Source organism: Caulobacter sp. 602-1, assembly GCF_003931565.1.
Lineage (GTDB): Bacteria > Pseudomonadota > Alphaproteobacteria > Caulobacterales > Caulobacteraceae > Caulobacter.
In genome coordinates this window covers 225,145-340,487 of sequence record NZ_RRYI01000004.1, presented here as the reverse complement: position 1 = coordinate 340,487, position 115,343 = coordinate 225,145, and the positions used below count along the sequence as shown (strand labels likewise).

98 protein-coding genes and 2 pseudogenes (2 of these 100 only partly in view) are annotated in these 115,343 nt (G+C 67.2%); 41 read left to right on the top strand and 59 right to left on the bottom strand.

Features of this window, described 5'->3' with window-relative positions; genetic code table 11:
- The 7 genes from EIK80_RS14145 to EIK80_RS14115 all read right to left on the bottom strand — a co-directional run.
- Positions 1–30 carry the beginning of an IclR family transcriptional regulator gene (locus tag EIK80_RS14145; RefSeq protein WP_125157640.1) on the bottom strand. The gene continues 747 nt to the left of window position 1, outside the view, so only the first 30 of its 777 coding nucleotides appear in the window; it begins with the start codon at positions 28–30; the stop codon falls past the left edge of the window.
- A 107-nt stretch (positions 31–137) separates the two neighbouring features.
- Positions 138–1,121: a sugar phosphate isomerase/epimerase gene (locus EIK80_RS14140; RefSeq protein ID WP_125157639.1), complete on the bottom strand. Its 984-nt coding sequence runs from the start codon at positions 1,119–1,121 to the stop codon at positions 138–140.
- 35 nt (positions 1,122–1,156) lie between these two features.
- Complete coding sequence (locus tag EIK80_RS14135; RefSeq protein WP_125157638.1) at positions 1,157–2,119, bottom strand: D-ribose ABC transporter substrate-binding protein; 963 nt, start codon at positions 2,117–2,119, stop codon at positions 1,157–1,159.
- A complete protein-coding gene (locus EIK80_RS14130) occupies positions 2,116–2,997 on the bottom strand; it encodes a DeoR/GlpR family DNA-binding transcription regulator (RefSeq protein WP_199743479.1) in 882 nt (293 codons plus the stop codon). Before EIK80_RS14130 ends, EIK80_RS14135 begins: the two co-directional genes overlap by 4 nt.
- An 8-nt stretch (positions 2,998–3,005) precedes the next feature.
- A complete protein-coding gene (locus EIK80_RS14125) occupies positions 3,006–4,055 on the bottom strand; it encodes an ABC transporter permease (RefSeq protein ID WP_125157637.1) in 1,050 nt (349 codons plus the stop codon).
- Positions 4,056–4,063: 8 nt separating this feature from the next.
- Positions 4,064–5,614 (bottom strand): sugar ABC transporter ATP-binding protein, encoded by a 1,551-nt coding sequence (locus EIK80_RS14120; protein WP_199743478.1) that lies wholly within the window; start codon positions 5,612–5,614, stop codon positions 4,064–4,066.
- A complete protein-coding gene (locus tag EIK80_RS14115) occupies positions 5,611–6,237 on the bottom strand; it encodes a DUF2291 family protein (RefSeq protein ID WP_125157636.1) in 627 nt (208 codons plus the stop codon). The genes EIK80_RS14120 and EIK80_RS14115 overlap by 4 nt, the downstream gene beginning before the upstream one ends.
- Between EIK80_RS14115 and EIK80_RS26125 the strand changes: the two genes are divergently transcribed.
- The 4 genes from EIK80_RS26125 (at position 6,236) to EIK80_RS14100 (ending at position 9,778) form a co-directional block, all read left to right on the top strand.
- The gene (locus EIK80_RS26125; RefSeq protein ID WP_158624689.1) at positions 6,236–6,394 is read left to right on the top strand and encodes a hypothetical protein; all 159 of its coding nucleotides are present in this window, start codon (positions 6,236–6,238) and stop codon (positions 6,392–6,394) included. The genes EIK80_RS14115 and EIK80_RS26125 overlap by 2 nt on opposite strands.
- A 167-nt stretch (positions 6,395–6,561) precedes the next feature.
- Entirely contained in the window at positions 6,562–7,353 is a 792-nt protein-coding gene (locus tag EIK80_RS14110) for a transketolase (protein ID WP_125157635.1), read from the top strand.
- Positions 7,350–8,309, top strand: coding sequence for a transketolase family protein (locus EIK80_RS14105; RefSeq protein WP_125157634.1), 960 nt, complete (start codon positions 7,350–7,352; stop codon positions 8,307–8,309). Before EIK80_RS14110 ends, EIK80_RS14105 begins: the two co-directional genes overlap by 4 nt.
- Entirely contained in the window at positions 8,309–9,778 is a 1,470-nt protein-coding gene (locus EIK80_RS14100) for an FGGY family carbohydrate kinase (RefSeq protein WP_125157633.1), read from the top strand. Before EIK80_RS14105 ends, EIK80_RS14100 begins: the two co-directional genes overlap by 1 nt.
- Before the next feature lie 134 nt (positions 9,779–9,912).
- Here EIK80_RS14100 and EIK80_RS14095 read toward each other — a convergent pair whose 3' ends face one another.
- On the bottom strand, positions 9,913–12,528 hold the full coding sequence (locus EIK80_RS14095) for a TonB-dependent receptor domain-containing protein (protein WP_158624688.1): 2,616 nt from the start codon (positions 12,526–12,528) through the stop codon (positions 9,913–9,915).
- 298 nt (positions 12,529–12,826) lie between these two features.
- Here EIK80_RS14095 and EIK80_RS14090 point away from each other — a divergent pair, with 298 nt between their 5' ends.
- Positions 12,827–14,392, top strand: a complete 1,566-nt coding sequence (locus EIK80_RS14090; protein ID WP_158624687.1) for a carboxylesterase/lipase family protein — start codon at positions 12,827–12,829, stop codon at positions 14,390–14,392.
- Positions 14,393–14,447: 55 nt separating this feature from the next.
- Here EIK80_RS14090 and EIK80_RS14085 read toward each other — a convergent pair whose 3' ends face one another.
- Entirely contained in the window at positions 14,448–16,046 is a 1,599-nt protein-coding gene (locus EIK80_RS14085; RefSeq protein WP_199743477.1) for a DUF1593 domain-containing protein, read from the bottom strand.
- A 140-nt stretch (positions 16,047–16,186) separates the two neighbouring features.
- Here EIK80_RS14085 and tpiA point away from each other — a divergent pair, with 140 nt between their 5' ends.
- Positions 16,187–16,984, top strand: a complete 798-nt coding sequence (gene tpiA, locus EIK80_RS14080) for a triose-phosphate isomerase (protein ID WP_125157630.1) — start codon at positions 16,187–16,189, stop codon at positions 16,982–16,984.
- A gap of 94 nt (positions 16,985–17,078) precedes the next feature.
- Here the strand turns inward: tpiA and EIK80_RS14075 are convergent, their stop codons facing one another.
- The 4 genes from EIK80_RS14075 to EIK80_RS14060 form a co-directional block, all read right to left on the bottom strand.
- Entirely contained in the window at positions 17,079–17,705 is a 627-nt protein-coding gene (locus EIK80_RS14075) for a site-specific integrase (protein ID WP_125157629.1), read from the bottom strand.
- A 540-nt stretch (positions 17,706–18,245) separates the two neighbouring features.
- The gene (locus tag EIK80_RS14070) at positions 18,246–19,094 is read right to left on the bottom strand and encodes an alpha/beta fold hydrolase (RefSeq protein ID WP_125157628.1); all 849 of its coding nucleotides are present in this window, start codon (positions 19,092–19,094) and stop codon (positions 18,246–18,248) included.
- A gap of 24 nt (positions 19,095–19,118) precedes the next feature.
- Positions 19,119–19,367 carry a helix-turn-helix transcriptional regulator gene (locus EIK80_RS14065; RefSeq protein ID WP_125157627.1) on the bottom strand — a complete coding sequence of 83 codons (249 nt, stop codon included), beginning with the start codon at positions 19,365–19,367 and terminating at the stop codon, positions 19,119–19,121.
- Complete coding sequence (locus tag EIK80_RS14060) at positions 19,367–19,969, bottom strand: DUF2975 domain-containing protein (RefSeq protein WP_125157626.1); 603 nt, start codon at positions 19,967–19,969, stop codon at positions 19,367–19,369. Before EIK80_RS14060 ends, EIK80_RS14065 begins: the two co-directional genes overlap by 1 nt.
- Before the next feature lie 251 nt (positions 19,970–20,220).
- On the opposite strand from EIK80_RS14060, the gene EIK80_RS14055 reads away from it, so the two are divergent.
- Positions 20,221–21,069 (top strand): CPBP family intramembrane glutamic endopeptidase, encoded by an 849-nt coding sequence (locus tag EIK80_RS14055; RefSeq protein WP_125157625.1) that lies wholly within the window; start codon positions 20,221–20,223, stop codon positions 21,067–21,069.
- Positions 21,070–21,145: 76 nt separating this feature from the next.
- On the opposite strand, the gene EIK80_RS14050 is transcribed toward EIK80_RS14055, so the two are convergent.
- Positions 21,146–22,009 (bottom strand): AraC family transcriptional regulator, encoded by an 864-nt coding sequence (locus EIK80_RS14050; RefSeq protein ID WP_233586625.1) that lies wholly within the window; start codon positions 22,007–22,009, stop codon positions 21,146–21,148.
- Positions 22,010–22,169: 160 nt separating this feature from the next.
- Between EIK80_RS14050 and EIK80_RS14045 the strand changes: the two genes are divergently transcribed.
- The 6 genes from EIK80_RS14045 to EIK80_RS14020 are packed head-to-tail and all read left to right on the top strand — an operon-like array spanning position 22,170 to position 25,471.
- A complete protein-coding gene (locus tag EIK80_RS14045) occupies positions 22,170–22,913 on the top strand; it encodes an SDR family NAD(P)-dependent oxidoreductase (RefSeq protein WP_125157623.1) in 744 nt (247 codons plus the stop codon).
- Positions 22,914–22,924: 11 nt separating this feature from the next.
- A complete protein-coding gene (locus EIK80_RS14040) occupies positions 22,925–23,263 on the top strand; it encodes a nuclear transport factor 2 family protein (protein ID WP_125157622.1) in 339 nt (112 codons plus the stop codon).
- Between the two features lie 23 nt (positions 23,264–23,286).
- Positions 23,287–23,679, top strand: coding sequence for a VOC family protein (locus EIK80_RS14035; protein ID WP_125157621.1), 393 nt, complete (start codon positions 23,287–23,289; stop codon positions 23,677–23,679).
- A 24-nt stretch (positions 23,680–23,703) separates the two neighbouring features.
- Positions 23,704–24,108 (top strand): VOC family protein, encoded by a 405-nt coding sequence (locus tag EIK80_RS14030; RefSeq protein ID WP_125157620.1) that lies wholly within the window; start codon positions 23,704–23,706, stop codon positions 24,106–24,108.
- 43 nt (positions 24,109–24,151) lie between these two features.
- Positions 24,152–25,138 carry a trans-acting enoyl reductase family protein gene (locus EIK80_RS14025; RefSeq protein ID WP_125157619.1) on the top strand — a complete coding sequence of 329 codons (987 nt, stop codon included), beginning with the start codon at positions 24,152–24,154 and terminating at the stop codon, positions 25,136–25,138.
- Between the two features lie 15 nt (positions 25,139–25,153).
- Positions 25,154–25,471: a hypothetical protein gene (locus tag EIK80_RS14020; RefSeq protein WP_125157618.1), complete on the top strand. Its 318-nt coding sequence runs from the start codon at positions 25,154–25,156 to the stop codon at positions 25,469–25,471.
- Between the two features lie 86 nt (positions 25,472–25,557).
- Here the strand turns inward: EIK80_RS14020 and EIK80_RS14015 are convergent, their stop codons facing one another.
- The 5 genes from EIK80_RS14015 to EIK80_RS13995 form a co-directional block, all read right to left on the bottom strand.
- On the bottom strand, positions 25,558–25,869 hold the full coding sequence (locus tag EIK80_RS14015) for a TraB/GumN family protein (RefSeq protein ID WP_125157617.1): 312 nt from the start codon (positions 25,867–25,869) through the stop codon (positions 25,558–25,560).
- Between the two features lie 108 nt (positions 25,870–25,977).
- Positions 25,978–26,499 carry a transcriptional regulator gene (locus tag EIK80_RS14010; protein ID WP_125157616.1) on the bottom strand — a complete coding sequence of 174 codons (522 nt, stop codon included), beginning with the start codon at positions 26,497–26,499 and terminating at the stop codon, positions 25,978–25,980.
- Positions 26,500–26,738: 239 nt separating this feature from the next.
- On the bottom strand, positions 26,739–27,377 hold the full coding sequence (locus EIK80_RS14005; RefSeq protein WP_125157615.1) for a response regulator transcription factor: 639 nt from the start codon (positions 27,375–27,377) through the stop codon (positions 26,739–26,741).
- Positions 27,362–30,436, bottom strand: a complete 3,075-nt coding sequence (locus EIK80_RS14000; RefSeq protein ID WP_125157614.1) for a two-component regulator propeller domain-containing protein — start codon at positions 30,434–30,436, stop codon at positions 27,362–27,364. Before EIK80_RS14000 ends, EIK80_RS14005 begins: the two co-directional genes overlap by 16 nt.
- Positions 30,437–30,556: 120 nt before the next feature.
- Positions 30,557–33,673 (bottom strand): TonB-dependent receptor, encoded by a 3,117-nt coding sequence (locus EIK80_RS13995; protein WP_125157613.1) that lies wholly within the window; start codon positions 33,671–33,673, stop codon positions 30,557–30,559.
- 608 nt (positions 33,674–34,281) lie between these two features.
- Between EIK80_RS13995 and EIK80_RS13990 the strand changes: the two genes are divergently transcribed.
- Positions 34,282–34,923: a DUF2490 domain-containing protein gene (locus EIK80_RS13990; RefSeq protein ID WP_158624686.1), complete on the top strand. Its 642-nt coding sequence runs from the start codon at positions 34,282–34,284 to the stop codon at positions 34,921–34,923.
- A gap of 326 nt (positions 34,924–35,249) precedes the next feature.
- Positions 35,250–35,918, top strand: a complete 669-nt coding sequence (locus EIK80_RS13985; protein WP_125157611.1) for a type 1 glutamine amidotransferase domain-containing protein — start codon at positions 35,250–35,252, stop codon at positions 35,916–35,918.
- Between the two features lie 121 nt (positions 35,919–36,039).
- Here EIK80_RS13985 and EIK80_RS13980 read toward each other — a convergent pair whose 3' ends face one another.
- From EIK80_RS13980 to EIK80_RS13960, 5 genes are all read right to left on the bottom strand, one after another.
- On the bottom strand, positions 36,040–37,254 hold the full coding sequence (locus EIK80_RS13980) for a PQQ-dependent sugar dehydrogenase (protein WP_199743476.1): 1,215 nt from the start codon (positions 37,252–37,254) through the stop codon (positions 36,040–36,042).
- Positions 37,255–37,354: 100 nt separating this feature from the next.
- The gene (locus tag EIK80_RS13975) at positions 37,355–38,311 is read right to left on the bottom strand and encodes an alpha/beta fold hydrolase (RefSeq protein ID WP_125157609.1); all 957 of its coding nucleotides are present in this window, start codon (positions 38,309–38,311) and stop codon (positions 37,355–37,357) included.
- A gap of 387 nt (positions 38,312–38,698) precedes the next feature.
- Positions 38,699–39,130, bottom strand: coding sequence for a heme-binding protein (locus tag EIK80_RS13970; RefSeq protein ID WP_125157608.1), 432 nt, complete (start codon positions 39,128–39,130; stop codon positions 38,699–38,701).
- A gap of 359 nt (positions 39,131–39,489) precedes the next feature.
- Positions 39,490–39,903, bottom strand: coding sequence for a GFA family protein (locus tag EIK80_RS13965; RefSeq protein WP_125157607.1), 414 nt, complete (start codon positions 39,901–39,903; stop codon positions 39,490–39,492).
- Between the two features lie 126 nt (positions 39,904–40,029).
- The gene (locus tag EIK80_RS13960; protein ID WP_233586623.1) at positions 40,030–41,070 is read right to left on the bottom strand and encodes an aldo/keto reductase; all 1,041 of its coding nucleotides are present in this window, start codon (positions 41,068–41,070) and stop codon (positions 40,030–40,032) included.
- 256 nt (positions 41,071–41,326) lie between these two features.
- Between EIK80_RS13960 and EIK80_RS13955 the strand changes: the two genes are divergently transcribed.
- Both EIK80_RS13955 and EIK80_RS13950 read left to right on the top strand, forming a co-directional pair.
- Entirely contained in the window at positions 41,327–41,623 is a 297-nt protein-coding gene (locus EIK80_RS13955; protein ID WP_125157606.1) for a putative quinol monooxygenase, read from the top strand.
- A 92-nt stretch (positions 41,624–41,715) separates the two neighbouring features.
- Positions 41,716–43,272, top strand: coding sequence for a sodium:proton antiporter (locus tag EIK80_RS13950; RefSeq protein WP_125157605.1), 1,557 nt, complete (start codon positions 41,716–41,718; stop codon positions 43,270–43,272).
- On the opposite strand, the gene EIK80_RS13945 is transcribed toward EIK80_RS13950, so the two are convergent.
- Complete coding sequence (locus tag EIK80_RS13945) at positions 43,269–44,147, bottom strand: alpha/beta fold hydrolase (RefSeq protein ID WP_125157604.1); 879 nt, start codon at positions 44,145–44,147, stop codon at positions 43,269–43,271. The two genes, EIK80_RS13950 and EIK80_RS13945, sit on opposite strands and share 4 nt — an antisense overlap.
- Positions 44,148–44,237: 90 nt before the next feature.
- Positions 44,238–45,341: an NADH:flavin oxidoreductase/NADH oxidase gene (locus EIK80_RS13940; RefSeq protein ID WP_125157603.1), complete on the bottom strand. Its 1,104-nt coding sequence runs from the start codon at positions 45,339–45,341 to the stop codon at positions 44,238–44,240.
- Between the two features lie 343 nt (positions 45,342–45,684).
- Here EIK80_RS13940 and EIK80_RS13935 point away from each other — a divergent pair, with 343 nt between their 5' ends.
- The 8 genes from EIK80_RS13935 (at position 45,685) to EIK80_RS13900 (ending at position 54,866) form a co-directional block, all read left to right on the top strand.
- Positions 45,685–46,662, top strand: coding sequence for a proline iminopeptidase-family hydrolase (locus tag EIK80_RS13935; protein WP_125157602.1), 978 nt, complete (start codon positions 45,685–45,687; stop codon positions 46,660–46,662).
- 148 nt (positions 46,663–46,810) lie between these two features.
- A complete protein-coding gene (locus EIK80_RS13930) occupies positions 46,811–47,359 on the top strand; it encodes an AraC family transcriptional regulator (RefSeq protein WP_125157601.1) in 549 nt (182 codons plus the stop codon).
- A 525-nt stretch (positions 47,360–47,884) separates the two neighbouring features.
- A complete protein-coding gene (locus EIK80_RS13925) occupies positions 47,885–49,825 on the top strand; it encodes an FUSC family protein (protein WP_125157600.1) in 1,941 nt (646 codons plus the stop codon).
- On the top strand, positions 49,822–50,034 hold the full coding sequence (locus EIK80_RS13920; RefSeq protein ID WP_125157599.1) for a DUF1656 domain-containing protein: 213 nt from the start codon (positions 49,822–49,824) through the stop codon (positions 50,032–50,034). The genes EIK80_RS13925 and EIK80_RS13920 overlap by 4 nt, the downstream gene beginning before the upstream one ends.
- Positions 50,031–50,810, top strand: a complete 780-nt coding sequence (locus EIK80_RS13915) for an HlyD family efflux transporter periplasmic adaptor subunit (protein ID WP_158624685.1) — start codon at positions 50,031–50,033, stop codon at positions 50,808–50,810. Before EIK80_RS13920 ends, EIK80_RS13915 begins: the two co-directional genes overlap by 4 nt.
- 74 nt (positions 50,811–50,884) lie before the next feature.
- Positions 50,885–51,337 carry a (2Fe-2S)-binding protein gene (locus tag EIK80_RS13910; RefSeq protein ID WP_305038170.1) on the top strand — a complete coding sequence of 151 codons (453 nt, stop codon included), beginning with the start codon at positions 50,885–50,887 and terminating at the stop codon, positions 51,335–51,337.
- A gap of 62 nt (positions 51,338–51,399) precedes the next feature.
- Positions 51,400–53,520 (top strand): molybdopterin cofactor-binding domain-containing protein, encoded by a 2,121-nt coding sequence (locus tag EIK80_RS13905; protein ID WP_199743475.1) that lies wholly within the window; start codon positions 51,400–51,402, stop codon positions 53,518–53,520.
- Positions 53,517–54,866 carry a cytochrome c gene (locus tag EIK80_RS13900; protein ID WP_125157595.1) on the top strand — a complete coding sequence of 450 codons (1,350 nt, stop codon included), beginning with the start codon at positions 53,517–53,519 and terminating at the stop codon, positions 54,864–54,866. Before EIK80_RS13905 ends, EIK80_RS13900 begins: the two co-directional genes overlap by 4 nt.
- Before the next feature lie 46 nt (positions 54,867–54,912).
- On the opposite strand, the gene EIK80_RS13895 is transcribed toward EIK80_RS13900, so the two are convergent.
- From EIK80_RS13895 to EIK80_RS13880, 4 genes are all read right to left on the bottom strand, one after another.
- Positions 54,913–55,470: a winged helix-turn-helix domain-containing protein gene (locus EIK80_RS13895; protein WP_158624684.1), complete on the bottom strand. Its 558-nt coding sequence runs from the start codon at positions 55,468–55,470 to the stop codon at positions 54,913–54,915.
- Positions 55,471–55,575: 105 nt separating this feature from the next.
- Positions 55,576–56,619, bottom strand: a complete 1,044-nt coding sequence (locus EIK80_RS13890; protein ID WP_125157593.1) for a FecR domain-containing protein — start codon at positions 56,617–56,619, stop codon at positions 55,576–55,578.
- Positions 56,616–57,083: an RNA polymerase sigma factor gene (locus tag EIK80_RS13885; RefSeq protein WP_158624683.1), complete on the bottom strand. Its 468-nt coding sequence runs from the start codon at positions 57,081–57,083 to the stop codon at positions 56,616–56,618. Before EIK80_RS13885 ends, EIK80_RS13890 begins: the two co-directional genes overlap by 4 nt.
- Positions 57,084–57,359: 276 nt before the next feature.
- On the bottom strand, positions 57,360–58,130 hold the full coding sequence (locus EIK80_RS13880) for an alpha/beta fold hydrolase (RefSeq protein ID WP_233586622.1): 771 nt from the start codon (positions 58,128–58,130) through the stop codon (positions 57,360–57,362).
- Between the two features lie 198 nt (positions 58,131–58,328).
- On the opposite strand from EIK80_RS13880, the gene EIK80_RS13875 reads away from it, so the two are divergent.
- Positions 58,329–58,856, top strand: a complete 528-nt coding sequence (locus EIK80_RS13875) for a winged helix-turn-helix domain-containing protein (protein ID WP_125157591.1) — start codon at positions 58,329–58,331, stop codon at positions 58,854–58,856.
- A gap of 54 nt (positions 58,857–58,910) precedes the next feature.
- On the opposite strand, the gene EIK80_RS13870 is transcribed toward EIK80_RS13875, so the two are convergent.
- Complete coding sequence (locus EIK80_RS13870) at positions 58,911–61,922, bottom strand: TonB-dependent receptor (protein WP_125157590.1); 3,012 nt, start codon at positions 61,920–61,922, stop codon at positions 58,911–58,913.
- Positions 61,923–62,166: 244 nt separating this feature from the next.
- Between EIK80_RS13870 and EIK80_RS13865 the strand changes: the two genes are divergently transcribed.
- Both EIK80_RS13865 and EIK80_RS13860 read left to right on the top strand, forming a co-directional pair.
- Positions 62,167–62,460, top strand: a complete 294-nt coding sequence (locus EIK80_RS13865; protein ID WP_125157589.1) for a putative quinol monooxygenase — start codon at positions 62,167–62,169, stop codon at positions 62,458–62,460.
- A gap of 141 nt (positions 62,461–62,601) precedes the next feature.
- On the top strand, positions 62,602–63,105 hold the full coding sequence (locus EIK80_RS13860) for a transcriptional regulator (protein ID WP_125157588.1): 504 nt from the start codon (positions 62,602–62,604) through the stop codon (positions 63,103–63,105).
- 27 nt (positions 63,106–63,132) lie between these two features.
- Here the strand turns inward: EIK80_RS13860 and EIK80_RS13855 are convergent, their stop codons facing one another.
- The 3 genes from EIK80_RS13855 to EIK80_RS13845 form a co-directional block, all read right to left on the bottom strand.
- On the bottom strand, positions 63,133–63,753 hold the full coding sequence (locus EIK80_RS13855; protein WP_125157587.1) for a response regulator transcription factor: 621 nt from the start codon (positions 63,751–63,753) through the stop codon (positions 63,133–63,135).
- Positions 63,754–63,755: 2 nt separating this feature from the next.
- Positions 63,756–66,764: a sensor histidine kinase gene (locus EIK80_RS13850; protein WP_158624682.1), complete on the bottom strand. Its 3,009-nt coding sequence runs from the start codon at positions 66,762–66,764 to the stop codon at positions 63,756–63,758.
- Between the two features lie 117 nt (positions 66,765–66,881).
- Positions 66,882–67,595 (bottom strand): alpha/beta hydrolase, encoded by a 714-nt coding sequence (locus EIK80_RS13845; RefSeq protein ID WP_125157585.1) that lies wholly within the window; start codon positions 67,593–67,595, stop codon positions 66,882–66,884.
- Between the two features lie 565 nt (positions 67,596–68,160).
- On the opposite strand from EIK80_RS13845, the gene EIK80_RS13840 reads away from it, so the two are divergent.
- Positions 68,161–69,066, top strand: coding sequence for a LysR family transcriptional regulator (locus EIK80_RS13840; protein WP_125157584.1), 906 nt, complete (start codon positions 68,161–68,163; stop codon positions 69,064–69,066).
- 22 nt (positions 69,067–69,088) lie between these two features.
- On the opposite strand, the gene EIK80_RS13835 is transcribed toward EIK80_RS13840, so the two are convergent.
- The 6 genes from EIK80_RS13835 to EIK80_RS13810 all read right to left on the bottom strand — a co-directional run bounded on the left by EIK80_RS13835 (position 69,089) and on the right by EIK80_RS13810 (position 76,502).
- Positions 69,089–69,496, bottom strand: a complete 408-nt coding sequence (locus tag EIK80_RS13835; RefSeq protein ID WP_125157583.1) for a putative quinol monooxygenase — start codon at positions 69,494–69,496, stop codon at positions 69,089–69,091.
- Between the two features lie 26 nt (positions 69,497–69,522).
- Positions 69,523–70,365, bottom strand: coding sequence for a VOC family protein (locus EIK80_RS13830; protein ID WP_125157582.1), 843 nt, complete (start codon positions 70,363–70,365; stop codon positions 69,523–69,525).
- A gap of 101 nt (positions 70,366–70,466) precedes the next feature.
- Positions 70,467–71,480, bottom strand: a complete 1,014-nt coding sequence (locus EIK80_RS13825; protein ID WP_125157581.1) for an aldo/keto reductase — start codon at positions 71,478–71,480, stop codon at positions 70,467–70,469.
- A 653-nt stretch (positions 71,481–72,133) separates the two neighbouring features.
- Entirely contained in the window at positions 72,134–74,404 is a 2,271-nt protein-coding gene (locus tag EIK80_RS13820) for a nitric-oxide reductase large subunit (RefSeq protein ID WP_125157580.1), read from the bottom strand.
- A 101-nt stretch (positions 74,405–74,505) separates the two neighbouring features.
- Entirely contained in the window at positions 74,506–75,867 is a 1,362-nt protein-coding gene (gene hemN / locus EIK80_RS13815) for an oxygen-independent coproporphyrinogen III oxidase (RefSeq protein WP_125157579.1), read from the bottom strand.
- Entirely contained in the window at positions 75,864–76,502 is a 639-nt protein-coding gene (locus EIK80_RS13810) for a helix-turn-helix domain-containing protein (RefSeq protein WP_125157578.1), read from the bottom strand. The genes hemN and EIK80_RS13810 overlap by 4 nt, the downstream gene beginning before the upstream one ends.
- A 203-nt stretch (positions 76,503–76,705) precedes the next feature.
- On the opposite strand from EIK80_RS13810, the gene EIK80_RS13805 reads away from it, so the two are divergent.
- A complete protein-coding gene (locus EIK80_RS13805) occupies positions 76,706–77,359 on the top strand; it encodes a Crp/Fnr family transcriptional regulator (RefSeq protein ID WP_233586620.1) in 654 nt (217 codons plus the stop codon).
- Positions 77,360–77,421: 62 nt separating this feature from the next.
- On the opposite strand, the gene EIK80_RS13800 is transcribed toward EIK80_RS13805, so the two are convergent.
- Positions 77,422–77,868 carry a pseudoazurin gene (locus tag EIK80_RS13800; protein ID WP_125157576.1) on the bottom strand — a complete coding sequence of 149 codons (447 nt, stop codon included), beginning with the start codon at positions 77,866–77,868 and terminating at the stop codon, positions 77,422–77,424.
- A gap of 198 nt (positions 77,869–78,066) precedes the next feature.
- Here EIK80_RS13800 and EIK80_RS13795 point away from each other — a divergent pair, with 198 nt between their 5' ends.
- The gene (locus tag EIK80_RS13795) at positions 78,067–80,307 is read left to right on the top strand and encodes an adenosylcobalamin-dependent ribonucleoside-diphosphate reductase (protein WP_125157575.1); all 2,241 of its coding nucleotides are present in this window, start codon (positions 78,067–78,069) and stop codon (positions 80,305–80,307) included.
- A gap of 57 nt (positions 80,308–80,364) precedes the next feature.
- On the opposite strand, the gene EIK80_RS13790 is transcribed toward EIK80_RS13795, so the two are convergent.
- Both EIK80_RS13790 and nirK read right to left on the bottom strand, forming a co-directional pair.
- Positions 80,365–81,558 (bottom strand): alginate export family protein, encoded by a 1,194-nt coding sequence (locus EIK80_RS13790; protein ID WP_125157574.1) that lies wholly within the window; start codon positions 81,556–81,558, stop codon positions 80,365–80,367.
- Between the two features lie 69 nt (positions 81,559–81,627).
- Positions 81,628–82,656 carry a copper-containing nitrite reductase gene (nirK, locus tag EIK80_RS13785; RefSeq protein ID WP_125157573.1) on the bottom strand — a complete coding sequence of 343 codons (1,029 nt, stop codon included), beginning with the start codon at positions 82,654–82,656 and terminating at the stop codon, positions 81,628–81,630.
- 310 nt (positions 82,657–82,966) lie between these two features.
- Between nirK and ric the strand changes: the two genes are divergently transcribed.
- Positions 82,967–83,629 carry an iron-sulfur cluster repair di-iron protein gene (gene ric / locus EIK80_RS13780; protein ID WP_125157572.1) on the top strand — a complete coding sequence of 221 codons (663 nt, stop codon included), beginning with the start codon at positions 82,967–82,969 and terminating at the stop codon, positions 83,627–83,629.
- Here the strand turns inward: ric and fixJ are convergent.
- Positions 83,626–84,225 carry a response regulator FixJ gene (fixJ, locus tag EIK80_RS13775; protein WP_125157571.1) on the bottom strand — a complete coding sequence of 200 codons (600 nt, stop codon included), beginning with the start codon at positions 84,223–84,225 and terminating at the stop codon, positions 83,626–83,628. The two genes, ric and fixJ, sit on opposite strands and share 4 nt — an antisense overlap.
- The gene (locus tag EIK80_RS13770) at positions 84,218–85,708 is read right to left on the bottom strand and encodes a PAS domain-containing sensor histidine kinase (protein WP_233586619.1); all 1,491 of its coding nucleotides are present in this window, start codon (positions 85,706–85,708) and stop codon (positions 84,218–84,220) included. The genes fixJ and EIK80_RS13770 overlap by 8 nt, the downstream gene beginning before the upstream one ends.
- Before the next feature lie 144 nt (positions 85,709–85,852).
- Here EIK80_RS13770 and EIK80_RS13765 point away from each other — a divergent pair, with 144 nt between their 5' ends.
- The 8 genes from EIK80_RS13765 (at position 85,853) to EIK80_RS13730 (ending at position 96,798) form a co-directional block, all read left to right on the top strand.
- Positions 85,853–86,542: an alternative oxidase gene (locus EIK80_RS13765; protein WP_125157570.1), complete on the top strand. Its 690-nt coding sequence runs from the start codon at positions 85,853–85,855 to the stop codon at positions 86,540–86,542.
- A gap of 26 nt (positions 86,543–86,568) precedes the next feature.
- Positions 86,569–86,982, top strand: coding sequence for a response regulator (locus tag EIK80_RS13760; RefSeq protein WP_158624681.1), 414 nt, complete (start codon positions 86,569–86,571; stop codon positions 86,980–86,982).
- Positions 86,983–86,995: 13 nt separating this feature from the next.
- Complete coding sequence (locus EIK80_RS13755; RefSeq protein ID WP_125157569.1) at positions 86,996–88,168, top strand: NnrS family protein; 1,173 nt, start codon at positions 86,996–86,998, stop codon at positions 88,166–88,168.
- Positions 88,169–88,233: 65 nt separating this feature from the next.
- Positions 88,234–88,656 (top strand): DUF2946 family protein, encoded by a 423-nt coding sequence (locus tag EIK80_RS13750; RefSeq protein ID WP_233586617.1) that lies wholly within the window; start codon positions 88,234–88,236, stop codon positions 88,654–88,656.
- 115 nt (positions 88,657–88,771) lie between these two features.
- Entirely contained in the window at positions 88,772–90,841 is a 2,070-nt protein-coding gene (locus EIK80_RS13745; RefSeq protein WP_125157568.1) for a TonB-dependent receptor, read from the top strand.
- A 2-nt stretch (positions 90,842–90,843) separates the two neighbouring features.
- Positions 90,844–91,962, top strand: coding sequence for a PepSY domain-containing protein (locus tag EIK80_RS13740; RefSeq protein ID WP_125157567.1), 1,119 nt, complete (start codon positions 90,844–90,846; stop codon positions 91,960–91,962).
- Positions 91,963–92,477: 515 nt separating this feature from the next.
- Positions 92,478–96,068, top strand: a complete 3,591-nt coding sequence (locus tag EIK80_RS13735; protein ID WP_125157566.1) for a hypothetical protein — start codon at positions 92,478–92,480, stop codon at positions 96,066–96,068.
- A gap of 319 nt (positions 96,069–96,387) precedes the next feature.
- On the top strand, positions 96,388–96,798 hold the full coding sequence (locus tag EIK80_RS13730) for a hypothetical protein (protein ID WP_125157565.1): 411 nt from the start codon (positions 96,388–96,390) through the stop codon (positions 96,796–96,798).
- 1 nt (position 96,799) lies between these two features.
- Here the strand turns inward: EIK80_RS13730 and EIK80_RS27035 are convergent.
- The 14 genes and pseudogenes from EIK80_RS27035 to EIK80_RS13660 all read right to left on the bottom strand — a co-directional run.
- Positions 96,800–97,008, bottom strand: a pseudogene (locus tag EIK80_RS27035) (integrase); the annotation flags it as partial.
- Between the two features lie 58 nt (positions 97,009–97,066).
- Positions 97,067–99,577 carry a cation-translocating P-type ATPase gene (locus EIK80_RS13720; RefSeq protein ID WP_125157564.1) on the bottom strand — a complete coding sequence of 837 codons (2,511 nt, stop codon included), beginning with the start codon at positions 99,575–99,577 and terminating at the stop codon, positions 97,067–97,069.
- Positions 99,578–99,604: 27 nt separating this feature from the next.
- The gene (locus tag EIK80_RS13715) at positions 99,605–100,447 is read right to left on the bottom strand and encodes a universal stress protein (RefSeq protein WP_125157563.1); all 843 of its coding nucleotides are present in this window, start codon (positions 100,445–100,447) and stop codon (positions 99,605–99,607) included.
- A 92-nt stretch (positions 100,448–100,539) separates the two neighbouring features.
- Complete coding sequence (locus EIK80_RS13710) at positions 100,540–101,736, bottom strand: efflux RND transporter periplasmic adaptor subunit (protein WP_125157562.1); 1,197 nt, start codon at positions 101,734–101,736, stop codon at positions 100,540–100,542.
- 2 nt (positions 101,737–101,738) lie between these two features.
- Entirely contained in the window at positions 101,739–104,108 is a 2,370-nt protein-coding gene (locus tag EIK80_RS13705; protein ID WP_125157561.1) for an FtsX-like permease family protein, read from the bottom strand.
- Positions 104,105–104,836 carry an ABC transporter ATP-binding protein gene (locus EIK80_RS13700; protein WP_125157560.1) on the bottom strand — a complete coding sequence of 244 codons (732 nt, stop codon included), beginning with the start codon at positions 104,834–104,836 and terminating at the stop codon, positions 104,105–104,107. Before EIK80_RS13700 ends, EIK80_RS13705 begins: the two co-directional genes overlap by 4 nt.
- A gap of 92 nt (positions 104,837–104,928) precedes the next feature.
- Positions 104,929–105,792 (bottom strand): ribose-phosphate diphosphokinase, encoded by an 864-nt coding sequence (locus tag EIK80_RS13695; protein ID WP_125157559.1) that lies wholly within the window; start codon positions 105,790–105,792, stop codon positions 104,929–104,931.
- A gap of 1 nt (position 105,793) precedes the next feature.
- Positions 105,794–107,314 (bottom strand): thymidine phosphorylase family protein, encoded by a 1,521-nt coding sequence (locus EIK80_RS13690; protein ID WP_125157558.1) that lies wholly within the window; start codon positions 107,312–107,314, stop codon positions 105,794–105,796.
- Positions 107,311–107,634 carry a LuxR C-terminal-related transcriptional regulator gene (locus tag EIK80_RS13685; RefSeq protein ID WP_125157557.1) on the bottom strand — a complete coding sequence of 108 codons (324 nt, stop codon included), beginning with the start codon at positions 107,632–107,634 and terminating at the stop codon, positions 107,311–107,313. Before EIK80_RS13685 ends, EIK80_RS13690 begins: the two co-directional genes overlap by 4 nt.
- Positions 107,634–108,314, bottom strand: a complete 681-nt coding sequence (locus EIK80_RS13680) for a cytochrome b/b6 domain-containing protein (protein ID WP_125157556.1) — start codon at positions 108,312–108,314, stop codon at positions 107,634–107,636. Before EIK80_RS13680 ends, EIK80_RS13685 begins: the two co-directional genes overlap by 1 nt.
- A gap of 303 nt (positions 108,315–108,617) precedes the next feature.
- On the bottom strand, positions 108,618–110,126 hold the full coding sequence (locus EIK80_RS13675; RefSeq protein ID WP_125157555.1) for a phospholipase D-like domain-containing protein: 1,509 nt from the start codon (positions 110,124–110,126) through the stop codon (positions 108,618–108,620).
- Positions 110,123–111,334 carry a patatin-like phospholipase family protein gene (locus EIK80_RS13670; protein WP_125157906.1) on the bottom strand — a complete coding sequence of 404 codons (1,212 nt, stop codon included), beginning with the start codon at positions 111,332–111,334 and terminating at the stop codon, positions 110,123–110,125. The genes EIK80_RS13675 and EIK80_RS13670 overlap by 4 nt, the downstream gene beginning before the upstream one ends.
- Before the next feature lie 221 nt (positions 111,335–111,555).
- Positions 111,556–111,968, bottom strand: a pseudogene (locus EIK80_RS13665) (tyrosine-type recombinase/integrase); the annotation flags it as partial.
- A 368-nt stretch (positions 111,969–112,336) separates the two neighbouring features.
- Positions 112,337–114,556 (bottom strand): TonB-dependent receptor, encoded by a 2,220-nt coding sequence (locus tag EIK80_RS13660; RefSeq protein WP_125157554.1) that lies wholly within the window; start codon positions 114,554–114,556, stop codon positions 112,337–112,339.
- 453 nt (positions 114,557–115,009) lie between these two features.
- Here EIK80_RS13660 and EIK80_RS13655 point away from each other — a divergent pair, with 453 nt between their 5' ends.
- Positions 115,010–115,343 carry the 5' portion of a M20/M25/M40 family metallo-hydrolase gene (locus EIK80_RS13655; protein WP_125157553.1) on the top strand. Its footprint extends 968 nt past the window's final position, so 334 of the gene's 1,302 nt are visible here — the first part of the coding sequence; it begins with the start codon at positions 115,010–115,012; the stop codon falls past the right edge of the window.

The following is a 115,343-nucleotide window of genomic DNA, read 5'->3' as shown; positions in this document are numbered from 1 at the left end:
GGGGGACTCGGCGTCGGCCTCGTCGGTCATGGTCTTCTCCGGAAATGGCTCGGGCGGCGAGCCCGCCAGCCGCCTCTCATGGAGAGGAGGCGACTCGCGGACGTCGCGTTCAACTCAAACCATAGCCTAGAGAGGCTCTAGGCGCCGCCGAACAGGGCCGCGCGCGCGATATCCAGGGCCGCCACCGCGTCCTGACGCGCCTGAGCGGCCTTCAGCCCCTCGACGTCCAGGCGATCCAACGCCGCCTCGATGCGTTTCAAGAAGCGGATGGCGCTATTGGCGGCGGCCACGCAGTCCTCGCGGAACGGGAACTGGTCCAGCTGCCAGACGCCGTCCCAGCCGTTCTTGCGCAGAGTCCAGAAGAACTCGAACAGCTCGATCGGGTGCACCGAGCCGGCGATCAGGTCGTCGTCCCAGCCGCGCATGTTGTCGTTGACGTCCATGCCAAACAGGCGGCCGTGGTCGATGGCCAGCTGGGCGGCGTCGGCGGGCGACTCCCCGCCGTACAGCGAGTGGCCGAAGTCCAGCAGGATCCCGACATTGGGCGCGCCCATGCGCTCGATCGCCAGCAGGGTGCGGGCCACCGAGTCGTAGCTCATGTGCACGCGCGGCTCGCGCGGCTTGTACTCGATCACGAACTTCAGGTCGGGGTTCTGAGCGGCCAGCTCGGCCACGCCCTCGACCGAGGCCGTCCACAGCGCCTTGTGGTCGACCTGGAACGGATAGTCCCAGCCGTCCTGTCCCGGCCACAGCTTGACGTAGTCAGCGCCGAAGTGACGGACCATCTTGGCCGCCTCGTTGCACATCTCGTTGGCTAGGCGCCGCACGCCCGGATCGGGATTGGTGAAGGCGCCCTTGACGAAGCGGCGGGTATAGATCTCGGGCGTGATGCCGATGACGCTGAGGCCGTTGCGGCCTAGCGCCTGCTCGATCGCCGACAGCGAGACGTCCTTGCCCACGAAGGGGAAGTTGATGTCGACCACCGACAGGTCCTCGACCTGGCCGGCCAGGTCGATCATCTCCAAGAGGTCGCGCTGAGGGCCATACCCGTCGGTGGCGTAGCGGTCGACATAGGTCGCAAAATGCCAGATGCCGGCGCCGTATCGTTGCTTGGCGGTCATGGGGGAGGCTCTCGATTTTGAAGGCTTGAAAGAGGCTAGCGCTGGGCCAGCGCGAAGTTGTTCAGGCGCGGGGCGTTGGCGCGGTCGACCAAGAAGCAGTCCATCAAGAGCTTCTCGCGCTCGCCTGTCTTGCCGGTCTTCAGGTAGCGGTCGGCCAGCTCGACGGCGTACTGGGCCTGGCGCAGCGCCGGCTGCAGCACGGTCGCGCGCATCTTGCCCGCCGCGATGGCGTCGCGGGCGTCGTTGGAGCCGTCAAAGCCGACCACGATCACGTCCCGTCGCCCAGCGCTTTCCAATGCTGCGCTCGCGCCCAGGGCCATGGTGTCGTTGCCGGCGATCACGCCCTTCAGGGTCGGATGGGCCTGCAGGATCGACTGCATGACCGAGAAGGCCTGGGCCTGGTCCCAGTTGGCGCTCTGGCGCGAAACCATCTTCAGGTCGGGATACTGGTCAAGGACATCGTGGAAGCCGCGCGAGCGGATCGAGGCGTTGGTGTCAGACTCCTTGCCGACCAGCTCGGCATAGTCGCCCTTCTCGCCCAGCGCCTCGGCGAAGGCCTGCCCGCCCAGGGCCGCGCCCTGATAGTTGTTGGAAACGATCTGCACCGCCGCCGCGCCGCGGCTGGAGATCTCGCGGTCGATCAGGAACACCGGCACGCCGGCCGCCTTGGCCCGCAGCACGGCCGCGACGCTGGCGTCGGCGCCGGCATTGTCCAGAATGATCGCCGAGGCGTTGCGAGCGATCGCGGTGTCGATCAGCTGGCTCTGCTTGAAGGCGTCGTCATCGTGGGAGAACTTCAGGGTGCGATAGCCCAGGGCCTGGGCGCGCGCCTCGGCGCCGATGGCCTCCTGGCCGAAGAACGGATTGTCGAGCGAGGGCGTGATGATCACGATCAGGCTGGAGCGGCCGGCGCGGGGGGCCAGCAGGACGACCGCCGCCACCGCGACGACGATCACCGCCAGAGCGGCGAGCCAGAGACGTGGACGCCCAAGCTTCATGCGATGATGACCTCTATGCCGGCGTCGAGGAACGCACGGTGGTCCTCGTCGCGAATGCCGCTGTCGGTGATCAGGCAGTGGATGTTTTCGATCCCGCCCAGCGACGAGAAGGAGGTCTTGCCGATCTTGGTGGAGTCCGCCGCCAGGTAGATCTTCGACGCCGACTTGATCATCGCGCGCTTGACGGCGATGTCGGCGATGGCGGGGAAGGTCAGGCCGGCCTCGAACGAGACTGCGGCCGTGGCCAGGAACAGTTTCTGGGCGAACAGCCCCTCGAAATAGTCGGCCGAGCGCTCGCCCGACAGCGACAGGGTCGGGGCCTTGAACTGCCCGCCCGGCATATGGACGGTATAGGTCGGGATCGCCCCCAGGATCAGGGCGATGTTCAGGGCGTTGGTGACGACGTTCAGGCCTTCGCGGTCGCCCAGGTTCATAGCGATCTCGGTGATGGTCGAGCCGGCGTCCATGATGATGGTCTCATGGTCTCCGACCAGAGCGGCGGCGGCTTGGCCAATCCGCTTCTTGGCCTCCATGTTGACCAGGTGATGCAGCGCCATGGCGCGCACCTGCTGGGGCGCAGATTTCAGGTACGCCCCGCCGTGCTCGCGCACGATGTGGCCGTCGGCTTCCAGGCGCTCCAGGTCCTGGCGGACCGTCACCTCGGACACCGCGAAGGCCTCGGCCAGGTCGCGCACGCGGGCGCTGCCGACTTCCTGGAACCAGGCCAGCATCTTCATGCGGCGCGGCTCGCCAAGCAGCGAACTGGCGCCGACCGCGATGCCACCGACCTTGGACTTGGCGCGCGGCGGCTTGGCGACCGCGATCGTCTTGCCGCGTGCAGTCTTGGTTTCGCTCTTGGTGGAGGTGCCCTTGGCCATATCCGCTCTCAGTCTCGCGCGCCGATGATCCGGCCCTGCAACTGATCGAGTACAACGGCCGTGACGATTACCGTACCCTTGATCACCATTTGCCAGAACTCACTGACGCCGATCATCACCATCCCATCGCCCAGGACGCCGATCACGCAGGCGCCGATGATGGTTCCGCCGATCGTTCCGCGCCCACCGCTTAAGGACGCCCCGCCCAAAACGACCGCCGCGATGGCGCTGAGCTCGAAGGTTTCGCCCGAGGCCGGGTGGGCCGCGACCAGGTCGGAGGCGACGATCAGGCCGACCAGGGCCGCGCACATGCCCGAGATCACATAGACCAGCGTCTTGATCCGCCCGACTCGCACCCCCGACAGCAGCGCCGCCCGCTCGCTGCCGCCGACGGCGTAGACCCGACGGCCGAACGGCGTGTTGACCGCGACCCAGGCGGCGACCGCGGCCAGGACGATCATGATCAGCACCGGGACCGGGATTCCCGCCAGTCGCCCCGCGCCCAGCAGCGGAAAGCCCTCGTTGCCGTAGTCGGCGCTGCCGGTCAGGTTCGGGAAGGTCGCGCCGTTCGAGCACAGCAGGGCCGCGCCCCGCGCGACGTACAGAACCCCCAGGGTGGCGATGAAAGGCGCGACGCCGAAGCGCGTGATCAGCGTCCCGTTCAGCAGGCCGATCAGACCGCCGATCGCCACCACGATGCCGATCACCGCCAGGGTCGAGGGATAGATCACCACGCCCAGCGGCCCGGCCGTGACGCCATTCAGGATCAGCGCGCCGCCGATCATGCCCGCCAGGCCCGCGATCGAACCGACGGAGAGATCGATGCCGCCAGTCAGGATCACATAGGTCATGCCGATCCCCAGGATGGCGATCGTGGCGATGTGCTTGGCGGTGATCAGGAAGCTGGCCACCGACAGGAAGTTCGGCGCCAGGACCGAGAAGAAGGCGGTGACCAGCGCGAGCGCGATCAGCGCGCGCGCCTTGAACAGCAGCGCGACCCAGGCCGGCGTGGGCGGCTTGGCGAGCAGTGCAACGGGATCGGAAGCCAGAGACGTCATGCGGACCTTCAGTGCGCGAGCGCGGCGCGTGAAGCGCGCCCGGCGGATGGGGAAACGGCCGCGCCATTGGCGGCCCGGACCAACAGGCCCTCGTTGGCCTCGGCGGCCGGCAGGTCGGCGGTCAGCCGGCCCTTCGACAGCACCAAGATCCGGTCGGCGATCGACAGCGCCTCCAGCATGTCGGAGGTGGTGAACACCACGGCCAGCCCCTCACCGGCCAGGGCGCGCATGGCGGCGAACACCTCGGCGCGGGCGCCGATGTCGATACCGCGCGTCGGCTCGTCCAGCAGCAGGGCGACGGGATCGCGCAGCAGGCAGCGGCCGATGACGACCTTCTGCTGATTGCCGCCCGACAGCGCCCCGATCGGGGTCTTGGCCGACGGGGTCTTCACGCCCAGCCGCGCGATCATCGCGTCGACCGAGCGGTCCTCCACAGCCTTGGCGATGAAGCCCCGCCGCGCGAAACGGGGCAGGCTGGAAAGGCCCAGATTGCCGCCGACCGAGAGGTTCTGGAACAGGCCCTCGCGCTGGCGATCCTCGGGGACCATCAGCAGGCGTCGGGCCACGCGGTCGGCGGCGGAAAGGCGCTCGATCGCCTCGCCCTGCAGCCGCACGCCGCCTTCGCCGCGCCGCAAACCGAAGGCGTATTCGAAGAGCTCGGTCCGCCCCGCGCCCAGCAGGCCGTAGATCGCCACGACCTCGCCCGCCCGAAACGCCGCCGACACCGTATCGACCAGACGCGCACCGTCGCCGCGTCGGACGATCACGTCCTCCAGGGCCAGCACGATCTCACCACCTTCGCGTGGCGCGCCGCCAACAGGCGCGGCGGCCGCTTCGCCCAGCATGGTCTCAACGATCCAGGGGACCGAAGCCTCCGCGATCGGCACGGACGCCACGACGGCGCCGTCGCGCATCACCGTGATGTGGTCGCCGATCCGCATCAGCTCTTCCAGCCGGTGGGAGATGTAGACGATGCCGACGCCCTGGCGCTTCAACTCGCCGATCACCGCAAACAGGTGCACGACCTCTTCTTCGCTGAGGGCCGAGGTCGGTTCATCCAGGATCAGCACCCGGACGTCCTCGACCAGCACTCGGGCGATCTCGACGATCTGCTGCTGGCCGATGCTGAGCGCCGAGACGCGGGTGTCGGCGGTGAAGGTCGCGCCCAGCCGGGCCAGGGCTTCATCGGCGCGGCGACGCTCGGCGGCATGGTCGATCACCCCGCCCCGGCCGAGATTGCGGCCCAGGAAGATGTTCTCAACCACCGTGAGGTTGGCGCAGAGGTTCAGCTCCTGAAAGACAATGCCCACGCCCTGCCGGGCGGCGTCGCGCACCGAACGGAGCTTGGTCGGAAAGCCGTCCAGCAGGATCTCGCCACTGTCAGGCTGCTCGACGCCGGCCAACAGGCGCATCAGGGTCGACTTGCCGGCCCCGTTCTCGCCGATCAGCACATTGACCGCCCCGCCGCGCACGTCGAAGTCGACGCCGCGCAGGGCCGCCGTGGCGCCATACGACTTGGCGACGGTCCGCGCGCTGAGAAGGATCGGCTGGACGATCACGACGCGACCTTGCTCACCGAGATCGGCGTGACGAAGACGGGCTGCCCCGCCGCCGGCAGATTGAACGCGCCGACGAACTGGACCCGATCGCCGGGGCGCAGTCCGTCCAGCGCCGGCTTGGTCCGCGACAACGCGGTCGTGGTCAGGGCCCGACCGACATCGGCATAGGCCAGCTGATCCGAAAAATCGTCGAAGGCGATGAACGGCAGGGCGTCGCGCAGGGCCGTTCCGACCACCACGGGCCCGGTCTCCAGCCGCACGACCTGAGAACCGACCGACACCACGACCGTGCGGCGGCGCGAGCTGTCGTCCACGGCGTCGACGACACCCTCGCCCGAGACCACGAACGTCCAGGCCCCGCCTTCGCTGGCGCGGCGGCCCAGCCGGGCGCCGGCCTCGTCGGCATTGGCGTCGATCGCGACGAACAGGTCCTTGGCCGGCGTCGCGCGGTGTTGAAGTTCAGGCAGCGCCTGGGCGTCCCAGATCTTGGCGACATAGGCGTCGGCGTTGAAGTTGAGACTGCGCTTGGCGCGGATCGCCTGGTCCTGCGCGATGGTCACGACCTTGCAGCCGCTCAGCGTCACGGCGCTGGCCAGCAGGACGGCCTGGAGGGCGACTGTCATGCCGCGCTGTCGCAAACCGATCCGCCTCACGCTTCACTCCCTGCTCGACGGTTTCGTCGAATGGTTTTCGTTTATTTTCTTTTCGAAGGCCAACATGCCCAGCCGACTCGGCGCTGTCAAACCGGTCTCGGCAATTTTCCCGGAAAACATGACGTAAGGCTTGCGACCAAGTGACGACATTCGAAGATAATCGAAAGTTTCTCTTGTCTGGTCACAACGGTGCGGATACTCCACCCTCATGTTAGGGAGAGCGGATTGGTGAAAGCCCTGGACGCAAGGCGAGGCGACGAACGCGTCGAGCGCGTTCGCGAGCGCGCGAATTGGATGCGCAGACGCAGCCTTCAGATGATCTACGAGGCCGGCCAGGGCCACCCTGGCGGCGACCTGTCGGCGACCGACGTCCTGGCGGCGCTTTATTTCGGCGTGCTGCGCTATGATCCCGCCACCCCGAACGCGCCCGGCCGCGACCGGTTCGTGATGAGCAAGGGCCACTGCACGGGGGCGCTCTACACGGCCCTGGCTGGCGCCGGCTTCTTTCCAGAGGCCGAGCTGTCGACCTATCTGCAACCCAATTCGCGGCTGAACGGCCACCCCAACCGCACCTATCTGCCGGGGGTGGAGACCAATACCGGCCCCCTGGGTCACGGCCTGCCCGTGGCCGTCGGCATCGCCATCGCCGAGCAGATCGACAGCGCCGGCTACCGCACCTTCGTGCTGACCGGCGACGGCGAGCTGCAGGAAGGCAGCATGTGGGAAGCGGCCATGCTGGCCGGCCACCGCAAGCTCTCGAACCTGACCGCCATCATCGATCGCAACCGCCTGCAACAGGGCGCGCGGACCGAGGACACCAACGCCCTGGAGCCCCTGGCCGACAAGTGGCGCGCGTTCGGCTGGGAGGTCGTCGGGGTCGACGGCCACGACCACGCCCGGCTGCTGGCCATCCTGGATGCGCCGACCACGCCGCGCGAGCGACCGCTGTGCGTGATCGCCGAGACCATCAAGGGCTATGGTGTCTCGTACATGCAGGACAAGGCTGGCTGGCACCACGGCGTCCCCAACGCCGAACAATACGCCCAGGCCCTGGCCGAGCTGGCCGGTAGCGAGGATCAAGCATGAGCGCCGCGGCTCCTTTCGCCCCCGGCCTGTTCGATTGCCGGGACGCCTATGCCCGGACCTTGGAAGCCCTGGCCGCCGAGGACCCGCGCATCGTCGCGGTGGTCAATGACAGCGTCGGCTCCAGCAAGCTGGGCAAGTTCCGTGATCGCTTCCCCGAGCGCCTGATCAATGTCGGCATCGCCGAGCAGAACATGGTCGGGGTCGGCGCGGGCCTGGCCAACGGCGGCAAGATCCCGTTCGTCAGCGGCGCGGCCTGCTTCCTGACCGCTCGCGCGTTGGAGCAGATCAAGGCCGACGTCGCCTATTCCGCCGCCAATGTGAAGCTGTGCGGCATTTCCAGCGGCGTGGCCTATGGCGAGCTGGGCGCGACCCACCATTCGATCGAGGACCTGGCCTGGCTGCGCCCGATGCGCGGTCTGACGGTGATCGTCCCCTCCGATCCCTGGGAGACCGCCGAGGCCGTCAAGGCCGCCGCCGCCTCCGATCAGCCGATCTTCATCCGCATCAGCCGCATGCCGGTGCCCGAACTGGAGCACCGCGCGCCCTTCGCGATCGGCAAGGCCGAGATCCTGCGCGACGGCGCCGACGTGGCGATCATCGCCGCCGGCACCCTGGTGCACCGCGCGCTGGCGGCCGCCGAGGCGCTGGCCGCCGGAGGGATCGAGGCGCGGGTCATCAACATGGCGACCATCGCGCCCCTGGACGAGGCCGCGATCCTGGCGGCCGCCGCCGACTGCGGCGCGATCGTCACCGCCGAGGAGCACGTCGTGCGCGGGGGCCTGGGCGGCGCCGTGGCCGAGGTCTTGGCCACCCAGCGCCCGACGCCGATGCGCATCCTGGGCTTCGACGGCTTCCAGCCCACCGGCTCGGCCGAGTGGCTGATGGAGCGCGCAGGTCTGACCGCCGCCGGCGTCGCCGCCGCCGCCCGCGACCTCGTCTCGCGAAAGCGCGACTGATGGCCGGCGACGTGATCCTGGCCATCGACCAGGGCACCACCAACACCAAGGCGTTGCTGGTCGGCCCCCACGCCGAGATCGTCGCGCGCGCCAGCCGGCCCATGACCCTGGCCCATCCGCGTCCGGGCTGGACCGAACAGAACGCCGAGCACATCTGGGCCAGCGTCGCGGCCGTGATCGAGGACCTGGTCGTCGCCGCGCCCGGCCATCGCATCACCGCCGTCGCCATAAGCAATCAGCGCGAGACCATCGTCGCCTGGGACGCCCGCACCGGACGCCCCATCGCCCCCGCGATCAGCTGGCAGTGCCGGCGCTCGTCCGAGCGATGCGCGCGCCTTCGGGCCGAGGGCCTGGAGGCCTTCGTCTCCGAGCGCAGCGGCCTGGGCCTGGATCCGCTGTTCCCGGCCGCCAAGCTGGCCTGGCTGCTGGAGGCGGTCCCCGAGGCGGCGGCGCTGGCGACCTCCGGCGACCTGCGGGTCGGCACGATCGACAGCTGGCTGCTGTGGAACCTGACCGGCGGCAAGGTCCATGCGACCGACCTCAGCAACGCCTCGCGCACCCAGCTCCTGAATCTGCGCGCCCGCGACTGGGATCCGGAGCTGGCGGCGCTGTTCGGCGTGCCGCTGGCCGCTCTGCCCCGTCTCCAGGATTCCGACGCCGACTTCGGCCGCGTCGCCGCCGGCGTTTGCGCCCTGCCCGCCGACATCCCCGTGCGCGCCATCATGGGCGACTCCCACGCCGCCCTGTTCGGCCACGTCCAGGCCGCGCCGGGCGCCGTGAAGGCCACCATCGGCACCGGCTCCTCGATCATGGCGGCGACCGACAGCCTGGTGCGCTCGACGCACGGCCTGTCCTCGACCATCGCCTGGAGTCAGGGCGGCGAGACGGTCTATGCGCTGGAGGGCAACATCACCGTCTCCGGTCAGGCTGCAGCCTTCGCGACCCAGCTGCTGGGCGCGGCCGATGAGCAAGCCCTGACGGATCTGGCGACCTCGGTCGAGACCAGCGACGGCGTCGTCTTCGTGCCCGCCCTGGCCGGGCTGGGCGCGCCGCATTGGGATGACCGCGCGCGCGGCGCGATCTCCGGCATGACCCTGGGCACACGCCCCGCCCATGTGGCCCGCGCGACCTTCGAGGCCATCGCCTTGCAGATTGTCGATGTGATCGAGGCCATGCAGGCCGACCTGGCCCATCCGCTGAGCGAGATCCGGGTCGACGGCGGCGCGACGCGCAACACCTTTCTGCTGCAACTGCTGTCGGATCTCTTGAGCAAGGACGTCGCGCGGCAGGACAGCCCCGAGGCCAGCGCTCTTGGTGTGGCGCGCATGGCCGCTCTGGCCCTGGACGCCCCGATGCAGGCCGAGGAAGCCCCGCTGCTGCGCTTCACGCCGCGCATGGCCGACGCGCGTCGAAGCCAGATCCAGCGCGACTGGCGCCAGGCCATCGCCCGGGCCCGCTCGCACGCCTGAGCCCCAGCAAGATATGACGCTTCAAGCGACGCCTGACGGTGCGCGCTCGATGACTCATCTTGTCGTGGGAAGACGAAAGAAGCTCGCCGAGGAGGCAGGACAAGGCCCCTCGGCGAGCAGTTTCGGGGTGGACTCTAGAACTTCGTGCGCACGCCGACCGACACCAGGCGGCCCAGGGTCGAGCCGTTGGCATAGCCGCTGTTGGCGTTGCGCCAGGGCGGGGCCTTGTCGAACAGGTTGTCGACATTGAGGGTCAGCTGCGCGCCCTGCATCGGGCCGAAATCGCCCAGATCGAGGCCGGCATAGAGGTCGACGGTGTCGTAGGCGCCAACCTTCGACTGCACCGCCTCGCCCACGATCGGATAGCCGCCGCTGTGGATCAGGGTCGCCCGGCCGGTGACCTTGCCGTACGTCCCGCCCAGGGTGGCGACATAGTTGAAGTGGCCGACGCCGTTCTTCAGGCGATCGACATAGACGCCGTTGTTGGCGTCGCTGGTCTTGCGGTTCAGCGTGTAGGTGCCGCCGAAGCTGGCCGATAGCGAGCCGAAGCTGGTGGCGCGATAGGCCCGGACGTCGAAGTCGATACCATCCTGCTTGACCCGGCCGCGGTTGTAGCGACGCAGGTCATAGATCGCGTACGGGCTGTTGGTCGCAAAGAACGCGGCCAGGGAGTCGAAGTTGTCGGCCCGCGCGCCGCGCGAAAAGGCCTGGGCCTGCGCCAGGGTCGGGTTGAGGATGTAGTATGGCGCGTTGGAAGCGTCGGCATAGAAGGCCGCACCGCCGTTGAAGCCGCCGGCATTGACGCTGATCACGTCGGAGAAGTCGACGTTGTAGTAGGTCACGCTCGCCGTCACGCCTGGCAGGAACTTCGGCTTGAAGTCCGCGCCCAGCGACCAGGTGTCGGCGGTCTCGGGACGCAAGGTGGGGCTGCCGCCGGAGATGTAGAGGATCGGACGCAGGGCGCTGCCGGCTGGATCACCGGGACGAACGTTCAGCGCGATCGGGAACGAGGTCACCCGCGCGTCGACCGCGCCGTTGGTGTCGGCAAGGCTGGGCGCGTGGAACGAGGTGCCCCAGTTGCCGCGAATGCGGACGCCGTCGAACGGGGTGTAGTTGAAGCCGACCTTCGGATTTGTCGTGCTGCCGACGTCGTTATAGTCGTCGTAGCGAACCGACCCGGTCAGATCCAGCGCCTGCAGGAACGGCCGGGCGTTGCCCGCGCCGACCAGCGGCACGAGGATTTCGCCAAACACCGACTTGACGTTCCGCGACGACGAGACCGCGTTGCGCTTGGGCGTGGCCTTGGGCCCGAAGGCGATGGCCGCGTCGATGCTCTCGTGATGGTACTCTGCGCCCACGGCCAGGCGGACGTCGCCGCCGGGCAGGCTGAACAAGGTCCCGTCGGCGACCAGACGGCCTTCGCCCAGATCCTGCTTGGCCTTGGAGATGTTGGTGTAGTCGCGGATCGCCGCCAGCACCGCCCCGTTGGTCTGGGTCAGGTCATAGGGGTTCAGCGCCGTGGCCGTCGTGGTCGCGCGCAAGGCCTGATCGACATAGGTGCTGTTGATAGAGGCCTCATTGGTCTCGCTATAGCTATGACCGAAGTTGGCCAGGCCGCGCAGCTTCCAGCCGTGACCCAGGTTCAGGTCGAAGGTCGGGGTCAGGCCTTCCGAGCTGAACTTGGCCGGGTTGTCGGTGCTGTCGCCGAACACCGAGGCGTAGTTGAACAGCACCGACTGGCTGGTCTCGGTCCCGATCGCGCGGAAATAGGGGTTGGCCGAGGTGATGGTCGAGTTCGTCGACAGCGCCGCGGTCTTCATGTTGGTGTTGCGGATCGAGTAGTAGCCGGTGACGTTGACCGTCAGGTCGTCGCTGATCTCCTGGTCCAGGGTCACAAAGACCGTGTGGCGGCGCTCACGCGGATAGACGTCGGCGTAGTCGGTGGTGTCGCACCGGTTCTGCGAGCCGGCGACCAGGCCCGGCAGGGCATAGGACACGCCGGCGACCGAGATGTTGGCCTGAGCGCAGGTGGTGGCGCGACGGTCGGTGCCGCCCGTGCCGCGATTGTCCTGGGTGACATAGGCCCGCTCGCGGCCCTGGATGTCGTCATGCCAGGCATAGGCGTACGAGGCCGACAGCGAGCCGCTGCCCCAGTCCTTGCCGATCGTAAGGTTGGAGTCGAAGGTGTGATAGCCGTCGGCCACGCCGTACTTGCCCGACACCTCCGCACCGGTGACGCGCTTGCGGGTGATGAAGTTGACGACCCCGCCGATGGCGTCCGAGCCGTAGATCGACGAGCCGCCATCCGGAATGACCTCGACGCGATCGATGATGCCCGGCGGGATCACGGTGGGATCGACATAGGTCTGCAGGATGCCGGCCCCGACCACGCGGTGGCCGTTCAGCAGCACCAGGGTGGTGGTGCCGCCCGAGGCCCCGAGACCGCGCAGGTTGGTTTGGGCGATCGGCTGGCCGAAGCTGGCCGAGACCGCCGGGAAGCCGTTGAAGTTGCTGATCTGCGGGATGGTGGCCAAGAGGTCGTTGGTGTTGGCCGCCCCGCTGGCGATCACCTCGTCCTTGCCCACACCGATGACATTGGTGCCGACCGGCGCGACGCCCCGCAACAGGGTGCCGGTGACGACGATCTCGGACACCTCGCTGGCGTCCGTCTTGTCATCCTTGGCGGGTGGCGGATTGGCGGTCGTGGTCTGCGCCATGGCCGGACCGGCGAGGGCGATCGTCATCGTCATCAAGCTGACCGATACTAGCCCCGCACGGCGCCTTTCGAAAATATTCGCTGACATGTCCCCTCTCCTCTCCCTACGCCGCAGGCTCGTTTCGGCCCTTCGGTCACTTTGGACGCACAATCCGTAGCTTAGGAATCTACGAATGACAATTGACTACTTTCGAATACCTTCGTATCTCAAAATCAATTCGAAGAAGAAACGCGCACGCATGTATCGCGCCAGCGCGTGGCCATCACGGGCCTGACCACAGGGAGAGGAAGAACCGATGACCGAGAAGGCCAGCCTTTCACGGCGACAATGGATGACGTCCGCGGCAGCCGCCGGCGGCGCGCTGATCGTGTCCGGCAAGGCTCTGGCGGCCGGGACCGACGGCGCCGGCCCGATCGTCCGGACCAGCCATGGCCCCGTGCGGGGACGCATCGAGGACGGCGTGCATGCGTTCCGAGGCGTCCGCTATGGCGCGCCGCCGGTCGGCGGCCTGCGCTTCCGCCCGCCGCAACCGCCCAAGCCGTGGTCGAAGGTCGTGGAGGCTGATGCGTTCGGCGCCGCCGCCATGCAGTCGCCCGGCCCCGACGCGCCCAAGACCGAGACCCACAACGAAGACTGCCTGTTCCTGAACATCTGGACCGCCGGCCTGGACGCCAAGAAGCGCCCGGTCATGGTCTGGTTGCACGGCGGAGCCTTCGCCGAGGGCGCGGCGGGCCGTCCGACCTATTACGGCGACCACTTCGCCCGCGACGGCGTGGTGCTGGTCTCGGTCAACCACCGCCTGAACGTCTTCGGCTTCACCCAGCTGCCCGACAGCTGGGGCCCGGCCTACAAGTCCTCGGGCCTAGCCGGCATGCTGGACATCGTCCTGGCGCTGCAGTGGGTGAAGGCCAATATCGCCCGGTTCGGCGGCGATCCGAACAATGTGACGATCTTCGGCGAGAGCGGCGGCGGGGCCAAGGTGTCGCTGCTGCTGGGCATGGTCCCGGCCAAGGGACTGTTCCACCGCGCCATCATTCAAAGCGGCGCGGGCCTCAACGCCGCCCCGCGCGCCTACGCCCAGACCCTGGGCGGCGCGCTAGTCGAAACCCTCGGCGTCAAACCCGGCGACGTCGCCGCCCTGGCCGCTGTCGACGCCAAGACCATCTTCGACAGCCAGAAGGCGGCGATCGACAAGGCCAAGGGCGCGGCCAGCAAGGGCTTCCTGATCGACGGCTTCGTGCCCAGCATCGACGGCCAGGCCCTGCCGCGCGGCCCGTTCACGCCGAGCGCCCAGCCCTGGATCAGCGACGTGCCGCTGCTGATCGGCACTAACCGGGACGAGATGACCCTGTTTCTGGCCTCCTCGCCCGCCATCGCCAACCAGACCGACGAAGGCTTCGAAAAGAGCGCTCGCGGGGCCTATCCGGCCAAGGCCGACGCCGTCATCGCCGCCCTGCGCGCGGCCCATCCCGGCGCCTCGCCCGGCGACCTGACCATCGCCTTGCAGACGACCAAGACCCTCTGGAGCGACTCCGTCACCCTGGCCGAGCGCAAGCTGAAACAGCCCGCGCCGGTGTGGATGTACCGCATGGACTGGGACCAGTCCCCGGCCCTGGGCGGCAAGCTGAAGGCGGCCCACGCCATGGAGCTGTCCTTCGTGTTCGGCACCCAGGAGAACATCCGCGACTTCGTCGGCCCTGGCGATGGCCCGACGCGGATGGCAGCGCACATGCACCCGGCCTGGGTCGCCTTCGCCAAGACCGGCAATCCCCAGACCACCAACCTGCCGGCCTGGCCGCGCTATGACCTGGCCAAGCGCCAGACCATGATCTTCAATCTGGACAGCAAGGTGGAAAGCGACCCGCAAGGCGACCTGCGCCGCGCGATCGGCGCCTAGTCCGAAGATGCCCTCGAAGCGGGCGGGAGACGGCCAAGCCACCTCCCGCCTTTTTTCATTTCGCGACCGTCACGACGATGTGGGCATAGCGGGTCAGGGCCGGCGCGCCGTCGTCGCTCGCCTCGGCCACGATGTGCAGGGTGTCGCCAGGCTTGGCGTCGGCCGGCACGACCAGCTTGGTCGAGAGGCCGTCCAACGCGCCCAGCGCCGCCTCGCCGGCATAGGTCCCGGCCTCGGGCCAGGTCCGCCAGCGCACCGCGACCTGGTCGTGGTCCGGATCGCTCACCGTCGCCGCCAGAGCGACCGTCTGACCGGGCTTCGCCGAGATCAGGCGCGCGCCCTTGAGGACGATCTTCGGTGCGTGGTTGGCGTCGGCGTAGCGCGGCGTCGTGGCCCAGACGAACCGCGCGGCGAAGTCGCGCTGCGACTGGGCCAGGAACGGATGGGTCGGCTGGCGTTTGAACTCCGGCGCCTTGCCGGACGCCACGGCCGCCAGGTTCGCGGTCATCTCGCCCGACATCGCCGAGCGACCACCATCGTGATAGCCGCCCCAGCCGCCGAACGAACTGGCGCGATAGCCCTCCAGGCCGTTGTCGATCAGGTTCAGATAGGTGACGGTGTCGCCCTCGCCGATCGCCGAGCCCTTGGCCTCGACCGGCGACCAGACGATGTAGCCCTTGGCCCGCAGCTGCTCAGCCGTTTTTCCCGCCTCGCCGAAATAGTCGAAGATGTCGCCCTTCACCATCTGCCGGCCGTCGCCCCAGGTCCGGTAGAAGGCGCCCAGCGGGCCCTTGTCGGCGATGTTGGCCTTGGTCCAGTCGGCGCTCATATAGGCCGTGTCGTCGACGCTCAGCGTGCGCTGGGACATGTAGCTGATCATGACCCCGCCCTTGGTCTCGACGTAGCGGATCTCGGGCCAGCTGGGCTTGATATACTTGGCGTAGGTGTCGTCCTGGTCGCCGGACGGATGGATGACCGCCTTGCGGATCACCTTGGCCCGGATCGCCGCCCACTGGGGCGTGCCCTTGTACTGCTCTTCGATCGACTTCAGGGCTCGGGCGATCGTGCTCTGGCCGCCCCAGGCGTGCAGGTAGATCGGGGCCTCCTCCTTATCCAGCAGCAAGGCCTTGATCAGGTTCGAGCCCGGCGTGTCCTTGTCCATCTCGCCGTCGAAATCGACATTGCCCCAGCGCACCTTGGACCGCAGCGCGGTCGGCGTCGGATAGGCCGGATCGTGGACGCGCAGGTTCGGATAGGCCTTGGCGTAGGCGTCCAGCGCCGCATCGATGAAGCGCTCCTTGGGATCCCAGCGCCAGGATGTGCAGGGGCAGATCTCGCGGCCGACGCGGGTATATTCGCGGCCGGCTACATACCCTTTGGTCCCCTTGCCATCGCCCTTCCAGTGGAACTGGCTGCTGGCATAGATCAGGCCCTCGGTGCGGAAGCTGGGCGCATAGAGCAGGTAGCGGACCAGGGAGTTGGAATCGTCCAGCTCGGGGTCGGCGGTGATCACCACGCGCGGCTTGGCGCCCGGCGGGGTCTCCAGATAGCGCGGCGGCGCGACCTTGCCGGCGGCGGCCCGGGACGGACCCGCCGCCAGCGCCATGCAGGCGCCGATCACGGCGAACGCGGCGGCCTTCGAGCCTCTCCCCATAGCCTCTCCCTTCGTTTTTGGTTTGAGGCGGCTTACCACGCCCACCCGCGCAGCGCATCGATAAATATCGTTGTTTATTTTCGTTCACTTTCGATTTAACGAACGCGACGCCTTCAACCCTCTTCGCCGCTGGACGATCCATGGAACCCAAGCCGCAGCGGCGCCTCGTCGTCGGCAACTGGAAAATGCACGGCCTGCGGCGCGATCTCAGCGAGCTAGCAGGCATCGGCGAGGCGGCCGCGGCCTGCCCCGCCGTGGACGTGGGGATCGCGCTGCCGGCGACCTTGATCCTGCCGGCTGCCGACGCCGCGCCAGCGCTCTGGATCGGCGCCCAGGACGTGCATTCCCGACCAAGCGGCGCCTTCACCGGCGAGGTGTCGGCGACGATGATCCGCGACGCTGGCGGCCGCTTCACCCTGATCGGACACAGCGAGCGGCGCGCCGCCGGGCAAGAGAGCAACACCACGATCAAGGCCAAGGCCGAGGCCGCTCGCCAGGAAGGCCTTTCGGCCATCGTCTGCGTCGGCGAGGACGCCGCCACGCGTGCCGACGGCCAGGCAGAGCGCGCCGTCAGCGCACAGCTGCTCGACAGCCTGCCCGAGGGCGCCGCCCCGTCGTGGCTGGTCATCGCCTATGAACCGATCTGGGCGATCGGGACGGGACGCACGCCGTCCACCGATGAGATCGCCGACATACACGCGGCCCTGCGGCGCGCTTGCGTCGAGCGCCTGGGCGATCCCAGCCTGACCGTGCGCCTGCTCTATGGCGGATCGGTCTCAGCGGCAAATGCCAGCGAGATTCTAAGGCTTCCGAATGTCGATGGGGTCCTGGTCGGCGGCGCCAGCCTGCGCGCCAGCGGCTTCACGCCCATTATCCGACTTGCACAAAACGCCGCGCATCTAGGCCCAAACAATGCCCAAAAGGATTCGGCACCGTAGGCGGTGCAGCGCCATTTTCTGACATTGGCGCGGCTCCAGGAACGCGACGTTCCGTGAGGCGCTGGTGCGGCGCCAGAGCTGACTGGCCGATGAGCTAGAGATCGATCTGCTCAGACATCTCCAGCGCGTCATCGACCTCGATGCCAAGGTATCGGACCGTGCTCTCTAATTTCCGGTGCCCGAGTAGCAGTTGGCATGCGCGCAAGTTGCCGGTCTTCTTGTAGATCAGCGCCACCTTTGTTCGGCGCAGGCTATGCGTGCCGTAAGCCCGAGGTTCGAGTTCAATCATCGACACCCACTTATCGACCAGTCTAGCGTACTGCCGCGTACTGACGTGATCGCCTGGTCGACTGCGGCTTGGAAACAGCCAGTCGTCGTTACGCCGTCCACGCGCCTTCAGCCAAACCGCCAAAGCGTCTCTTGTGGGCTCGGTGATCTCGAACGGGACGGGCTGTCCGGTTTTCTGCTGGATGATCGTGGCGCGTGCTCGTAGCGCGCCGCCCGGCGCCACGTCGCTGACGCGCAATCTCACCAAGTCACAGCCCCTGAGCTTGGCGTCTATGGCGCAATTGAACATGGCAAGGTCGCGGACTCGCCCGTTCGCCTTGAGCTGCTGTCGGATTCCCCAGATGTGCCGCGGCTTGAACGGCGGCTTTGGGCCGATGATGCGGCCAGTGTTCCAAGGACGCTTGGGTGGAAGGAAGAGGTCAAATTGAGCCATGTCCGCCTCCTGCGAATTGGCTACTCCCCTCTACTCATCCTACCACGTTCAGCCGTCCGCGGCTCCGGTTACGCATTGCCGACATCGGGCGGTGCCAGATTCCAGACATTGCATCGTCGGCGCCTTCGGCCGCTTTCGCCCCTTAGCGGACCTGTTGCGCGAGGCGCTTGGCCGCCGACACGGCTTCTATCACGCACTGCTGGAGCTCGATTTCGTCTCGAGCGCATTTGGCCGCGTATATGTCTTTGCCCCCGCGACTGAAGGTCACCATTGTGAGCCATTGTCGGCCTGGAGCAGGGGTTATTTGGGCGACGGTCGCCTTGAGTGGCTGGCCAGTGATCTCTCGCGTTGCGGCCCGAAAGTTCTCGGCGAAGCGCTGGGTTAGCCCGTCATCGCCGGCCGTCCAGACTTCGACCGCGGAGGCGGCAATGCTGGTTGTGGCGAGAAGCTCAAGGATCATTTTCAATACGTTAGCTGGGGCAGGTCGGCTGTCGACCCGTGGCGGACCTTCGACCGGACTCGGACAGCTCAGGCCGTCCATTAGTTGGGGGGCTTGGCGAGGAAGTCTATGACATAGCCGGCGAAGGCCTTGGGACGCTCCAGATACATCAGGTGCCCGCTGGCCGGCACAACAATCCGGCGCGCGCCGGGGATGGCGGCCTCGATCGCCTTGGCCTGGTCCTGTACGTCCTTGATGTCAACCGCGCCGACCAGGATCAGCGTAGGCGCGCGGATCTCGCCCAGGCGGGGCCTGGCCACGGCGATCGGTTGTTCCTTGGTCCCTGCGGTGACATTGCCTGGATGGGCCCGCAGCAGGTCCGCCAGGCGCTTGCGTTCGGCGCTGGCGCCTTTTGTCAGAATGTACGGGTCCTTCACCGCGCTGTTGACCGCGCCAAACTTGAACAGCACCAGCAGCTTCATCGTTCGCGCCAGGAAGCCGAACGAGGCGTCAAAGCCGCTGACCCAGGGGCCGACCAGCACCAAGCGGTCGACCGCTTCGGGATGCGCCAGAGCGAAGTCCACCGCCACGCCGCCGCCCGAGGACGAACCGATCAGGGTGGCGTGCGGCATGTCGACGATCTTCATCAGCGCGGCCAGATCGTTCGCCGGGCTGTACGGCGCGGTCGCGGCTGGCGACGCGCCATAGCCGCGCCGATCGTAGCGCACCACGCGATAGCGCTGGCACAGCAGCGGCCAGACATCGTCATAGGCAGCCGAGTGCAAGATGCCGTCATGCAGCAGCACCACGGCCTCGCCGCTGGATCCGCAAGTCTCGTAGGCGATCTTGCCGCCGTCGACGTTCAGCATTCTGGGCGCCGCGCTGGCGCTCGGGGCGCAGAACAGCAGGCAGCCGGCCGCGATCGCCCGGACGGACGTTGAAAACTGCATTGATGATCTCCGGTTAGAGCGCCGTCAGCCGGCGCGTTTCAGCTCGTCGCTATGCACGTCTGGCGGTTGCTCGGGTTGGTATTCGAGGATGTCGCCAGGTTGGCAGCGCAGATACGTGCAGATCGCTTCCAGGGTCTCGAACTTGACGCCCTTTACCTTGCCCGACTTCAGCAAGGATAGGTTAGCGTCGGTAATCCCGATGGCGCGGGCCAGCACGTTGGAGCGTACCTTGCGGTGGGCCAGGATGACGTCGAGGCGTAGGACGATGGGCATCAGACGAACGCCTCGCGATCTTCCTCGATCTCGCGGCCGACCTGCATGACCTGGCCGATCACCAGCACCAGCAGGCCCAGCACGAAAGCCTGCAGGCTGGCCATGTGGGCCCAGTTCTTGTCGATCTCGTAGCGGGTGGCGCTGAGCGCCAGATGGCACAGGAACGGCGAGACCGCATAGGCGCAAAGCCAAGCGCCGATCGCGCCAAAGCGTACGGCGGCGGCGCGGGAAAACACCTCGCCGCCGGCATAGTGTAGGAACAGCGCCCGCAGGCTCCAGAAGATCATCAGGATCGGGGTGGCCCGCACGATGCCGACCACCACATAGACCAGCCGATGGACCAGGGGCAGCGAGCCGAACGCCACGGTATTGGCCGGCGCCTCGCCGATATAGCAGTTGTCCGGCCCGATCCGGACCCACTCGCCGCGATAGAACAGCATGGCACCGATCGCGGCGATCAGGATCAACGCCGACAGCGACAACAGGCCGGTGAAGAGGCCCGCGATCCAGCCGCTGCCGATCCGCACCCGGCGCTGGGCGGCGCTTTCCGGCGGCTTGACGGGCTTGCGAACATGCGGCTGCAACTTCACGACCGTGGCCATGGCGTCCTCCATGCGGCCATGCTCAATCAGAAAAAACTTTCTGTCAAACGATATAAGCCCCGGCGCGCGGCGTCTGGGCTCAACGGCCCATAACCATCCTCACCGGCTGTTTAAACCGTCAGCTTCTTGACTGTGACGGCGCCGTGAAAGCTACGGCCGGGCGGCGCCAGAAGCGGTCCTCGGGCCACCTCCAGAAAGGCGACATTAGCCCCTACCTTGATCGCCTTTCACGATGAGGCTACTCAACGATCATGGTTCAGCGAGCTTCGCCCGCGTTAGGAACGGCGTCTCACTCCGTCTGGGGTGCGGTCGCCCTCTACTATGCACTGGCTCTGCTCATCTCGTGGATCGCGTGGGCGCCGCTGGTCGTCAGCCGCGCCGGCCTCGGCTGGGCGCCGTTCGTCATTCCAATGCCATGGGTGATTGTCGGAACGCTGGGACCGCTGATCGCGGCGGCGATCGTCCAGTGGAAGACCTGCCGAAATCTGAACCTTGGCCTTATCGGGGCGTCCTGGCCACGTACCGTCCTAGGCGGGATCGCGTCTGTGGTCGTGCTCGCGGCAGTCTTCGTTGTTGGCGCGGCAGCGATCCTGACGAATGACCCACCGAAGGGATGGGATCCGAGCGCAGCCCGTCTTTACGGCTTTCATCTCCTCTCCACCTTTGCTGCCGGGCCTCTTTTCGAGGAGTGGGGCTGGCGCGGCTTTGCGCAGGCGAGGCTTCAACAGCATATCCGACCTCTTTGGGCCGCCCTTCTGGTGGGGCTTGGACAGGCGCTCTGGCATCTTCCACTCTTTTTGATCCCAACTTGGTCGAGCGCCTCGCCTCCGGCCTATTTCGCAATGGTCTCCGCGCTTGCAGTCATCATCGCCTGGGGCTTCAACCTGTCCGGCATGAGCATCATTGTAGCGATCATCCTCCACGCAACGTTCAATGCATCCTCCAGGGTGCTCGGGGGCTTTCTAGGGACGGCCGACGTTCGCGAGGGCGCCGATGGGGTGGTGGCTATTCTGGTGGCGCTTGGCGGGTTGGCCATAATTCTGGCGTTGGCCACCAAGGGACAGTTGGCCTATCGGCCCGCAGCTGATCGGCGCGAATAGCCGACCGACACGGGAAAGTCGTGCAGGCGCCATGAGCCGACCTTCGTATACCTCCAGAAACCGGACACACTAGCGACTATCCGTCTCTCCACCGTGCGGCGTCCTTGGACGGCGGCAGTCCGAACTGACGAGCGTATTCGCGGCTGAACTGATTGGGGCTTGCATACCCGACGCCGAAGGCGATGGAGGTGGCGTTGCCCTCGCCGGCGATGAGCAGCGAGCGCGCGTGGAGCAGGCGCACGTGTTTCTGGTACTGCAGCGGGCTGAGCGCCGTCACCGCTTTGAAGTGGCGATGGAACGCCGAAACGCTGAGAGCGGCCATCTCGGCCAGGGCCTCGATCCGCAGCGGTCTGGCGAAGTTCTCGCGAATCCAGCGGATGGCGATACCGACGCGGGAGAGCGCCGTGTCGGGCATGGCGATGTCGCGTAGCATCCAGCCCAGCGGCCCCTGCAACACCCGGAAGAGAATTTCCCGCTCATAGGCCGGCCCCAGGGCGGTGATCTCACCCGGTCGTTCCATCAGCCGCAGCATCCGCACCCACGCATCGAGCAGGTCCGCCGTCACCGGCGCCACCGAGAAACCAGGGCTATACAACTGACCTCCGGCAGGTTTGGGCAGGTCGGCCAGCAGGTTGGCGACGTTGGCCGGCTCCAGGGTCAGCGCGACGGCCAGGTATGGCTCGCCCGTCTCTGCTGCATGCACCGACCCCACCGCCGGCAGGCCCACCGACATCACGAAATAGGTCGCCGGGTCGTAGCGGAAGGTGCGATCGCCGACGGTCATGGTCTTGAAGCCCGTCAGGATCAGGTTGATCATCGGCTCGTAGACGGTCGACATCCGGTGCTCCGGGATTTCGCCCTGGACCATGATGACGCGCGGGATGCCCGTGTCGGTGGGCCGGCTCTCGGCTCGCGACGCCAGGGCTCTGAGTTCCTGCAACTGGGTTTCCATGTCCCTGGTTCTCACACGGCGTGCGAGCCCACTCAATGATGGAGCAGGAATAGGCAAACTTCGGGGAGGATCGTGAGCGCGCCTCCGAACGGCTCGGCCTACCTCTTTGGTCATTCGCTCAACGGGGCGATCAACGGGGAACCGAGACATGAGCATCGTCATCATCACCGGCGGCAGCCGAGGCCTGGGCGCCAGCGCTGCCTTTCAATGCGCCAAGCGCGGCATGGGCGTCATCCTGACCTACAACAGCAACCCCGCCGCCGCGGCCAAGGTGGTCGCCGAGATCGAGGCGGCAGGCGGCAAAGCCGTCGCCCTGCCTCTCGACGTCAGTGATACCGCCGGCTTCGCCGGCTTCCGGGCCGCCGTGGCCGAGGCGCTGGACAAGACCTGGGGACGCAACGAATTCGACGCCCTGGTCAACAACGCCGGCTACGGACTCTACGCTCCGATCGCTTCGGTGACCGAAGAGGACTTCGACGGCCTGTTCCGGGTCCACCTGAAGGGTCCGTTCTTCCTGACCCAAGCCCTGCTGCCGCTGATGACCCACGGCGGTCACATCGTCAATGTGACCAGCGCCACCACCCGCGTCGCCTTCTCCGGCGTAGCCCCCTACGCGGCATTCAAGGGCGGCCTGGAGGTGCTAACCCGCTACATGGCCAAGGAGTTCGGCGAGCGCCAGGTCCGCGCCAACGCCATCGCGCCAGGCCCCATCCGCACCGACCTGGGCGGTGGCCTGGACGACGCGTTCGAGGCTATGCTGGCCGGTCAGACGGCCTTGGGCCGCGTGGGCGAGCCGGACGACGTCGGCTGTTTGATCGCTGGCCTGCTCTCGGAAGACAACCGCTGGGTCAACGCCCAGACCATCGAAGTCTCCGGCGGCTACGTCATCTGAGGAGCTCCGATATGCTGGACCAAATCCGCAATACGACCGATGCGCTCATTGCCGCGCTCAACGCTTTCGATGTCGAGGCCGCGCTCGCCCTGTTCACCCGGGAGACGATCATCGACGACCCTTCGACGGGTCACAGGTTCGACGGTCATGACGGCATCCGCGACTACGTCGAACGCTATTTCGCGGGCTATCACACCGTGACCGCATTGCTTTCCCACGAGCCTCTAGGCGAACACCGGGCTCGGGCGCGCGTAGATTTCACGGGCGACTTCGGCCACGAGATCGGTCGCCTGGACATTACCGTGAACGACGCGGGCTTGATCGTCCGCATCGACGCCGATCTCGAATAACCCCTTTTCAGTTCGGAGCTTCCATGTTGCTCGACCATATCGAATTCCGCGTCGCGAACGCGTCCAAAAGCCTGCGCTTCTATCAGGCGGCGCTGAGACCGCTCGGCATTGAGTTGGTGATCAGCGTCCCGCCGGAGCGAACCGCTTCCGGCGGACACCGTCACGGCCTGGGACGCGATGGGTACCCGTCGATCTGGTTCCACGACGGCGAAACGCCGATCGCCCCCCTCCACATCGCCTTGGCGGTGGAGGACCGGGTCCTTGTGGATAGTTTCTTTGCAGCGGCCCTCGCAGCAGGCGCCCGGGACAACGGCGCGCCTGGCGTCCGGACGCGCTACCACGACGCCTATTATGCCGCTTATGTCCTGGACCCGGACGGCAACAACATTGAGGTGGTTTGCCAAAGCAAGTCCTAGGCGAGAGCGCGCCAGGAGAACATCATGCTCGACCACGTCTTCATTACCGTCGGCGACATCGAACGCTCGATCGCCTTCTATGAGCAGGCCCTGGCCCCGCTGGGGATCGCCCACGTCGTCGACTATGAAGGCAAGGACGGCCCAGAAGGCCATCCCGACCTCAAGGGGTTCGGGCGCGGCGGCCGGGTGTTCTTCTGGCTGCGTGCCGGCCAGGCCGACGCCCGGGCCACCCATGTCGGCTTCGTCGCCGATGGCCAGGCGGAGGTCGACGCCTTCTACGCGGCGGCCATCGCCGCCGGGGCGGGCGACAATGGCCCGCCCGGCGCGCGGCTCTATTACGACCCGCGCTATTACGCCGCCGGGGTCGTCGATCCCGACGGCTACACCCTCGAGGCCGTCTACAAGAGCTGGCAGCACCCGGCGCGCTAAGCCTCGCCTTTCCTCCCCACAATCGACTTTGCAAGGACACCCCATGAGCGGGCGACTGCTGATCTATGGCGCGACCGGCTATACCGGCCAGATGGTGGCGCAGGCGGCCAAGGACGCCGGCCTCGACATCGTGTTGGCCGGCCGCGGCGCTGGTAAACTGGCCAAGCTGGCCCTCAAGCTCGACGCGCCCTCTCGCGCCTTCGCCGTCGATGACGCGCCCGCCCTGCACGAGGCGCTCGGAGACTGCGCTGCGGTGCTCAACTGCGCGGGCCCGTTCGCGGCGACCGCCAGGCCGATCATCGAAGCGTGCCTCGCCACCGGCGCGCACTACTTGGACATCACCGCCGAGTTCAACGTCTACGCCCTGGCGGAGGCTTTGTCGGACGCCGCCACGAAGGCCGGCGCGATGCTGCTGCCGGGCGTCGGCTGGGACGTCGTGCCCAGCGACGCCCTGGCCGTCCGCACCGTCGCTCAAGTGGGCGATCCCCAGCGCCTTCGTATCGCCTTGCAGGTGGCCGGCTCGATGTCACGCGGCTCGGCCATCAGCGCCGGCGAGATCGTCGCCGTCGGGCTGCTGGTGCGCCAGGACGGCAAGATCGTCGCCAAGCCGGACGCCGCGAGCGCGGAATTCAACTTCGGTGAAGGCTATGTCGAATGCTTTCCGCTGTCGTTCGGCGACCTGGTGACGGCCTGGCGCTCAACCAGCGTTCCCAATATCGAAATGTTCGTCCACGTGACCGGGGCGGCGTTTCCGCAAGGCGACCTCTCAAGCCTTCCCGACGGACCGAGCGCCCAGGAGCGGGACGAGAACCGGGCCCGGGTTGTCGTCGAGGTCTTGGGCGCGGACGGGTCGCTGGCCAGCGCGATGATCGAGACCGTCAACGGCTATTCCTACACGCCGCTCGCCGCCGCCCAGGCCGCGTTGCGGGTCCTAGGCGGTGAATATCGCGCCGGCTTCCAGACGCCAGCGACGGTGTTTGGACCCGACTTCGCCGCGTCCATTCCCGGCACGCGGATCATCGACCTCTAGTCGGAGCAGACCCTCATGGACGCCATCGAGGTCACGACCTTCAAACTCACGTCCGGCCTGACGATCGACGATTTCGTCGCCGCCAATGCCGACGTGGACGCCTGGCTGCTCAAGCAGCCGGGCTTCATCTCCCGGCGCATCGTCCAGCGTGGCGACGGCGTGGTGATCGACCTGCTGATCTGGGCCAGGGTCCGGGACGGCGAGACCGCCGCGGCCCGGCTGATGGACGGGCTGGCGGCCTCTCCGGTCCATGCAGCCATCGACCGGTCCAAGGCGTCGTTCACGGTGTCGGCCGTGCAGCACCGCCTGTTGCCTTCAACAACCCAGACATAACTGGGCAACGTGCGCCAATTGCTGACGTTGGCGCACGTCCCGACACACGACGTTCAGCGGCCCGTGCGCAGGGACGAGATCGACCGTCAATAGACCTCAAATCCGGCGCGCCGTAACTGAACCAGCATGCTTTCCGAGCCGACGAGGTGATAGAGGCCAACAACGACCAGCGTCGGCTTCGGCGCGTTCAACATCGCCTCGAAGTGCGGAACCCAGGCGCGATTCCGTTCGACCGTGAGCTTGGCGTAAAGCTCCGGATAATCGCGACGTTCGTGATCTACAAAATCCGCCGCCGCCGTCTGTCGGCCCGCGAGCCATTCTGTCGATATGCGTTCGGACCTGCGAGAGCCGCATCCGTAAGGTTCTCTGGTTGCTGTAGGGCGCATCGGTTCGAACACCGGAGGGGCTAAGCCCTCGCGACGGTCACCTTTGCGTTCTCGCGCCCGGTCTCGTTCTGATCCGGATGTGGGCCCTCGCGCGACACGGACCCACTCACGCAGTGGCCCTCATTCTCTGGATGACGAGATTTGCGCGAGCTGTCTCCGAACGAGATCGATGGCCTCGATCAACTCGACTAGGTTTGGCGCCTCTCCCAAGAGGTGGTGATCTGAAGTTGGCGCGGGCGATCCAGTCGCAATTACCGGCGCGATGAAGCGATAGCCTCTACCGACGACCGTGGCGATGAACCGCGGCGAGCAAGGATCGTCCTCCAAGGCTCGTCGCAGGCCAGCCACATTCACCTTGAGATTGGTCTCTTCGACGTAGGTGTTGGGCCAGACCTGCGCGATCAGCCAGCGCTTGTCCACCAGTTCGCCAGGTCTCTCGACCAGAGCCGTCAGGATGTCGAGCGCGCGCCCGCCAATTTTGATAGGCGCCTCTTTCTTCAGCAGCAATTGCTGTTCCGGCCTTAGAAGGAATTGGCCAAACGCAAAGCAGCGCTGACCAGGCGCAGCTTGGCCAAAACTGGACGCATGCTCTTGTGAATAAGTCGTCCCAAGAAGCGGTTCGGCAGCGGCGGCAGTCGGCATTTCGACACTCCTCCAAGCTTGGCGCATAGGCCTTACCAGTCGGCGTCCGGCCAATCCCTGGAGCGCATCGGCAGTGTCGTCCTATCCGACGGCGGCAGAATAAGCTTCAGCTCAACCCTCGGTCCATGGCCCCAAACCGGGGACACCAAAATACCCGTTTCAGTGACAACACCCCTAGCGCACCAGATCGTGCGGACAGGCCAAGGCGTTTCTCGTCGATCAAACCGTCGATGGCGCAGCTAAAGCTCGATAATGCCTCGCTTGGCGGCCACGGTGACGGCGTGTGTTCGGTCCGCGACCCCAAGCTTGGCGAAGATGCGCTTGAGATGCGCCTTCACCGTGTCCTCCGATATGCCTAGTCTCCGGGCGATCTGCTTGTTCGGATTGCCGGCGGCCACGAGAGCCAAAATCTCAATCTCGCGCTCGGTCGGGGCTTCGCCGATCGCGTGCACCGCTATTTGCGCCGCGACCTCTGGGGGAATATGGCGTCCGCCGCTATGCACGGAGCGGATCGCCTCGATCAGATCCGTTCGCATCGCGCTCTTGAGCAAGTAGCCGCTTGCGCCCGCCTTAAGCGCTCGCAACGCTTTCGCATCTCCGAAATAGGTCGTGAGCACCAGGATACGGACCTTCGGATGCTTTCTGCTGATCGTCTGGATCGCCTCGACGCCATCAATGCCTGGCATCTGGAGATCCATCAGCACGACGTCTGGATTGGCTTGATCGATCGCGGCGATCGCAGCAGCGCCGTCGCCAACTTCAGCCGCCACGATCATATCGGGCTGCCGCTTGATCGACCCCACGACCCCATCACGCAGCATTGGGTGATCGTCGACGATCATCACACGGATGGGATTGGCGGTCATCGAATTGTCCATCGCCGCGCTCCCTCGAACCTACGCCGCCAGGCCAGCCAGATTGGACGCGATTTATCGGCATAGGCAATGTCAGCCCCAACCCTCACTTCGACCCGCGTGCCGCGAATGGCCTCCGGGGTGATCGTCAGTTGTCCGCCGATCTTCGCCGCTCGTTCGCGCATGCCGACCAGGCCAAAGTGACCAGTAACGCCGCCCTGCGTGACGATCACCGGCGCGATGCCTACGCCATCGTCGATGATCCGTAGAGTCAATGTCTTGGCGCCGAATATGATCGCGATCGTGACACTATGCGCGCGCGCATGGCGGGCAATATTGAACAGCGCCTCGTCGGTTATCCGCAGCACCTCGTCGGCGACCGCCGGATAGACGTCTCGTTGTGAGCCCTCGATGATCACACAGGTCTCTATCTTCTCGGGCCGCAGCAGCCGTTCGGCGGTTCGCCCGACAAGCTCGGCCAGACCGCGCGTCTCGCTCCATTGCCGCAACTCGTGAATGCGGTCGCGCCCTTCCACCACGACGGCGTCCGCGCTGTCCAAAGCGTCCAGCATGTCGCGGTGCGCCGGCTGAATCGTGACCATGTCCTGCGCGATGTTGCTGAAGCGCATGATCAGACCCTGCACGCTCTGCAGCAGCGTATCATGCAGCTCACGGGCGATGCGCTCGCGCTCGTCCAGCCGCTCGTTCATCCGCGCCCGGATACGCTCGGCGACGGCGCGTAGCCGCATCGAATAGCCGAGCCACAGCAGCCCCAAGGTCAGGGTTGCGCAGAGGAGGTAGAACGGCCAGCTTTGGAAGAAGGTCGGCGGGATCTCGAACTCGAGTGTCGCGCCCCCCCTGTTCCATACGTTGTCATCGTTAGCCGCGATGAGGCGGAACCTGTAGCTGCCGGGCCTTAGCCCCGTATAGAAGGCTTGTCGCCGCGGGCCTGGGTCGACCCAGCCATCATCGACGCCCTCCAGCTGATAGCGGAACCGCACGCGCGAGGGCACAGATAGGCTTGTGGCGGTATATTCGATCTGAAGGTTGGATGTACCCTTAGGCAGCTGAATGGGCGTAGCGCCGGAACTGTAGACGCGACCGCTGGAAACCAAGGATTTGATGATCACAGGCGGAGGGCGCGAATTGAAGGAAAGCCCCTTGGGGTCGATCCAGGCGACGCCAAGCCTGGTCACGAACCACAGACGCCCGTCGGAGGCCTCCATCGCGGTCTGCGAGCGAGAGTCCTGCTGCGCCACGCCCGGCATGCCATCGTCGCCATCGAACACGCGGGCCTTCGCTAAACGACCGGTGTGCGCGAATGCATCGTTCAAGTCGGCGCGCTCAATCTTGACCACGCCAGATACGGTGTTGAGCCAGACGTCGCCGTTGGAGGTTTCGACGATGCCAGCGGTCCGGCTCAAAAACGGATTTAGGTCCGACTTTAGGGTGACGAAGCGTTGGCCATCGAACCGAGCCAACCCGAAGTCCCCGCCCGCGTAGACGTTCCGTCCCCGGACCGCCATGACCACGACCGTTCCCAGCCCAAGATCGCTACCCGCCGAGAATATCCGACGGGTTGGTCCATCGACCATCTCGATACGGTCGCCTAGCGAAATCCAAACGCGACCGGCCGCGTCGCGGAGAATCTGCATCGGCAGGACGCCTGGGGTAGCAAGGCGTGGTTCGGGCGACCATCCACGCCCCTCCCGACAAAAGGCGCCCTCCACGGAAGAGACGCAGATCCGGCCCGCCGCTTCCTCGACGAGAGCAAATGACCTGTTTTGCGCCCATGGCAGAGGTACATCCCGCACCGCGGCGCCGGATAGAATGCCCAGCGTTCGGTCCGTGCCGATCCAAGTGCGAGACAGCGCGTCCGTGTGCAGTATCAAGGGGCGCCGCGAAAGCCTCGCCAGCTTCCGGGCGACGCGCCCCGGCCCTGCCCTAAAGAGGGCGTCGCTTGATGTTATATACATCGACCCGGCGGGACCCGGCGCAATCCGAAAACCACTCCGCGAAGCCGTAGGCAGGCCGGTGGCCACCACCGCGCTCGTCTCGCGAAACTGGTCGAGGCCAAGATTCGTCCCCACCCAAATGTTGCCTTCGCGATCCTCCAGGATTGGATTGGCGAGGTTGGACGTAAGGCCGTGCTCCAACCCGAACCGCTCTCCGGCGCCTACGACGCCGGGCGCGCCGCCTCCAAAGCCGAGGCCGCCGAGGCCGCCGAGGCGGAAGACGCCGCCACTCCCATAAGTTCCCCAGAGACCGCCGTGGCGATCGAACAGGATGCTCTCCGCGCGCGGATTGGCCGTTGTCGGCGGCGCGATCCATGTCGGCGCGGCTGGGGCGGATGACGCGGCGATGCGCTGAAGCCCTGGGCGGGCGCCGGTGGTCAGCCATATCGCTCCATCCGGCGACTGCTTCAGCTTTGGTCTGTCCGAAGCCGAGGCGGCGACGCGCGAAAAGCGATTGGCGCCCGGCCGCAGCACCTGGAGTTCATCGCCGGCCGCTATCCAGACCGATCCGTCGGCCGCTCCAAGAACGCTGGTCGTCGCGCCCGCGGCTACCCCGCGGGATGGACCGAAAATCTCCCATCTTCCCTGGCTGAAGCGCGCGACCCCGCCCCTGCCATCCCCCCCTAGCGCCGCCCAGACGCCGCCCGCGCGATCCTCGGCGAGCTCCAGCACAGGGACTGGCGGGAGGCCCAGGTTGAAGGTGGTCAGGTGGCCCGCGCGCAGTCGCGCTAGGGCGCCGGATGCAAAGCCAATCCAAAGGTCACCAGAGCGAGCGGCGAGCAGCGAATTGACGTTGAGCGTTGGAAGGCTCTCACCTTTGACTGGCTGGAACTTCTCGAAACTCGCGCCGTCAAACCGGTAGAGCCCGCCGCCCGTGCCTAGCCAAAGGTAGCCGTCGCTGGACTGGGCGAGCGCCCAGATCTCAGGCGGAGCTCCGTCTCTGGAAGTCCAGGCGGTATGCCGCAGTTGCTGAAGGCTACGCTGCGAATCCTCCGCGCGCGTTTCGCACGAGCTCGCCAGGAGCGACGCCAAAATCCCCAGCAGAAGGCGCTTCCCAGCGAGCGACATACCTCCATCTTTTCATTCAAAGTGCGCGCGATGTCACGATGGAGAACGAGGGAAGCTGACGACGCAGGGGAAGCCTGTTCGTTCCGGCAGCTCCCCCCGAGGCGGCGGGCCGCAGCGTCCCTAGAAGCGCCTGGAAATCGAAAGCTCGAACCGGCGGCCTCGCGGGTCTCCATACGAGCTATAGCCCATGCCCTGGTCCACCTCGTAGATGATGCCGTTGATGACGTCCAAGCCTGTCATGTCGAACGGAATCACCACCCGAGGCGGACGTTGACCGAGCAGGTTCCTGACGCCCAGCCGGATTGATGGCCAGGCCGAGCCAGGCTCCGCCACGCGTCCCAGGGAGACATCGATGAAGGTTTGAGAGGCGATCTTGTCGGCGCCTTGATATCGGCGTGCGATTTCACTGCGGATAGCATTATCGCCGTCGATGTCAGGATAGCTCGTTCGGTAGTCGCTATAGAATTGGGCGTTCAGGCTCGTCATCCACGCGCCTCTTCTGAAGTCAACGCCCCCGTTGGCGCGAAAGGGAAGCGGGCCCTCCAGACGACCGATCGTCTGATACGGCTTGCTGTAGGCCCAGGCCCGCTGCGTGCTATTCATAAGCCAGGTCGCGTGAACGTAGAGATGAACGCCTCCAAGAGGCGTTTCTTGCTGGTGATCGAGGTTCACATCGAGAATGTCGGTGCGCGACGAGCCCAAATTCTTCGGAGACAGATCCACCAGCACGAGTGGGCCGGCTGTGTAGCCCTTGGCGCTGTCCTCCGCGGTTAGTGGACCACGCTGTATCAGGCCGGGAAATTGATCCTCGAGGCTAAAGAGCCTGTTGTAGTAGGCATAGGGTATTTCTCCGATCACATCGGTCTTTTCGGTTCGCGAATAGTCCATTGACACGCGCAGACCAGGAAGTCGGGCCGGCTTCAGGACGAAGCCCGTCGAGAGGGTCTTGGCGCGTTCGGGACCGAGCGGCGAACCGCCCTCGCGAACCAGGTACCTGGGCAGACGCTCTCCAGGTCGCTTCGGGTCCTGGGTTCTTCCCGAGAAGATCGCATCTCTCACCGGACCATCCGCGCCCTGACGGAACTGATCCGCATTGGGCGGCAGGTAGCCCGTCGAATAGCTGGCGCGCACCATGAGGTCTTCAAGGGGAAAGACCTTGAAACCCGCCGTAAAGGTGCTCGTGTCCTGCGTCCGGCGCAGCGTGGGCGGCGCGCTCTGCGAGGCCAGGGTCGGGATCGTCAGGTCGAAATAGTCGGTGCGACCAGCCAATTGAAGCTCCAGGCCGCTTACGAGCCCAAAGCGACCATCCAGGGGAAAGATTGGCGCTCGGAGTTCGGCGTATCCGGAATAGACCCGCTCGATCTGGTCGCTCAAGGTGCCATAGAAGTTGGTGGGGGTGGCCTGGCGCCGCGCCTCGAGGAGCAGGCTTAAGGTGGTGGCCCCGGCGGCGGTCCGGAACACCGGGCCGGCCAGCCGCAGGTTAGCATCCACCATGCTGTTCTCTTTGACGTCGATCGAGGGAGGTAGTGGCTTGTAGCTGGCCAGGGCCGCCTCGAGCGCGTTCGCCCCTTCGAAGAGATTGACCTTGGTCACCGAGAGGAAGCTTTCCGGCGTGGCGGGATTGAAGGCTACGGTCCGAACGCGCGATCGCGCGGCGGTCAAGTCCAGGTCCGTGCTCCATCCGCGTCCGATATGGGCAATTGCGCCCACGGTGGCGCGGAAGGTCTGATTTTCCGTACTCGAGGTCCCCGCGAACCCCGGGGTGGGGAAAGCGACATAGATGGTTTGGGCGAAGGGATTGCCATTGGCGCCCTGCGCGACGGCGACCCGGTCCTGCGACGAGAACCAAGGAACGGAAGTCACGCCCTTGTTCGCCAGATAGAGGACATCAACAAACCCTTCGAGCCGGGAGGTGAAATCGTGATGGACGCTTAGAAGGGCCGCGGTCGTCTTGGTTCGCGGCAGCATGCTCTTGAGGGCGCCGCTCCCGTCGGGAGGGATCGTCCTGTCGTATTTCCCCGCATTGGCGATTAGGGCCTCGCGCCCGCCTGCGCCCAGACCGGTCGACAGCGGCAGGAACGTGATGTCGGACGTCAAGGTCGGGCCGTTGACGAACGCAAGATTGGCGAAGAAAGGGGTGATGTTGATGTTCGCAGCGACCGGTTGCAGTCCGTCCAGAGCGGAGTGAATGAAAGACCGCTGGCCTATCCTCAGGCCCTGGTCTTGGGCATGGTCGAGATTGACCGTCACGCGGGTCGCACCCGACGCCGACGCGCCGCCCCACCGCGCGTTGAGCCGCCAGCGGCCGCTGTCGCCGTGATCGCTGAGCCCGATCGTCGAGGTCAGGTCGAGGCCCTCGAACCGGCGCTTGAGCACGACATTGACCACCCCGCCGATGGCGCCGGGGCCGTAGATGCCGCCAGCGCTGGAGGTGAGCACCTCGATGCGTTCGATCATTTCGGGCGCGATGGCGTTCAGGTCCGCTTGTAGAAATGCGCCAAGATTTGGAACGCTTGGCAATCGGCGGCCGTCGACCAGGACAAGGGTCTGGCTTTCGCCAAAGCCGCCAAGGTCGATCGTGGAGCGAGAAGAGCCAAAATTCAGCGTCGGCGTCTGAGACTGCGCGACAGCCTGGGTGTTATCGGTCAAGCGCGAGCGCATGAAGTCTTCGATCGTCGCCGCCTGGGCGTTGGCGACATCATCTCCCGTCGTCACCTGGTAGGGCTGGATATCGTCTCGACTGCGGGGAATGTCCGCGTTCAGACTTCTGCGGGCGATGACCAGAAGTTCGGGCACCGTGGTGGGCGCCTCCCCTCTCCCGTCCTTGGACAACGGCGCCGCGACGTCCTGATGGGAGTCGACAATGGCGTAACCGCCGTGTGGAAGCCGCCGAAAGACAAGGCCTGAACCACGAAGCAGCCGTCGCAGCCCGTTTTCAGCGTCGAAGCGCCGCGCAAGGCCTGGGCTAAGGCGTCCGTCGGCGATCTTTGGGTCGAAGGCGAGAGCGATATCGGCCTGGTGGGAGAAGCGGATCAGCGCTTGGTCAAGCGGACCGGGCGGAATGACGAAGTCGACTTGCCGCCCACACCACGCGGGCGAAGGTATCAAAGCCAGTGACGCCAAGAAAAAGCTGGCGATCGTCCGCGCGATCGCCTCTCGAGCAAGGGGGCGGCCGCCGCTGTCGCCAAGACCGGTCGCCGCGACAAGAGCGGATATCCAACGCCACCGCTCCCCCAAAGCGACCTCCGTCGTGAGGCGCCTCCCGGTTGGGCCAGCGCCGAGCTGCAGGAACCGCTCCCAGCGAGCCCGCAAATGAAGTTGTGTCCCGACAGGCGGATGCCTAGCCTAAGGCCGCCCAACGTCCCCACCCGTGACGTTACTTCAAGCCAACCTTTGAAAACATCCCGTTCGCTCAGCCCAGCCAAACGCTTTACCTCTTTTTACCACCAAGACTTGGATCCTCCCGCCTAAGGTCTGGGCTGAGCGGATCCGCAAGCGCGCCCTTCCTGACCTCGATAGCCGTGGTCCAAGGGCCTGAAGGCCATCGGCGACCACCGTGACGACAACGACTTTCGCGCCATGGCCGCTGTCCGGTTCGGCGTCGACGCGATCGGCGAGATCCTCAATCGCCCACGACGAGCGCGACCTTCGCAACCCCAGACGCCAAGGCCGACGCTTGACCTCGTTTAACCGCGGGTTCCGGACAGAACCCGGTAAGCCATGGGTGTCGCCACCGATGGGAACCGGCCATGAGCTCCAGTCGAAACGCTTCGCCAACCTTTTCACATCGACTGGCGCGGAGGGCGGCGCTGAGACGCGCGGCCGGTTGTCTGGCCGGCTGTGTGTTGCTGACCTTGACCCCCGGGCGCTCAGCCCGCGCCGCGGACCATGACGACCAGGCCTGGGTCAACCTCTCGCTGATCACGCCGCTTGCGCCCCGATCCGAGTTGAAGGTCGACGGCTTCACGCAGCTTACCGGGACCTCATCGCCCGCGCGCGAGCTGGTTCGGATCGTGGCGCGGACCAGGCTCGGCGACCAGATGATGCTCGGCGGCGGCTACGTTTGGACCCACGTGGACTCGGGCGGATCCGACTTCACCGAGCATCGCGCCGTGGAGCAGCTCGATTTTCAGCAGCCGCTCAAATGGCGCGGCGGCGCTGTCACCTCGCGGACGCAACTCGAGGAGCGCTATCGCGGCGGCCAGCGCGGGATGTCCTTGCGGCTTCGGCAACTGACCCGCCTTGATGCGCCGATCGGCAAGGCCGGCGTCGGCGTCGTGTTGTGGAACGAGTACTTCCACGAACTGCGCGATACGCGGTGGGCCGGCGGCGCCGGGCCGGGGCTGATGCTGAATTTCGTCGGCGTGCATGTGCCCTTCGCGCGCGGCGTTGCGATCGAACCCGGCTACCTTAGGCAGACAACCTTCCAGCCCGGCCCCAATCCTGAGATCAACGCCGCGGCCATCTGGATCACCGTCAGGCGCTGAGGCCATCTGACAAAGGCCTAAAGCCGGCGCTGATCGTTGTCTCGAACCGGCGGTCAAAAGGCCCCCAAATGGCCCTCCGCCATCGCCGGTCGCGGCCGCACGGAGACCCGCAGCGGCGTCGGCGCCCGACATCCAAAGCCGACACCGCCCCCAGTCCTGACGCGTCGCGAGGCATAGTGAGATCGCGTGCGATTGACCCGGATTGGGGCGCGACCTTTCAAAAGATACAGCGATTCAAATCACTTAACCTCTCTTTACCGCCGAGCCGAAAGCCCCGCGCCTACGATCTGGCCGAGAGCCTCTTCTCTCGACCATGGAGCGTCATCATGACCAAGCACGTGTTGTTCATCGTCACGAATGCCCCGGTGATCGGGCCACACAATCGCAAGACCGGCTTCTTTTTCGCCGAGGTCGCCCACCCGTTCGGCGTCCTGGACACGGCCGGCGTGGCCATTGAGTTCGCCTCGCCCATGGGCGGCTGGACCCCCTACGACGCCTATGACGAGGCCGATCCCGCCCAGAAGGCGTTCTTCGAGAGCAAGGCCTTTCGCCGTCTCAACCGCAGCCGCAAGCTTTCCGAGGTGGACGCCGCCGACTACGACGCGATCCTGATCCCCGGCGGCCTGGGCCCGATGGTGGACATCCAGCGCAACGCCCACGTCAAGAAGGCCGTGGTGCGCGCCTGGACCACCGGCAAGATCGTCAGCGCCGTCTGCCACGGCCCGTGCGGCCTGCTGGGCGTCGATCTGGGCGACGGAGCGCCGTTCGTGCGCGGCAAGAAGGTCACCGGCTTTTCGACGAAGGAAGAATTCGACTACGCCCGCGAGGACGTCCCTTATGAACTGGAGGAAGCCCTGAGGGCGGAAGGCGCCGACTATTCGTCGGCGGACAACTGGCAGCCCCATGTCGTCGTCGACGGTCGCCTGATCACCGGCCAAAATCCGAACTCGGCCGAGCCGCTCGGCAAGGCGCTGCTCGCCGCGCTCGGCGGCTAGGTCGCCTCTCGAACACGCCGGCGCGCCCCGCCCTGCAACGGGCCGGGGCGCTCCAGCCGATGCCGTCACAGCGTCGGTGCTCCAATGGCCTTCGCGCGCGCCAACGCGCCGCTGGTAAGGCCTAGTTGGGCGTCACGCGGATAAGCCCGCCGGCGCTCTCGTCCTCCAGCAGCCAAAGCGCGCCGTCGGGCGCGATCTCGACATCGCGGATCCGGCGCCCCACCTCCCATCGCTCGGCCGCCGTCGCGCCGGCGCCGTCTATGACGATCCGGTTGAGGGACTTGCTGATTAGGCCCCCGGTGAAAGCCGATCCCCGCCACTGCGGGAACATCGCGCCGCGATAGAAGACGAGGTTTCCCGGCGCGATGACCGGCGTCCAGTAAAGCACGGGCTTCTGAAGGTCTGGGCGCGTGTCCGGGCTCGGGATCGGTACGCCATTGTAGTTGACAGCGTAGGACACCAGCGGCCAGCCGTAGTTTTTGCCTGGCTCGATCAGGTTGAGCTCGTCCCCGCCCTTGGGCCCATGCTCGATCTCCCACAGCCGCCCATCGGGGGCGAAGGCCAGGCCGTAGGGCGTGCGGTGCCCGACGCTCCAGGTTTCGGCCGGCGAGAGGTTGGGGCCCGCGAACGTGTAGGTGCGGATCACCGGCGCGGTCCTGGCCTTCTCGGTGTCCTCGGGCGGGTCGATGATCGGAACGCTGGCCGCGCCGGTCTTTCCCGCCATCGGGTTGCCGGGGGCCGGGGCGCCATCCAGCGTCAGGCGCAGGATTTTGCCCAGCGGCTGGTTGGGATCCTGGGCCGGCGTCATGCGCTGGCGCTCGCCGACGGTGAGGTAGAGCAGCCGACCGTCCGGCGAAAAGGCGACCTGAGCCCCGAACTGGCCGCCCTGGCCGCCCGCGCCGTCGCGCCAGATGACTTTGAGGTCTTCGAGGCTCGCCCGCCCCTGACCAAGCTCAAGCCTTGCTCGGGCCAGGGCGAGGCTCGAGCCGCCCTCTCCGGGCGCGGAATAGGTGAGGTAGACGCTATGGTCGGTCGCATAGCGAGGCGATAGGAAAACCCCCAGCAGTCCGCCCTGGCCGTCGGCGACCACCGGCGGCGGGTTGGCGACCACCGTCTTCTCGCCTGTCTGTGTGACCAGCCACAGCGCGCCCGGCTTTTCGGTGACGAGCATCCTGCCGTCCGGCAGAAACGCGATGCGCCAAGGCTTGTTGAAGGTTGCGACCTGGGTAAGCTTGAAGGGCAGGCTGGCCTCAGGCGCCTTGGCGCCGACATTTGTCTGGGCTTGGGCGGCGCTCGAGAGCACGGCCGACAGCACCGCTAGGGTCGCAAGCTTCATCATCAGTCTCCTCTGGACCACGGCCGTCTCGACCAGAACGCTTCAGCGCCGCGATGGCTTCGGGGCGTAGACTGGCGCGCTCGGCCCCTAGGGTCGCCGGCTATCGAACCTTGCGGTCGAGGAAGTCGCGGATCAGCGGGGCCATTTCTGACAAGCGGTCTTCCAGCGCAAAATGGCCGCTGTCGAGGAGATGCACCTCGGCCTTGGGCAGATCGCGCAGATAGGCTTGGGCGCCAGCCTCGGCGAAGACCTTGTCGTTCTTGCCCCAGACGATCAAGGTCGGGGGCTGACGATCCCGGAAGAACTTCTGGAAGGCCGGATAGAGCGGCACGTTGCTGGCGTGGTCCTTGAGGAGGTCCAGCTGGATGTCGCGGTTGCCGGGACGGTCGAGCGCGGCCTGATCAACCACCCAATTGTCCGGGCTGATGCGCGAAACATCGCCCATGCCGTCGGTATACAGGAACTTGGTGTTCTCCGGCGTCACCAGGAAGCCGAGCGCGTCTCGCTTGGCCTGAGAGCCGTCGGCCCAATAGGCCTTGATCGGCGCCCAGGCCTCCTTGAGCCCCTCGTCGTAGGCGTTGCCGTTCTGGACGATCAGGCCGCTGATCCGCTCAGGGTGCTTCAGCGCCAAGCGATAGCCGATCGGGGCGCCGTAATCCATGACGTAGATCGCGTAGCGCCGCGCGCCGAGCTTGGCGGCCAACGCGTCCACGATGTCGGTCTCATGGGCGAAGGTGTAGGCGAACTGCGTATGGTCCGGCGCATCGCTTTGCCCAAAGCCCGGATAGTCCGGGGCGATGACGTGATACTTGTCGGCGAGCAGCGGGATGAGGTTACGGAACATGTGTGACGAGGACGGAAAGCCGTGCAGCAGCAGCACGACCGGGCCGTCGGCAGGGCCCGCCTCACGGTAGAACACCTTCACACCGTCGATGGTGGCGGTGCGATAGTGGACCACGGGAACCGAAATGGTCGAGGCGGGGGGCGCGGCGCGCGACGCGGCCGGCGAAGCCAGGAGGCTGGCGGCGAACGCGGCGGCGAGGATCGATCGGATCATGAGGGTGTCCTTGTGCGTTGGGCGCGCCACGAGGTCGTGGCGGCGGGTTGGAGAAGCGCGCCGGCGATCGGTCGGCCCCGCGCGGCGGTGGTGGGCTCCGGGCGCCCGGCCGTCGGGCGTGGGCGTGGGATCGCGTGCGGGGGTCGACGCCCCCGCGCCAGGATCCCGGTGATCAGCACTCCGGCCCTGGCCAAGGCGGTTCCCTTCGAAGCGGATGTTTCGCCAAATCAAGCCGATGTCCGGGGTCGTCTCACCGAGCGAAAAACGACAGGGGAACACAGGCCGGGATGCCTGCGATGACTTCGAGCTCGAAGCCGCCCCATGTCCGGAACCTTAGGATCATTCCCCAAGGTACGGCGGTTAAATCCGGTCTATTCGCGTGGGGCGCTAGCCTGGACTACGCGCGCTCAGCGCCTCGACGGCGGCCTGGGCGACGGCGACATCCTCCTCGACCGTCCCCGCGCTGGCCCCGACCGCGCCGATGACGGCGCCTTCGGAGACCACCGTCAGTCCGCCGCCGAAGGTGACGACCTTGCCGCCGTTACTCAGGCCGATGCCGAACAGCGGATGGCCCGGGGCCGCCAGCTCACCGATCAGGCTCGTGGGCTTGTCGAAGAGGCGCGCGGTCGTAGCCTTGCTGATCGCCAAGTCGATGCAGCCGATCAAGGCCTGATCCTGGCGAACGAAGGCGATGAGACTCCCGCCCGCATCGACTATGGCGATGTTGTAGGGCAGCCCCAGGGCCTGGGCCTTGGCTTCCCCCGCGGCCAGCATGAGCTTGGCGTCCGACAAGGTCAGGCTCTCCAGACGTCTGGGCATGGGATCTCGCCTCCGTCGATCTCTTCGCCCACGCTACGGCGGCCAAGGATGTTGGGCGGGTTAAAACCGGCAAATTGCCGTGAAGGCGCCAAGTCGGCCGGCGGCGGGCCAACTTGCGCCATGACTTTCGGGTCGATGACCCGCGGATGCTCGGCGGCGTTTAACCAAAATTTACCGTGCGAAAGGCCCAAGGCGCGACGCTCTCGAGCTTGACCGGCGTGGCCAGCCTTAGTCGCCTTGACCCTCCTGGGCTTCGTCCGCTTTCGGCGGCGGTGATCAAGGTTGGCGAGGTCCGTTTGAGCACGCGGCGGGCCCGCGAGGCAGCGCCGCCGACCTTATTGGGCCAACGCCGCAGGCGCTCAGCTGGGCATGCCCTCGAATTGGGGAAGATCCAAGGGCTTCACCCAGGGCAGCCGCCGCTTGACGAACATTTCGAGCTTTGGCGCGATGCCGGTCGGGTCATCGAGGCTGCCGAGCTGGACGAAGGTCAGGCCAGGAAAGCTCGTCAGGTTGCTCGTGTAGAGCCGAGCCGCGCAGGTCGGGCAAAAGTTGCGGTCCAGCTTGCCGCCGGAGTCGGCGACATAGCCGAAAGCCCGCGTCTCGCCGCCGGTCAGGGTGAAATCGTCGTTGGGAACGCCGAACCAGACGGCGGCCTCGCCGCCCGAGGCTTTCTTGCAGTCGAGACAATGGCAGACGGCGATGAAGTCCGGATCTGTGTCGAACTCGAACGTCACCGATCCGCAGGCGCATCGCGCCGTGTGCTTCTTGGTCATCCCATCGCCTCCATCGCCTTTCCGCTCGAAGGCCTTTCCGCCCTCAGGTCCCGCCTATGATGTCCCAAAGTCTCGCGCCGCAGCGTTATAAGGCGTAAAATTAAGTGAACGCTGGACCTCGCCGGATCAGGCGAGGCCTGGAAGCGGCGCGGCCGGATCCACAAGGCCCGCCGCGCGCAGCTCCAGCCAGAACGGGTCAGGCACGGCCTCCTCCAGCGCCGCGCGGTCCTCGGCGATGCGGCCAGGATGGCTTGCGCCAGGAATGACCGCCGCGACGGCTGGGTTGGCCAGGCAAAACTGCAGGCCGGCGGCCTTCATGCTGACCCCGTAGTCGTCGGCCAGCGCCTTGATCTGGGCGACCTTTTCCAGAATGGCCGGTGGCGCCGGCGCGTATTCGAAGTTCGGGCCGCCCACCAGGGCCCCGGAACTGTAGGGACCGCCGACGACAATACCCAGGCCCCGCTCGGCGCAGGTCGGCATGACGCGCTGCAGGGCAAGGCGATGATCCAACAGGCTATAGCGGCCGGCGAGCAGGAAGCCGTCCGGGCGATTGTGTTCCAACGCCAGGAGGATCTCGATCGGCTCGACGCGGTTGACGCCAAGACCCCAAGCCTTGATCACCCCCTCGTCGCGCAATCGATCCAGCACCTTGAACGCGCCCTGGCGGGCGCTTTCGAAATGGATCAGCCAATCGTCGCCGTAGAAATCCTGGGCGACGTCGTGCACCCAGACGACATCGATACGGTCGGTGCGGAGACGCTCGAGGCTGGCCTCGATCGAGCGCAAGGTGGCGTCGGCCGAGTAGTCATTCACAATCCGGTTTGGGCGGCCATATCTGAAGACATCGCCCTTCTCGCCGAGATTCCGGGCCCTGACGTCCTCGATCTCGTCGAGGACCAGCCGCCCGACCTTGGTGCTGATGACGTAGGCGTCGCGCGGCTTGCCCTCCAGGGCCTTGCCCAGCCGCAATTCGGCGAGCCCGGCCCCATAGAGCGGCGCGGTGTCGAAATAGCGGATTCCGTCGTCCCAGGCCGCGGTCACGGTGGCCAGCCCTTCGGCTTCGGGAATATCCCGGAACATGTTGCCGAGCGGAGCGGTGCCAAACCCCAGCCTGCTGGGCAGGATAAGGTCGAGCGACATGTTGGACAGGATGAGGTCGAGCGACATGATGGGGGTCCGTTGCGGCGTCCTTTGATACGCCACTATTGTCGGCGCTGGCTGATCGCGCTGGTTAAACGACGTCAAGAACCGTCAAGTCCGTCGCGCGACGTCGCGCGATCGTAAGCCGGCTCCGATCCCTGGTCCCCCTGAACGCGACGGGCAAGCACGCCTCGGCCTGGGCTTCACGCAATTTAACCGCGCTTAAGGCCGCCAAACGCGATCGCCCCAGATAAGCTCGATCGATCCTAAAAGGGAGACCGCCATGGGCGTGCAAGCCAAGACCATCGCCTTCCTCGTCGCCAAGCCAGGCCAGGAGGCGGCGCTGCAAAGCCTGTTGCGGGATCTGGCGGCGGCCAGTCGCTCAGAGCCTGGGAATGTCAGTTACGAGGTCTGGCGCGATCGCGACGAGCCGCGACGTTTCGTTCTGGATGAGCTCTACACCGGCGACGAGGCGATCACGGCCCATCGCGCCACCCCCCACTTCCAGGACTATCTCTCCCGCATCGGTGATCTGGCCGACCGTCAGGCTGTCGTCGCCCATCCGATCGACGTGGCCTGAACGCCGATGACGGCGCGCGTCAACACCGCTAGGCCCCGTGGGGGCGCGGGGGATCGCCGCGGCGCGCCGGCGCCGGAGGCAAGGGGCGCGACATGACCTTCTTTGAGAGCCTGGTGGCGTTGCTCGCGCTAGCGATCATCCTGCTACAGATCTCTCGCCGCGCCGCCGCGCCATATCCGGCGATGTTGGCCGCGGCCGGCGTCGGCCTTGCCCTGATCCCGGGCGCGCCCAGCATCAGGCTGGATCCGCATACCGCCTTAGCGCTGTTCATCGCGCCCGTCCTGGTCGACGCGGCCTTCGATTTTCCGCTGGACGCCATCCGCAGGTTCTGGCGGCCGCTCGTGGCGCTGGTCGTGATCGCCGTGCTCCTGACGACGGGCGCGGTGGCGATACTCGGCGTGGCGATGGCCGGACTGCCCGTCTATGCGGCCCTGGCGCTGGGCGCCATCGTCGCGCCGCCGGACGCGGCGGCCGCGACCGCGGTTCTCAGCCAAGTGCGCATGCCACGCCGGTCGGTGATGGTGCTGAAGGGCGAGAGCCTACTCAACGACGCCTCGGCGCTGCTGCTGTTCAGCGCGGCCACGGCGATCCACGCGCGCGGCGCGCTGGACCCGCCCCTGGTCCTCCAGATCGGCCTCGCCGCGCCAGGCGGCATCGTGCTGGGCATCGTCCTGGCCCACGTCTTCGGCTGGCTGACGCCTCATGTCACCGGGACCCTGGGCGGCAATCTACTGGAATTCGTCTCCAGCCTGGGCGTCTGGATCATCGCCGAGCGCCTGAAGCTTTCGCCCATCCTCTGTCTGGTCGCTTTCGGCATGGCCATCGCCCGCATGACCGAGGCGACCACCCCGCCCCGTGCGCGCATCCATAGCTTCGCGGTCTGGGACACGGCGGTTTTCCTGCTCAACGTCCTGGCCTTCCTGCTGATGGGTCTCCAGGCGCGCACCATCGTGACCGCTATGCCGCAAGCGCGACTGATCGAGGCTCTGCAGTTTTCCGCCTGCGTCGTCGCCTGCGTGATCGTTGTGCGCATGGCTTGGCTGCTGGTCTACAACCGGGTCGCGGCGCGCTTTCGGTTCGCCCGCGGCAATCTAGAGCCGGCCACCCTGCGTCAAGGGATCTTGATCGGCTGGTGTGGCATGCGGGGCCTGGTGACGTTGGCCACCGCCTTTGCCCTCCCCCGCGACTTTCCGCAGCGTGATCTCATCGTGCTCGCCGCCTTCGCGGTGGTTCTGGCCACCCTCGTCATCCAGGGCTTGAGCCTCGCGCCGCTAATCCGTCTGCTGCGGCTCGACGGCGAGACGGATCTAAAGGCCGAACTGGGCGCGACGCGGGCGGCGATGGCCGAGGCGGCGCTGGCGGACCTGGAGACCGCACGCGGTCCAGCCGCCAACTATTGGCGTTACGCCCTGCAGACCCGCCGTGTGACCGAGCCGTCCCTGGACGCGATCGGACCGCCGCCCAACCTGCCCTTCGAGACCTGGCGATGCATGGGCCTGGCCGCCATGCGTCGCCAGCGCGTGGCGCTGGAGGCGCTGCGTCGAAGCCATGCGATCGGACCGGACGCCTTCCTGATCCTTCAGGAGGAGCTGGACTTCACCGAAGTCGCCCTCGGCGACGACGCCCAGCGTCACATCGAGGAAGACTAGCCGCCGCCATGGCGGCTCAAGAAGTCGACCATGAGGCCGGCGATGGCGCGCGCATGGGTTTCCAGGGCGAAATGACCGGCTTCAAGCAGATGGACCTCGGCTTTGGGAAGGTCGCGGCGAAAGGCTCGCGCGCCTTCGGGCCGGAAAAACGGATCCTTGGCCCCCCAGACCGCCAGGAGCGGCGGCTGGCGATCCCGGAAATAGGCGTGGAAGCGCGGGTAGAGCGCGATATTGCTGGCATAATCGGCGATCAGGGCCAGCTGAATCTCGTCGTTGCCGGGGCGCGCCATCAGCGCCGCGTCCAGCCAGTAGGCCTCCGGAGCCAGCAGCGCGTCTTGCGGCGCGCCGTGCGTGTACTGCCACTGGGTCGTCTCCAGCGTCAGCATGCCGCGCATGACCTCGCGATGCGCCGATGAGGGATCGGCCCAGAAGGCGCGGGTCGGCCCCCAGCCTTCGCTCAGTCCCTCCTCATAGGCGTTGCCGTTCTGCGAGACGATGGCGCTGATCGCCTCTGGCCGCTCCAGGGCCAGGCGCAGCCCCACCGGGGCGCCGTAGTCGAAGATGTAGAGCGCATAGCGCTTGAGACCCAGGGCGTCCACGAAAGCGCCCAGGGTCCGGCTAAGGCCGGCGAAGGTGTAGTCGAAGTTCAGCGGCGCGGTCGTGAAGCCAAAACCAGGAAGGTCGGGCGCGACCAGGTGGTATCGGTCGGCCAGTCGCGGCATGAGATCGCGGAACTGGTGCGAGGAGGACGGAAAACCGTGCAGCAGGAGGATCGTGGGTCGCCTGGGATCGCCGGCTTCGCGATAGAAGACCGACACACCGTCGACCTCGGCGCGGCGAAGGGTGATCTCGTAACGGACAGAATCGCGGGTCATCAGGGCCTCGAGGTCGCTGGAGATCCAGGCAGCGTGCGGCGGCGGCGGCGCGCGTGACAGTAAAGCCGCGTCAAACCGCGTGAAGTCGCCTTACGCCTCGAAGAGGCCGCGATAGCGACGCGGCTCGGCGCGCTGGTATTGCGCCGGCGGCGCCACCTTGGCGCCCAGTTCGGCGGCCGCGCGCCAGGGCCAGCGCGGGTCGAACAGCATGGCTCTGGCCAAGGCCACCAGGTCGGCGTCGCCGGTCGAGACGATGGCCTCGGCCTGCTGGGGTTCGGTGATCAATCCGACCGCCACCACCGGGATGTCGACCGCGGCCTTGACCGCCCGGGCGAAGGGGACCTGATAGTTGGGTCCCACCGCGATCGCCTGGCGCGCGTCCAGGCCGCCGCTCGAGACGTGGATGGCGTCGCAGCCGCGCGCTTCGAGGGCCTGGGCGAAGGCCAGGGTCTGATCGAGATTCCAGCCGCCGTCGATCCAGTCGGTGGCGGAGACGCGCATCGACACCGGTCGCTCGGCCGGAAAGATCGCCCGCACCCTGTCGAAGACCTCCAGCGGAAACCGCATGCGATTTGCCAGCGAACCGCCATAGGCGTCGGTCCGCTGGTTCGACAGCGGCGACAGGAACTGATGCAGGAGATAGCCGTGGGCGGCATGGAGCTGGACGCCGTCCAGTCCGACGCGCGCGGCGCGCGCCGCGGCAGCGGCGAAGGCGTCGGCGACCCGCCGCAATTCCTGGCCGTCCATCGCGGCCGGCACGGTCACCCCCGCCGCGGCGCCTAGCGGCGACGGCGCCACGGTTTGCCAACCGTGGGGGTGATGCGGCGGCAACTGCTGGCCGCCGAGCCAGGGCTTTTCGCTCGAGGCCTTGCGGCCGGCATGGGAGAGCTGGATGAGCACGGGCATGTCGGACCAGCGGCGACCCCCCTCAAGGGTGCGGGCCAACGCCGCCTCGGTCTCGTCGTCCCAAAGGCCAGCGTCGGCGTAGCTGATCCGGCCTTCGGGCAGGACCGCGGTGGCTTCTATGGTCAGCAGCGCGGCCCCCGACATCGCCAGATGGCCCAGATGGATCAGATGCCAGTCGGTCATGCAGCCGTCCCGCGCCGAATACTGGCACATCGGCGCGATGATGATGCGGTTCCTCAGGGCGAGCCTGCGGATCTCAAGCGGTTGAAACAGCGCCGGGCCGGTCATGGTGTTCTACTCACCGATCGATGTTGGAGATGGTTCAACCTTGAAGACGGTCATCTTTTCCGCGCCATGGCCATGGTGAAGGCAATGCCCACTAATCGGACGCCCGGCGAACGGCATCCACACGGTGCAGAACGTAGCGCTACGTCGAGCATCGCCGCCGAGATGCGCCCTCCCCCAAAGCCTAGCCAGTCAATTGGCGTGAATCCTCGTGCGGGCCAGTCTGTCGCGAACCGTTGGCGGCCGCGGTTAAATTTGGTGAATCCGCAGGCTGCGCCATCGCATGGCCCCGCGACTTGCGGTAGAGCCGCCGCCGTCGTCGCTCGGCAGCAGCAGGATGATGCCCATGAGAACCACCCGCTCCTTCACGCGTCGCAACGCCCTTGCGGCCGGGGCGGCCCTCGCGGGCGCAGGGGTCGGCGCCTCGCTTTTGGGCGACAGCGCGGGGGCGGCTATCCCGCAGGCGGAAGGTTACGTCTCGGCGCCGGGCGGCCGCGTCTACTGGCGCCGGTTCGGCGCGGGTCCGAAGACCCCGCTCCTGACCCTGCACGGCGGTCCCGGGGCGGCTCACAACTACCTCCTGTCGCTCAAGGCCCTGGCCGACGAGCGGCCGGTGATCTTTTACGACCAGCTGGGATGCGGCAAGGCCGACGCCCCGACGAACGAGGCCCTCTACACTATCGATCGCTCGGTTGAGGAAGTGGACGCCGTCCGCGCCGCGCTCGGTCTGGATAAGGTCGTGTTGCTCGGCCACTCCTGGGGGGCGCTCTTGGCTATCGAGTATCTCTGCCAGGGCCGCGGCCGGGGCGTGGACAGGCTCATTCTCAGCGGGGCCATGGCGAGCATTCCCCAGGCCGTCGCGGGCTTCCAGCGCCTGATGGCGTCGTTGCCCGACGACTATGCCAGCCGCATCCACGCCCTCGAAACGGCCGGCAAGACCGGGACGCCTGAATACGCCGCCCTGGCCCAGCAATTCTACGATAACTTCCTGCTTCGCACGCCGCCCAGCCCGGACGCGGCGGTCTCCTTCGAGGCCTTGGCCAAGTCGATCGCCTATCGGGTTCTCAACGGCCCCAACGAGTTCACGATCATCGGTAAGATCAAGGATTGGGATCGTCGCGCGGACCTCAAGGCGATCACCCAGCCTTGCCTGATCACGACCGGCCAGTTCGACGAGGTGACGCTCGACTGCCACCAGACGATCCGCGACGGCGTGGCGGGGCCGGCCCGGTTGGCGGTGATGAGCGGATGCTCGCACATGACCATGGTCGAGAGGCCCGATGAGTATAATCGCTTGCTTAGGGAGTTCCTGAACCAGGCCTGACCCAAGGCGCTGCGCATCCACGACGAGCAACCGGTCCGACGGCCTGCTTGTCGTGGCTCACACGGCGTTTTACCTCGCTTCACTTGGCCAGAGCCATCGAACACGTCTGACTGGGAGCACCTTCAGACGCGGAGACAGGAGCTTGGTCATGGACAACTTGGAATGTATTTCGGCCGAGGCGGCGTGCAACACGCGAGCCGTCGCGAGCCTTGTTCGTCACGCGATCACCAAGCTGGACGCCGACCCCAACTCGGCCCGCCAATATCTCCTCAACGCCGAGACGTTGCTAGCGCCCTCCACGCCGCCGGCGGCCCCGACGGTCCAGCCGTCGGGCCTGGCCCCGTGGCAAGCAAAGCGCGTGAGCGCCTATATCGACAGCAATCTGGGCGGGGCGATCTGTCTGAGCGATCTGGCGCGGATGGCCCGGCTCAGCAGGGGTCACTTCGGCCGGGGCTTCAAGCGCACTTTCGGCGAGCGCTTCCACCTGTTCCTGACCCGCAAACGCGTCGAGCGGGCGCAGGCGTTGATGACGGGCACCCGGCTTCGGCTCTGTGACGTCGCCTGCGCGACGGGTTTTGCGGACCAATCGCACTTCACCCGCGCGTTTCGCGAGATAACCGGCGCGACGCCGGGGCAGTGGCGGCGCGAGGCCCTCGACCTGACCATGGATCGCCTGACACCGGCCTACCGCGCTTGATCTGGTTCGAAGCGATCGAAACCGGCCTTCGCCTTACCGGTGGCGCGCGGCGGGCCTGGGTGTAGGCGCCTCGCTATGGCGATGGTCTTGTCCGCTGGCGGAGAAATGCGAGCCTGTTCATGGCTTGGAGCTTCCTCTTCGTGACGCCAATGGCCAGTGCGTCGGCGGCTACAAGGCCGTGGCGCGCCCACCAACCATGCCCCTCCGTGATCGCCTAGTCCGCCTGACCGGCCGCGCGTGGACATTCCTGCGCAAATCTATCTCGACGCCTGGATCGACGATGTCTTCAGGCGGCGCGGGCCGTTCCTAGACGCCCTAGAAGCGTGTCTGGGCGCAGAATCTGCTCGACCACCGGCCGCCCACAGTCACCAGCACGGAGCTTGGCTGCAGCTTCTATGGGGACCGCGCCGGCGGCGTTTCGAGCTCAGTCTACGGGCGCGATTCTAAAGACCAGACTTCACGGCAATTTACCGGGCGGGACACAACGGTCGTGATTAGCTGATTGGAGCCTTTCGAGGAGGCCCGATGACCAGCATCGTCAATCCCGCCCCGCCGCTCAGCCTGCGCGGCGCGTGGGCGGCGCTTCGCCCGCCCAACCGGCAAGACGCGCTGCTGGCGATTAAGGCCATGGCCGCGGTGACGCTCGCGCTTTGGACGGCGTTCAGCCTCGACCTGCAAAACCCGTACTGGTCGGCCCTGACCGTCTTCGTGCTGCTCGCCGAGCCCCAGGCTGGCGCGGTTCGGTCGCGGTCGCTCTTTCGCCTCGCTGGGACCGCGCTGGGCGCGGCGAGCGCCATCCTTCTCTCCGCTTTGCTGGGTGATGATCCCACCGTGCTGCTGGGCGGGGCGATCGCGTGCATCCTTCTCGCCAGCTTCGCCAAGAACCTTGATCGCACGCCGCGAAGCTACACCTGGTTCACCACCGCACTGACGGTCGGCGTCGTGACCCTTGAGCAGGTCGCCGCGCGCGGCGCGATCCTGGAGACGGCCATGACCCGGATGGCCGAGATCGGTCTGGCGGTGTTGGCGACCGCCTTGGTCGACAGCCTGATCGCACCTCGGGCCGAGACGCCGGCCTTCGTCGCGGCGATGATTGATTGGCGTGACCGCATGGCAAAGGTCGCCGCCGACGCGCTGGCCACGCCCGCCGCGTCCGCGGCCCCTGACCTGACGATCCTGTCCCGGTTCGACGCCGCCGAGGCCCACTTGCCCTACGATGTCGTGGCGGCTCCTCCACAGACGCGCGACCTACACACCCTGCATCGAGCGACGACCTGGCTAGCGGTGGAATTGGCCGCAGCGGGCCGCTGGCGCGCCGTCCCGCCATCTCTGCGCGGCGCGGTCCGCACCTTTGTTCAGCGGACGGTGACGCCAGCGGGCCAACCGCCCAACGATGACCATCGCACCCTGGCGCTGGCGCTCGCGGCGCCCGGCGCCGAGCGCCTGGCCGCCTTTGTCGAGCGTTGGCGGCGCTTTTGCTTGGTGCTGGAGGCCGTCAGCCAAGGCGTGGCGCCGCCCAAGGCCGCGCCGGGAGACGGCGCGCGGCTGCCCCGAAGCTTGGACTTCGCCGTCGCGGCCCTCGACACCGTGCCCATGGCGGTTGGACTGGCCGCCTGTGTCGCCTTGTGGGGACTGACGGGCTGGGTGTCAGGGCCGAGCGCGATCGTGTTCGTCTTCCTGTCCCTGTCCTTCTCCCTGGGCTCGCCCGGCGCGAGGTCCACGGCGGTCGGCGTGCTGGCGTGGATAGCCATCGCCGCCGCCCTGGCCTTGATCTACCAGCTCGGCCTCTTGCCCGCGGCGAGATCCTTCTTCGCCCTCGCCGCCCTGCTGTCCCTGGCCGTGCTTCCCCTGGGCCTGCTAGCGGCCATGTCGCCGGTCGGCGTGGTCGTCCTGGCCAATTTCTTCGCCATTCTGGCGCTGCGCAACAGCCACGCGACGAACAGCGCCCAGACCGCCGAGATCGCCGCTGGAGCCCTTGTTGGCTGCCTGATAGCCCTGGCCGTGGTTGGCCTGTCGCCCATTGATCGCGAGCATCTTCGAGCGCGGCGGCTGGACAAGGCGGCGCGGCGAGACCTCTGCGGCGTGGCCGTCGCCCATCGTCCGCCGTCTCTCGAGCGCCTCGTGGCCTTGGGTGTCGATCGGGCCGTCATCCGCACGGGTCTTCCGGGCGCTCCCCCGCCTGGCAGGGCGCTGGACAGCCTTTGGCTTACGCTGGACCTAGCCGCCTTGCGCACCGTGGAGACCAAGCTGCCGGCGGAGACGCGCGCGCTGGTCGCCGACCTTCGCGGGGCCATGGCCTTCGAACTCGGAGACGATTTTTCACCGATGCTGTCACGAGCCCTGGCCGAGGAAACGCTGACCGCCCTGGCCGACAGCCCGGCCGACCTAGCGTCGGCCACGGCGGCCCAAGCGCTAGCCGCGCTGCGCGGCGGCCTAGACGATCCGCCGATGGTGAGCCACGCATGAAGGCGGGATGGATCCTCGGCGACGTCATCGTCTCGCCCCTGCCGCTCAGCGTGGGGCTCGGGCTCGCGGCGAGCCTGGCGCTGTCGGCCGCCTTGGCGCGCCTGGGCGCCTATCGCTGGCTATGGCGTCGGCCGCTGGTCGAACTCTCGCTCTTCTGTGTCCTGGTCGCGGCCTTCGACACCGCTCTCAGCGGTCATTGGCGTCCATGAGGCGCGTCAACAGCAACCTATGCCGGGTGCTGCTCACCCTCGTCCTGGCCATCGCCGCGATAGCCGCGATCACGCTTCTCTGGCGGCGCTATGGGGGCGAGCCCTGGACGCGCGAGGCGCGGCTCGCCGCCGACAGCGTCCCGGTCTCGACCGACGCACCCGGCCTGGTCACGCGGGTGCTGGTGACCGACAATCAGTTCGTTCGGGCCGGCGCGGTGCTGTTCTTGGTCGACCGCGAACGCTATGGCGCCCGGCTGGAGCGCGCGAGGGCCGAGGTCGCCCGCGCGCGTCTCGAGCGTGGGCCGCGCGCCGCGGCGCAGCTGCGTCTGGCCCTGGCCGAGCGCACGCTGGCGCAACTTGATTTCGAACGTTCGAGCGTGCGCGCGCCCGTCGATGGCTATGTCGAGGGACTCACCCTGCGCCCTGGTCGCTGGACCTCGCGCGGCGAGGCTCAGTTCACGTTGGTGGCGGTCGACAGCTTTCATGTCATGGCCCCCTTCGAGGAGACCAAGCTGAGGGCGATCAAGGTCGGCGACACCGCGCGCATCGACGTGTTGGGCGAACCGCGCCCGCTCTGGGGACATGTCGAGAGCCTGGCCGCCCAGACCCAGGAGGCCGGGAAAGACCAGGCGCGCCCAGGCCTTTCCTGGGTGCGCCCCGTCCAGCGCGTGACGGTCCGCATCGCGATAGACGAGACGCCCGGGGACCTGCGCCCGATCGCCGGGCGCACGGCCTCGGTCCGGCTCCAGCGGGCTCGACCGCTTTACGGGAATTGACCTCTTTTACCCCGCGCCGCGAGCGCGAACTCGTATCGTCAAGACGTCGTCCGACGGGAGAGGTCAGCGCAATGATGACGATCAAGGTCAACGGCGAGATCAAGCACGCCGACGTCACGGCCGACACGCCCCTCCTCTGGGTCTTGCGCGACGTGCTAGGCCTGACCGGTACGAAATTTGGCTGTGGCGTCGCCCAATGCGGGGTGTGCACCGTCCATGTCGCGGGCAAGCCGGTTCGATCCTGCGTCTTGCCGATCGGCGCTGTCGGGCAGCGCGAGGTGGTGACCATCGAGGCGATCGGCGAGCAGCCCAATGGCGCCAAGATCCAGAAAGCCTGGCTCGACCTGGAGGTTATCCAGTGCGGCTACTGCCAGTCCGGGCAGATCATGGCCGCCACGGCGTTGCTCAACCAAACCCCCGTTCCCGACGACAGCGACATCGACGCGGCCATGGCCGGCAACCTGTGTCGATGCGGCACCTATGTTCGCGTACGCCAGGCGATCAAGCACGCGGCCGCTGAGGTCTGATGGTGACCCCGCTCGCGCCGCGCCGCCCCCCATCATCCGCTCCGAAGGCTACGCGCCGCGCCGTGCTCGGCGCCGCGGCGAGCGGCGCCTTCCTTCTCGGCTTCCACGCGCCGCTGGGCCGATCGGTCCAGGCCCAAGACGCCGACAGCGCCTTCAACGCCTTCATCCGCATCGATCGCGACGGCGCGGTGACCCTGATCATTCCACAGGTCGAGATGGGTCAGGGCATCTATACGGCGCTGGCCATGGTCCTGGCCGAGGAACTCGACGCCGACTGGTCACGCGTCTCGGTGGCCCACGCGCCCGAGAACGGCCGTCTCTACGGAAACCCGCTGCTGGGAGAGCAGATCACGGGGGGATCCTCGTCCGTGCGCGCCTTCTGGACGCCCATGCGCCAGGCCGGGGCGCGGGCCCGGGCCTGCCTGGTCAAGGCGGCCGCCGAGCGGTGGGGCGCGCCGCCCCAGGCGCTGCGAACCGAGGCCGGCGTGGTCATCCACCCAGCCAGCGGCCGGCGGCTAACCTATGGCGCGCTGGCGGCGCATGCGGCCACCCTATCCCCGCCGTCGGCGCCGTCTGTGAAGTCCCCCCGCGACTTCCGCCTGATCGGCAAGCCGCTTCGCCGCCTCGACACGCCCACCAAGACCGACGGCAAGGCCCGGTACGGCATCGACGCCCTGCCCGAGGGGGTGAAGTTCGCAACCTTGCGCATCAGCCCCGTGCTCGGCGGGCGGGTGGCGCGAGTCGATCCCGCCCCGGCCCTGGCGACCCCCGGCGTGCGCCAAGTGGTGGTGCTGGAAGATGTGGTGGCGGTCGTGGGCGATCACATGTGGGCGGCCAAGCGCGGCTTGGACGCCTTGGACATCGTCTGGGACGATGGTCCCAACGCGCGGGTCGACACCGATCTCATCTGGCGGCGGCTGCGCGAGGCCAGTCGCCGCACCGGCGCGATCGCCCGCGATGATGGCGACGCCGAGACGGCCTTGGCCAAGGGGCCGGGGCGAGCGTTCACGGCCGAATACGAGATGCCCCTCCTGGCCCATACCTGCATGGAGCCTCTGAACTGCACCGTGGACGTTCGGGCCGACGGCGTCGAGGTATGGATCGGCACCCAGGTCATGACCCGCGTGCGGGCCATCGTCGCCGAAACGACGAGTGTGCCGATCGAGAAGGTCAAGATCAACCAGCACCTGATCGGCGGCGGCTTCGGTCGGCGCCTGGAAGCCGACATGGCCGGTTGGGCCGCGCGTATCGCCATGCAGGTTAAGGGACCGGTCAAGGTGGTGTGGACGCGCGAGGAGGACGTACGCCAGGACTATTACCGGCCCGCCTATCACGACATCCTCTGGGCCCGGGTGCGCAAGGGCCGCATCACGGCCTGGAAACACCGCGTCACAGGCTCGGCGATCGCCGCGCGCTATGCGCCGGTGGCGTACAAGGCCGGCATCGACCCCGACGGCGTCGATAGCGCCAGGGACATGCCCTACAACATCGCCGACGCGCGCGTGGAGTTCGTGCGCGAGGAGCCGCCCGGCATCCACACCGGCTGGTGGCGCGGGGTTGGTCCCAACAACAATGTTTTCGCCATCGAGAGCTTCATCGAGGAGCTGGCGCGTCGCGCGCGCCAGGATCCCATCGCTTTTCGCCTGGCCCATCTGGACAGGGCGCCGCGGCTGCGATCGGCCCTCGCCCTGGCGCGCGAGAAGTCCGGCTGGGACCAGCCCCTGCCGGCGCGGTGCGGGCGCGGCGTGGCGGTGCAAGGCGCGTTCGGCAGCTTCATCGCCACCGTTGTCGAGGTGGCGGTGGACGATCACGGCGAGGTGCGCCTGCGCCGGGTCACCAGTTGCGTCGACGCCGGCGTGGTCATCAATCCCAACTCGGTGATCGCCCAATTGCAAGGCGGGCTCATCTATGGCTTGAGCGCGGGGCTCTATGGGGAGATCACGCTCAAGGACGGCCGTGTCCAGCAATCGAACTTCCACGACTATCGCGCCTTGCGCATCGACCAGACGCCGCCGATCGAGGTCCATCTGATCCCGAGCGGCGAGGCGCCCGGCGGCATTGGTGAGACCGGCACGACAGCCTCGGTGGCGGCGCTTCGCAACGCTGTCTATGCGGCCACGGGCGTAGCGCTCCGCCAGATGCCGGTGAAGGCCAAGGCTATCGCCAAGGGCGTCCGCCTATGACCGGCCGGCGGCGACTTCTGGCGGGGGCCGCCGCGGCCCTCGTCGCGCTGGGCGGGGCCCTGGCCTGGTGGATGCTGCCGCCGCGCGCCATGGACTTCGCGGGCGACGGCGCTGTCGCCCTGGCCGATTATCGCGGCCCCTCGCCGGTCGGGGTCCCCGCCGAGCTGGCCGGCGCGAGCTTGGTCGCGCGCGGCAAGTACCTGACCGAGGCCGCCGACTGCGAGGCCTGCCACACGGCCACCGGCGGAACGCCCTATGCGGGCGGGCGGGCGTTCATCACGCCGTTCGGCACGCTCTACGCCCCCAATATCACCGCCGATGTCGAGACGGGCATCGGCGCCTGGAGCGACGCGGACTTCCTGCGCGCGCTGCACAAGGGGATCGCCAGGAACGGACAGCGGCTCTATCCGGCCTTCCCTTACGAGTCCTACACGCTGATCGCCGACGAGGACGTCAAGGCCATTCGGGCCTACCTCTTCAGCTTGCCGCCCCGCCACGCACCCTCCCCGCCGAACCGGATGAAGTTCCCGTTCGATCAACGCTGGCTGATGGGCTTCTGGTCGCTGTTCTACAATTCGGATCGGCGCTTTGCGCCCCTACCCGAACGGTCGCCGCAATGGAATCGCGGCGCCTATCTGGTTGAGGCGCTAGGCCACTGCGGCGACTGCCATACGCCGCGCAACCTCGCCCAGGCGCTCGATAACCGGCGAAAGTTCGCTGGCGGGGTCGTCGACGGCTGGCGGGCCTACAACATCACCCAGGACCGAACCGCAGGGCTGGGCGACTGGACCGACGCGCAGATCGCCGACTACCTGCGGCGCGGCCATACGGTAGGGCGCGGTTCGGCCGGCGGCCCAATGGCCGAGGCTATCGACCTGAGCCTCAGCAAGCTGAGCCCCGGCGACATCGACGCCATGGTCGCCTATCTGCGCGCCATTCCGCCTGTCCGCGACCGCCGACAGGCGGCGGTCAAGACAGCCCCGGCCGCCGACTCGCACCGGACGATGGCGACGGCCGCCCCGCTCGGCGCGGCCTTGGGCAAGCAGATGTTCGAGGGGGCCTGCGTCAGTTGTCACGGCTGGTCGGGTCAGAGCCTGATCACGCCCGACGCGACCTTAGTAGGCGCGCGCTCGGTCAACGACGCGGCCGCCGCCAACGTGGCGCTGGCCGTGTTGAGCGGCGTCCAACGGCCCGCGCCGTCGCTATCGATGCCGGCTTTCGCCCGCGCCTATAGTGACGCGGAGATCGCCGCGGTGTCCAACTATGTGACCGCGCGGTTTGGCGCCAAGGCCTCGAGCCTGACGGCCAAGGACGTCGCCAAGCTGCGCGCGCAGTCCGCGCCCTGACCGTCGCGCGTTCCCCCGCAGGTCCTTTAGCGAGCCCCCCGGCGGATCAGGGAACGGCCGAAACCGGAGCGGAAGGGCCTCCTTCCGCGAAGAAGCTGCGCGTCAGGTCGAGGATCGCCTGGGCCATCAGTTCTCGCGTGCCGGGTTGGGCCTCGATCACGATGATGAGCGGCCCCTCGCCCGCCGCGGCGCCGGGCTCTCGACTTTCGAAGGGAGCAAGCTCGGCGGCCTCGTCGACGACGATGAGATAGCCTCGTCCGGAGACGGTCTTAATGCGCCAGCGTTCGGTCCCCAGGACCCGGCGTAACAGGCTCAACTGAACCTTGAGATTGCTGTCCACCACGGTCGTGGTCGGCCAGACTTCTCGGATCAGGCGTTCCTTGCAGACGATCCGGCCTCGCGCCGCGAGCAAGACCATCAGGATGTCAAAGGCGCGACTGCCGATCTCGATCGATACGCCGTTGCGCACCAGGGCGCGGGCCGCCGGGACAATCTCGAATTCACCAAACCGGATGGATCGCGCCGTCGCGTCGGCAGGATCGGGTTCGGGGGCGCCCGTGTCATGCGGCTCGCAAAACGCCTGGATCTCCAAACTCGCGCCCATAGCGTCCTCCCGAACATGCGCCATGGATGCACAGACGCAGCGCCGTCGAGAATCTACAACACATCGACGAACGCGGTTCTCCAGGAGCGCGTGGCCGGCGACGGCTCAGCGGCGAACGATCGTCCTGTCCCCCCGTCCATCGGCTAGGACACGGACCGGATAGATCGCCGAAAGGGTTTCGGCGAAGCCTTCGATGTCGCCGGCCTTGAAGCCGCCGCTCACCCGAAGGTCTCCCAAGGCGGGGTCGCCAAGGATCAGCTTGGTTTCGGAAGACCGGTTCATCTGCTCCACCGCGACCGACAGCGGTTCGTCGTCGAACTGCACGAAGCCCTCGCGCCAGCTCAGCTGCCGATCGGCGTCGACGCGAACAACCAGGTCGGCTCGCCCTGGACGAACGACGAGCGCCTGGCCTGGCGCAAGGCGCGCCGTCTCAGGGCCCTGCGGATGCGCCGGATCGGCGCCGCGGCGCACCCCGATGGATCCCTCGGCCAGTACGATCCGGGTCTCGGCGCTGGAGAGCCGGATATTGAAGCGCGTCCCCAGGACCGTGACGACGCGGTCGCCGGCGCCGACCCGGAAGGGGTGGACGCCGTCATGGGCGACCTCGAAATAAGCCTGGCCGCGCACCAGCCGCGCCACTCTTTGACCCGCGCCATAGGTCACGTCGACGGCGCTGTCGCTATCGAGCATGACCTTGCTGCCGTCGGCCAGGGCGACCGTGGAGCGCTGGCCCACCGCCGTGGCGTAATGGCCGCCGGCGTCGGCGAGCGGCGCAGTGCTGGCCCCCGGCCGGCCGTCTTGTTGGCTGAGAGGCCGCCAAGCCGCGAGTCCGGCCAGCCCCACGGCCACGACAATGGAGGCGGCCAGGGCGTACGGCGCCCAGGCCGGCGTCCTGGACCTTGGCCGATAGGTCAGAGCCTCGCGGCGCATGGCGACGAGGTCGGGGGTGTTGGCGTCGTCCAGGGCGTTCCACATCGCCGTCGCCCGCGACCAAGCCGCGCTGTGGGCGGGGCTGGCGTCGTGCCACTTCTGGAACCGGGCTCCATCGCGCTCGCCGACGTCGCGCTGCAGGCGCTCGAGCCAGAGGGCCGCGGCGCGGTGCGGTCCGAGCCGTTCGAGTTCGGCGTCCGAGGGAGCCTGCTCGTTCACAGCAAATCCGTCCCATCCAAGACCAAGGCTTCGATCGCGCGAAGCATGTGTTTCTGAACCGCGCTGACGGAGATGTTCAGCCGCTTGGCGATCTCGGCGTAGCGCAGGCCTTCAAAACGCGAGAGCACGAAGACCAGCCGCGTACGCTCGGGCAAGTTTGTCAACACGGTCGACACCTTTTGCAATTGCTCGCGCGCCAGAAGGATGCGCAGGGCGTCGGTTCCGTCGGTGGGCTCAAGCTGGCCATCCAAGCCAAAATGGGCGTCGGCGCGGCGCACGGCGCGACGACGATGGCGATCGGCCAGCACACTGCGGGCCGTACGAAAGAGGTAGGCCTCGAAGTGAAGGAGCGAGTCAGGCCGCGCGCGCTGAGAGATCCTGAGGAAACTCTCCTGGGCGAGATCCTCGGCTTCGGAAGGGTCTGAAACGCGGCGTCGGAACCAGGCGACCAGGGCCCCGCGCAAGTCACGGAACCGGTCTGGTCCTGGTTCATCGCGATCTGCTTCTGAGCCTCCGCCCGCCATAGAACAATGTTTAACCACCAAGGAGTCGATTTCCACCCTAGGGCGCACTCGATGATGATCTTTGCCCGTAACGCTCAGAGATTCAGGCGCAAGCTTGGTGAAAAGCCGACATCAACTCGCGCGAACTCCCGGCATTTTCTCGCCAAGCGCGCATGCAAAAACATCAAGACGCGGCACGAAGGCGATCCACGCCTCCGGCCGCGACCGATGAGAGGGTTACTTCGCCGCCTTGACGCCTTCGGCGGCCTTTTCGATGAACGCCACGACCTCGCGGGGATGGGCGAGCATCACCGCGTGGGGGCTGTCGATCTCGGTGGTGATGGCGTTGGCCCGCTTGGCCATCATGCGCTGCGAGCTTGGCGGGACCATGAAGTCTTTCGTGGTGACCATGAAGTAGGTCGGGCGGTCCTTCCAGGCAGCCTGGGTGAGCTTGGTCTGTACCGCGCCCAGTCCCCAGGGGACCTGCGAGGCGGCCATGAAGTGCGTGAGCGAGGGATCGACGCCGGCGGCGAACGCGGCCGGGAACTTGGCCTGATCAACCATCAGGAAGCCGTTGTTGGGCGGCAGCAGCGGCGCGTGGGGTTCACCGGGCGTTTCGGCGCTGGCCAGCTGTAGCACGGTCTCGCCGACATCCGGGGCGAAGGCGGCGATGTAAACGACGCTGCGGACCTTGGGGTTGGCGCCGGCCTGGGTGACCACCGCGCCGCCGTAGGAGTGTCCGACCAGCACGACCGGATGCTTGGCCGCGGCGATGACCTGCTCGGTCGCGGCCGCGTCGCCGTCGAGGGTGATGGTCGGGTTCTGGACCATTAGAACTTCGTAGCCGGCCTTGGTCAGCTGATCGTAGACGGGCTTCCAGCCGGAGGCGTCGACGAAGGCGCCGTGGACGAGGACGATGGAAGTCTGCTTTTCGGTCTGGGCCATCGCCGGAACGGCGGCGAGGGTCATCATCGCAGCAGCAGCGGCGACGGCGGCGAGATTGCTCATGGTCAGGTCTCCTGGGAGCTTGATGCTCAACGACGAAGAAGCCGCGTGGCGTCCGTCTCCCAAGGCCTAGCCCAGTCTCCGTGGGCCGTGGGGTTAAGGAAGGTAATTGCATGTTGAGAACGATTAAGCGCGTCGACGGGATGGAGATTATCGGCGCGGCTGCGTCTTCAGCCCTGAGCCCTGAAAGCGGAGCATTTCATGTCCGTCCCCTGCGCGCCTTTTTTTCCGCAGACCACCCCCCCGGCCTGGATCGCCTTTGGCCCTTTCGAGATCCGGCCCAACGCCCGCGCGCTGCTGCGGCATGGCGTTCCAATTCCGATCGGCGGACGGGCGCTGGACCTGCTGCTGACCCTGGCGCGCGCGCCCGGCTCTGTCGTCCTCAAGGAAGACCTGATGCGCGGGGTCTGGCCGCTGATGATCGTCGAGGAGGCCAATCTACGGGCCCAACTGCGCTATCTTCGGCGCGCCCTCGGTGACCACGCCTGGCGCGTGAAGACCGTGCCGGGGCGGGGTTATCTCCTGAACCTGGCCGAGGCGCCCCGCCCGCGCGCGACGATAGCCAGGCCGCCTGTCGTCATGACCGCAGATCCCGAGGCGGTCGCGGCGCTCCGCGGCCTTCGGGCGCTGGTCCAGAAGCCGAGTGCGACGGACGGCTGGTCGAGCATCCGCGGCGCGGCCGGGGCTTCGGCCATGGTCATGGTCTGGCGGGCGCCGGCGCAGGTCTAGACCGCCGACCAGACGATGGCGTGATCCCGTGGTCAGGGCGCTTGGCCGGCGTGTTCAGAAGCTTGCCCTCACCCCGATCTCGAAGCGCCGGCCGCGCGGATCGCCGAACGGGCTGTAGGCGCTGGCGGGGTTCAGACCCAGCGCGCCGGGCGGCGCCTTGTCGAACAGGTTCGCCACGACGCCGACGAGGCGCACGGCGCGCAAGCCCAGCCAGTCCGGGTCAAGGCGATAGGAACCGGAAACGTCGAGATAGGCCTGGGGCGGGACCCGTCGCGCAGCGGCGCCGAATGACAGGGCGTCGATGGTCTGGTCCTTGTGCGCCCCGTAGATCTGTCCGCTGAGGCCAAGCGTCCAGTTCTCCTGCTCGAGACTGACGCCCAGGCGGCCGCGAAAGGCCAGCGGACCGCTCAAGGCGTTGAGATAGGATACGGCCTTGCGGTCAGGCCGGTCGGAACGGTCGAAACGCAGGGTCCAGGTGGCGGCGCCGTCGAGACGCAGCGACGCGCGCCGTCCAAGGCCGACGACCTGATCGACCTTAAGGTCGATGGTTCGCAGATCGGCGCGCCCGGCATTGGCGGCGCTGGCGTCGATCCCGGTGATCGCTCCGCCCGTGAACCCGCGCGCGGCGTCGGCCGAGGTCAGCGGCGCGCGGGTGACCCGATCGGGAAAAAGATCCTCGTGGTCCAGGAAGAATTGGATGTCGCCATTGAGCTTGGCGGAAATCTCGTGGCGCTTATCGATGCGCGTATAGTCCAGCGAGACGCGGGGGCCAGCCGCGCCGTCTGGATTGTAAACGAGCCCGATCGCGGTCGTCCGCGCGGTTTCTGGCCCGATGCGAATGGGTCCGGTCTGGCTGAGGTTGGCGACGGCGGGATCGACATGTTCGCCGCCGCGACGCGGGTCTGCCGTGTTGAAGCTGGGCGCCGTGGAACTGGCGACCAGCACCTCGGGCCAGGGCGGCAAGGCGCCGGTCGCGTAGCTCGCCCGCAGCATGAGGCGCTCGAACGGAAACGCTCGCGCGCCCAGGACCGTGGCCATGCCATTGCTCGAAAGGCTCTTTTGCAAGGCTCGGCCAGATTGAGGCGGCAGGTCGACAAGGCTTCGGTCGTAGCGCAGGGCGGCCTGGAGTTCGAGGCCGCGCAGGGGGCCGGCGCGGGCGCGGCGCGCGACCAGCGGCGCGCGGATCTCGCCGTGGAGCGAGAGCGCGCCTTGGGTAAATCCGGGATCGACGCTCTGGCCGCTGGCGTAGGCGGTGTTCCAGACCGTGCGGACCGGCTTGCTTCTTTCGCGCCGCCATTCGCCGACCACGGTGAGGAAGCTCGGTCCCGCAGCCGTAGCGCCCACCGGACCGGCCAGACGCAAGGTGGCGTCCTGCATGCGCAGCCCCAGGCGCCGGTCGCCGGAGGTGGCGATGCTGTGGGCCTGCAGCGTCTCGACCAGGCGCGACCAGTCGCCGAAGACGTTCGCGGTCTGGCCGCTCGCGTCGAGCGGCTGGCCGGTGAGCAGCGCCTGGGTCAACGCGGCGCTCGGCTCCAGGCCCCTCTGGCTGGCGCGGGTCCGGACCTCGCCCTGCGCGTAGGCCGCCTCGAGCTTCCAGCCCGCCCGTATCTGGGTGATCAGCCCGGTGGTGAGGCGATAGGTGGTTAAGTGATTGTGGCCGTTGATGGCCAGGCCCGGGGCCACGAAGGCGGCTCGCACATCCTGGCGGAAAGGGTTTTCGACGGCCGAGGCCGGCGACAACACCGTCACGCTGACCGGCGAAAAGGTCTTAGCGTCGTTGCGGATATGGATGAGGTCGACGAACCCTTCGACGTCCGCCGTGAACCTATGGCGCAGGCTCACGATCGCCGAGCCGGTCCGGATGGACGGCGTCAGACTCTGGCGATCGTGCGGGTTGCCCGCCAGGATCGCCTGGTCGTTGGTGCGAACACTGGCGGCGAGCAGCGCGCCCCCATCCGAGAAGAGATTCCCATGATCCAGCGGCAGCCAGACATAGGGCCCCGCCAGGCCTTGACCGCCAAGCGCGGGCTTCAAGGCAAGATTGGCGCCGGTCGCGCTTCGCACGACGATCGCCTCGGAGGTCGGCGGTCCGGGTACGGAGCGGTATTTGGCGGCCCATCGCGCGGTCGTGGCGCGCGTCAGGTAGTCGCGGTCGCCCTGGCGTAGTCCGTCTGCGGCGGCGTAGCCCAGCAGCACCATCAGGTCGGTCGCGCCGCTGGCCGACGATGCGCCGATGCGCCCCTCGATCCGTCGGGTCGCCGCGTCGCCTTCCTGCGAGCGCCCTTGGAGCGCGATGAGATCGGCGCCGCGATAGTCACGGTCGAGCACGATGTTGATCACCCCGCCCGTCGCGCCGGGCCCATAGATCCCGCCGGCGGTCGCGGTCAGGGCTTCGATGCGAGACACGGCCAGCATCGGCAGGCCGTTGATGTCGGCCTGGCTGAGGCGTCCCGCACCGGCGCTGACGGGAACCTGCGGCATGCGCGCGCCGTCGACGAGGACGAGGGTCTCGTTGGGGCTGAGACCGTGGATGTTGAAGGACGAGCGATTGCTGCTGGGGTCGGGGACCGCGCCGTTCGCGTCCACGGTGAACCTCTCCCGGATGAAGGCTCCCAGGCCGTCACCCTTGGCCGCGGCCAGATCCTGGGCGGTTTGGATCTGATAGGGCTGGATATCCGAAAGCGTGCGACGGATGTCGGCGTTCTGCGATCGCCGCCCAACGACGAGGATTTCGGGCAAGGCCTGGGCCTCGTCCGCCGCCTGGACAATGACAAAGCGGTCTTCCGACAGGCGCCGGTAAATCAAGCCAGTTCCCTGCAGCGCGCGCTCGAGCGCTTGCTCCACGCTCATCGCGCCGGTCAGCGCGGCGCCCTTGCGCCCCTGGACGATCTGCGGCGTGAAGAGAATACCGACGCGGTACCGCCCGGCCAGGTCGCGTAATGTATCCGAGAGCGTCCCGGACTTGAGATCCAGCGCCATGTTCGGCGCGGCCTGCACCCGTCCAGACAGTCCTAGGGTCGCGGCTGTGATGGCCCATGCCAGCAGCACTTTTCGACGCTTGGCCAATGGCGCCCCACCGTCAATGGTTCCCCAGGGCCTCGCCCTTGATCGATATTAGATCATGAGGGCTCGGCGTGATCCATGCCGACGAGGGCGGCGAGCCCTCGCATAATGATTCACGCGGCTTAACCTGTGTGCTTCAAGCGCGGCGTCTAAACAGCGGGTCGTCAACCAAGCTCCAGATCGAAAGGGTATCACCGCCGCAGTTCGCGTTGCCCGTTCGATCCACGAGATCCGGAAACCCTCTGCCATGTCTCATCGCGTCAAGATCGTCACCACCCTCGTCGCCTCGCCTGGAATGGCCTCTGAACTGGAAGGCTTGATGGCCCGTCACGCGCGTTTGGCTCGGGCCTATCCAGGCGTCTTACGTTGGGACGCCTGGCAAGATCTCGGTGCGCCCGAACGCTATGTCGTCGATCAGCTCTATGTCGACGAACCCGCCGCCGAAGCCTATCAAGCCTCCGAAATCTACAGCCGCTTCCTGTCTGACCTCACGAGCGTCACCAAACACCAAGAGATTTGCTGCAAGCCCCTGGTTCTCTGAGATCCTGTCGCCGGCTACCCATTTGGGTAGGCCAATTGTCCCCGTCGGGCGATGTCGCCATCCTGGATCACATCTAAACCCCTAGAGGTCGATCGCAACGACATGGGTCGAGCCGATCGCAAGACTTTGGGGAGTTGACCGATGACGACTGTTCCCGATCTGGCTTTGAACTCAGAGGCCTTGGCCTCCGACGCCCGCGGGGTGTTTCCAGAGGACGCCGTCCTCAACAGCGCGTTGCGCTCGTTCGTGTTCGGCAGCTTCAGTCTTCATCCAGAGCGCCAGTTGGTGCTGAAAGGCGAGACGCCGCTCAAGGTCGGCGGCCGCGCCTTCGACATCCTCACGGCCCTGGTCGAGCGCGCTGGCGAGATCGTGCGCAAGGAGGATCTGATCGCTCGCGTCTGGCCCGGCGTCTTCGTTGAGGACTCGAACCTGAAAGTGCACATGGCGATCCTGCGGCGGGCCCTGGGCGAAGATGTCGCAAACCCTCGCTACATCGCCACGGTGGTGGGGCGGGGCTATCGCTTCGTCGCGCCCGTGACCATGTTCAGGCGAACACCGCGTCGCCCCGAGACCCCTTCACCGTGGTCCCATCCCGCCATGGCGTGGCCAGCGGCGGCTTCCGATCCGTTCATCGGCGTCCTCTGACGCGCGGTTAGCGGCGGCCCCTGGGTTTCAACGCTCCAGATAGCCGCGCCGCACGGCGACGGTCACCGCGTGGGTTCGGTCATCGACGTTCAACTTGGCGAAAATGCTCTTCAAGTGCGCCTTTACGGTGTCGCCCGAGAGATCGAGCTGCTGGGCGATCTGCTTGTTGGCATACCCCTCGGCGACCAGCCGCAGGACCGCCAGCTCGCGCTCGCTCAGACGTTCGTCGGCAGTGTGCAGCGCCAATTCATGAGCGACATCGGCGCTGATCGCGCGGCGTCCACCAGCGACGGCGCGGATGGCGTCGATCAGTTCCTTGCGAATGCAGCTCTTGAGCAGATAGCCGGCCGCGCCGGCGCGCAACGCGCGGGTGATCTGCTCATCGCCAGGATAGGTCGTCAGCACGAGGATGCGCGCATCCGGCGCCGCCGCGCGGATCGCCGCGACCGCCTCAAGCCCCCCCATCCCTGGCATCTGCAGGTCCATCAAGGTCACGTCCGGTCTGAGCTGGCGGAACAACTCGAGCGCCTGCGCGCCGTCTTCGGCCTCGCCTACCGCAACCATGTCCGGCTGGCGTTCGAGCAGCATCGCCACGCCGTCCCGCACCATCGGGTGGTCGTCGACAATCAGCACGCGGATCGGGCCCATCGTCAGCGCTTCCCGAAGCGCGCAAGGAGACCTCGCCCGCTGGCCGCGTAGGCGATCGAGCCTGGAACGATCAGCGTCAATTCCGTTCCCCCTGTCGGCCGGCGCGCCAGCGCGAGCGAACCGCCCAGCTTCCGGCCGCGCTCGTGCATGCCCGAAAGGCCGTAATGCCCGTCCCTGCCGCCCTGGGCGAGGACGTCTTCTGGAATGCCCCGGCCGTCGTCGGCAATTCGCAAAGTAAAGGCGCGGCCATAGTCGATCAGAACGTCGACACGGCTCGCGCCGGCGTGTCGCCGCGTGTTAAACAGCGCTTCGTTCGCGATCGCGCTCAGCTCTTCGGCGACGAGCGCGGCCAGCGGCCTAGACGCGCCCTGCGTCGTGATGTCGAGGCTGACATCGGGGCCGAAGCCCTGCTGGGCATAGACGTCGGCGACGATCTGCGCGGCGTCCGCGGCGCCGTGCAAGGACCGCAGATCCCGTACGCGGTCGCGTCCTTGGACGATCAGGTCGTCGGCGCGGTCGATCGCCTGCTCGAGCGCGGGACGCGCCGGCTCGTTCTTGGGTAGGTCGTCGACGGCGAGCTGGAAGCGGAGCGTCAGCGACTGGACCGACTGCAGCAGCGTATCGTGCAGTTCGCGCGCGATGCGCTCGCGTTCGCTCAGGCGCTCGGCCATGTGGCTGCGGATGCTGTTGGCCACCGCGCGAACTCGCAGCGCGTAGACGCCATAGAGGACGGCGGCGAACGCCAGCGCGCAGAGCGCGTAGAAGGGCCAACTTTGCACGAAGGTGGGCTTGATCCGGAACGACAGCGTCGCGCCATCCTTGTTCCACACCCCATCGCCGTTCGCGGCGATCACCCGGAACCGGTAGGCGCCGGGCCCCAGATTGGAATAGGACACGGTGCGCTTGGCGCCGGCGTCGACCCAGCCGTCATCGACACCCTCCAGTTGATATCGGAAGCGCGCGCGCTCGGGCACCTTCTGGCGCAAGGCGGTGAAGGCGATGTCGAGCGATCGGGTGCCGGGCGCGAACACCAGGTTGGCCGGGTCGAGATAGGTCGCTCCGCCCGCCGCGATCGATCGGATGACGACCGGCGGCGGGCGACGATCGGCGACCAGCGAAGCCGGATCTATGAACGAGGGCCCATTGCGATCGAGCTCCCAGAGGCGGCCATCGCTCGCCATCGCCATCGACGGACCGACAAAGAACGGCTGTAGGAAGGCTCGCAGCCCATCGCGCTCGTCGAAGCTGGTTCGGGCGAGCGTCGCCTTCGGGTCGTCGAACGCCCGGTCGAGCGCCGAGGTCGACAGCCGTGTCAGCGCCCTGTCGCTCCGGATCCATGTGAAGCCGTCGTCGGCCTGAACGAGCGCGCGAACCCCCACGATCCAGGGAATGCGCCGCCAGTCGATTCGAGCGACGGCGTCGCCGCGTATCCGCAACAGCGCGTCCTCGCCGGCCACGAACATGTCGCGCCGCCCCGGCGCGACCATGGTCACCGCGCCGATCGAAGCGCCTGGGAAAGGGGTCACGCGCGCTTGATCGCCCACGAGGCGGATCAGCCGGTCCTTGCTGGTGTAGGCCGCCTCGCCCTGAGGGGTGGTGACGAGGTTGCTATGGCCGGCGCCGGGGATTTTGTCGGATACGTCATGCCATCCGCTGGCGTCGTGCCACACGGGCCGCCGGCGCGCATCGATCGACCAAAGGCGCCCCGTGCGGTCTTCGGCGCACCGGCCCATCGTTCCGGCGGGCGGGGGCGCAAAAGGGGGACGCCGCGCGCTGTCGAAGCGAAAGTAATTCGCCAGGTTGACGGCCCAGAAGCCGGTCGTGGCGCCGCCGCAGATGCCGCCCAGGGAATCGTCGATGATCTTGCGCGTCGCGCCCGGGGCGACCTGAAAGACCCCGTTACTTGAGGCAATGTAGAGTTCAGGCCCGGTCTGGGCCAGCATGTACCCCTCGGCCGGATCGCCCGAAATCAGCGGGTCCGACTGCGCGATCGACCGTTTGAAGCGGTCCAGCCCCATGTCGGTGCCGACCCAGATATTGTTCTCGCTGTCGGCCAGGACGAAGATGGTCAGATCATCGCTCAGCCCCTGGGCGGCGGTAAAGCGCAGGCCCTGCGGCGCGATCGCGGGGCGCGAAACCGGCGCGGCGGGCGACCAGACGATGCCGGCGGCGCCGGTCGCCTGCCATACGCCGCCGTGTGCGTCGAAGATCGCTGGCGCAAGTGCAAATCCTGGCGTCGGCGGCAGCAGCGTCGGCGCGTTGGAGACCAGCCTGCCCGCGGCGTCGACCAGCAGACGCAGACCCTGCCGGTCCCGCAGCCACACCCGACCGTCGCGGTCGGACGCACATGACATGACGGTATCGAGCTGCCGGTTCGCGGACACGAAACGGGGGTCGCGGGGCGAGAAGTGGTAAAGCGCGGCCGTCGACGGCAGGCCGATCCCGATCCAGTAGGTCCCGTCACGCGACTGGCAGGCCGCGGATATGTTGCCGCGGGGGACATTCAGCTGCTTGTCGGCCGGCGTCCAGCGCCCGCCCCGCCAGAGGAAGGTGCGATTATCGAGAGCATCCTGGCTCTTGATCGCCAGAACGGTCCCGTCGGCGAGTTCCACGAGGCGGTTGATCGCGTCGGGCGGGTTGGTCATGCCGGTGTCGACCAGCCGCCCGCCGCGGAACACGGCCACCCCGGCCGCCTTGTTGAAGCCGACCCATAGCTCGCCCGCCCGACTGACCAGCAACGTACGCACGCTGGCGCGCTCGAACCGGCTTCCAGGCGGCGTCGGCGCCCGCTCGAATGTGACGCCGTCGAAGCGATAAAGGCCGCGCGCGCTTCCCAGCCAGATCCAGCCGTCCGGGGTCTGGGCGATCGATGCGACGCCGATCGGCGCGCCATCCGCCGCCGTCCATCGCGTGTGCATGTAGGGCCCGAACCCGTCCACACCCGACTGTGCGAAGGTGACACCCGGCATGGCGAAGAAGAGCGCCAGCAGTGCGGCGAGGGCACACAGCACGCGTACGCGCCGCGTGGCTGAACGTGACGACTGACTTAGCATTGATCCCCGCCCCGGCCGACCAGGCCTGGTTAACTCACTGCGGACCGCGACCTGGCCACGGCCCGATCGCCGCGACTATTCTGCTTGAGCAGCAGCCTCTTCTATGAAGCGGGCGACCTCTTGCGGATGGGACAGCATCACAGCGTGGCTGCTGTGAATTTCCGTCAAGTTCGCCTTGGCGCGGGTCGCCATGAAGCGCTGGGTGGTCGGGGAGACCATGTGGTCCTGCGTCGTCAGCATCCAGCTAACGGGCTTGTCCCTCCACGCCGCCTTGGTGAGCTTGGGCTGCAGCGCGCCGAGGCCCCAGGGAACCTGCGCTACGGCCATGAACCCGGTGATCGAGATGTCGACGTCCGCGGCGAAGGCGGTCGGGAACTTGGCGGGATCGACGATGACGAACCCGTCGGTCGGCGGCAGCAGCGGCGGCCCGGACTCGCCCGGTACAGGCCGGGTCGCCAGTTCCAACACAGACTCGCCGACATCCGGCGCGAGGGCCGAGATATAGGCAAGGCTTCTCACCTTCGGATCGGCCCCCGCCTCGGTGATCACCGCGCCGCCATAGCTGTGACCGACGAGCAGGACGGGGTTGGTCGCTCTGGCGATCACTTGGCGTGTCGTGGCGACATCGCCTTCGAGCGTGACGGTGGGGTTCTGAACGACCAGCACCTCGTAACCGTCTTGCGTCAGGATATCGTAGACCTGTTTCCAGCCGGATCCATCGACGAAGGCGCCGTGCACCAGAACGATCGAGACAGGCTTGGTCGGCGGCGCGGAAGCAGAGAAGGTCATGGCGGCGATTGCTCCTGGAATAACGCTTTCATCGCGCGCCCCCATCGTGTGAGGGGCCGCGCTTGGGGCGGCGGTGAGAGGGCCAGGGAGGCGCATCGCCCTGGGTATCGATGCAGGCCGCGTTCGGGCCCGCCATGAACACCTTGTGTCTCCTCATGGCGGTTTCCCGGACGTCTCCGCCCTTCGCGGCTCTTGAAAATGGATAGGCCAGTCTTTGAGGGGCCGGTCGTCAAACGGTGTGAGACGAGGTTAAAAAAGGTGAGGACGTCGCCATCGCTCGAAGGACCCGCAGCGCACACCTTTGAACGCTCGCAGGCCGCAGACCCACGCGGCTGCGCCAGCCTCATTGCCGACGAGCTCCGAGGGCCGCCGCGAGCGGGACGGCCTGATCTCGACGCCGGATCGCGCCGCCGCGCCGATGGACCCGCCAATCCGCACGCCCCCTTCATCGGCCTTCCGTGCACGGTCCATGCGATCTGAGCATCCAGTTCACAGATGAGGCGACTTGCTGGCCATATCGGGCTAGCTTCGACCTCGATTTCCGAAACCAGGTCACAGGCGAGGCATGGACAATCGCGCGGGCGAGATGATGGTCTTCGTGCGTGTGGTCGAGGCGGGCAGCTTCTCCGAAGCCGCACGGCTGCTGCTGATGACGCCTTCGACAGTGTCGAAGCTGATCGCCCGGCTCGAGGCGCGGCTGGGCGTGCGGCTGATCGAGCGGTCTACTCGGCGCCTCGCCCTGACTGGCGAGGGCCAGTTCTATTACGAGCGCAGCCAGGCGCTGCTGGGTCAGCTTGAAGCAACCGAGCAGCAGATCGCCCTGGGTGGGGCCGAGGCCGAGGGCGTCATCCGCGTCACCTCGTCAGTAACTTTCGGCGTCGCGGCTCTGGAGCCAATCCTGCCCGAGTTCCTGGAAGCCTATCCCAAGATCGTCGTCGACCTATCGCTGTCCGACGACGTGGTCGATCTCTATCTGGACCGCACCGACATCGCGATCCGGGTCGGCAAGCTGCAGGACTCCAACCTGATGGCCCGCAAAATCGGCGAGACGCGCCGACGCATCGTCGCCTCCCCCACCTATCTGGCCAAGCACGGGACGCCACAAACGCCCGAGGACCTGGTTCATCACAATTGCCTCGGTTTCAACTTCCGCCGCGCCAATCCAGTCTGGCCGATGCGCGAAGGTGGGCGGATCGTCGAGCGGATGCTCAGCGGAAGCCTATTGGCGAACAATGGCGAAACCCTGCGGCGCATGGCCATGGCGGGCGTCGGGATCGCGCGGATCGCCGACTACCACCTGCGGGGCCCGATCGCGCGCGGCGAACTGATCGAGCTCTTGCCAGACAGCGACATCGGCGAAACCGACGAGATCAACGCCCTGTTCCGCGGCGCCCAGTTCCTGCCGGCGCGAGTGCGGGCATTCTTGGACTTCACCGCGCCACGCATGCAGCGTTTCCTCGCCGAAGGCTAAGGACGCGCCGCGTGCGCCTTGGCTAATGTCCATGTCCCAGGACTTCCATCCGCATGACCTGCACCCCGCCCTCTGCAAGCGTCGGCAACTTGGCGAACCAGTCCTTTACATACGGCATGGCGTTGTGAGCCTCGAAGTCCTCCACGGTCGCGAAGACCTCGTAGAAGATGAAGTGACCCGGCTTGGCTCGGTCTTCCTGTAGGAAGTAGACGAGGTTCTTGGGATCGCTCCGGACCAATTGCACCAGCGGCAAGGTCGCCGCGCGGAGGGCTGCTTCCTGGCCAGGCTTGGCCTGGACCTCGGCGACGATCGAATAGGCGCCGGCCGGGATCCGACTGTAGCGGACACCGGCCGGGTCGCGAGCCAGGGCCGGGGTCGCCAAGGCGCCGAAGGCGGCCAGCGCCAGCAGGGCCGTAAAGGTCTTGCGCATCGTGATCTCTCCTCAACTTGCGGGTCTTAGCGCGTGGCGCGTTGGCGGGCGGCCAGCGCATTGGCGAAACGCTGCTTCACCGGACCCAGGGCCTTTACGAATTCCAGCTGCTCGCCCTCCGGGCCCTTGCAGTAGATCAGCTCCCAACCGTCCGACGGCGCGACGGTCACCTTGTTGGTGTTGGCGCTTTTCGGCGCGGCCTTGCGTTCGGCCTCGGTGTTGACGCGGATGGTGCGGTTGGCCCGGACCTGGGTCATGCCGCGGCGAGCGGACTCGGCTTCAAGGTCGGTGATGAACTTGTTGAAGTCGACGTCGTCGCGAACATAGAAGCAGATGTGCATCATCCGCGGGAACGCGGGGCTCATGTGCTCGACCGGCTCGGCGAAAGCGCGCGGTCCGCCCATTGGCTGATCGGCGTCGCGGTATTGCAGGAGCTCGATCACCACATTGTCGAACTGGATGAAGCGGACGTCGAGCCGCTGGGCGCCGCCGCGTAGGTCCGGCACGCCGATGGTGGCGGGATTGACGCCCAGTTCGTGGGCCTGGATGTCCTGGTCGGCCAGAAGCGTGTTGTGGACGGTGTCTCCCTGGAAGTCGCCATGGCGGAACACCTCGGCGCCGCCTAGAACCTCGGTGTAAAACTCGTAGGCCCGTTCCATGTTCTGGACGGTCAGGCCAAAGTGCTGGACGCCCTGCAGGCGAGCACCCAGCGGACCACTATTGCGGGCGGCGGTCGACAAGCCGCCGGTGGTCTCGGCGGCGACGGGCGCGGCGACGGCGGCCCCGGCGGCGGCCAGGACCGCGCCGGCGGTGCGAAGCATGTCGCGACGATCGGGAGCCGCGACGCTGGTCTTCTGAGATTTACGCATGACTTTCTCCTGTTCTCGGGGGGATGCTCGAGGCGTGCGAAGGCTTTCGGCCGAAGCGAGCCTCGGCCGTCGAGCGACGGTTTGGTTTGAAGGGATTGGGTCTAAACGGCCTGCGGCAGCGGCGCGGCCGGGTTGACCAAGCCCGCGTCGCGTAGCTCGCGCCAGAAATCGGCCGGGACGGTTTCGCCCAGGGCGGCGCGGTCCTCGGCTATGCGGCCCGGACGACTGGCGCCGGGGATGACGGCCGCCACGGCCGGGTTGGCCAGGACGAACTGCAGGCCGGCGGCCTTCATGCTGATCCCATGGCGGTCGGCGATCGCCTTGATGCGAGCGACCTTGTCGAGGACAGCCGGGGTCGCCGGGGCGTATTCGAAGTTTGGGCCACCGACCAGGGCGCCGGAGCTGTACGGGCCGCCGACGATGATGCCCAGCCCGCGCTCGTCGACCTTGCCGGTCACGCGCTGCAGGGCGCGATCATGGTCGAGCAGCGTGTAGCGGCCAGCCAGAAGGAAGGCGTCGGGGCGCGGCTCGTCGAGGTGCAGCAGCAGCTCAATCGGCTCGACCCGGTTGACGCCCAGACCCCAGGCCTTGATCACGCCCTCGTCGCGCATCCGATCCAAGGCCTTGAACGCTCCCTTGCGGGCGCTCTCGAACATGCTCAGCCATTCGTCGCCGTAGAAGTCCTGGGCGACGTCGTGGACGAAGGCGATGTCGATGTGGTCGGTCTTCAAGCGCTTAAGGCTGCCCTCGATCGAGCGATAGGTGGCGTCCTCGGAGTAGTCGTTCACGATCTTGTTGGGGCGGCCATACTTGAAGACGTCGCCCTTTTCGCCCAGGTCCCGGGCGCTGACGTCCTCGACCTCGTCCAGGATCACGCGGCCGACCTTGGTGCTGATCACGTATTGGTCGCGCGCTTTACTGGCCAGAGCCCGACCCATGCGGATCTCGGCCAGGCCCGCTCCGTAGAACGGGGCGTTGTCGAAATAGCGGATGCCGTCGTCCCAGGCCGCCTCGACTGTCGCCAGGGCTTCGTCCTCGGGGATGTCGCGGAACATGTTCCCGAGCGGCGCGGTGCCGAAGCCGAGCTTGCCAGGCAGTATGGTCTTAAGTGTCATCGTCGTTCTTCCAGTTGATGTCTTGCGGGGCGCGCCCGGCTCGACGTCTGGAATAAGGCCTTCGATTTCTCCTCTGTAGCCGGTCTCCTGTCCCAGAATTTTGGAAGAGATTTCACAAGTCCCTCTCGATCGAGAACACCTCCCCCGATGAAGGCAGGTGACAATGCAGATCGGAAAGAGATCGAAGGCTTGACCAGCGGTCACGTGGCGCCAATAGCTGCCGTTGGCGTACCTCCAGGAACCCGACGTTCGCGGAAGGCGTCTACTAGAATCAGACCGCGCCAATCCTGTTGGGCTGATGCTAGAGGTTGAGCAATGCCAAGGTGGGCACCGGTCAAACGTTTCCCGGTAGGACACCGGTCCAGGCGTTATCCTCCCGTGCGGCAGTGATCGACTTCGTCGGCGGCACTTACATCATCAGGTCAGCGCCCCGTCCGAGAACAACGCTTCCTCGACAGCCTGAACATTCCGTCGCGCGCCAGTGACTGCTAACGCCGTCCACCCAATCCCTTAAAACTGAATAATTCGGCGAACTCGCCACTTGCGGCCACGAGAATGCTGGCCTTGACGACTCCGCGGCACTTGCAACTGGCTACAAATCAGAAGCCGGCGCGCATTGACGCGCGCCGGCTCCGTGCAAGATGTGTGACTGACTATTCCGCGGCGATCGGGCTCGCGGCCTTGCCGAGGGCGGGGCGGCGGGCGCCCAGCAGCAGCTTGGCGGCGAAGATCGCCAGGGTGAAGGCGCCGCCGGCGAAGACGATGTCTCCCGGCACGCGCATCCAGACCAGGGCCTGGACCAACGGCGAGTGGATTACCGCCGGAGAGCGGGCGAACCACAGGCCGTGCTCGATGCTGGCGATCGCCTGGATCACCCCCACCGGCAGCAGCGACAGGAACAGCATCATCGCAAGGCCGCCGTTCAGCATCCAGAAGGTCGCGGCCAGCAGCCGATCGTCCCAGGCTTCGCGTCGGGCCAGGCCGCGGAAGCAGAACAGCAGAAGCCCGATGCCCAGCATCCCATAGACGCCGAACAGGGCGGCGTGGCCGTGGGTGGCCGTCGTGTTCAGACCTTGGATGAAATAGAGGCTGATCGGCGGGTTGATCATGAAGCCGAAGACCCCCGCCCCCAGCAGGTTCCAGAACGAAACCGCGACGAAGAAGAAGATCGGCCAGCGATAGGTCGCGACCCAGGGCGCGGCCTTGGTGTGACTGAAGGTCTCGAAGGCCTCGGCGCCGATCAGGGCCAGCGGCACCACCTCAAGGGCCGAGAACACCGAACCGATGGCGATCACCGAGACCGGCGTGCCGGCGAAGTACCAGTGGTGGGCCGTGCCCAGAACGCCGCCGAACAGGAACACGATGGTTCCGAACAGCACCGCGCCGTTGGCCGACTTGGCCCGCACGAGTCCCAGCTTGACCATCAGCAGGCTGATGACCGCCGTGGCGAACACTTCGAAGAAGCCCTCCACCCACAGGTGGACCACCCACCAGCGCCAGTACTCGACCATGCTGATGTGGGTGTGCTTGCCCCACATGAAGCCCGCCCCGTAGAACAGGCCGATGGCGACCGTCGACAGGAAGAGGATCCAGAGGACGGGCTTGCTTTCCGACGGCGCCTTGAGGGCGGGCCACAGAGCCCGGCCCACCAGCACCAGCCACTTCATCAGGCCTACGAACAGCAGGATCTGCCAGAAGCGGCCCAGGTCGACATATTCCCAGCCCTGGTGGCCGAACCACCAGTTGGCGTTCAGGTCGAAGACCTGCTGCACGCCAAGCCACTCGCCGGCCATCGAGCCGAGGACGACGATAACGAGGGCGACCCACAAGAGGTCGACGCCCAGCTTCTGGCCCTTGGGCTCGTGGCCCGAGATCATCGGCGCGACGTAGAGACCGGTGGCGAGCCACGCGGTGGCGATCCAGAAGACGGCCAGCTGGGTGTGCCAGGTGCGGGTGACCGCGTAAGGAATGATGTCGGAGATCGGCACGCCGAAGAAGGCGTGGCCCTCGACCGAATAGTGGGCGGTGACGGCGCCCAGGCCCACCTGCAGCAGGAAGAGGCCGATCACGGTCAGGAAGTACTTGCCGGTCGCCTTCATCGAGGGCGTCGGCTTCATGGCCGCCAGCGGATCCTTGTCCGGCGCGACCAGATGGTCCTCGGCCTTGGTCTTGGCGTGCCAGAAGGCCAGGGCGCCGACGGCGAAGATCAGCAGGATCACGCTGGCCACCGACCAGACGATGGTCGGGGCGGTCGGCGTATTGCCGATCAGGACCTCATGCGGCCAGTTGGCTGTATAGGTGATCACCTCGCCGGGGCGGTTCGTGCTCGCCGCCCAGCTGGTCCACCAATAGAACGCGGCGATGGCGGTCCGGCGCGCCGGATCCTTCACCGCGCCATTGGCGATCGCGTACTGCTCGCGCAGCTTTTCCAAGGCCGGGTCCGAGCCCAGAAGGGTCTCGTAGTGAGCGCGCACCTGGCGCATGGCCTGGGCGCGATCGGCGCTGACCGTGACGACGCCGGTCTTGGCGTCATAGGTGTTGGTCCGCATCTCGCGCTTCAGGCGCTCGCGCAGGGCCGCTTGGCGCTCGGGCGTCACGGCGTCGTAGAGCGCCTTGAAGTCGCGCTGGGCCCAGAGGTCGAGCAGGGCCGTGGCCTCGCGGTGGAGCTGATCGGCGGACCAGTCCGGCGCGACATAGCCGCCGTGGCCCCAGATGGAGCCGACCTGCTGGCCGCCCATCGATTGCCAAGCCAGCTGGCCCGTCTCGATATCGCTCTTGGTGAGCAGCACCCGCCCCGACGCATCGACCACGCGGGTCGGGATCGGCGGCGCTTGCCGGTGGATTTCGCGTCCCATCAGCCCCAGGACGGTGAAGGACACCGCCATCACCAGGGCGAGGACGAACCATAGTCTTCGGGTGTTCATCTCGCTTCCCCTCGCCTGTCGGGACACTCCCATTCGGCGTTCGGGGATCAGCATGACGATCGGCAAGACCGCCGACGTTGCTCAGGAGCAACCTCGCCCGATCAGATCGCCTTGGCGTGACGCGTGGCGGTCGTCGGCAGACGCGCGTCGAAGGCGGCGGCGACCACCCGCATCAGCCGGCGGGTCCGCTCGGGGATCGACACCACCGCGCCGTCGCGGACGCAGAGGCCGGCCAGCTGCAAGGCGTCGACCGCCGAGAACTCGGCGTCCAGATGATCCTCGGCGAAGCCGTGCTGGCGGCAGACGCCGGCGACATCCACGCACATGTCGCACATCAGCCGCTCGATCACCGCCGCCCGGAGCCGATCCTCTGCGTCGACGGCGAGCGCGCGGTTCAGCGGAAGCTCGCCGCGCGAAATGGCGGCCGACCACTGGTCGGTCGGCACGTGATTGCCGACGAAGCCTTCCCGGAACTGGCCGATGGACGAGGGGCCGATCGGAACCAGCACCGGGGCGGGATCGTCCGTATATCCCTGGAAATTCCGGCGCAGCCGTCCCTCGGCCGCCGCGCGGGTCAGGGCGTCGCCCGGCAGGGCGTAGTGGTCGAGGCCGATGCGGACATAGCCCGCCTCGGTCAGCGCCGCGTCGGCCGCCTCCGCCTGGGCCCAGCGGCCGTCCAGGTCGGCGAGGTCGGCCTCGCGGATCATGGTCTGATGCTTCTTCATCCACGGCACATGGGCGTAGCCGAACACGGCCACCCGGTCGGGCCGCAGCTGGACCGCGAGGCGCGCGGAGTCGTGGACGTTCTCGGGCGTCTGGCCTGGCAGGCCGTACATCAGGTCGAAGTTAAGGCCTTTGACGCCCACGGCGCGCAGGCGCTCGGTCGCGCGGGCGACGTGGTCGTAGGGTTGAATGCGATTGACCAGGGCCTGGACGGTTGGGTCGAAGGTCTGGACCCCCAGGCTGGCCCGGTTGACGCCCACCGCGCCAGCCGCGTCGACAAAGGCCTCGGACAACATGCCCGGATCCAGTTCGGCGGCGATCTCGGCGCCAGGACGCGGACGGAAGACGGTCTTAAGCCGCGTGACCAAGGCGGCGAAGTCCTCGGGGCTGAGCGCGTTCGGGCTGCCGCCTCCGAAGTGCAGGTGGGCGAGGCCATCGTGCTCGCCCAGTCGCGCGGCGACCAGGTCGCCCTCGCGCATCAGGGTCTCGAAGAAGGTCCCGACCCGCTCGTAGGTGTGGGCGATCGAGGTGTGGCAACCGCAGTACCAGCACAGGCGCCGGCAGAACGGCACGTGGACATAGACCGAGAGCCGGTCCTCGGCGCGGGTGCGGGCGAACCAATCCTGAGCCTGGTGCGCTTGCCCCGCGTCGAAAGCCAGAGACGTCGGATAACTGGTGTAGCGCGGCAGGTTCCGTTCAGCGTGCTGGCGCTGGGCGGGGGTCAGGACCGAAGGGGTCATGCGCAAAGTCCTAGAAGCTCATCCTGCCGCCGCAGACGCACGCGGCGGGAGGCGCGCGCGTCGATCAGGCCCTGCTCCTGGAGCTGCGACAGCGTGCGAGAGACGGTGTGGATGGTCAGGCCCAGATAGTCGGCGATGTCCTGGCGGGTCATCGGCAGGTCGAACTCGTCGTCGGCGTCAAAGCGCTGAGCGAAGTCGATCAGGAAGGCGGCGACGCGCTCGACCGCGCCCAGCCGCGCCAGCATGGCCGCGTGGTTCTGACTGCGTTGCAGCCCCCTTGAGGCGATCGACAGCAGGCGCTGGCCCAGCAGCGGATCGTGGGCCGACAGGCGGCGCAGCGTCGCGAGCGGAATGGCCAGCAGGATCACGTCGGTCATGCCCTCGGCGCAGCAGCCGTACTCGCCGCCGGCCTCCAGCCCGAGGACATCGCCGGGAACGTGAAAGTCGCAGACATGACGGCGGCCATCGCCCAGCAGGCGGTAGGTCCGCACCGCGCCGGACAGCAGTTGGTAGACGGTTTCGACCGCCTCGCCCTGGGCGAAGATCTCCTCGCCCGGCGCCCGGCGAAGGCTCACACCGGCGGGGACCAGGGTCTGGGCGAGCGGCGGATCGAACTTGGCGAAGGCGAGGGTCATGGGCAGCCCGACGGCTATGGCTTGTGTCGAGCTCAGCCTTAGCAACCGCGCCGGTCCCGCCGTTATTCGGGAAATCGCCCTAGGTAGAATTCCGGGATTAAGCTGGAGCGCGGGCGGGCTTAGGGCAGGCGCCAGCAATTCACGCAAGGTCAACGCCCCCCATGGTCGCCAGCATCGCTCCTCATAATCTCCGTGGCGCGGACATGTTCGGCCATCTGGACGACGTCGCCGCCGCCGATGTGCTCGGCGCCGGGACCGTGCGGCCGCTGGCCGCCGGGCGCGTGGTCTTCAGCCAGGGCGATCCCGGCGCGACCTGCCACACCCTGCTGGAGGGCCGGATCAAGATCGTGCAGGCGCGCCCCGAGGGCAGCCAGTCGTTGATCCGCTTCATCGGGCCGGGCGAGATGTACGGCACGGTGGCGGCCCTGATGGGCAAGCCGTTCCCGGCCGACGCCGTGGCGGTGGTCGACAGCGTAGAGATCTACTGGACGGTTGCGGCCATGCGCCAACTGATGGCGCGCTATCCCGAGATCGCCATGGGATCGGCCGCCTCGGCCGGGCATCGGCTGTTCGAACTGCAGGACCGGGTCGGCGAAATGGCCGGCGAGAAGGTCGAGCAGCGCATCGCCCGCACCCTTTTGCGCCTTGTTCAGCAGGCGGGTCGCGAGACCGACGTCGGCATCGAGATCGACTTCCCGGTCACCCGGCAGGAGTTGGCCGAGATGGCGGGCTCGACCCTGCATACCGTCAGCCGCACCCTGGCGGCCTGGGACGAGCGGGGCGTCACCGCCAGCGCCCGGCGCCGCATCGTCGTCCGCCGCCTGGACGTGCTGACGAACCTGGCCGAGGCGGGCTGAGCTTTTCGACGCTGGAAAGACAAGAACGCCGCCGCTCGGGGAGCGGCGGCGCTTTGGCGTGCTCACTTGATCGCGGCGAAGTCGGCCGTCAGGCGCTTCTTGGCCATGCTCGGCGCGGTGGCGATGGCGGCCTCGGCCTCGGCGGCGTTGGGCTTGCCGTCGCCGACCTTGGCCACGAAGGTCATGCCCATCGCCCAGTGCGGCATGCATTTGAAGCCGTAGACGCCCGGCTTGGCGACCTTCACGACGACTTCCTTGCCGAGCACGCCCTTTACGGGCGCGACACCCGCCGGCCACATGCCAGGGATCGTCTCGGCGTTGTGGCCGACGTCGGTCGGGATGAAGCGGATGGTGTCGCCCACCTTCAGCTTGGCGCTCGCCGGCTCGAACACCATCATGCCTTGCGAGCCCTGGTTCAGCATCTTGACCTGCAGCTCGGCCGCGCCAGCGGTTCCGGCGATCGCCACCGCGCCGATCATGGCGCCGGCGACGAGAACGGACTTCAACATCTTCACTCACCTTTGTCTGGGCGCGGGCGAACCGCCCGCTCGCGGTCACCGATAGACCTGGCGAGCGCGGTGAACCTTGCTCCAGAGCAAGCCGAGATGAATTCGCCCGCCCCCCCTCCTCAGGCCTCCTTGTCGAGCGACAATCCCCGGCCAGCGCGAATCCGCCAGCCTCCTGGTCTTTGCAACGGGAGCAGGATCATGGCCTTCGACATTCCCTTGGCCGCGGAGATATGGGCCGCGAAATATCGGTTCGCACCGGACGTCGGCGACGGCGACGTCGGCGTCGAGGACAGCTGGCGACGGGTGGCCGAGGCGATCGCGCAGGCTGAGCCCGCCGAGGCCCGTGAGGCTTGGCGCGAGAAGTTCCTCGACGCCCTAGGCGACTTCCAGTTCATGCCCGCCGGCCGCATCTTCGCCGGGGCCGGCACCGGGCGGGCGGTGACCCTGTTCAACTGCTTCGTCATGGGGACCTTGCCCGACGACCTGCCGGGCATCTTCGAGCACCTGCGCGAGGCGGCGGTGACGCTGCAGCAGGGCGGCGGCGTCGGCATGGACTTCTCGACCATCCGCCCCGCCGGCGCGCCGGTGCGTGGCGTGGGAGCGGACGCCTCGGGTCCTCTGAGCTTCATGGACGTCTGGGACTCGATGTGTCGCACGATCCTGTCGGCCGGGCAGCGGCGCGGGGCTATGATGGGCTGCCTGCGCATCGACCATCCCGACATCGAGGCCTTCATCGACGCCAAGCGCGAGCCCACGCGCCTGCGCAACTTCAACCTCTCGGTCCTGGTCACCGACGCCTTCCTGGAGGCGCTGGCCGCCGACGCGGATTGGCCGCTGGTGTTCGGCGGCGAGGTCTTCAAGACCGTCCGCGCCAGCGATCTGTGGCGGCGGCTGATGACGGCCACCTACGCTTACGCAGAGCCGGGCGTGATCTTCGTCGACCGGGTCAACGCCCGGAACAATCTGGCTGACTGTGAGACGATCGCCGCCTCCAACCCCTGCGGCGAGCAGATGCTGCCGCCCTACGGCGCCTGTCTGCTCGGCTCGATCAACCTGGCTCGCCTGGTCGCCGCCCCCTTCACGGAGGGCGCGGTCCTGGACGAGGAGAAGCTGGCGGAACTGACCCATGTCGCGATCCGGTTCCTGGACGACGTGATCGACGTCTCGCGCTTCCCGCTGGAGGCCCAGGCGGAGGAAGCGCGCGCCAAGCGGCGCCTGGGTCTGGGCGTTACGGGGCTCGCTGACGCCCTGATCTTCTGCGGCCAGCGCTATGGCTCGGAAGAGGCGGCGGAGACCACCCGGCGTTGGCTGGGGATCATCAAGCGCGAGGCCTATCGCGCCTCGGCCGCCCTGGCCGCCGAAAAGGGCCCCTACCCGCTCTGGGATCCGCGCGTGCTGGACCGGCCCAACCTGCTCGACCTGGACGACGATACGCGCGCGCTGATCGCGAAGCATGGATTGCGCAACGGCTGCCTGACCTCGATTGCACCGACGGGCACCACCTCGCTGGTGGCCGGCAACGTCTCGTCCGGCGTCGAGCCGGTCTTCGCCTACGCCTATAACCGCAAGGTTCGGCAACCCGACGGCTCGAGCCGCCAGGAGGCTGTCGAGGACTACGCCCTGACCGTCTGGAAGCGGCTGCATGGCGAGGCCGAGCCGCCGCAGGACGTCTTCGTTTCGGCCCAGACCCTGACGCCGCGCGAGCATCTGGTCATGCAGGCGGCCGCCCAGTGGATGATCGACAGCTCGATCTCCAAGACCGTCAACTGCCCCGCCGACATCGCCTTCGACGCCTTCTGCGACGTCTATCTTGAAGGCTGGCGGATGGGGTGCAAAGGCCTGACGACCTATCGGCCCAACGCCGTCACCGGGTCTGTCCTCTCGGTGGACGCGCCGCCAGCGGAACAACCGTCGGCTCCCGCAGCCTCCCACGAAGATACGCCGCTGATCGCGCGCGAAGAGGCCCTGAGCGGGGTGACCTACAAGATCAAGTGGCCGCACAGCGCCCACGCCGTTTACGTGACAGTCAACGACGCCGAGATCGACGGCCAGCGGCGGCCGTTCGAGATCTTCGTCAACTCCAAGAACATGGAGCACTACGCCTGGACCCTGGCCCTGACCCGGATGATCTCGGCGGTGTTCCGGCGCGGGGGCGATGTCGGCTTCGTGGCCGAGGAGTTGAAAGCCGTGTTCGATCCGCAGGGCGGCGCCTGGCTCTCGGGCCGCTATGTGCCCTCGCTGCCGGCCGCGATCGGCGGCGTGGTCGAGCGGCACCTGCGGCATGGTCATGCGGCGCCCACGCCAAGAGTCGCGGAGGCGGTCGAGCCCCAGGCAGACGCGCCGCGGCCCGCCGTCTGCCCGCGCTGCGCCAGCCCGGCCCTTATCCGCAAGGAAGGCTGCGATACCTGCACCGATTGCGGCTACTCCAAGTGCGGCTAGAGCCCACGAAAAAGGGCCCGCTTTCGCGGGCCCTTCCTCTTTCCAGGGACAATGCGATCAGAGTTTGAAGTCGAGACTGGCCCAGGCCCGGGTGGCGTCGGGATAGGTCCGGCTTTGCGTCTCGAACCGGGCCACGCCCAGCTCGAACGTCCAGCCCTTGGCGATCGGCGTCGAGACCACCGCGTCGATCTCGCGCCCCAGGTTTTGGGACCCGACAGTGGTGTCGAAGTCGTGGGCTTCGCCGGTCAGCTTCAGCGGCTGCTTGCCGCCGACCGTCGTCGTTCCGCGCAGGAAGACGTCGCGCACGCCCTTGACCGGTGTCGCGCCGATCACGTCCGACAGACCCTGGAAGCCGTGCAGCGACGCCAGCGGCGTCTGGAAGGCGTTGACGCCATCGCCTTGCAGACGCTCCAGGTTCGCCGAGATCGCCGACCTGGCGGTCTTCAGGCCCAGGGACGCGGCGTCGTAGTCCAGCGAGAAGTCCCGCGGGTTGCTCTTCCAGTCGACCTGGTGGGCGTGCTCCAGCTCCCAGGTCCCGCTCAGGCCCGACCGCAGGACGCGAGCACCGGCCAGCCGGGCGCCGAAGGTCTTCGAGGACTGGGTCGGGGCGTTGTTGAAATCGAGCATGAAGGCATAGGCGCTCGCCTTGCCAACCGCGCCCAGATCGGCCTCGGCCTGCAGCATGTGCGCGTCGCCCCGCCAGACGCCTTGCGACGACTTGCGACCCAGCGGCCGGCGCACGCGATCGGCATAGGCATAGGTCAGGGTCACGCTCTTGGCCGGCTTGGCGGTCAACTTGACCGCGTCGAAGGTCTGCTCGTTCTGCCGCCAGCCGCTGTTGCCGACGAAGCGGGCGTTGCCCAGAACAATCCGCTGCCGGCCGACATCGACGCCCAGGACGGCGGTCGGCCGCCATTCCAGAGCGGCGCGGTTCAGCTCGACCGTCTCGGGGTCGGTTATGGTCGCCTTTCCGGGCTTGGCGTGGACCCCGTCGGCGTAGTCGTCGACCAGGGCGCCGACGGCTTCCATCTCGATCAGGGCGGTCAGGGTCTTGGCCAGGGGCTGACGCCAGCCGAGGCGCAGCCGCGTCGTGACAGCCTCGGCGTCCGGGCCATCGGGATCATAGAGCTCATAGCGCGTGCGCGCCTCGAGCAGGAGCTGACCGGTTTGCGCGGGCGCTTCGGCCCGCGCGGACGCGGCGAAGGCGAGCGCGCTCACGCCCGCCAGCGCCAGCAGGACATGCTGTCTCATGGATCAATCTACTGTCTGTCCGAGAAGAAAAAGGGGCGGCGAACGCGCGCCGCCCCAGGGGACATCGTCTTAGTGGCCGCCGCCCTTATGCGGGTTCGGCGGAGCATTGAAGACCTCGGGATTGGCGGCCCCCTCGACGGTCAGGATGCCGGCGCCGCCACGCTCCAGGCGGCTCAGGGCGTGATCGACCAGGATGTAGTTGCCGGGGACTTCCAGCTTGAAATCGACAACCGTCGCGCCGCCTGGAGCGACCGTGACCGTCTGGACGTCCTTGATCGGCGTGCTGGTCAGCGAGCCGTATGGATAGACGTGGTCGAAGATCTCGCCGATCACGTGGAAGCTGGAGGTCTTGTTGGGACCGCCGACGCCGAAGAAGATCCGGACCGTCTCGCCGACCTTCGCGTGCAACGCCTTGTCGCCGGTCAGCGCCTTGAAGCCGCCGTTGAAGATGTAGAACTCCGGCTGCTCGTTCAGGAGCTTCTCGATGCTCTCGTTCAGCAGCCCCTTCGAGCCCATGGCCTCGTCGGTGTAGACCTCGCCCTGCATCACGTAGAACTCGTGGTCGACCTTGGGCAGGCCCTCCTCGGGCTCGACCAGGATCGCGCCGTACATGCCGTTGGCGATGTGCTCGGCCACCATCGGGGTCGCGCAGTGATAGACATAGAGACCCGGCGCCATCGCCTTGAAGGTGAAGGTCTGCGTCTCTCCCGGCGCGGCCATAGTGGCGACGCCGCCGCCGCCGGGGCCGGTCACGGCGTGGAAGTCGACATTGTGCATGTGCTCGCTGTCGGCGGCGTTCTTCAGCGAGACCTCGACCGTGTCGCCGACGCGGACGCGGACCATGGGTCCCGGCACCTTGCCGTTGAAGGTCCAGAACTTGAAGTTCGCGCCGTCCGCCAGCTTGCCCACCACTTCCTGGGTGACCAGGTCGACCTTCACGGTCGCGGGGGCGCGGCGCGCGATCGGCGGGGGCAGGTCGGTCGCCAGGCGGACGGTGTCGGCGACGGCGGGGGCCGGGGCGTCCGGCGTGGCGCCAATGGCGGCGGTCCCGATCAGGGCGAAGGCCGCGGCGGTGGCGAAGAGAGCGAGGGCTTTCATATTCCTATCCTCCGACGCCCGAACGGCGCCGATGGACGGGAGGGGTAGACCTCCCCGCGCCGCGATCTTTGTGCGTGGACAAACTGCGACGGCTGCGCCGGATCGCCCGGCGGATCTTCGGAAATGGTCGAGAATCCCAGGCGGCGCTGGCCTTTGGGCGCATCGCAAGTCCGCGTCCGGCCGCCATGGCCACGCTTCCTTAAGTAGGCGCGCGATGTCGGTCGGCCGCCTCGGTGTCCGTGCGAACTTGGCGCGGCGCAACGTTCTCCGCCCAGGACCGACCTAGTCAGGCGGCAGAGGAGACCTTGCCATGGACACCGCCGCCGCCCCTTCCCTCCGGGACCAGACCGTCCGCGATATCGCCGTCAACCGCCCCGGATCGACCGCGATCTTCCGCCGCCACAAGATCAACTACTGCTGCGGCGGCGACGCATCGCTCGCGGAGGCCGCCGGGGATCGCGGGGTCGATCTCGCCGGCCTGGTCGCTCAGTTGGACGCCCTGGACCGCTCGGAGGCGGCCCTGGCGCCAGACGAGACCGACGCGCTGATCGACCATCTGCTGGAGCGCTATCACGAGGTCCATCGCCGCCAGTTCCCCGAGGCCATCTTCCTGGCCGCGCGGGTGGAGAGCGTGCATGGCGACCGGCCCGACTGCCCGACCGGTGTCTCCCAGCATCTGGCTTTCATGTTCGACGACCTGGAGGCCCACCACCAGAAGGAAGAGCTGATGCTGTTCCCGCTGATGCGGCGCGGCGCCAACCCGCTCAGTGGCCCGATCGCCCGGATGGAGTCCGAGCATGAGGACGTCATCGAGCAGTTAAAGGGGCTGGCGCGCCTGACCCACGACTTCACGCCGCCCGAAAACGCCTGCGGAACCTGGCGCGCGCTCTACGCCCTCTGCCAGGAGATCGACGCCGACCTGCGCGACCACATGCACCTGGAGAACAACGTGCTGTTCCGACGGTTCGGTTAGCGCACGGAGAGCGCCATGCGCACCAGTTCGGACAGGCTGCGAGCTTGCATCTTGGTCATCAGGTTGGCGCGGTAGATTTCGACGGTGCGCGGACTGATCCCCAGGTCGAAGGCGATCACCTTGTTGGCCTTGCCATCGACCAGCCCGTCGAGGACCTCGCTCTCGCGGGGCGACAAGGCGGCGATGCTGCGGCGGGTCTTCGCCAGCGCCTCGTCCTGCTCGCTCTGGGCCTTGCCCCTCTCGAGCGCGGCGCGCAGCGCCTGGAGCAGCAGGTCCTCGTCGAACGGCTTTTCGATGAAGTCGAACACGCCCGCCTTCATCGCCTCGATGGCCAGCGGCACGTCTGCGTGGCCGGTCATGACGATGATGGGGGCGCGATAGTCCAGCTCCTTGAGCTTCCGGACCATCTCGATGCCGTTCATCTGGGGCATGCGCACGTCCGACAGGACGCATCCGCCGTCCTCGGGCAGGTCCTCCAGGAAGGCGACCGCCGACTCGAAGATGCGATAGGGGATCCGATTCACCTGCAGCAGGAAGGCCAGGGAGTCCCGCATGGCCGCGTCGTCGTCGATGATGTGAACGACAGCCTCACTCAAGGTCCATATCTCCTTCGACGAGCTTCAGGGTGAACTTGAACGTCGCGCCGCCGCCCGGCGTCGGCTCGACCCAAAGTCGGCCGCCATGGGCCTCGATGATGGTGCGCGAGATCGACAGGCCCACGCCCATGCCGTCCCGCTTGGTCGTCATGAACGGCGCGAAGAGATTATCGGCGATCTCGGGCGCGATGCCGGGACCGGTGTCGGCGACGGTCATCAGCGCCTGATCGTCCAGGCGCCCGACGCTGATGGTCAAGTCGCGGCGCGGACTGGCTTCCATGGCGTCGACGGCGTTGCGGACGAGGTTGACGATGACCTGTTGGACCTGAACGCGGTCGGCCAGCACCCGTTCACCGCCCGCGCCATGGTCGAGACGCACATCGACGCCCACCTCGCGCACGCCGATCAGGGCCAGGGCCACCGCTTCCTCGACCATGCGGCTGAGGTCCTCGACCTGCTTTTCGGTCTCGCCGCGCGCGACGAAGTCACGGAGCCGGCGGATGATCGCGCCCGCGCGCAACGCCTGTTCGCCCGCCCGCTCCAGGGCCGCGCCCAGCAGATCGCGGTCGATCTCAGCGGCTTCCAGCAACCGCCGCCCGCCCTTCAGGTAGTTGGTCAGGGCCGAGAGGGGCTGGTTGATCTCGTGGGCGAGGGCCGAGGCCATCTCGCCCATCGAGGTCAGGCGCGCGATGTGCACCAGCTCGTTCTGCAATTCCTGCAGCCGCGCCTGGCTGCGCTGAGCTTCCGTCAGGTCGCGAACGAAGCCGGTGAAGAACCGACCATGACGCGCGCGGATTTCGCCGACCGAAAGCTCCATCGGAAAGGTCGAGCCGTCCTTGCGCTCGCCGATCACCACACGGCCCAGGCCGATGATGCGGCGTTCCCCGGTCTCATAGTAGCGGCTCAGATAGCCGTCGTGCGCCGAACGGTAGGGCTCGGGCATCAGGCGGCTGACGTTCTGACCGGTAATCTCCGCCGCCGTCCAGCCGAACAGCCGTTCGGCGGTCGAACTGAACGAAACCACGCGTCCGGCGTCGTCGATCAGCACCATCGCGTCCGGCACCGTGTCAAGGATCGACGCCAGATGCGCCTCGCGGACCAGGAGGTCCTCGGTCACCGCCTCGGTGCGTTGACGCGCGATCCGGAAGCGCTCGCCGCCGAAGCTAATCGCGCCGCAAACGGCGACGTAGAGCGCCGCGCCGGCCCAGTCGCCGAGGTCCAGGCCATCGCCGCGCGCGCTCAGCGCCAGCAGGCTAACAAGACCCAGCGCGCAAGCGACGAGCCCCCCGTACAGGCCGCGAAACGCGGCGGCGGCGACGACGGCGGGGAAAAAGAAGAGATAGAGACCGCGATCGCCAAGCAACGGCTCAAACAAAAGGCGGGTGGCCGTGCCGATGGCCACCAGCCCGACCGCGATGCCCACGGCCATGCCCCATTCCCGCCTGGGGTTCGGCCGGGCCGTGAGGAACTCGTCGATGGTCATCGCTCCGCGCTAGTCCCCTCCGTCGCCTCCGGCCACTCAGGGATTCTCCTTAGGATCAGACCAGAATGTCTGGGTCAGGCAGGCGGCGGTATCAAGCGTCTCATCGGCGGCCAGGGGGTCGCCACAGGATGAAGGCGAAAAGCCATGACCGCTCCGCATATCGATCTCGACGTCCACCACCAGCCGAAGGGCGCTTCGGACGTCGTCGCCTTCGGCTTCGTGAAGGCCCTGCGCTTCTGCGCCGACACCTTCTTCGCCAAGCGCTACGGCCACCGTGCCGTGGTTCTCGAGACCGTCGCCGCCGTCCCAGGGATGGTCGGCGCTACGCTGAACCATCTGAGGTGCCTGCGCCGGATGGAAGGCGACAAGGGCTGGATAAAGACCCTGATGGACGAGGCCGAGAACGAACGGATGCACCTGATGACCTTCATCGAGGTGGCCAAGCCGACCCTGTTCGAACGCTTCGTGGTCGTCGCCGCCCAGTGGGTCTTCTATCTCTTCTTCTTCGGCCTCTACCTGGTCTCCTCGAAGACCGCCCACCGCGTCGTCGGCTATTTCGAGGAAGAGGCGGTGATCAGCTACACCCATTACCTCGCCGAGATCGACGAGGGCCGCAGCGCCAACGTCGCCGCGCCCCAGATCGCCCTCGACTACTGGAAGCTGCCGGCCGGCGCCACGCTGCGCGACGTGGTCGAGGTGGTCCGCGCCGACGAAGCCCACCACCGCGACGTGAACCACGGCTTCGCCAACGAATTGTGCGGCCTGCCGTCGGGCGAGATCGCCCCCTGCCCGCCGCACGTCGTGCTGGAACCGAACTGGAAGGCCGCCGCCTAAACCCGCGGCCCACAAGGACGACGATCGTGTCCAAAGCCCCTCCCGTCCGCGCGCCCCGCGTCCTTGTGCTCGACCAGGACGCGGCGGTTCGCCAGGCGCTTTGCTTCTCGCTGGGCCTGGAGGGTTACGGCGTCGAGCCGTTCGGCGACGCCGATAGCTTCGTCAACCGGCTGCAGGCCGGCGGGGTGGACGCCGTGATCATCGGCCATGCCCCGCCGGCGATCGCCGGACCGCCCATGGCCAAGGCCGCCCGATACGCCGGTGAGGCCATTGCGATCCTGATGACCGCGACCCATCCCGCCGCCGATCTGCGCCGCGCGGCCCGCCGAGACGGCGTGTCGCTGATCGAAAAGCCGCTGATGGGCGACGCCCTGCCGCAGGCGCTCGAGGCGGCTCTGCGTGGAGTTGTCGACGCACAACGACCCGGCCTCGACCGCTAACCAGAGTTTCGCCATGAGCACCGCCCAACAACGCCGCGCCTATGCCGGCCCCGCCCTGTTCAGCTACGGCTTTCGGCCGTTCTTCCTGTCCGGCGCGATCTGGTCGGCCCTGTCGATCCCACTGTGGATCTGGTCGCTGTTTGGCGGCCAGACGGTCGGCGGACACCTCGACTGGCACGTCCACGAGATGCTGTTCGGCATGCTCGGCGCGATCCTGGCGGGTTTCCTGACAACCGCCATTCCCAACTGGACAGGCCGCATGCCGGTGATCGGCGCGAAACTGGCGGCGCTCTGGTCGCTCTGGCTAGCCGGTCGACTGGCCATGCTCTTCCAGGTGTTCATCGGGCCGGCCGCCGCCTGGATCGATGCGGCCTTTCTAGTCGTCTTCGCGGCGGTCGTCTGGCGCGAGGTGCTGTCGGGCAAGAACTGGCGCAACCTGCCGATCTGCTTGCTCACCGCCCTGATGGCCGCCGCCAACATCGCCTTCCACCTGGACGCCGCCCTGGGCCTGCAAGGCTTGGGAACGCGTGTCGCCCTGGCCGTGGCGGCCGTCATGCTGGCCCTCATCGGCGGCCGCATCACGCCCAGCTTCACCCAGAACTGGCTTCGTCAGCGCGGCGAGACCAAGCTGCCCCCGCCGTTCGGAACCTTCGACAAGGTCGCCGTGATCAGCGCCGCCGTCGCGGCAGCGAGCTGGGCGTTCGCGCCCGGACAAGCGTTGGCGGGCGGGCTGCTGGTCGCGGCCGGGGGCGTGAACCTGGCGCGCCTCACCCGCTGGCGCGGAAACAGGACGACCACCGAGCCCCTGCTGTCGATCCTCCACCTCGGCTATGTGTGGCTGGGCCTTGCTCTGCTGCTGTTGGGCGCGAGTGTCCTGACGCCCCTGGTCCCGCGCCCGGCCGGCATCCACGCCCTGTCGGCCGGCGCGATCGGCGTCACCTGCCTGGCGGTCATGTGCAGGGCCAGCCGAGGCCACACCGGCCGTCCGTTGACCGCCGACCGGGCCACGGTGGCGATCTTCGCCGCGATCAACCTGGCGGCCTTGCTGCGCGTCGTCGCCGCCTTCATCCCAGACTATCAGGCCGGCCTTCTGGTGCTGGCCGCCTCGTGCTGGACCTTGGCCTACGGCGGCTTCGCGCTCGCCTACGGTCCGATGCTGATCGGGCCGCGCCCTGCCCGCGCCTGAGCGCCGAGCCCTTAAGGACCGTCCCTTTGGAAGACACAGCGACGCATTTGTCCTAAAGCGCCGCCGTGACCTTCCGGAGCCCCATCGCCAAACAGCTGAAGCGCGACGCCCTTCTGGCGCTTGCGATGCTGGCGGTCACGCTGAAGATCCTGGTCCCCGCCGGCTTCATGCCGGAGGTCCAGCCGCACAACGGCCTGCCCTTCGCCTTGGTGCTCTGCACCGGCGAGGGCGCCAAGGTCGTCCGGCCGGGCGAGGCGCTGGGCCAGCGGCAGGGCGAGAATCATGACGGCAAATCCGTTCATGACGCCCCCTGCCCCTTCGCCGCCCACGCCGCCGGGGCTCCGCCGCCCAGCCTCGTCGTCACCACGGGCGCCGGCGCGGTTCGCTATGTGGTCCTCCCTACCCCGGCGTCCCCGGCGATCGCACCCGGGCGCGGCTTCGCCGCGCCGCCTCCGCCCCCCACGGGTCCGCCTGTCGTCCTGATCTGACCAGGCCTCTTCCGAGGCCATCCGCGCGCGTGCGCCGTCGACTTGTCCACGGGCAAAGACGAGCGCCCGCGCCTGTCCAGACTAGGCCCAGATCAATACGACAAGGCTCGCTTCCATGTCCTTCCGCCTTACGCTCCTGAGCACCGCCGCCCTGCTGTTGGCCGCCCCCGCACTGGCCGAAACCACGGCCTCCGCGCCACCGCCCGCCGCCCCCTCCGCCGCCGTCGAGGACGCCTCCAGCGCACGCGACGGCGTGTCCTTCACGGTCGGCGAGGTGCTGATCACCGCCGCCGGCGCGGCCGGCTCGGCCAAGTCGCTGCTCACCTCGGTCGACCGCCTTGGCGGCGACGTCGCCCAGGCCGCCAATGTCGACTACGCCTGGGAGCTGATCGGCAAGATGCCTGGCGTCCTCGTCACCGACTTCAACCAGGGGACAACCAGCGGCAAGTTCTCGTTCCGGGGCTTCAACGGCGAGGGCGAGATCAATGCGGTCAAGCTGCTGATCGACGGCGTTCCGTCGAACGGCAACGACGGCAACATGCCCTATCTCGACATGGTGTTCCCGCTGGACATCGCCGGAGTCGAGGTGGTGCGCGGCACCAGCGATCCGCGTTACGGCCTGCACGCCATCGCCGGCTCGACCAATATCCTGACCCGCGTCGGCGGAACCTACCTGGACGCCAAGGTCCTGGCCGGCGCCTACGCCACCTATGACGGCCAGGTTTCGGCTGGCTACGAGCGCGGCGACATCAGCCAGAACTACCTGGTGGCCTATCGCCAGTCGGACGGCTATCGCGACCATGCCGCCCTGGACCGAGTGAGCCTGGCGGGTAAGTGGTTCTATCAGCCCAACGACGCCCTGCGCGCGGGCGTCATCGCCCGCTACTACAAGGGCAACGCCGACGAGCCGGGTTACCTGACCGAGACCCAGGCGGTCGCCGCGCCGCGCTCGACCAACGACTACAACCGCACCGACGGCGATACGCGGAAGATGGGCCAGTACAGCCTGCACCTCGACTGGACGCCGACGAGCGCCCTTTCATGGTCGAACTCGCTGTACCTGAACACGCTGCGCGACGACCGCTATGTGAAGTACTCCGCAGGCGCCAGCCAGCAGCGCCGCTACGCCGACGAAGAGCACTGGGGCGCGATGACCGCGCTGCGCTACGAGCCCCAGGTCGCGGCCCTGTCGCGCCTGGTCTTCGAGGTCGGCGGCGACGTGCAGCGGCAGGACAACATCTCGCTGCGCTACAACACCATCGAGCGCGTCGTGACGTCCCAGACCCGCGACCAGAAATTCAACCTGACGGTGGGCGGCGTCTATGTTCAGAGCGTCATCGAGCCGACCTCCTGGCTGACCCTGACGCCGGCCTGGCGGATCGACTGGGTCGACGGCCAGTTCCTCAACCGCCTGACCGGCAAGGCCTCGCCGGTGAACGACTACGGCGCCATCCAGCAGCCGAAGTTCAGCCTGGCCCTGCGCCCGGCCGAAGGCGTCACCGTCTACGGCAACTGGGGCAAGAGCTTCCAGATCGGTGTCGGCTCCGGCGCCTATCTGATCCCGCCACGCACCACGGACCTCGATCCCTCGATCAACGAGGGCTGGGAGGCTGGCGCCCGCTACGCGCCGACCGACGCCTTCACCACCCGCCTGTCGGTCTGGGGCCAGACGGCGACCGGCGAGCTCAAGCGCAAGCTGAATGATCCCGGCGGCGACTTCGACAACCTCGGCGCCACCAAGCGCGAGGGCGTGGACCTGCAGGTCGACGCCAAGCTGACGCCGCGCCTGGCGATCTGGGGCGCGGCCGCCTGGCAGCGCGCGCGCATCCGTACGCCCGATCCCGCCACGCCCAACCTGGCCGGCAAGAAGATCGACCACGTTCCGGAACGGATGTTCTCCGGCGGCGTGGACTTCAAGGCGTCCCAGCGCCTGACCCTGTCGGCCTCCGCCTCGGGCCAGAGCGCCTATGAGCTGACGACCAGCAACGACCATGGACGCTACGGCGACTACGTGTCGGTCGACCTGGACGCAGCCTATCAGGTCAATGCTCGGCTGGAGCTGCGCCTGCAGGTCAAGAACCTGGCGGACGCCAGCCGCGAATACGTCTGGTGGGATGGCGCCCAGACCCTGCATAGCCCAGGCGAGGGCCGCGCGGCCTATGTCTCGGCCCGCGTCCGGTACTGAACGTGACGTCGCGCGCGCCGATCTCCGTTCGCGCGCTCGCGCGGCAGGTCCATCTCTGGCTGGGCCTGTCGCTCGGCGTCCTGTTCGCCGTGGTCGGGCTAACCGGTTCGATCCTGGTGGTCTACACCGCGCTCGATGACGCGCTGCATCCCGAGATCAGCTTGTCAGGCGCAGCCGCCCCCCCTTGCTGGGAGCATGTCCTCCAGACGGCGCGGGCGACCTATCCCGACAAGAAGGGGCCCTGGCGTTTCGAGGTCACCGGCCGCGGTGGCGACATCCCCGCCCGCTACTACGCGCCGCCCGAGCGCGCGGGCCGCGCCTTCGCCCCGATGATGGTGTGGTTCTCGGCCGACGGAGCGCGGGTGCTGCGCAAGGACTATTGGGGCGAGTACGCCGTCACCTGGATCTACGACCTGCACCACAGGCTGCTGGTGGGAGAAGTCGGCGCCAGGATCCTGGGGTGGTCCGGGATCGCGATGTTGGTTTTGCTGCTGAGCGGTCTCGTGGCGTGGTGGCCGCGTCCGGGCACGCTGGGCAAGGCGCTACGGATCAAGCGCAACGCCTCGCCGATCCGCCGGCTGTACGACGCCCACAAGCTGGTGGGGTTGGCCTCGATGGGGCTTCTGGTGCTGCTGACGGCGACGGGCGTCCTGCTGGCCATGCCCAAGGACTGCTTGATGATGCTGAGGCCCGTCCTCGGCTCGGCGTCGCCGTCGCCGAAGATCGCCCAGTCGGTCGCCTTCAGGCCAGAGGCGCGGATCAGCGTGGATCGCGCCGTTGCGATCGCGCACGGGGCGCTCCCTTGCGCCGACCTCGTCTGGATCGAGACGCCCGCCGTCGATCATGGGACCTACCGCCTGAGGATGCGGCAGAACGGCGACCCGAGCCCCCGCTTCCCGCACAGCTTCGTATGGGTGTCCCCCGACAGCGGCCGCGTGCTCGCGATCACCGACGCGCGCCAGGCCAATCCCCATGACCGGGTGCTCAACTGGATCCATCCGCTGCACGACGGATCAGCCGGCGGCTTGCCGGGAAGGGTGCTAGCCTTGATCGTCGGCCTAGCGCCAGGCCAGCTTCTGCTGGTTGGCGTCGTGCGTTGGCGGCGACGCCAACAACGGTGATTGATCGGCCTGCGCGCAAAGCAATCCGCCTTCTCGGGGCTTCTCAAACGCAAACAACTGAAGGCCTGAGAGGATTTCATTCCAGGTGGAAAGGCGGCCATATTGGCATGGCGGCGCGGTCAGAACCTCACATCGTCAGAAGCTGAGGGAAACCGACCTAGGGGCCGCTGTTACAGAGGGGCATCGTCATCGGCTTCTGCGCGCCAGGAGCCGCCGTTAGCTTGCCTCCAGGAATACGACATTCATGAGCTAGGCGTGCCGAGAGACTTCGTATGCGACCGCTTGTGCGGGCAAATTCCGCGGCACTCCGTCTCACTGGCGCCGCTTTCAAGGTGGCGCGCATGATGCCCTTCGGTTTAGCCCGGCAATCTTGCAATTCCAGCGGGAATATCACTAACTTCAGCCTGGTTTCGGGGCAGGCGGCGTGTCATCGATCTCGATCAAGCCGCCGGCCGGCGGCGTGACCACATTCACCTCGATGGCCCCATAACCGCCTTATCATTGGACGCAAGCCAGTGCCGCTGAATCGCCACCCCGCGCCAACCATCTACCAGTTGCGTGAGGCCCTGCGGCAGCGTTTGACGCGCCATCTACCTGAACGCAGCATACCTATGGCCCCGAGCGGCGACACCGTGCTCTCGGACGAAGCCATGCTTCGCCTGCTGAGCGGCGCGACACTGCACCACGAGGGCGATCTCTCCGTTTTCGAGGCCGCCTATCAGGCAGCTCAGACCAAGACCTCTCTTCCGTTCAAACAGGTGATCGCCGGCGGATGGATACGAATTATAGGGTCTCGCGTATGGGCGTCGTCATCCCTGGCGCGCTCTATCGAGGACTCGACTGACCCGGCGCTTGCGACCCTCGGGTCGGTGATCCGCACCCGTTACAAAATGACGTGGTCGTTCGATCCAGCGCTTAAAAATGACCCCGCGCTGAGCGAGGTAATCGACGGGCTGGAAGGCGGGGCGCTGAGCTTACGCGACCTGCGCTGCCAGAGGCCCGAGTGGGTCGCGGCGCGACTTTGGGAAATAGCGTCTGGTCCCGACAGGCTCGAACAGTGGCGCGATCGCTGGCGCGTGCTGCAAGCGCCCGAGGTGATCCCGCATCTCTGCTGGAATAGCGCCGACGCCGAAACCTTTCGCGATCTCGCGCGCGCTTACTTGGCGCAGGCTACGGCCGCCGACTGGCCGACATTCCACGCTGAGCTTTCCCAAACGATAGCCCTGCACGCTCGGGGATCGGGCCAGGGCAGAACGCTGCCGCCCGTGCCCAACACCTTGGTTGAGCGAGCCCGTTGGCTGGGCGACCCGCCGATGGACGACCTGCTCGTTGAGAGCGTGATCGATGGGCCGCTATACGATTTCGTTCGCCTTCTTCTGGACGATCTCGCCAGTGAGCCATTCAACGGCCCTCATCGCGACGCCGGCTGGAAACTGATCGAGCAAGCCGTCGAGCACCCCACGCTGCTGGTGCTGGTGCTTTGGCACGTGAACCGTCATCCGATCCTGCTAGCCGACCTGATCGTTCATTCGAAAACGGCTCCCTTGGCCGCTTGGCTCGTGGTCACGCGACGGGAGGACAATCCAGGCGGCTGGGCCCGCAAGTCCTACGAGGAGGATGAACGATCGGGCAAGATCGCGATCTTCTCCGACTGCGCTGAGACGCTGGCCCGTCAGCTCGCCGCCGCGAAGCCGCCGCAGAATGGGGCAAGCGAAATCGCGGATCTGATGGCGGCCCTGCACCGCCCGACCCGCCGTGAGGTTGTGCAAAACCTCGTGGCGCCATCGCCCTATCTCCCGATCCTGCGCGAAGCCTTACAAGGCCAGGCCGCCGAGACCCTCTCGGCAATGCTCAACCATTTGATCCAGGCGCTTGTCGTCCCCGGCTCGGCGCCATGGATCTTGGATGCGGCGCTGGACCTCCTGTCTATTGGTCCGGCCGCGGTGCTGGATGACGCGAGCGCGCTTATTCGCGCCTATGCTTTGGCGCTGAAGCCTGACGATCTGACGATCTCGACACGCCGTCTGACGCCGCGTGCTTGCGCCGCCCTCGATCAAGCCAGCAAGGCGGACAAAGCCACACGGGCGCTCTTCCTCAAACCGCTTGATTTGAAAGCCCTTATGCATGGCCGCTCTCAGAGCCCGCTATGGTTAGAGTCTCAAGCCGCGCGTGCGCTGCGTGCGCACATTCGCGTGCTTTGTCGGGCGATCGCGGGCGTTCCGAAACCTGCTTCGCCAGACCTGATCAAAGCCCTGCAACAAGCCATCGATAGCGGGCGCGACTACAATCCGGTGCTTGGCCGGATAAGGGCATTCTCCCCCCATCTCGAGACCAGTTCGCCGTTCGGACCGGACGATCAACCCTTGGCCAAGGATCTGTCGATGGTCCTTAATGTGCTGGCGCCGCCGGATCGAGACGACATCCTCGCCGCCATCCTTAGGGTCGAGGAGCCCTATGTCCTCGCTCAACTTTCGACCCTCGTTCCACCAGGGCAGAAGTCGCCGATAATTAAACGCATCGAACAGATCGAACCCGACGCCATCGGCGAGGAAGGGTTTGACGGCGACCATGCGCGGATCGAAGCGCTCGTCTCGGCTGGGCTGGCCACACAGGCCGAGGACTTTCTGAACCATTCCAAGGCGGGGCGTCGCCGTAGTCGCTCAGCGACCTTGCTTCAGGACTTCAAGGTGGAGGTCCGTCTTGCCTGGGTGCGGCGCGATCCCACGGCGTTGGCGGCGCTGCGGCCTCCTGAAGGGCTAAAACCGTTCGAAGTCAACGAAGCCGAGGACAGCCTCTCGTTCCATAAGGCCCTGCTTGCCTATGATCAGCCCAACAAGGCTGAAATGGGAGAAGCCGAGCGCCTCTTCGGCAACCTGGCCAGGCAACGTCCGCATATCCCCGTCTATCGACTTAACCATCTGGCTAGCCGAATTAGCCTGTTACTCGGGACGGACCTTTTTGAGCGGTTAGGCGAGGAAAGTGTCGGTGAGGCGCGAGCGCTCATCGATGAGTCCAAAGCTCTGGATGATGTCGTCGGCCCGTCAGTTCGCGAGACCATGGTCGAGAACCTGGCCCTTCTGCAATTAGCCGTCGGTGAGGCCGGGGATGCGATCCAAACCCTTGATCGTAACGACGCGATCGCCTCGTCCCCGCGGCAACTGGCCTATCGGGCCGTGGCGATGAACCGCCTCGGCAACGGTCGACAAGCTTTGGCGATGATCGAAGCGGGACGTCAGACTCATGCGAGCGATCCTGCCCTGGCTGCTGCGCTCGAGCATATCAACACCAATGCTCGCTACGACGCGGCTGCAACCTTCATCTTCAACGAAGACCAGATTGGACCGGTGAAGGCTGCACTGAACGATTTCCGCGTCTCGGGTGTCGAGCGGCAAGCCAAGATCCTCGGTCGCAGGACCTCGGGCGAATTGGTTCGGGATTATCTCTCGCACGGCGCGGCGAGTCTTGTTGGCCTGCGTTCGGCGCTCCGCTACTTTGGCCTTCCCAACTGGGAAGACAACGTCAGCGTAATCCTTCGGGAGCTGTTGCAGACTCGCGTTCACGACCTTGGCTGGCAAGTCGGCGACCAATCTAAAGGTGGCTTCTCGGCGGCCGGTAATATGGGCGAGCGGGATCTAACGATCCGCTATGCGACAACCGACGTAGCCGTCGTCGAGGCTATCGTTTGTCGCGCGCCGGTGACCAATTCCGCTCAGGTGCAGCTGTTGCGCGGTCACTTCCAGAAGCTGGTCGGCTATTCGACCTGCCGCGTTTTCGCGCACCTTACATACGCGATCGTTCCCGACATCGGTTCGATCGTGACGACCCTAGAAGACATCGCTCGCTCCCACGCCCCACCCAGATTCACCTATCAGGGCCACCAACGCCTTCCCCTTGAAGGCAACCAGCCCCCAGGCTTCATCGCGCGCTACTTGCGCGATGAAGAAGAGGTTGAGGTCACCTTCATGGTGCTCGACCTCAACCAAGAGATCCAGAAGACCGCAGCCGCCATCGCCGGCGGCAAGCCGACCGCCAAAGGTGCTCCGCGCAAGCCTCCCGGTGCAGTAAAAAAGCCTAGCCCTAAGGAGAGAGCCACCAAAAAAGTCTAACCGTTTCTCTTAAGACATGGAGCCGGCGACGCAATCTGCCGCGTTAGGTCTTTCGAAGCCAAACCGCTCCGCGCCATTTGCTGACGTTGTCCCACCTCCAGGAAGACGACATTCAGCACTGAGATCGTGAAGGCGATGACGACCCTTTCTCCCGACGCAGGGGTCTCACACATGAATCAAGGACTAGCCCTGGGCTCGGTAGAGCCTAAAGGCGGCACGACCGATAGCGCTTCACACGGCGTCGCAGCGGTTGAGGCAGGTCAAAACCTTCACGCCGTTCTTGGGACACGCTTCAGCCCAGCCTTGAGAGAGGGTTGTCATGCTCACGCACGCCGTTGCCGCCGTCCTTTTCGTCAGCGCCCAGTCCCTCCCTGCGTCACCGCCGATCACCCCGGTGGACGTTGAGACTAGGCTGAACGGCGTCGAGGTTGCCTGCACGGGCATTGGCCTGGAAGCGCGCTCGGACCCCCGTTGGAAAAGCTACGGCGTGCGGGTTGAGCTCGCTAATTCGCGCAGCGAATACCTCACTGGCGGCACGGTCACGGTGCGGGACGCCTCCGGCCGAGCGGTGCTTAGCGCTCAGTGCGATGCGCCGTGGCTGCTGTTGCGGCTGTCGCCAGGCCGGTACTCGGTCGAAGCGACCATGCCGGACGCCGCCCCTCGCTCTTCAGCGTTCATCGCGCCGCGGACAGGACAGCTTCGGGTGGTGCTCCAGTTCAAGGACTTGTAGTCGATCCATTGGGCGCCACGTCGCTGACAAGCAGCGGACCAGAACGCAGTCTCTGGGTTTGGCGTCGATGGCGCAATTGAACATGGCGAGCTCGCGCACACGCCCGTTCGCCTTGAGCTGCTTCCGCTTCCCCAGATATATCTCGGCTTGAACGGGCCCGATGATGCGGCCGTTGTTCCAAGGTCGTTTCGGCGATGGGACGAGGTCAATTTCGCGCCACGTTCGCCTCCCGCGAATTGGCTACTGCCCTCATCTCATCTTACCGCGTTCAATATCTCTCGCTGCGGAGCCTTAAAGCGATCGTCGTCCAGCTGCCGCTGACCAACGCCGTCGTCAGGACGACGACCAGAAGCAGCGGGTCCGGAGTCGCCACCTTGAAGACCGCGGCGAGCGGCGGGAGGCTGACGATCGCCGCCAGAAGCGCGGTGATCGTCAGCGCGATGGTCCAGAACGCGCGCCGATGCGGCGCCAGCAGCTTGCCCGACGCCGCGGCGTCGGCCAGGGCCAGGATCAAGTTGGCCAGCACGAGGGTCCCGAAGGCCGCGCCCCGCGCCTGCGCCTCCGTATGGCCGTGCAAGGCCCAGACATAGACGCCGAGCACCGCGGCGAGCACCACCAGACCTTGCAACAGGGCCTGGCCGACCTGGGCCGGGCCGAACAGCGGCTCGTCGGGGCGGCGGGGCGGCCGCTTCATCGCCAGGGCGTCGCTGGGCTCGGCCTCGAAGACCAGGGCGCAGATCGGGTCGATGGCCAGTTCCATCAGGACGACGTGCATCGGAAACAGCAAAGGCGGCAAGCCCAGCAGGATCGGCGCGAGCGCCAGACCGGCGATCGGCACGTGGATGGCGGTCACATAGGTGAGGGCGCGCCGCAGGTTGGTGAAGATCCGCCGTCCCAGACGCACGCCGCCGACGATGGAGGCGAAGCTGTCGTCGAGCAGCACGAGATCGGCCGCCTCGCGCGCGACGTCCGTTCCCTTCTTGCCCATGGCGACGCCGATGTGGGCCGCCTCCAGGGCCGGGGCGTCGTTCACCCCGTCTCCGGTCATGGCGACCACCTCGCCGTCGGCCTTCAGCGCCTCGACCAGGCGCAGCTTCTGGGCGGGGGCGACCCGGGCGAACACCCGGACGCTGCGCAGGCGCTCGCAGAGCGTCGCGAAGGGCAGGTTCTCGATCTCGGACCCGAGCAGGACTCCCGCCGAGACATCCAGTCCCGCGGCCCTGGCCGTCGCCAGGGCCGTCGCCGGGTGATCGCCGGTGATCATGATGACGGCCACGCCCGCCGCCCGCGCCTCGGCCAGGGCCGCCGGGACATCCCGACGCAAGGGATCGACGAAGCCGATCAGCCCCGCGAACGCGAAGACTTCGGATCTGGGATCGTCGGCGAAATCGCCGTCGACGCGGGCCGAGGCGACGCCCAGCACGCGCAGTCCCTGCCGCGCAAAGTCCTCGACCACGGCGTGAAGCCGGGCGATCTCGGCAGCGGGCAGCCGGCAGAGCTCGAAGATCGCCTCCGGCGCGCCCTTGGCTGCGGCGATCCGTTGCTCGCCGGCGCCGCGCCAGACCTGAACCACGGCCAGCAGGTCGGGACGCAGGGGCCAGGCCCGTTCCGGTTCGACGCCCGTGACCTCCCCGTCCGCGACGGCATGGGCCGAGAGATGGCGGACGGCCCGGTCCATCGGATCGATCGGCCGCACGGCCGAGGCCAGGGCGGCGCGTTCCAGCAGCGCGCCCGCGGGGCCGTCGATCGGGCGTCCCTCCTCGACCAGAATATCCCCGGCTTCGGTCCACAGGCGGGCGACCCGCATCTGGTTCTCGGTCAGGGTTCCGGTCTTGTCGACACAGAGCACCGTGGTGCCGCCCAGGGTTTCGATGACCGCGCTTCGGCGGGTGAGCACGTGATGGGTGGCCAGCCGCCAGGCGCCGAGCGCCAGGAAGACGGCCAGCACCATGGGAAACTCTTCCGGAATCAAGGAGATCGCCACCGTGATCCCGGCCAGAACGCCGCCCACCCAGTCGTCGCGCAACCAGCCATAGGCCGCGGCGACCAGAACGCAGAACCCTATGGCCAATGCCCCCAGCCAACCGACGAGGTGTCCGGCGGTCTTCTGAAGCGGCGTCGGTTGATGCTCAATCGCGGCCAAGGACGCGCCGATCTGGCCGAGCGCCGAGCGCGGGCCCGTCCGGGTGATCCGCGCGACGCCCTGGCCACGGACGACGAGCGTGCCGGCGAAGAGATCCGGCGCGCCATCGACCCCGGGCGCCGGATTGTCCGGAGGCTCGCTGTCTATCGCCGGGGGCTTGATTACCGGGGCGGACTCGCCAGTCAGGGCGGACTCGTCGACGGCGAGAACTTCGCCGGCGATCAGCCGGGCGTCGGCCGGCAGGCGCTCGCCCTCGCCGATCAGCAGCAGGTCGTCGGGGACCAGATCACGGGCCGCAATCTGGCGTTCCTCGCCGCTCCGGAGCACCCGGGCCAAGGGCTGGGACAGATCACGCAGGGCGCTCAGGGCATGCTCGCTGCGGGCCTCCTGCATGACGACCAGACCGACCGAGGCCAGGGCTCCGGCGGTCAGAAAGAGCCCCTCGCCCAGGTCACCGAGCGCCAGGTAAACGATCGCCGCCCCTACCAGCAGCAGGAACATCGGCTCGCGCAACGTCTCACCGATGATGCGAAAGAAGCTGCGCTCCCGCATACGCGGCAGTTCGTTGGGCCCCACGGCGGCGAGGCGCGCGGCCGCCTCCGCTTCGTCCAGGCCGCTCACCAGCTCAACCGTCATGGCGCAACATCCCCGAACGACAGAAGCTTAGTGCGCCAGGAACAGCGGAACCTTGGGATCGCGCAACATGTGTTGCGTGGCCCCGCCCAGAATGAACTCGCGCGCCCGCGATCGACCATAGGCGCCCATGATCAGGAGATCGCAGGCTGCCTTGGCAAGGTAGGCGTCCAGGCTTTCGCCGATGGGTGCGTCGCGTCCGTCAACCTCGTCGATGGCCGCATCGATACCGTGGGCCTGCAGGTGGCGGGCGGCCTCGGCGGCGAGACCCGCCACGGCGGCGGGCTTTTCGTTGACCACCGCGAGCACCCGAACCGTCTCGGCCCGGGCAAGGATCGGCAGCGCGTCGGCCAAAGCCCGCGCCGCGCACCGGCCGCCATCCCAGGCGACGACCGCGGGGCCGAGCTTGGTCGCCGGCAAGTATCCCGGACGATACAAGAGGACGGGCCGTCCGGAGTCGAAGACCACGCTGGTCGCCACCTCGGTCTGGCCGTCCAGCGGCTTGCCGAGCGGCGTCATGCAGAGGTCGCGCGTGCGGGCGCGCAGGGCTACGTGCTCGGCCACGGCATAGTAGTCCGCACGTTCCAGCGGAGCCTGTCCGAACACGCCGGCCCCTTCGGCCGCCGCGGTGAAGGCCGCCAGGCTGGCGCGCCCATTGACCAGACTTCGGGCCTGCTCGTCGTCCGCCATGCTGCTCAGGCCGATGAGGTAGTCGGCGATGCGATTGCTGTGGATCGGAAAGCTCACGCCGACGGCGAGACCCGAAACCTTGCCGCCGATCAGCCGCACGAACCCGACGGCCTCCTCGATCGCTTCGGGCGGCGTCGGATCGGGATAGGTGTCGATCTGAAGCAGGATGTCGCTGAGGCTCATCTACGAGACGCTTCCAATCGGGTTCGTGGAATTAGCAATGGGCTAGCGTGCACCCGCCTTGATGCTCATCAATCCTAGGCGCTCGGAAGCGCCTAGTTCGCTCGAGGTTTGAGGCGGACGCCCTCGCGGACCTGGTCGGACGGGAACAGGATGACTCGTTCCCGCGCGCGCAGACCCTTGAGGATCTCGGCCTCGCGGTCGGTCATCACCCCGACGTCCACGGACGTCAGACGCGCCCGGCCCCCATCGGCCTTGAACACAGCCCAACCGTCGCCGTGACGCACCAGGGCGCCGAGGGGGACCTTGAGCGCGCTGGGCTGGCGTCGCAGGAACACCCTGCCCCACAGGCGGTAGCCGGGGCCGAGCCTGGCCCAGCCCGCCGGGTCGCCGCTCATCTGCAGGAAGACGAGAACCCTTTGCTCCTCGACGCCGAGCGCCGAGACCTTGGTGAAGCCCTGCGGCTCGATGCGGCGAACGACGGCGGGCAGCGCCGGACCGCCCCAGTCGAACACGTCCGCGGCCATGCCCTCGCGGACCTTCACCGCATCTTGGGAGAGGAACTCGATCGCCGCCTCCAGCCCGCCCTTGTCGCTGACCTCGACCAGCGGCGCGCCGACGGCGACGGTGCGCTCGCTCTCCTGCAGCACTCGGGTGACATAGCCGGAGGCCGGGGCGCTGACCGCAACCGCACCATAGCCTTCTTTCTCGGGTCCGATCAGGGCCGCCCGCGCAACGCTGAGTTGGGAACGGCGCACGCCAAGTTCGGCCTCGGCGGCGCGGACGCCGGCGCGCGCGGCGCGCGCCTTGTTCTCGGCGGTCTCCAGAGCCTGGGGTGAGGCGAAACCCTTGGCGGCCAATTCACGCTGGCGGGCGAGATCGCCTTCGAGCTGCCGGGCGCCGGCGGCCAACTGGTCCAGTTGCGCGCGGGTGCTGGCGACGGCCGCCGTCGCGGCCGCGACGCTCGCCTCGGCCTGGGCCCGGGTCCTGGGATCGAGCAGCTCGGCCCCGGACGGCAGAATGCGCGCGATGGTGGTCACGCTCTTTTCGACCCGGTCGCCGACATGCAGGTCCAGGCGCTGCAGCCGCCCCGAAACCGGGGCCGAGACGACATAAGCCTCCCGCACGCGCGCATAGCCCTGATCGGCGACGCTGTCGGCGATGGGTCCCATGGTGACCGGAGCGACCGTCACCGATACGGAGCGCGGCGCGACCCAGACGGCAACGACGGCCGCCACCACGGCCAGCAAGACCACCACCAGCGCCAAACGAGGCCAAGCTATCTTGCCCATCTCTACTCCCGCGTTTTCAGAACGGCCACGAGGTCGAGCGCCCAGACTCGGCGGGCGACCAGGCCGCAGGCGACGACCACGATCGCCAGGTAGACGGCGACCGCCATCGCGTAGCTGTCGGCGTTGATGACGGCCGGCAGGCGAAGCTCCTCGCGCGAATAGGCCGCGACCAGTCCGCGCGCCAGCGCCTGGCCCCCTAGCGCCCCGATCGGAATGGCCAGGAGGCTCAGGATGATCAATTCGCCGACCAGGACATAGGCGCAGGTTACCGGCCCGAAGCCGAGCACCTGCAAGGTCGCCAGGTCGCGCCCGCGTTCGGAAAGGGCGATGCGACAGGTGTTGTAGGCCACGCCGAACGCGATCGCTCCGGCGAAGCCGAGATAGAAGATGATCGCGGTCCGAAACGATTGCGCCATCACCAGGCGCCAGCTGGCCACGGTGTCGTCGCGAGACGAGGCGCCGACGATCTGGGGCGTTTGCTCGATGGCGCGATAGAAGTCCGGCCGGGCGTCGGCCGCGACCAGCAGATCCGCGCCGCTGGCCAGGTTCCCCTCGCCCATCACCCTATTGAGGGCCGCACGGTTCATATAGGCGGTCAGCCCGCTGTAATCCCGGGCCAGGCCGGTGATGGGCAACAGGACGCGTGGGCCGGAACCGTCGAGGATCTCCGTCCAAACGGCGTCGCCGGGCCCCAGGCCAAGGCGGGTGGCCAGGGCCTCGCTGAGCACCAGGCCGCGTCCTTCGAACGGCACGCGCCGCCCGGCCGCGTCGAGGGGACGATGGAGGTCGGATGTTGGCTCGAGCCCGAGGATGCGGACAGTCTCCTGCTGGCCGCCGGCCTTCAGGCGAGCAGCCACGACGCGGGTCGGCTCGGCGGCATAGACGCCGGGTCCTCGGGCCGCGTCGCGGACGGCGCCCGCGTCCCTCGGCTCGACGAAGCTGATGGCGTCGCTCCAGCGCTGGACCCGGTAGTAGGTCGCATCGACGACCTGATCGATGCCGTCGAACAGGAACTGCGTCCCAACCAGCAAGGCCAGGCTGGCGGCCAGGCCGCTGGCCGTCAGCAGGGCTCGCCCCGGAAAGCGCTCCAGGCTGCGCACGATCATGCGGCTGCCCTGGTCGAACGCCTCTCCTGCCGTCAAGCGGTCGAGCGGGGTGACGGCGTAGGCGGCGGGTCTTGGCGGCTGCATGGCTACGGTCGGCGACACGGCCACCACGCGACGGACGGCCGCCAGCGAGCCGACCCCGGCCGCCGCCACGGCGACCCCGGAAGCCGTCAGGAAGGCGGTCCAGTGGAATTGGATGTTCAACACGGGAAACCGGAAGAAGGCCCGGTAAATGTCGACCATGGCGGCCCCGAGCGCCCCGCCGGCCACCCCGCCCGCCAAGGCTCCGGCCAAGCCGATCGCGGCCGCCATTCGCAGATAGACCCAGGCCACGTCCCGGTCGCGGTAGCCGAAAGCCTTGAGTAAACCGATCTGCTCTCGCTCGGCGTCCACCAGGCGGCTGACGACCAGATGCACGAGACTGGCGGCGACGATCAGGAAGACTGGCGGCAGGATCGAGGCCGAGGTGGACAGCTCCTTCAGCTCCGCGTCCAGGAAGGCGTGCGAGGGCTGGTCGGCGCGGGCGTAGGCGGCGCGCCCGCCGTAGGGTGCGAGCAAGCGATCGACCTCCGCCAATACGGCCGGTAGGGACGCGCCCGACGCCAGGATCAGGCTCGCGGAATTGAACGCCCCGCTCATCCCGCCCGCGCGTTCGACCGTCCGGCGCGGCGCCCACATCACCCCTTGGTGAGCGTCGTCGGGCATGAAGGACTCGGAAGACGGCACGTAGACATATTCGGGCGACAAGACCGCCCCAACGATGATCAGGTTGATCTCGCGGCCATTGATGGTGGCCTTCAGGGGCTCGCCCAGTCGCACCCCAGCGGCGTCCATGAAGGTCTTGAGCGCCACCGCCTCGCCCATCCGCGTCGGATCCGGCATGCGGCCTTGCACCAGACGAACCTGGTTCAGGCTCCGCTCCGGATCGTCCGGCAGGGAAATCAGCCTCGCCGTCGCCGGGCGTTGGAGACCGGGCACGTCCATCAGGCCTGACTGAACGATCCGGGCGTCGGCGGCGACCACCCCATCAATGGCGGCCAGGTCACGCGCGCGGGAGATCGGCGCGCGCTTGGCGCTGGCGAAGACGTCGGCGAAACGTGTCCCGGCGTAGAACGCCTGCTGGGCCTCGGCCAGGGCGCGCTGGGCCGAAAACGCCATCACTGCGACAGCGACGCCGCAGGCGATCAGCAGCGCGATGGCCGCCACTTGCCAGCGCATGCGCCAAAGATCGCGCAGCAGCTTGCGGTCTAGCGGGGCGGGTCTCACCAGCGCATCTCCCGCGGCGGGGTCCGGCGCGCGTTGGTCGCGATCTCGGTAATCTGGCCATCGCGAAAGCGGATGACCCGGTCGGCCATCGCGGCGATGGACGCGTTATGCGACACGATCAGCGTCGTTGCGCCGACGTCCCCGGCCACCTCGGCAATGGCTTCGAGCACCTGGACGCCGCTCTCGCTGTCGAGCGAGCCGGTCGGCTCGTCGCAGAGCAGCAGCGCCGGCCTTTTGGCGATAGCTCGCGCCACCGCCACGCGCTGTTGCTGGCCGCCGGAAAGCTGGGCGGGGAAGTGGTCCATGCGGTCGGCCAGACCGACGCGCGCCAAGGCTTCTTCCGGGCTCATCGGATCGCTGGCGATTTCGGTGATCAGGGCGACGTTCTCCCGCGCCGTCAGGCTGGGGACGAGATTGAAGAACTGGAAGATGAAGCCGACGCTCTCGCGTCGATAACGGGTCAGGGCCGCGGCGCTGGCGCCAGCGAGTTCGGCCTCGCCGAACCGGACCGAACCGGAAGTGGCGTGGTCGAGGCCGCCGAGGATGTTGAGGAGCGTCGACTTTCCCGAGCCCGAAGGTCCCAGCAGCACCAGCGTCTCGCCGGGCGCGACCACCAGATCAACGCCCCGCAGCGCGTGAACGTCGCCGGCCCCTGTCGGATAGACCTTGCACAGGCCGCTGATCCGGAAAGCCGATCCCGACGGCGGCGACGGATCGTTGACGGACATGGCCGACCCTCCCCGATCCACCGCCTGACGCCATCTTCTGGGGGAGAATGGCCTGGGCCTTGATCCTCCGCAATTCCTCGCCTTGTTGCCGGCTAGGCGTCGACGAACAGCTCCGCCAACGCGATGGCGTTTGTCGGATGTTCAATGGAGTCGGTCGAGACGATCAGCTCGGTCACCGCCTGGAGTCGCGTCAGGGCGTCCTCGCCGAACACCGCGTGGACGACCACGCAGACCGGCGGGGTAAAACCTTGAAGCTTGAGCGCTTCGGCCGCGGCCGCCAGGGTGCGCCCGGAGGCGGCGATGTCGTCGATCAACACCGCCCGGCGCCCGCGATGCACCGCCAGGTCGGGCAATTCCACGCGGACCTCGCGGTCGCCGAGCCTTTGCTTGGCGAGTACGACATAGGGCGCGCCGACGCGTTGGGCGACGGCGGCGACCCATTGCCGGCTTTCGATGTCGGGACCGACGATCAGAGGCGCTGGGACCCTGGCCCTGATCCAGGCCGCCAGCAGAGGCGCGGCATGCAACGTTCGGCAGGGTATGGCGTAGAGGCTCTCCAAGTCGGCATAGCGATGGAGATGGGGATCGACAGTGACGATCCGGTCGACGACGCCGCCGAGCAACCGCGCGAAGGTTCTGGACGTGACTGCCTCGCCCGGCAGGAAGCGCGTGTCCTGGCGCAGGTAGCCGAGATAGGGGGCGATCAAATTGACCTGCGTCGCGCCCAGGTCGCGCAGGGCGTCGGCGGCGAAGGCCAGACGCAGGAACGCCGCGTCTGGACGGGCCAGGGTGCAGACCAGGTCCACAACCCGCCCGGCGACATCGGCCTCGATCCGAACATAGCTTTCGCCGTCGACGAACTGCCGGGTCCGCAAGGCGCCGACAATGCCGCCCCCTACTCTTGCGAGGCGCTCGGCGAACCCTTCGTTGTCGGGGAGCGGCAGAAGAAGGCGCATCTCAGGCCTCCAGGCTGACATAGTCGGTGTTGGCCGCCGCGAACTCCAGCGCGTAGGCCAGCTCTCCGGCCGCTTCGGCGTGGACCGTCACTAGCGGTTCGCCGGCCTCGATTTCGTCACCCAGCCGGCAGTGGAGCTCAAGCCCCGCGGCCTTGGCGTCGGGGGCGCCGGCGAGCTTGGCGAGCCTGGCCAGGGTGCGGTTGTTGATCTGCGTCACCCTCCCTGAGCACGTCGCCAGCAGCGGAGCGCTGAAGGCCGAGCGCGGCGGCATGCGCATTCCGCCCTGTGCTTCGCAGATGCGCTGGAACTTCGCCCAGGCGCGGCCGTCGGCAAGGACCTGCCCGGCCAGGGCTTCCCCCTGGCCGGGCGGCGTATGGCCCGCGAGTTCCAGGGCCGCGCCGGCCAGCTGGCAGGCTCGGCGCCGCAGATCGAGCGGGGCGCCGGGATCGCCCTGCAGCACTGCCAGGACGTCGCGCGCTTCCAGGGCCGGGCCGACGCCCCGGCCGACCGGCTGGGCGCCGTCGGTCAGGAGGGATCGGACCTGGAGTCCGCATTGTTCGCCCACCGTCCCCAGCCGGTCGGCCAGGGCGGCGGCCGCGTCGTCCGAGCGAACCTTGGCGGTTGGCCCCACGGGAATGTCGATCACGACATGGGTCGATCCGGCGGCGAGCTTCTTGGAGATCACGGAGGCGACCAGTTGGCCTTCGGTGTCGATGTCGAGTACGCGCTCGACCCGGATCAGAATGTCGTCGGCCGGGCTCAGATCCACCGCCCCACCCCAGGCCAGGCAACCGCCCTCAGCCTTCACCACGCGACGCATGGCCGCCGCGTCAAGGTCGACGCGGGTGAGGGTCTCCATGACATCCGCCGTGCCCGCCGGCGATGTTATCGCCCGCGAGGAGGTCTTGGGAATGGTCAGCCCGCAGGCGGCGATGATCGCCACCACGATGGGCGTGGTGCGATTGCCCGGCAGCCCCCCGACCGAATGCTTGTCGATGACTAGGGGGGCGTCCCAGGCAAGGCGGCTGCCGGTCTCGACCATCGCCCTGGTCAGGCCGACCACTTCGGCGACGTCCAGCGGCGGGGTTGAGCAGGCGGTCAGGAAGGCGGCCAGGTGCGCTTCGGTGTAGCGTCCGGCCACGACGTCGCCGATGATCGCCGACATCGCCGGCCCGTCGAGCCGTTTGCCGAAGATCCGTCGCCGGACGCTCGACATCGAAGCCAGCGCTGGCGGATGGCGGACCAGGACCTCGTCGCCGTCGGAGACCCCCAGTCGCAGCCAGGCCGCTTCGGAAAGCCCGGCCTCGTGTTCGCCGAGGAAATCGCCCTCGATCTGGTACAGCGTGGCCATGACTTCGCGGCGGCCGGCGACCAGCAGCACCTGGGCGCGGGGCGACAAGCCCTCGGAACGGCAGACGTGGCAGTCGGTGCGCATCAGCACGACCGCCTCGTCCTGGGTGAACAGGCCAAGGCGGCGCGCCATCACGGTGGGAGGCGCATCGACCGACAGGTCATGGGTCATCGCATCGGCTCGCGAACATCACGCCAGCGCCCTGTGCGACGTCGAGCCTCGTCCCGCGCCTCCTGGTCTACCTCCTGCTCGGTGGCCGGGGCGACGACGGGATCGATCATCAGGTCCTCGAGAAACAGACAAGCCAGGCCAGCGCGGGAGTTAACACCGGACTTTTCATAGACCCGCGCCAACTGCGCGCGCACCGTGCTGGCGGCCGAGCCTCGCAGGCGAGCGATCTGGGCGACCTCGATGCCCTTGAGGGCGAAAATCGCGACGTCCGCTTCGGCGGGCGTCAGGCGATCTCCGCTGCGGAAGGCGGACTTGGCCATCACGATTCCTTGGCGCGCTCGCCCCCGTCTATCATCGCCGTGACGACCTGACGACCGCTGCGCCGCACCTCGAAGACGACGCCAGCCAGATGCAGCGCGGCCAGGACGAGGAGAAGATTGGCCGCGATCTCGTGGATTTCCTCGGCCGGGCCTTCGCCTTCCCCGCGCTCACCGCCCTCGCCGGTCGCCTGATGGCTGCCTTCCTCTCGGACTTCGGCGTCCTGAGCTTCAGCCTCGGGTCCCTCGGCCTCCCGCGTCGCGACCGTGTGTGTGGCGCCTGTCGGGGCGGCCTCGTGATGAACCTTCGGCGGGAAGCCGGTCATGGCCACACCGCTGGCGATGACGATCGCCATCGTCGCCCAAAGCGCGTAGACCATCAAAGCCCCGAGCGGATTGTGCGAGCGATGGCGGGTATGGCGACCATGGCGAATGTCGCCGATATGGCTCAGGGCGCCGCGCAGGCTGGGCGGAAACGACGAGAAGCGCGCCTCTGCCGGGCCGATCAGCCCCCACACCCATCGCAGGATGAGCAGTCCGGCCAAGGCCAAGCCGATCCAGATGTGCGCCTGCGAGCCGCCTTCAGTGATCAGCCGATTGACGACGATCGCCGCGGCGATAGCCCAGTGGGTGATCCGGACGATCGGATCCCAGCGACGCGGCTTGGTGACGACTCCGTTCATGGCTCTTTCCCAGGCTGGCGGGAAGGCTCCGATCGACGGGCCGTCCCGAACAAGTTCATTTCGCGCCGCCACAAGAGCGTCGCCTGACCCTGGCGACCATTGACGTTACGCTGATCCCACCGATCGTAAGCGTTTGCTGATCCGGGGCGCGGCGGCTCCCGATGGCTTGTCGATGGGCCGACGCCGGGCGCTGCGAGACGGCGGGTCGCCTCTGCAGCGGGCCCCGGCCGCATCCTTTTTGCTCTCGAGGCCGGGATCGGAGCCCCCGGTCCGACGGACGAGCGCCTCTGTGTCGTGGGTTCATCAACGGTCGTCGCCCCCTGATCGCGACGCATCGCCGGCCTTTCCGGGCGCTGCCCGCACCGCCCAGCCCTGTCGACCAGATGTGTCCGGCGGGCCGGGGAGATGGCGGCGGTCCTTGACCAGGCGCCAGCTTTCGCCCGCATGCGCCGGATCGCCGAGCCGGCAGGCCGACACGACGGCGCTCCACCACCCAAGCCGCCCCGGTCTGATCGGCCGCAGGCGCCCCGGCCCGTTGAGCGCCTCGATCGCGCCGATGAGCCTACGGTGCTCGGACAGGGCCGCAGCGAGCCTCGCTTCGGGAACGCCGAGATAGTGCGCCAGGAGAACATCTCGCAACTGGGCGATCTCGCGCCGCGTTCTCGGATCGCACGCCTCGAGCGCGACCTCGCACTCGGTGTCGAATCCCTCGGCGCGATTGTTGAGGTTCGCCGAGCCAATTCGGGCCACACGATCATCGAACAGGCTGACCTTGGAGTGCACGACGATCGGCCGTCCCTGGGCCGTCCTCGGCGCATAGGCGCGGAAGCGGTCATGCCTGTCCGCCGCAATCAGCCGTCGGACCAGCGGCGCGCGAGCCGGATCCATGGTGAGACGGTCGAACCAGCTCGGGGCCCGCCCGGTGAGAACCAGGATCACCTCGGGCCCTTCGGGCTCGGCCAGCCGCCGCGCCAGCGCGTCGGTCAGCAGATGCGAGGTGAAATACTGGTTCTCCAGATAGATCATCTCCCGCGCATCTGCGATGCAGGCCAAGTGCAACCGAAGGATCTCGTCGACCAGCGGCCGCCCGCGGTAGGCTGGTTCCGTCCGGGCTATGGCGACCGGCGTGTCCGACAGGTGGGGCGACTGGGCCCTGGGCCAGTTGGCCCCGCTTTGGTCGGGGACGAAGTCGTCGCCCCAGGCGCGCGCCCATCGGGTCCTGAAGAGATCGGCCAGCACCGCCGCCGCCCTGCCCTCGACCAGCACCATCACGTCGTGCCGCGGCGCGTGGCGAGCCCTGTGCGGGAGGATCCGGCGCGGATCGTCGTCGCGATGCCCGACCGTGTCCCAGCGGTTCACGGTGATATCGGCGCCGCCGCAGAAGGCGATCTCGCCATCGACGACCACGACCTTCTGGTGGTGGCATGCGCCGAACGGGACCTCGCCATCCTCGCGATACCGAACCGGCGTGTCGCGGAACGCCTTGCGCGCCCTGTGCTCCAGCATCGTGTGGCTGCCGTTGACCGAGAGTGTCGACTTCCAGATCAGTACGCGGACGTCGAGCGACGGGTTGGCTTTGGCGAGGCGAATGAGCACCTGCCCGATCTCGTCGGGGTCGCTTGACCCCTCGTGGCCGTCGGGCGCCAGCCGCGTACGCGGGTCAAAGGCCCATCCCAGGATCCAGATCGACTGCGTGGCCCGTTCGAGCGCCTCCAGCAGGGCGGCGTAGTACGCCTGGGCGTCGATCAGGAAGGCCAGCCGCCGGGCCGTCTCCACGCGCCAGCAGGTTTCGCCCGGGCGGAGGAGCGTCATAACCGGTTCACCAGCTCCTCCCACGGCTCCAGCCGCACCGCCGGGGCCTGCCAGAAGCCTTCGCCCATGGCAGCGGCGCAGCCGGCCTCGAAGGTGGACTTCATGGCCTCGGTGTCGAAGTCGAGCATCGCGCCGTTGGCTGTCGCGGCCGGTGTGTCGGGGATCGAAGCGACGCTCAGGGGGATGTTGTTGCCGATGCAGAAGGCGGTCGCGACATTCAACGCCTGCCGATAGGAAACCCGCAGCATGGTGTCGAAGCTACGGATGAGAACGGCGGCCAGGCTTGGAGAGGTCGTGCGGGGCGAGGGGTCGATCACCGTGTTGACGAGCACGTAGACACGTCCCCGCCGCAATCGCCGTCCGACCCTGCGCCACCGCAACAAGGCTTCGGGTAGCACGAACAGCGGAGCGGTGACGCCGCCGTCGACGTGCAGCTCGTCGAAGGCCTGGCCGTCTGCTTCGCAACGGATCAGGCGCGGCGGAAACAGGCCCGGCAGGCTGGCGGAGGCAGCGAGGATCAACCGGAACATCTCCACGGCTGAAGGGCCGCCTCGGCACGCGATCTCGCCCATATCCCAGATGGCGGGCGTCTGGCTGTCGAGATCGGTCGTGGCGATCAATAGGCGTCGACCGCGGCGATGCTCGGCGGCGATCGCGTCGAGCATCGGTTCGTCGATGAACGGGGCGATGAGGCCGTCAAGGCTCTCGGCGGCCAGCAGACCGCCCTGGAACACGCCCGCGAGCGCCGTCCACCGGAACTGCTCGGCGGCGCGTCCGCCGGTATAGGCCTCCTTCAGCCGATCATCCCACGCGGCGCCCAGGAAGGCGAAGGGCGCGATCAGGGCCCCCGTGCTGACTCCGGTCACGATATCGAACCGGGGACGACTTCCCGCCAAACCCAGGCCCAGGAGGACTCCGGCGCCGTATGCGCCGCCCGCAGCGCCGCCGGAGATCGCCAGAACGTTGAATTGCTCCCCGCCGTGCGGACGGGGCAGGGCCAGACGCTCGGCGGCGGCCTCGAGTGAAGCTTCCGCCTCCTCGAAGCTCAGCCGCACGCCGGCGAAGCCGGAGGGCTGGGCCTTCGACGATAGCGGCGCGGGCAAGCGGCGGGACCAGAATTCGTCGAAAGCCCAGTCAAACTTGTGATCCGACACCACAGCCTCGGCAAAAGGACGTTCAGCAGGTCCGTCTGTTCGGACCGGGTCCATCACGCACGAGCTTTGGCGCGCGCGGCTTGATCGAGGTCAAACTGAGGTACTAGGACAAGCGCGATATTCCGCCGCCGCCTGCGCAGCGCAGCTCGGCTGACGTCGAGTATCCAGGAAGCGCCAAGAGCCGCCATTGGGCCGGCTCCGAGAACACGACCTTCGCCAACCAGACCATCTCGTGACCGTCGGCCGCCGCAGCACGATCTGGAGCGGAGCGCGACCTACAGATCGATCGCCTCAGACACCTCAAGGGCGTCGTCGACCTCGATGCCGAGATATCGAACCGTACTTTCCAGCTTCCGATGCCCGAGGAGAAGCTGGCAGGCTCACAGGTTGCCTGTCTTCTTGTAGATCATGGCGACCTTGGTTCGTCTGAGGCTGTGCGTCCCGTACGCCCGCGGCTCGAGCTCGATCACCGAAACCCACTTATCGACCAGTCGGGCGTATTGCCGGGTGCTGACGTGCTGTCCCGAGCGACTGCGGCTTGGAAACAGCCAGTCGTCGTATCGACGGCCGCGAACCTTGATCCATGCGGCCAGAGCATCTCGCGTGGGCTCGGTGATCTCGAAGGGACGGGTTGACCCGTCTTCTGCTGAATGATCGTCGCACGCGCCCTGATCAACCCGCCTGGCGCATGGCCCAGCCGTTGATGGCCAGCTCGTCCTGCCTCCCAGGATACGACGAACAGTGGACAGACAACCGTACGGCGCCCCCCCTGCCGATACTGGGCGATTGGTCGCCGCAAAACCCGAGCGTTGGTCGCTCCGAGCGGCGTCTGGCCCTGGACGGCGTCGACGCGGCGTCAAGCGACGTTCCGCAAACCGCGTGCTCACGGTGACGGCCACGAAATGGGCCCAAAAGCCGCGATGCCGACATCGATCACCAGGAGCGCCGGCAAAGCTCCCGGTGCGCCGCGATCACGTCATGGCCGCCAGGGCCGGCTTGCACAAACGGCGGCGATCCGATCTCTCGACCGGATCGCCCTGGCATTCTTGTGTCGGCCTACCAGTTGACGGTCAACTTCACACCGTAGGTGCGCGGCGGTTGATATTGATACCGGTACGCCAGGTAGGTGGTGCTGGCGGGATTCTGCGCGTTGGCCAGGATCAGCCGATCCTCGATGTTGCGCACATAGCCTTCTAGCTGCCACTTGCCGCTGTCGGGCGCGTAGGTAATGACCGCGTCCGATCGGAAGTAGGCTGGCTGGCTGTCGGCGCCATAGTTGTAGAAGGTGAAATAGCTCTTGCTTTCGTAGTGGGTCTGAGCCCGCGCCGTCAGCGCCCCGCCCAGGACATTCCACTGATGCTGGTAGCCGAGATTGGCGCTCCAGTCCGGCGACTGCGGCGGGCGATGCCCCTTCATTTGTAGGTTCGCGCCGCTGGTCAGGACGGCGAAGTCCTCATAGCGCCCGTGGTTGTAGCCTAGGAAGAAGTTGAGACGATCGGCCGCCGTGAGCTTGGCCACGCCCTCGACCTCGACGCCATAGTACTTGGTGCTGCCGGCGTTGAGGATCAGGGTGCCCAGCGACCCGGCCGAGGTGAGCGCGGCCTGGGAGACTTGCTGGTTGGCGTAGTCGTAGTAGTAGGCGTCGAGGTTGATCTGCAGGCGGTTGTCGAAGAAGCGGTTCTTCGAACCGATCTCGTAGGCCTTGATCGTCTCGGGGCCGTAGATGTTGAGATCGGTGAAACCGCCGGCCTTATAGCCGGTGTCGAACTTGGCGTAGAGGAGGTTGCGCGGCGTCGCCTGCCAGTTCAGCGCCGCGTGGACGGTGGTCTTCTCCGAGCTCACTTTCGAGTTCTGCGGCGTGGTGACGTAGTTGAGCGCTCCGCTGGCCAGATAGGCGCCAATGTTGGCCACGCGATTGAAACCGGTGCGGCTCTTGTCATCCGACGAGTAGCGCAGACCCGCTTCAACCTTCAGCGTATCGGTCAGATCGTACGAGCCCTGGCCAAACAGCGCCCAGGATTTGGCGATCACGTCGGGATAGACATAGGTCTGAAGCGGGGTCGCCGTCTCCAACAGCGTCAGGCTGTTGCGATAGTCCTGAAACACCGTCGAGACGTCGTTCTTCTCGTGGAAGGCATAGGCGCCGACCTGCCATTTGAGCCGACTGTCGTTGTCCGAGGTCAGTCGCAGCTCGTTGTTCCAGGTGTCGGCGATATTTGCTTCGTTGTAGGTGAAGTTCGCGCGGTTGGTGCCGTACTGGCCGCCCAGCGTGTTCAGCCGCTTGTAGTCCTGGTGGCGATAGCCGCCCAGATAGGTCAGGCTCGCCCCGTCGAACTTGTAGGTGGTGGTCCAGCGCACCCCGGTCGTGTCGATGTCCATGAAGCCGCCGGCCGGAACCGCGAAGGTCTTGCCATCGCCCGGGATGGTGGGGCGTGACAGGTCCAGCACGCCTGCGGAGGTATTGCGCTGGGGGACGGCCTGGACCACCGGGCCCACCCCGTCGACCGTGGCGTATTCCGCCGTCACCAAGCTCGACCAGCGCTCGTTGGGTTCAAACGCCAAGTGGACGCGGGCGGCCTTGGAGTGCTCGTCGTCGCCGGCCTCGCCGACTGGGTTCTTGCGATAGCCGTCGCGGTCGCGGGTCTGGAACGCCACACGCAGCTTGACCGCGTCGCTGAGCGGAATATTGACCATCCCCGTGGTGTTGAAGGCGTTGTAGCTGCCCGCTTCGGCCGAGGCGTAGGCGGAGAATTCTTCGCCCGGCTTGGCGGTGATCATGTTGATCGCGCCGCCCGTGGCGTTGCGGCCCAGCAGCGTTCCTTGCGGACCCCGCAGCACTTCAACCCGCTCCAGATCAAACACGGTCGAGTTCAAGCCCACCGATCGCTGGGTGTAGAAGCCATCGACGCTGATCGACACGGCCGGATCGCCGATCTCGTTGGTGTCGCGGCTCGAGACGCCGCGGATGCCGACGACGACGGAGGCGTTCTGGGTCGCGAAACTGACCGCCGGCGCGATGGTGGTGATGTCCTGCAGGTTGCCCACGCCTTCGCGCTTGAGCACCGACGCATCAATGACGCTCATCGAGATCGCCGTTTTCTGTTCGGTGCTCGTCCGCTTCTCGGCGGTGACGACCACCTCCTCCAGCTGGACGTCCTGGCTCGGCTCGGTCGCCGCGCCCGGCCCGGCCTGGGCGAAGGCGATCGCCGGGGCGATCAGGACGCCGCTGGTGCTGATCGCGATCAGGCCAACGGTGTTCAACAGATTCCACTTCATCTTGGTTCTCCCCTTTTTATCGAAGGCTCTGGCGGCCGATTTCTGCCGCCGCCGCCTCCGCAAACCGTGAAGCCGAGGTAGCGGGCAAGGCAGGACGTCAGTCACTCATTTATTTGAATGTTCATCTTTCGATAGTTGAATAATCACGTTTTTGCACAGCTGTCACGCGCGTTGTAGAGGTGGCCGCTCACCAAATGGGCGCCGCCGAGCACGCGGAAGTTTCGCGATGCGCCCGATGCCGCGCCCGATGGTTGCAGCCCCCGAGCGATGCGCGCGGCCAAGATACCTAAATCACTGTAATTCCGCGAGAACCCGATACCCCTCCATGAAGGGAGGAACCAGGGAGATGACTATGAACACTCACGACATCCGAAACAAAAAAGTTGAAATTTCACGTAATTGAGTGACGATCGCGGCGCCGCGCCATCCTCAATCAGACGGAACACCCCAGGCATGCACGTCAAGACCAGGCTCACCCCAGCGCTCATCCTGAGCCTCGCGTTCAGCACGGCAAGCGTCGCGCTGGCTCAACCTTCCCCGACGATCGACAAACAGGCCCAAGCCCTGCGCAAGAGCCGGACGTTCGTCGCGCTCCAGACGGCGATCACCAACGACTACGAACGCACCGTGCGCGAAGGCGTGACGCTCACCGAGATCCCCGCGCCGACCTTCAAGGAGGAGGCCCGCGCCAAGGCTTTCGCCCAGTTGCTTCAGGATGCGGGACTCCAGAACGTCGAGATTGACGCGGTCGGCAATGTGACGGCCTTGCGCAAGGGCGAGGGCAAGG

Bases quoted from the DNA above. Each gene is read 5' to 3' on its own strand.
- EIK80_RS14140 (WP_125157639.1), bottom strand. From the start codon at position 1,121: ATGACCGCCAAGCAACGATACGGCGCCGGCATCTGGCATTTTGCGACC.
- EIK80_RS14135 (WP_125157638.1), bottom strand. From the start codon at position 2,119: ATGAAGCTTGGGCGTCCACGTCTCTGGCTCGCCGCTCTGGCGGTGATC.
- EIK80_RS14130 (WP_199743479.1), bottom strand. From the start codon at position 2,997: ATGGCCAAGGGCACCTCCACCAAGAGCGAAACCAAGACTGCACGCGGC.
- EIK80_RS14125 (WP_125157637.1), bottom strand. From the start codon at position 4,055: ATGACGTCTCTGGCTTCCGATCCCGTTGCACTGCTCGCCAAGCCGCCC.
- EIK80_RS26125 (WP_158624689.1), top strand. From the start codon at position 6,236: ATGCCGCGCTGTCGCAAACCGATCCGCCTCACGCTTCACTCCCTGCTC.
- EIK80_RS14115 (WP_125157636.1), bottom strand. From the start codon at position 6,237: ATGACAGTCGCCCTCCAGGCCGTCCTGCTGGCCAGCGCCGTGACGCTG.
- EIK80_RS14110 (WP_125157635.1), top strand. From the start codon at position 6,562: ATGCGCAGACGCAGCCTTCAGATGATCTACGAGGCCGGCCAGGGCCAC.
- EIK80_RS14105 (WP_125157634.1), top strand. From the start codon at position 7,350: ATGAGCGCCGCGGCTCCTTTCGCCCCCGGCCTGTTCGATTGCCGGGAC.
- EIK80_RS14100 (WP_125157633.1), top strand. From the start codon at position 8,309: ATGGCCGGCGACGTGATCCTGGCCATCGACCAGGGCACCACCAACACC.
- EIK80_RS14095 (WP_158624688.1), bottom strand. From the start codon at position 12,528: ATGACGATGACGATCGCCCTCGCCGGTCCGGCCATGGCGCAGACCACG.
- EIK80_RS14090 (WP_158624687.1), top strand. From the start codon at position 12,827: ATGACGTCCGCGGCAGCCGCCGGCGGCGCGCTGATCGTGTCCGGCAAG.
- EIK80_RS14085 (WP_199743477.1), bottom strand. From the start codon at position 16,046: ATGGGGAGAGGCTCGAAGGCCGCCGCGTTCGCCGTGATCGGCGCCTGC.
- tpiA (WP_125157630.1), top strand. From the start codon at position 16,187: ATGGAACCCAAGCCGCAGCGGCGCCTCGTCGTCGGCAACTGGAAAATG.
- EIK80_RS14075 (WP_125157629.1), bottom strand. From the start codon at position 17,705: ATGGCTCAATTTGACCTCTTCCTTCCACCCAAGCGTCCTTGGAACACT.
- EIK80_RS14070 (WP_125157628.1), bottom strand. From the start codon at position 19,094: ATGCAGTTTTCAACGTCCGTCCGGGCGATCGCGGCCGGCTGCCTGCTG.
- EIK80_RS14065 (WP_125157627.1), bottom strand. From the start codon at position 19,367: ATGCCCATCGTCCTACGCCTCGACGTCATCCTGGCCCACCGCAAGGTA.
- EIK80_RS14060 (WP_125157626.1), bottom strand. From the start codon at position 19,969: ATGGCCACGGTCGTGAAGTTGCAGCCGCATGTTCGCAAGCCCGTCAAG.
- EIK80_RS14055 (WP_125157625.1), top strand. From the start codon at position 20,221: ATGGTTCAGCGAGCTTCGCCCGCGTTAGGAACGGCGTCTCACTCCGTC.
- EIK80_RS14045 (WP_125157623.1), top strand. From the start codon at position 22,170: ATGAGCATCGTCATCATCACCGGCGGCAGCCGAGGCCTGGGCGCCAGC.
- EIK80_RS14040 (WP_125157622.1), top strand. From the start codon at position 22,925: ATGCTGGACCAAATCCGCAATACGACCGATGCGCTCATTGCCGCGCTC.
- EIK80_RS14035 (WP_125157621.1), top strand. From the start codon at position 23,287: ATGTTGCTCGACCATATCGAATTCCGCGTCGCGAACGCGTCCAAAAGC.
- EIK80_RS14030 (WP_125157620.1), top strand. From the start codon at position 23,704: ATGCTCGACCACGTCTTCATTACCGTCGGCGACATCGAACGCTCGATC.
- EIK80_RS14025 (WP_125157619.1), top strand. From the start codon at position 24,152: ATGAGCGGGCGACTGCTGATCTATGGCGCGACCGGCTATACCGGCCAG.
- EIK80_RS14020 (WP_125157618.1), top strand. From the start codon at position 25,154: ATGGACGCCATCGAGGTCACGACCTTCAAACTCACGTCCGGCCTGACG.
- EIK80_RS14010 (WP_125157616.1), bottom strand. From the start codon at position 26,499: ATGCCGACTGCCGCCGCTGCCGAACCGCTTCTTGGGACGACTTATTCA.
- EIK80_RS14005 (WP_125157615.1), bottom strand. From the start codon at position 27,377: ATGGACAATTCGATGACCGCCAATCCCATCCGTGTGATGATCGTCGAC.
- EIK80_RS14000 (WP_125157614.1), bottom strand. From the start codon at position 30,436: ATGTCGCTCGCTGGGAAGCGCCTTCTGCTGGGGATTTTGGCGTCGCTC.
- EIK80_RS13985 (WP_125157611.1), top strand. From the start codon at position 35,250: ATGACCAAGCACGTGTTGTTCATCGTCACGAATGCCCCGGTGATCGGG.
- EIK80_RS13980 (WP_199743476.1), bottom strand. From the start codon at position 37,254: ATGAAGCTTGCGACCCTAGCGGTGCTGTCGGCCGTGCTCTCGAGCGCC.
- EIK80_RS13975 (WP_125157609.1), bottom strand. From the start codon at position 38,311: ATGATCCGATCGATCCTCGCCGCCGCGTTCGCCGCCAGCCTCCTGGCT.
- EIK80_RS13970 (WP_125157608.1), bottom strand. From the start codon at position 39,130: ATGCCCAGACGTCTGGAGAGCCTGACCTTGTCGGACGCCAAGCTCATG.
- EIK80_RS13965 (WP_125157607.1), bottom strand. From the start codon at position 39,903: ATGACCAAGAAGCACACGGCGCGATGCGCCTGCGGATCGGTGACGTTC.
- EIK80_RS13960 (WP_233586623.1), bottom strand. From the start codon at position 41,070: ATGTCGCTCGACCTCATCCTGTCCAACATGTCGCTCGACCTTATCCTG.
- EIK80_RS13955 (WP_125157606.1), top strand. From the start codon at position 41,327: ATGGGCGTGCAAGCCAAGACCATCGCCTTCCTCGTCGCCAAGCCAGGC.
- EIK80_RS13950 (WP_125157605.1), top strand. From the start codon at position 41,716: ATGACCTTCTTTGAGAGCCTGGTGGCGTTGCTCGCGCTAGCGATCATC.
- EIK80_RS13945 (WP_125157604.1), bottom strand. From the start codon at position 44,147: ATGACCCGCGATTCTGTCCGTTACGAGATCACCCTTCGCCGCGCCGAG.
- EIK80_RS13940 (WP_125157603.1), bottom strand. From the start codon at position 45,341: ATGACCGGCCCGGCGCTGTTTCAACCGCTTGAGATCCGCAGGCTCGCC.
- EIK80_RS13935 (WP_125157602.1), top strand. From the start codon at position 45,685: ATGAGAACCACCCGCTCCTTCACGCGTCGCAACGCCCTTGCGGCCGGG.
- EIK80_RS13930 (WP_125157601.1), top strand. From the start codon at position 46,811: ATGGACAACTTGGAATGTATTTCGGCCGAGGCGGCGTGCAACACGCGA.
- EIK80_RS13925 (WP_125157600.1), top strand. From the start codon at position 47,885: ATGACCAGCATCGTCAATCCCGCCCCGCCGCTCAGCCTGCGCGGCGCG.
- EIK80_RS13920 (WP_125157599.1), top strand. From the start codon at position 49,822: ATGAAGGCGGGATGGATCCTCGGCGACGTCATCGTCTCGCCCCTGCCG.
- EIK80_RS13915 (WP_158624685.1), top strand. From the start codon at position 50,031: ATGAGGCGCGTCAACAGCAACCTATGCCGGGTGCTGCTCACCCTCGTC.
- EIK80_RS13910 (WP_305038170.1), top strand. From the start codon at position 50,885: ATGACGATCAAGGTCAACGGCGAGATCAAGCACGCCGACGTCACGGCC.
- EIK80_RS13900 (WP_125157595.1), top strand. From the start codon at position 53,517: ATGACCGGCCGGCGGCGACTTCTGGCGGGGGCCGCCGCGGCCCTCGTC.
- EIK80_RS13895 (WP_158624684.1), bottom strand. From the start codon at position 55,470: ATGGGCGCGAGTTTGGAGATCCAGGCGTTTTGCGAGCCGCATGACACG.
- EIK80_RS13880 (WP_233586622.1), bottom strand. From the start codon at position 58,130: ATGAGCAATCTCGCCGCCGTCGCCGCTGCTGCTGCGATGATGACCCTC.
- EIK80_RS13875 (WP_125157591.1), top strand. From the start codon at position 58,329: ATGTCCGTCCCCTGCGCGCCTTTTTTTCCGCAGACCACCCCCCCGGCC.
- EIK80_RS13865 (WP_125157589.1), top strand. From the start codon at position 62,167: ATGTCTCATCGCGTCAAGATCGTCACCACCCTCGTCGCCTCGCCTGGA.
- EIK80_RS13860 (WP_125157588.1), top strand. From the start codon at position 62,602: ATGACGACTGTTCCCGATCTGGCTTTGAACTCAGAGGCCTTGGCCTCC.
- EIK80_RS13855 (WP_125157587.1), bottom strand. From the start codon at position 63,753: ATGGGCCCGATCCGCGTGCTGATTGTCGACGACCACCCGATGGTGCGG.
- EIK80_RS13845 (WP_125157585.1), bottom strand. From the start codon at position 67,595: ATGACCTTCTCTGCTTCCGCGCCGCCGACCAAGCCTGTCTCGATCGTT.
- EIK80_RS13840 (WP_125157584.1), top strand. From the start codon at position 68,161: ATGGACAATCGCGCGGGCGAGATGATGGTCTTCGTGCGTGTGGTCGAG.
- EIK80_RS13835 (WP_125157583.1), bottom strand. From the start codon at position 69,496: ATGCGCAAGACCTTTACGGCCCTGCTGGCGCTGGCCGCCTTCGGCGCC.
- EIK80_RS13830 (WP_125157582.1), bottom strand. From the start codon at position 70,365: ATGCGTAAATCTCAGAAGACCAGCGTCGCGGCTCCCGATCGTCGCGAC.
- EIK80_RS13825 (WP_125157581.1), bottom strand. From the start codon at position 71,480: ATGACACTTAAGACCATACTGCCTGGCAAGCTCGGCTTCGGCACCGCG.
- EIK80_RS13820 (WP_125157580.1), bottom strand. From the start codon at position 74,404: ATGAACACCCGAAGACTATGGTTCGTCCTCGCCCTGGTGATGGCGGTG.
- hemN (WP_125157579.1), bottom strand. From the start codon at position 75,867: ATGACCCCTTCGGTCCTGACCCCCGCCCAGCGCCAGCACGCTGAACGG.
- EIK80_RS13810 (WP_125157578.1), bottom strand. From the start codon at position 76,502: ATGACCCTCGCCTTCGCCAAGTTCGATCCGCCGCTCGCCCAGACCCTG.
- EIK80_RS13805 (WP_233586620.1), top strand. From the start codon at position 76,706: ATGTTCGGCCATCTGGACGACGTCGCCGCCGCCGATGTGCTCGGCGCC.
- EIK80_RS13800 (WP_125157576.1), bottom strand. From the start codon at position 77,868: ATGTTGAAGTCCGTTCTCGTCGCCGGCGCCATGATCGGCGCGGTGGCG.
- EIK80_RS13795 (WP_125157575.1), top strand. From the start codon at position 78,067: ATGGCCTTCGACATTCCCTTGGCCGCGGAGATATGGGCCGCGAAATAT.
- EIK80_RS13790 (WP_125157574.1), bottom strand. From the start codon at position 81,558: ATGAGACAGCATGTCCTGCTGGCGCTGGCGGGCGTGAGCGCGCTCGCC.
- nirK (WP_125157573.1), bottom strand. From the start codon at position 82,656: ATGAAAGCCCTCGCTCTCTTCGCCACCGCCGCGGCCTTCGCCCTGATC.
- ric (WP_125157572.1), top strand. From the start codon at position 82,967: ATGGACACCGCCGCCGCCCCTTCCCTCCGGGACCAGACCGTCCGCGAT.
- EIK80_RS13770 (WP_233586619.1), bottom strand. From the start codon at position 85,708: ATGACCATCGACGAGTTCCTCACGGCCCGGCCGAACCCCAGGCGGGAA.
- EIK80_RS13765 (WP_125157570.1), top strand. From the start codon at position 85,853: ATGACCGCTCCGCATATCGATCTCGACGTCCACCACCAGCCGAAGGGC.
- EIK80_RS13755 (WP_125157569.1), top strand. From the start codon at position 86,996: ATGAGCACCGCCCAACAACGCCGCGCCTATGCCGGCCCCGCCCTGTTC.
- EIK80_RS13745 (WP_125157568.1), top strand. From the start codon at position 88,772: ATGTCCTTCCGCCTTACGCTCCTGAGCACCGCCGCCCTGCTGTTGGCC.
- EIK80_RS13730 (WP_125157565.1), top strand. From the start codon at position 96,388: ATGCTCACGCACGCCGTTGCCGCCGTCCTTTTCGTCAGCGCCCAGTCC.
- EIK80_RS13720 (WP_125157564.1), bottom strand. From the start codon at position 99,577: ATGACGGTTGAGCTGGTGAGCGGCCTGGACGAAGCGGAGGCGGCCGCG.
- EIK80_RS13715 (WP_125157563.1), bottom strand. From the start codon at position 100,447: ATGAGCCTCAGCGACATCCTGCTTCAGATCGACACCTATCCCGATCCG.
- EIK80_RS13710 (WP_125157562.1), bottom strand. From the start codon at position 101,736: ATGGGCAAGATAGCTTGGCCTCGTTTGGCGCTGGTGGTGGTCTTGCTG.
- EIK80_RS13700 (WP_125157560.1), bottom strand. From the start codon at position 104,836: ATGTCCGTCAACGATCCGTCGCCGCCGTCGGGATCGGCTTTCCGGATC.
- EIK80_RS13695 (WP_125157559.1), bottom strand. From the start codon at position 105,792: ATGCGCCTTCTTCTGCCGCTCCCCGACAACGAAGGGTTCGCCGAGCGC.
- EIK80_RS13690 (WP_125157558.1), bottom strand. From the start codon at position 107,314: ATGACCCATGACCTGTCGGTCGATGCGCCTCCCACCGTGATGGCGCGC.
- EIK80_RS13685 (WP_125157557.1), bottom strand. From the start codon at position 107,634: ATGGCCAAGTCCGCCTTCCGCAGCGGAGATCGCCTGACGCCCGCCGAA.
- EIK80_RS13680 (WP_125157556.1), bottom strand. From the start codon at position 108,314: ATGAACGGAGTCGTCACCAAGCCGCGTCGCTGGGATCCGATCGTCCGG.
- EIK80_RS13675 (WP_125157555.1), bottom strand. From the start codon at position 110,126: ATGACGCTCCTCCGCCCGGGCGAAACCTGCTGGCGCGTGGAGACGGCC.
- EIK80_RS13670 (WP_125157906.1), bottom strand. From the start codon at position 111,334: ATGGACCCGGTCCGAACAGACGGACCTGCTGAACGTCCTTTTGCCGAG.
- EIK80_RS13660 (WP_125157554.1), bottom strand. From the start codon at position 114,556: ATGAAGTGGAATCTGTTGAACACCGTTGGCCTGATCGCGATCAGCACC.